The 114,778-nt window shown below is 59.4% G+C and carries 109 protein-coding genes (1 of these 109 cut by a window edge); 62 read left to right on the top strand and 47 right to left on the bottom strand.

What is annotated here, in order from left to right; genetic code table 11:
• Positions 1-1,119, top strand: partial view of an MFS transporter gene (locus tag F6R97_RS09275; RefSeq protein ID WP_050683317.1) — the 3' portion only. It extends 264 nt beyond the left edge of the window; only the last 1,119 of its 1,383 coding nucleotides appear in the window; its start codon lies beyond the left edge, outside the window; it ends in the stop codon at positions 1,117-1,119.
• Positions 1,120-1,183: 64 nt separating this feature from the next.
• Here F6R97_RS09275 and F6R97_RS09270 read toward each other — a convergent pair whose 3' ends face one another.
• From F6R97_RS09270 to flgA, 4 genes are all read right to left on the bottom strand, one after another.
• On the bottom strand, positions 1,184-1,930 hold the full coding sequence (locus F6R97_RS09270; protein WP_315866427.1) for a flagellar brake protein: 747 nt from the start codon (positions 1,928-1,930) through the stop codon (positions 1,184-1,186).
• Between the two features lie 88 nt (positions 1,931-2,018).
• The gene (locus F6R97_RS09265) at positions 2,019-2,486 is read right to left on the bottom strand and encodes a flagella synthesis protein FlgN (protein ID WP_038979443.1); all 468 of its coding nucleotides are present in this window, start codon (positions 2,484-2,486) and stop codon (positions 2,019-2,021) included.
• A 48-nt stretch (positions 2,487-2,534) separates the two neighbouring features.
• The gene (flgM, locus tag F6R97_RS09260) at positions 2,535-2,861 is read right to left on the bottom strand and encodes a flagellar biosynthesis anti-sigma factor FlgM (protein WP_008071796.1); all 327 of its coding nucleotides are present in this window, start codon (positions 2,859-2,861) and stop codon (positions 2,535-2,537) included.
• 178 nt (positions 2,862-3,039) lie between these two features.
• Entirely contained in the window at positions 3,040-3,801 is a 762-nt protein-coding gene (flgA, locus tag F6R97_RS09255; protein ID WP_038979444.1) for a flagellar basal body P-ring formation chaperone FlgA, read from the bottom strand.
• A gap of 81 nt (positions 3,802-3,882) precedes the next feature.
• Between flgA and F6R97_RS09250 the strand changes: the two genes are divergently transcribed.
• From F6R97_RS09250 to flgE, 6 genes are all read left to right on the top strand, one after another.
• Entirely contained in the window at positions 3,883-4,815 is a 933-nt protein-coding gene (locus F6R97_RS09250; RefSeq protein ID WP_038979445.1) for a chemotaxis protein CheV, read from the top strand.
• 47 nt (positions 4,816-4,862) lie between these two features.
• A complete protein-coding gene (gene cheR, locus F6R97_RS09245; protein WP_038979446.1) occupies positions 4,863-5,690 on the top strand; it encodes a protein-glutamate O-methyltransferase CheR in 828 nt (275 codons plus the stop codon).
• Between the two features lie 367 nt (positions 5,691-6,057).
• On the top strand, positions 6,058-6,465 hold the full coding sequence (gene flgB, locus F6R97_RS09240; RefSeq protein ID WP_038979447.1) for a flagellar basal body rod protein FlgB: 408 nt from the start codon (positions 6,058-6,060) through the stop codon (positions 6,463-6,465).
• Positions 6,466-6,468: 3 nt separating this feature from the next.
• A complete protein-coding gene (gene flgC / locus F6R97_RS09235) occupies positions 6,469-6,912 on the top strand; it encodes a flagellar basal body rod protein FlgC (protein WP_007899122.1) in 444 nt (147 codons plus the stop codon).
• 15 nt (positions 6,913-6,927) lie between these two features.
• Entirely contained in the window at positions 6,928-7,623 is a 696-nt protein-coding gene (gene flgD, locus F6R97_RS09230) for a flagellar hook assembly protein FlgD (protein WP_038979448.1), read from the top strand.
• Between the two features lie 31 nt (positions 7,624-7,654).
• Positions 7,655-8,968, top strand: coding sequence for a flagellar hook protein FlgE (gene flgE, locus F6R97_RS09225; protein WP_038979449.1), 1,314 nt, complete (start codon positions 7,655-7,657; stop codon positions 8,966-8,968).
• A 265-nt stretch (positions 8,969-9,233) separates the two neighbouring features.
• On the opposite strand, the gene F6R97_RS09220 is transcribed toward flgE, so the two are convergent.
• Positions 9,234-12,128: a ribonucleoside-diphosphate reductase subunit alpha gene (locus F6R97_RS09220; protein WP_038979450.1), complete on the bottom strand. Its 2,895-nt coding sequence runs from the start codon at positions 12,126-12,128 to the stop codon at positions 9,234-9,236.
• Positions 12,129-12,864: 736 nt separating this feature from the next.
• Here F6R97_RS09220 and F6R97_RS09215 point away from each other — a divergent pair.
• The gene (locus F6R97_RS09215) at positions 12,865-13,587 is read left to right on the top strand and encodes a response regulator (RefSeq protein WP_038979451.1); all 723 of its coding nucleotides are present in this window, start codon (positions 12,865-12,867) and stop codon (positions 13,585-13,587) included.
• Positions 13,584-15,194: an ATP-binding protein gene (locus tag F6R97_RS09210; RefSeq protein WP_048394193.1), complete on the top strand. Its 1,611-nt coding sequence runs from the start codon at positions 13,584-13,586 to the stop codon at positions 15,192-15,194. The genes F6R97_RS09215 and F6R97_RS09210 overlap by 4 nt, the downstream gene beginning before the upstream one ends.
• 140 nt (positions 15,195-15,334) lie before the next feature.
• On the opposite strand, the gene F6R97_RS09205 is transcribed toward F6R97_RS09210, so the two are convergent.
• Together F6R97_RS09205 and F6R97_RS09200 are read right to left on the bottom strand one after the other, a co-directional pair.
• Entirely contained in the window at positions 15,335-16,060 is a 726-nt protein-coding gene (locus F6R97_RS09205) for a 4'-phosphopantetheinyl transferase (RefSeq protein ID WP_315866426.1), read from the bottom strand.
• Positions 16,061-16,257: 197 nt separating this feature from the next.
• A complete protein-coding gene (locus F6R97_RS09200; RefSeq protein ID WP_038979454.1) occupies positions 16,258-17,049 on the bottom strand; it encodes a dienelactone hydrolase family protein in 792 nt (263 codons plus the stop codon).
• Positions 17,050-17,196: 147 nt separating this feature from the next.
• On the opposite strand from F6R97_RS09200, the gene F6R97_RS09195 reads away from it, so the two are divergent.
• The 4 genes from F6R97_RS09195 (at position 17,197) to F6R97_RS09180 (ending at position 21,013) form a co-directional block, all read left to right on the top strand.
• Positions 17,197-17,799 carry a hypothetical protein gene (locus F6R97_RS09195; protein ID WP_315866425.1) on the top strand — a complete coding sequence of 201 codons (603 nt, stop codon included), beginning with the start codon at positions 17,197-17,199 and terminating at the stop codon, positions 17,797-17,799.
• A 222-nt stretch (positions 17,800-18,021) separates the two neighbouring features.
• Positions 18,022-18,699 carry a response regulator gene (locus F6R97_RS09190; protein WP_007899104.1) on the top strand — a complete coding sequence of 226 codons (678 nt, stop codon included), beginning with the start codon at positions 18,022-18,024 and terminating at the stop codon, positions 18,697-18,699.
• A complete protein-coding gene (locus F6R97_RS09185; protein ID WP_315866424.1) occupies positions 18,696-20,042 on the top strand; it encodes an ATP-binding protein in 1,347 nt (448 codons plus the stop codon). The genes F6R97_RS09190 and F6R97_RS09185 overlap by 4 nt, the downstream gene beginning before the upstream one ends.
• Before the next feature lie 611 nt (positions 20,043-20,653).
• Complete coding sequence (locus tag F6R97_RS09180) at positions 20,654-21,013, top strand: DUF6124 family protein (RefSeq protein WP_048394204.1); 360 nt, start codon at positions 20,654-20,656, stop codon at positions 21,011-21,013.
• Positions 21,014-21,136: 123 nt separating this feature from the next.
• Here F6R97_RS09180 and F6R97_RS09175 read toward each other — a convergent pair whose 3' ends face one another.
• A complete protein-coding gene (locus tag F6R97_RS09175; RefSeq protein ID WP_048394206.1) occupies positions 21,137-22,135 on the bottom strand; it encodes an AraC family transcriptional regulator in 999 nt (332 codons plus the stop codon).
• 340 nt (positions 22,136-22,475) lie between these two features.
• Here F6R97_RS09175 and F6R97_RS09170 point away from each other — a divergent pair, with 340 nt between their 5' ends.
• Both F6R97_RS09170 and F6R97_RS09165 read left to right on the top strand, forming a co-directional pair.
• Positions 22,476-23,810 carry a dicarboxylate/amino acid:cation symporter gene (locus tag F6R97_RS09170; RefSeq protein ID WP_038979460.1) on the top strand — a complete coding sequence of 445 codons (1,335 nt, stop codon included), beginning with the start codon at positions 22,476-22,478 and terminating at the stop codon, positions 23,808-23,810.
• A gap of 145 nt (positions 23,811-23,955) precedes the next feature.
• Complete coding sequence (locus F6R97_RS09165; protein WP_315866423.1) at positions 23,956-25,137, top strand: CaiB/BaiF CoA-transferase family protein; 1,182 nt, start codon at positions 23,956-23,958, stop codon at positions 25,135-25,137.
• A gap of 136 nt (positions 25,138-25,273) precedes the next feature.
• Here F6R97_RS09165 and F6R97_RS09160 read toward each other — a convergent pair whose 3' ends face one another.
• Entirely contained in the window at positions 25,274-25,768 is a 495-nt protein-coding gene (locus tag F6R97_RS09160) for a SprT family zinc-dependent metalloprotease (protein ID WP_008011643.1), read from the bottom strand.
• Between the two features lie 158 nt (positions 25,769-25,926).
• Positions 25,927-26,529, bottom strand: coding sequence for a Yip1 family protein (locus tag F6R97_RS09155; protein WP_030131100.1), 603 nt, complete (start codon positions 26,527-26,529; stop codon positions 25,927-25,929).
• A 433-nt stretch (positions 26,530-26,962) separates the two neighbouring features.
• Between F6R97_RS09155 and ttcA the strand changes: the two genes are divergently transcribed.
• From ttcA to F6R97_RS09120, 7 genes are all read left to right on the top strand, one after another.
• On the top strand, positions 26,963-27,787 hold the full coding sequence (ttcA, locus tag F6R97_RS09150) for a tRNA 2-thiocytidine(32) synthetase TtcA (RefSeq protein WP_048394214.1): 825 nt from the start codon (positions 26,963-26,965) through the stop codon (positions 27,785-27,787).
• A 123-nt stretch (positions 27,788-27,910) separates the two neighbouring features.
• Entirely contained in the window at positions 27,911-28,585 is a 675-nt protein-coding gene (locus F6R97_RS09145; RefSeq protein ID WP_007899094.1) for a DNA-3-methyladenine glycosylase I, read from the top strand.
• A 364-nt stretch (positions 28,586-28,949) separates the two neighbouring features.
• Positions 28,950-30,215: a tyrosine-type recombinase/integrase gene (locus tag F6R97_RS09140; protein ID WP_315866422.1), complete on the top strand. Its 1,266-nt coding sequence runs from the start codon at positions 28,950-28,952 to the stop codon at positions 30,213-30,215.
• A 439-nt stretch (positions 30,216-30,654) separates the two neighbouring features.
• On the top strand, positions 30,655-30,834 hold the full coding sequence (locus F6R97_RS09135; RefSeq protein ID WP_315866421.1) for a BRO family protein: 180 nt from the start codon (positions 30,655-30,657) through the stop codon (positions 30,832-30,834).
• Positions 30,835-31,038: 204 nt separating this feature from the next.
• A complete protein-coding gene (locus F6R97_RS09130) occupies positions 31,039-31,704 on the top strand; it encodes an HNH endonuclease signature motif containing protein (RefSeq protein WP_315866420.1) in 666 nt (221 codons plus the stop codon).
• Between the two features lie 693 nt (positions 31,705-32,397).
• Positions 32,398-32,796 carry a hypothetical protein gene (locus F6R97_RS09125; RefSeq protein WP_315866419.1) on the top strand — a complete coding sequence of 133 codons (399 nt, stop codon included), beginning with the start codon at positions 32,398-32,400 and terminating at the stop codon, positions 32,794-32,796.
• A gap of 55 nt (positions 32,797-32,851) precedes the next feature.
• Positions 32,852-33,865: a hypothetical protein gene (locus tag F6R97_RS09120; RefSeq protein ID WP_315866418.1), complete on the top strand. Its 1,014-nt coding sequence runs from the start codon at positions 32,852-32,854 to the stop codon at positions 33,863-33,865.
• A 418-nt stretch (positions 33,866-34,283) separates the two neighbouring features.
• Here the strand turns inward: F6R97_RS09120 and F6R97_RS09115 are convergent, their stop codons facing one another.
• From F6R97_RS09115 to arsC, 4 genes are all read right to left on the bottom strand, one after another.
• Positions 34,284-34,862 carry a hypothetical protein gene (locus F6R97_RS09115; protein WP_315866417.1) on the bottom strand — a complete coding sequence of 193 codons (579 nt, stop codon included), beginning with the start codon at positions 34,860-34,862 and terminating at the stop codon, positions 34,284-34,286.
• A gap of 473 nt (positions 34,863-35,335) precedes the next feature.
• The gene (locus F6R97_RS09110) at positions 35,336-35,740 is read right to left on the bottom strand and encodes a DUF2069 domain-containing protein (RefSeq protein WP_315866416.1); all 405 of its coding nucleotides are present in this window, start codon (positions 35,738-35,740) and stop codon (positions 35,336-35,338) included.
• Between the two features lies 1 nt (position 35,741).
• Entirely contained in the window at positions 35,742-36,338 is a 597-nt protein-coding gene (wrbA, locus tag F6R97_RS09105) for an NAD(P)H:quinone oxidoreductase (protein WP_315866415.1), read from the bottom strand.
• Positions 36,335-36,688, bottom strand: a complete 354-nt coding sequence (gene arsC / locus F6R97_RS09100; protein WP_315866414.1) for an arsenate reductase (glutaredoxin) — start codon at positions 36,686-36,688, stop codon at positions 36,335-36,337. Before arsC ends, wrbA begins: the two co-directional genes overlap by 4 nt.
• Before the next feature lie 114 nt (positions 36,689-36,802).
• On the opposite strand from arsC, the gene F6R97_RS09095 reads away from it, so the two are divergent.
• Positions 36,803-37,270: a TlpA family protein disulfide reductase gene (locus F6R97_RS09095; RefSeq protein ID WP_038979467.1), complete on the top strand. Its 468-nt coding sequence runs from the start codon at positions 36,803-36,805 to the stop codon at positions 37,268-37,270.
• Positions 37,271-37,365: 95 nt separating this feature from the next.
• Here F6R97_RS09095 and F6R97_RS09090 read toward each other — a convergent pair whose 3' ends face one another.
• Together F6R97_RS09090 and F6R97_RS09085 are read right to left on the bottom strand one after the other, a co-directional pair.
• On the bottom strand, positions 37,366-37,770 hold the full coding sequence (locus F6R97_RS09090; protein WP_038979468.1) for an META domain-containing protein: 405 nt from the start codon (positions 37,768-37,770) through the stop codon (positions 37,366-37,368).
• Entirely contained in the window at positions 37,770-38,204 is a 435-nt protein-coding gene (locus tag F6R97_RS09085; protein WP_007899088.1) for a hypothetical protein, read from the bottom strand. The genes F6R97_RS09090 and F6R97_RS09085 overlap by 1 nt, the downstream gene beginning before the upstream one ends.
• Before the next feature lie 134 nt (positions 38,205-38,338).
• On the opposite strand from F6R97_RS09085, the gene F6R97_RS09080 reads away from it, so the two are divergent.
• Complete coding sequence (locus F6R97_RS09080; protein ID WP_038979469.1) at positions 38,339-38,725, top strand: hypothetical protein; 387 nt, start codon at positions 38,339-38,341, stop codon at positions 38,723-38,725.
• A gap of 5 nt (positions 38,726-38,730) precedes the next feature.
• Here the strand turns inward: F6R97_RS09080 and F6R97_RS09075 are convergent, their stop codons facing one another.
• Entirely contained in the window at positions 38,731-39,720 is a 990-nt protein-coding gene (locus tag F6R97_RS09075) for a 2-hydroxyacid dehydrogenase (RefSeq protein WP_048394222.1), read from the bottom strand.
• Positions 39,721-39,799: 79 nt separating this feature from the next.
• Positions 39,800-42,550 carry a response regulator gene (locus tag F6R97_RS09070; protein WP_038979471.1) on the bottom strand — a complete coding sequence of 917 codons (2,751 nt, stop codon included), beginning with the start codon at positions 42,548-42,550 and terminating at the stop codon, positions 39,800-39,802.
• Between the two features lie 359 nt (positions 42,551-42,909).
• On the opposite strand from F6R97_RS09070, the gene cysM reads away from it, so the two are divergent.
• The 5 genes from cysM to F6R97_RS09045 all read left to right on the top strand — a co-directional run bounded on the left by cysM (position 42,910) and on the right by F6R97_RS09045 (position 49,071).
• Positions 42,910-43,812: a cysteine synthase CysM gene (gene cysM, locus F6R97_RS09065; RefSeq protein WP_007899067.1), complete on the top strand. Its 903-nt coding sequence runs from the start codon at positions 42,910-42,912 to the stop codon at positions 43,810-43,812.
• On the top strand, positions 43,812-45,164 hold the full coding sequence (gene rlmD, locus F6R97_RS09060; RefSeq protein WP_038979472.1) for a 23S rRNA (uracil(1939)-C(5))-methyltransferase RlmD: 1,353 nt from the start codon (positions 43,812-43,814) through the stop codon (positions 45,162-45,164). Before cysM ends, rlmD begins: the two co-directional genes overlap by 1 nt.
• Positions 45,165-45,292: 128 nt before the next feature.
• Positions 45,293-47,536: a GTP diphosphokinase gene (gene relA, locus F6R97_RS09055; RefSeq protein WP_038979473.1), complete on the top strand. Its 2,244-nt coding sequence runs from the start codon at positions 45,293-45,295 to the stop codon at positions 47,534-47,536.
• Positions 47,537-47,666: 130 nt separating this feature from the next.
• Complete coding sequence (mazG, locus tag F6R97_RS09050; RefSeq protein WP_048394227.1) at positions 47,667-48,500, top strand: nucleoside triphosphate pyrophosphohydrolase; 834 nt, start codon at positions 47,667-47,669, stop codon at positions 48,498-48,500.
• A 28-nt stretch (positions 48,501-48,528) separates the two neighbouring features.
• On the top strand, positions 48,529-49,071 hold the full coding sequence (locus tag F6R97_RS09045; protein ID WP_007899055.1) for a DUF2058 domain-containing protein: 543 nt from the start codon (positions 48,529-48,531) through the stop codon (positions 49,069-49,071).
• A gap of 67 nt (positions 49,072-49,138) precedes the next feature.
• On the opposite strand, the gene F6R97_RS09040 is transcribed toward F6R97_RS09045, so the two are convergent.
• The 6 genes from F6R97_RS09040 to F6R97_RS09015 form a co-directional block, all read right to left on the bottom strand.
• Positions 49,139-49,327, bottom strand: a complete 189-nt coding sequence (locus F6R97_RS09040; RefSeq protein ID WP_008011665.1) for a hypothetical protein — start codon at positions 49,325-49,327, stop codon at positions 49,139-49,141.
• Between the two features lie 441 nt (positions 49,328-49,768).
• A complete protein-coding gene (fabB, locus tag F6R97_RS09035; RefSeq protein ID WP_038979475.1) occupies positions 49,769-50,989 on the bottom strand; it encodes a beta-ketoacyl-ACP synthase I in 1,221 nt (406 codons plus the stop codon).
• 11 nt (positions 50,990-51,000) lie between these two features.
• A complete protein-coding gene (fabA, locus tag F6R97_RS09030; protein ID WP_007899046.1) occupies positions 51,001-51,516 on the bottom strand; it encodes a 3-hydroxyacyl-[acyl-carrier-protein] dehydratase FabA in 516 nt (171 codons plus the stop codon).
• 247 nt (positions 51,517-51,763) lie between these two features.
• Positions 51,764-53,665, bottom strand: a complete 1,902-nt coding sequence (locus tag F6R97_RS09025; protein WP_038979476.1) for an ATP-binding protein — start codon at positions 53,663-53,665, stop codon at positions 51,764-51,766.
• On the bottom strand, positions 53,662-54,594 hold the full coding sequence (locus F6R97_RS09020) for an ABC transporter substrate-binding protein (RefSeq protein ID WP_038979477.1): 933 nt from the start codon (positions 54,592-54,594) through the stop codon (positions 53,662-53,664). The genes F6R97_RS09025 and F6R97_RS09020 overlap by 4 nt, the downstream gene beginning before the upstream one ends.
• A 1-nt stretch (position 54,595) precedes the next feature.
• Positions 54,596-56,719, bottom strand: a complete 2,124-nt coding sequence (locus F6R97_RS09015; protein ID WP_038979478.1) for a TonB-dependent receptor plug domain-containing protein — start codon at positions 56,717-56,719, stop codon at positions 54,596-54,598.
• Between the two features lie 196 nt (positions 56,720-56,915).
• On the opposite strand from F6R97_RS09015, the gene F6R97_RS09010 reads away from it, so the two are divergent.
• The 10 genes from F6R97_RS09010 to F6R97_RS08965 all read left to right on the top strand — a co-directional run bounded on the left by F6R97_RS09010 (position 56,916) and on the right by F6R97_RS08965 (position 65,587).
• Entirely contained in the window at positions 56,916-57,941 is a 1,026-nt protein-coding gene (locus F6R97_RS09010; protein ID WP_038979479.1) for an NAD(P)H-dependent glycerol-3-phosphate dehydrogenase, read from the top strand.
• Positions 57,942-57,971: 30 nt separating this feature from the next.
• The gene (locus F6R97_RS09005; RefSeq protein ID WP_038979480.1) at positions 57,972-58,319 is read left to right on the top strand and encodes a DUF4389 domain-containing protein; all 348 of its coding nucleotides are present in this window, start codon (positions 57,972-57,974) and stop codon (positions 58,317-58,319) included.
• A complete protein-coding gene (gene sixA, locus F6R97_RS09000) occupies positions 58,316-58,768 on the top strand; it encodes a phosphohistidine phosphatase SixA (RefSeq protein WP_038979481.1) in 453 nt (150 codons plus the stop codon). The genes F6R97_RS09005 and sixA overlap by 4 nt, the downstream gene beginning before the upstream one ends.
• Positions 58,769-58,963: 195 nt before the next feature.
• Positions 58,964-60,631 (top strand): AMP-binding protein, encoded by a 1,668-nt coding sequence (locus F6R97_RS08995; protein WP_038979482.1) that lies wholly within the window; start codon positions 58,964-58,966, stop codon positions 60,629-60,631.
• 32 nt (positions 60,632-60,663) lie between these two features.
• The gene (locus F6R97_RS08990; protein WP_038979483.1) at positions 60,664-61,107 is read left to right on the top strand and encodes a hotdog fold thioesterase; all 444 of its coding nucleotides are present in this window, start codon (positions 60,664-60,666) and stop codon (positions 61,105-61,107) included.
• Between the two features lie 159 nt (positions 61,108-61,266).
• Positions 61,267-62,073, top strand: a complete 807-nt coding sequence (locus tag F6R97_RS08985; RefSeq protein ID WP_048394237.1) for an alpha/beta fold hydrolase — start codon at positions 61,267-61,269, stop codon at positions 62,071-62,073.
• The gene (locus tag F6R97_RS08980) at positions 62,070-62,924 is read left to right on the top strand and encodes an alpha/beta hydrolase (protein ID WP_007899020.1); all 855 of its coding nucleotides are present in this window, start codon (positions 62,070-62,072) and stop codon (positions 62,922-62,924) included. The genes F6R97_RS08985 and F6R97_RS08980 overlap by 4 nt, the downstream gene beginning before the upstream one ends.
• Before the next feature lie 50 nt (positions 62,925-62,974).
• Positions 62,975-63,634 carry a glutathione S-transferase family protein gene (locus tag F6R97_RS08975; protein ID WP_038979485.1) on the top strand — a complete coding sequence of 220 codons (660 nt, stop codon included), beginning with the start codon at positions 62,975-62,977 and terminating at the stop codon, positions 63,632-63,634.
• Positions 63,635-63,642: 8 nt separating this feature from the next.
• Positions 63,643-64,449, top strand: a complete 807-nt coding sequence (locus F6R97_RS08970) for a DUF4892 domain-containing protein (protein ID WP_038979486.1) — start codon at positions 63,643-63,645, stop codon at positions 64,447-64,449.
• Positions 64,450-64,531: 82 nt separating this feature from the next.
• Positions 64,532-65,587 (top strand): AI-2E family transporter, encoded by a 1,056-nt coding sequence (locus F6R97_RS08965; RefSeq protein WP_048394244.1) that lies wholly within the window; start codon positions 64,532-64,534, stop codon positions 65,585-65,587.
• 91 nt (positions 65,588-65,678) lie between these two features.
• On the opposite strand, the gene lapD is transcribed toward F6R97_RS08965, so the two are convergent.
• The 4 genes from lapD to F6R97_RS08945 form a co-directional block, all read right to left on the bottom strand.
• Entirely contained in the window at positions 65,679-67,619 is a 1,941-nt protein-coding gene (gene lapD, locus F6R97_RS08960) for a cyclic di-GMP receptor LapD (RefSeq protein ID WP_038979489.1), read from the bottom strand.
• Between the two features lie 22 nt (positions 67,620-67,641).
• Entirely contained in the window at positions 67,642-68,349 is a 708-nt protein-coding gene (gene lapG, locus F6R97_RS08955; protein ID WP_315866413.1) for a cysteine protease LapG, read from the bottom strand.
• A 269-nt stretch (positions 68,350-68,618) separates the two neighbouring features.
• A complete protein-coding gene (locus F6R97_RS08950; RefSeq protein ID WP_038979492.1) occupies positions 68,619-69,014 on the bottom strand; it encodes a YbaN family protein in 396 nt (131 codons plus the stop codon).
• A gap of 10 nt (positions 69,015-69,024) precedes the next feature.
• Entirely contained in the window at positions 69,025-69,612 is a 588-nt protein-coding gene (locus F6R97_RS08945; RefSeq protein WP_038979493.1) for a YecA family protein, read from the bottom strand.
• Between the two features lie 387 nt (positions 69,613-69,999).
• On the opposite strand from F6R97_RS08945, the gene recQ reads away from it, so the two are divergent.
• From recQ to F6R97_RS08925, 4 genes are all read left to right on the top strand, one after another.
• Complete coding sequence (gene recQ / locus F6R97_RS08940) at positions 70,000-72,129, top strand: DNA helicase RecQ (protein ID WP_038979494.1); 2,130 nt, start codon at positions 70,000-70,002, stop codon at positions 72,127-72,129.
• Between the two features lie 120 nt (positions 72,130-72,249).
• Positions 72,250-72,684, top strand: a complete 435-nt coding sequence (locus tag F6R97_RS08935; RefSeq protein ID WP_038979496.1) for a MarR family transcriptional regulator — start codon at positions 72,250-72,252, stop codon at positions 72,682-72,684.
• Positions 72,685-72,812: 128 nt separating this feature from the next.
• Positions 72,813-74,624, top strand: coding sequence for a FimV/HubP family polar landmark protein (locus tag F6R97_RS08930; RefSeq protein WP_315866412.1), 1,812 nt, complete (start codon positions 72,813-72,815; stop codon positions 74,622-74,624).
• Between the two features lie 129 nt (positions 74,625-74,753).
• Positions 74,754-75,041, top strand: a complete 288-nt coding sequence (locus tag F6R97_RS08925) for a SelT/SelW/SelH family protein (protein ID WP_038979500.1) — start codon at positions 74,754-74,756, stop codon at positions 75,039-75,041.
• Here F6R97_RS08925 and F6R97_RS08920 read toward each other — a convergent pair.
• Both F6R97_RS08920 and F6R97_RS08915 read right to left on the bottom strand, forming a co-directional pair.
• Positions 75,035-75,928 (bottom strand): DMT family transporter, encoded by an 894-nt coding sequence (locus tag F6R97_RS08920; protein ID WP_038979501.1) that lies wholly within the window; start codon positions 75,926-75,928, stop codon positions 75,035-75,037. The genes F6R97_RS08925 and F6R97_RS08920 overlap by 7 nt on opposite strands.
• Positions 75,929-76,006: 78 nt before the next feature.
• Positions 76,007-76,765 (bottom strand): helix-turn-helix transcriptional regulator, encoded by a 759-nt coding sequence (locus F6R97_RS08915; protein ID WP_038979502.1) that lies wholly within the window; start codon positions 76,763-76,765, stop codon positions 76,007-76,009.
• 136 nt (positions 76,766-76,901) lie between these two features.
• Between F6R97_RS08915 and F6R97_RS08910 the strand changes: the two genes are divergently transcribed.
• Complete coding sequence (locus F6R97_RS08910) at positions 76,902-77,717, top strand: UDP-2,3-diacylglucosamine diphosphatase (protein WP_038979503.1); 816 nt, start codon at positions 76,902-76,904, stop codon at positions 77,715-77,717.
• A 91-nt stretch (positions 77,718-77,808) separates the two neighbouring features.
• On the opposite strand, the gene F6R97_RS08905 is transcribed toward F6R97_RS08910, so the two are convergent.
• The gene (locus F6R97_RS08905) at positions 77,809-78,399 is read right to left on the bottom strand and encodes an HD domain-containing protein (protein WP_038979505.1); all 591 of its coding nucleotides are present in this window, start codon (positions 78,397-78,399) and stop codon (positions 77,809-77,811) included.
• 99 nt (positions 78,400-78,498) lie between these two features.
• Positions 78,499-78,810, bottom strand: coding sequence for a DUF962 domain-containing protein (locus tag F6R97_RS08900; protein WP_048394249.1), 312 nt, complete (start codon positions 78,808-78,810; stop codon positions 78,499-78,501).
• Between the two features lie 158 nt (positions 78,811-78,968).
• On the opposite strand from F6R97_RS08900, the gene F6R97_RS08895 reads away from it, so the two are divergent.
• Positions 78,969-80,030, top strand: a complete 1,062-nt coding sequence (locus F6R97_RS08895; protein WP_200889377.1) for an AraC family transcriptional regulator — start codon at positions 78,969-78,971, stop codon at positions 80,028-80,030.
• Here the strand turns inward: F6R97_RS08895 and F6R97_RS08890 are convergent.
• Positions 79,987-81,441, bottom strand: a complete 1,455-nt coding sequence (locus F6R97_RS08890; RefSeq protein WP_038979510.1) for a TrkH family potassium uptake protein — start codon at positions 81,439-81,441, stop codon at positions 79,987-79,989. The two genes, F6R97_RS08895 and F6R97_RS08890, sit on opposite strands and share 44 nt — an antisense overlap.
• Before the next feature lie 122 nt (positions 81,442-81,563).
• On the opposite strand from F6R97_RS08890, the gene F6R97_RS08885 reads away from it, so the two are divergent.
• Complete coding sequence (locus F6R97_RS08885; RefSeq protein ID WP_038979512.1) at positions 81,564-82,130, top strand: NAD(P)H nitroreductase; 567 nt, start codon at positions 81,564-81,566, stop codon at positions 82,128-82,130.
• Between the two features lie 88 nt (positions 82,131-82,218).
• Here the strand turns inward: F6R97_RS08885 and F6R97_RS08880 are convergent, their stop codons facing one another.
• The 6 genes from F6R97_RS08880 to F6R97_RS08855 all read right to left on the bottom strand — a co-directional run bounded on the left by F6R97_RS08880 (position 82,219) and on the right by F6R97_RS08855 (position 86,619).
• Positions 82,219-83,559, bottom strand: coding sequence for a sensor histidine kinase (locus F6R97_RS08880; protein ID WP_038979514.1), 1,341 nt, complete (start codon positions 83,557-83,559; stop codon positions 82,219-82,221).
• A gap of 235 nt (positions 83,560-83,794) precedes the next feature.
• Positions 83,795-84,244, bottom strand: coding sequence for a Spy/CpxP family protein refolding chaperone (locus F6R97_RS08875; protein WP_038979516.1), 450 nt, complete (start codon positions 84,242-84,244; stop codon positions 83,795-83,797).
• Positions 84,245-84,512: 268 nt separating this feature from the next.
• Entirely contained in the window at positions 84,513-85,190 is a 678-nt protein-coding gene (locus tag F6R97_RS08870; RefSeq protein ID WP_048394251.1) for a response regulator transcription factor, read from the bottom strand.
• A 7-nt stretch (positions 85,191-85,197) separates the two neighbouring features.
• Positions 85,198-85,611, bottom strand: coding sequence for a translation initiation factor 2 (locus F6R97_RS08865; protein ID WP_038979520.1), 414 nt, complete (start codon positions 85,609-85,611; stop codon positions 85,198-85,200).
• A 110-nt stretch (positions 85,612-85,721) separates the two neighbouring features.
• A complete protein-coding gene (locus tag F6R97_RS08860) occupies positions 85,722-86,021 on the bottom strand; it encodes a YciI family protein (protein WP_007984134.1) in 300 nt (99 codons plus the stop codon).
• 1 nt (position 86,022) lies between these two features.
• Positions 86,023-86,619 carry a septation protein A gene (locus F6R97_RS08855; protein WP_008010987.1) on the bottom strand — a complete coding sequence of 199 codons (597 nt, stop codon included), beginning with the start codon at positions 86,617-86,619 and terminating at the stop codon, positions 86,023-86,025.
• Positions 86,620-86,706: 87 nt separating this feature from the next.
• On the opposite strand from F6R97_RS08855, the gene F6R97_RS08850 reads away from it, so the two are divergent.
• From F6R97_RS08850 to rluB, 5 genes are all read left to right on the top strand, one after another.
• Positions 86,707-87,570, top strand: coding sequence for a PHP domain-containing protein (locus tag F6R97_RS08850; RefSeq protein ID WP_315866411.1), 864 nt, complete (start codon positions 86,707-86,709; stop codon positions 87,568-87,570).
• A 13-nt stretch (positions 87,571-87,583) separates the two neighbouring features.
• Positions 87,584-88,213, top strand: a complete 630-nt coding sequence (locus tag F6R97_RS08845) for an L-threonylcarbamoyladenylate synthase (RefSeq protein ID WP_038980232.1) — start codon at positions 87,584-87,586, stop codon at positions 88,211-88,213.
• 60 nt (positions 88,214-88,273) lie between these two features.
• Positions 88,274-89,032 carry a segregation and condensation protein A gene (locus F6R97_RS08840; RefSeq protein WP_177319506.1) on the top strand — a complete coding sequence of 253 codons (759 nt, stop codon included), beginning with the start codon at positions 88,274-88,276 and terminating at the stop codon, positions 89,030-89,032.
• An 11-nt stretch (positions 89,033-89,043) separates the two neighbouring features.
• A complete protein-coding gene (gene scpB / locus F6R97_RS08835; RefSeq protein WP_315866410.1) occupies positions 89,044-90,024 on the top strand; it encodes an SMC-Scp complex subunit ScpB in 981 nt (326 codons plus the stop codon).
• A 366-nt stretch (positions 90,025-90,390) separates the two neighbouring features.
• Positions 90,391-91,659, top strand: a complete 1,269-nt coding sequence (gene rluB, locus F6R97_RS08830; RefSeq protein WP_050681384.1) for a 23S rRNA pseudouridine(2605) synthase RluB — start codon at positions 90,391-90,393, stop codon at positions 91,657-91,659.
• Positions 91,660-91,750: 91 nt separating this feature from the next.
• Here rluB and F6R97_RS08825 read toward each other — a convergent pair whose 3' ends face one another.
• A complete protein-coding gene (locus F6R97_RS08825) occupies positions 91,751-92,716 on the bottom strand; it encodes a leucyl aminopeptidase (protein ID WP_315866409.1) in 966 nt (321 codons plus the stop codon).
• A gap of 67 nt (positions 92,717-92,783) precedes the next feature.
• Positions 92,784-92,921 (bottom strand): hypothetical protein, encoded by a 138-nt coding sequence (locus F6R97_RS08820; protein WP_038979531.1) that lies wholly within the window; start codon positions 92,919-92,921, stop codon positions 92,784-92,786.
• A 947-nt stretch (positions 92,922-93,868) separates the two neighbouring features.
• Between F6R97_RS08820 and F6R97_RS08815 the strand changes: the two genes are divergently transcribed.
• Entirely contained in the window at positions 93,869-95,290 is a 1,422-nt protein-coding gene (locus F6R97_RS08815; RefSeq protein WP_038979533.1) for an amino acid permease, read from the top strand.
• Positions 95,291-95,511: 221 nt separating this feature from the next.
• A complete protein-coding gene (gene arfB / locus F6R97_RS08810; protein WP_008010994.1) occupies positions 95,512-95,925 on the top strand; it encodes an alternative ribosome rescue aminoacyl-tRNA hydrolase ArfB in 414 nt (137 codons plus the stop codon).
• Here arfB and F6R97_RS08805 read toward each other — a convergent pair.
• The 6 genes from F6R97_RS08805 to phhA form a co-directional block, all read right to left on the bottom strand.
• Positions 95,922-97,121: an MFS transporter gene (locus F6R97_RS08805; protein WP_038979535.1), complete on the bottom strand. Its 1,200-nt coding sequence runs from the start codon at positions 97,119-97,121 to the stop codon at positions 95,922-95,924. The two genes, arfB and F6R97_RS08805, sit on opposite strands and share 4 nt — an antisense overlap.
• Positions 97,122-97,225: 104 nt before the next feature.
• A complete protein-coding gene (locus F6R97_RS08800; RefSeq protein WP_008010996.1) occupies positions 97,226-97,408 on the bottom strand; it encodes a hypothetical protein in 183 nt (60 codons plus the stop codon).
• A gap of 72 nt (positions 97,409-97,480) precedes the next feature.
• On the bottom strand, positions 97,481-97,612 hold the full coding sequence (locus F6R97_RS08795; protein WP_007902501.1) for a hypothetical protein: 132 nt from the start codon (positions 97,610-97,612) through the stop codon (positions 97,481-97,483).
• Positions 97,613-97,887: 275 nt separating this feature from the next.
• Positions 97,888-99,081 (bottom strand): amino acid aminotransferase, encoded by a 1,194-nt coding sequence (locus tag F6R97_RS08790; RefSeq protein WP_409999790.1) that lies wholly within the window; start codon positions 99,079-99,081, stop codon positions 97,888-97,890.
• Positions 99,081-99,437 carry a 4a-hydroxytetrahydrobiopterin dehydratase gene (locus F6R97_RS08785; protein WP_315866408.1) on the bottom strand — a complete coding sequence of 119 codons (357 nt, stop codon included), beginning with the start codon at positions 99,435-99,437 and terminating at the stop codon, positions 99,081-99,083. The genes F6R97_RS08790 and F6R97_RS08785 overlap by 1 nt, the downstream gene beginning before the upstream one ends.
• 69 nt (positions 99,438-99,506) lie before the next feature.
• Entirely contained in the window at positions 99,507-100,298 is a 792-nt protein-coding gene (gene phhA / locus F6R97_RS08780) for a phenylalanine 4-monooxygenase (RefSeq protein ID WP_315866407.1), read from the bottom strand.
• Between the two features lie 281 nt (positions 100,299-100,579).
• Here phhA and F6R97_RS08775 point away from each other — a divergent pair, with 281 nt between their 5' ends.
• The 9 genes from F6R97_RS08775 (at position 100,580) to F6R97_RS08735 (ending at position 114,540) form a co-directional block, all read left to right on the top strand.
• Positions 100,580-102,145, top strand: a complete 1,566-nt coding sequence (locus F6R97_RS08775; RefSeq protein ID WP_048394262.1) for a sigma-54-dependent transcriptional regulator — start codon at positions 100,580-100,582, stop codon at positions 102,143-102,145.
• Between the two features lie 307 nt (positions 102,146-102,452).
• Complete coding sequence (locus F6R97_RS08770; RefSeq protein WP_007902508.1) at positions 102,453-103,193, top strand: flagellar basal body rod protein FlgF; 741 nt, start codon at positions 102,453-102,455, stop codon at positions 103,191-103,193.
• Between the two features lie 45 nt (positions 103,194-103,238).
• Positions 103,239-104,024 (top strand): flagellar basal-body rod protein FlgG, encoded by a 786-nt coding sequence (flgG, locus tag F6R97_RS08765; RefSeq protein WP_048394264.1) that lies wholly within the window; start codon positions 103,239-103,241, stop codon positions 104,022-104,024.
• 52 nt (positions 104,025-104,076) lie between these two features.
• On the top strand, positions 104,077-104,772 hold the full coding sequence (gene flgH / locus F6R97_RS08760) for a flagellar basal body L-ring protein FlgH (protein ID WP_038979543.1): 696 nt from the start codon (positions 104,077-104,079) through the stop codon (positions 104,770-104,772).
• Between the two features lie 27 nt (positions 104,773-104,799).
• The gene (locus F6R97_RS08755; RefSeq protein ID WP_038979545.1) at positions 104,800-105,888 is read left to right on the top strand and encodes a flagellar basal body P-ring protein FlgI; all 1,089 of its coding nucleotides are present in this window, start codon (positions 104,800-104,802) and stop codon (positions 105,886-105,888) included.
• Between the two features lie 11 nt (positions 105,889-105,899).
• A complete protein-coding gene (gene flgJ / locus F6R97_RS08750) occupies positions 105,900-107,198 on the top strand; it encodes a flagellar assembly peptidoglycan hydrolase FlgJ (RefSeq protein ID WP_048394265.1) in 1,299 nt (432 codons plus the stop codon).
• A gap of 23 nt (positions 107,199-107,221) precedes the next feature.
• Complete coding sequence (flgK, locus tag F6R97_RS08745) at positions 107,222-109,282, top strand: flagellar hook-associated protein FlgK (protein ID WP_038979548.1); 2,061 nt, start codon at positions 107,222-107,224, stop codon at positions 109,280-109,282.
• Positions 109,283-109,295: 13 nt separating this feature from the next.
• A complete protein-coding gene (locus F6R97_RS08740) occupies positions 109,296-110,861 on the top strand; it encodes a flagellar hook-associated protein 3 (RefSeq protein WP_038979549.1) in 1,566 nt (521 codons plus the stop codon).
• 94 nt (positions 110,862-110,955) lie between these two features.
• Positions 110,956-114,540: a glycosyltransferase gene (locus tag F6R97_RS08735; protein ID WP_038979550.1), complete on the top strand. Its 3,585-nt coding sequence runs from the start codon at positions 110,956-110,958 to the stop codon at positions 114,538-114,540.
• Positions 114,541-114,778: the final 238 nt, after the last annotated feature.

The raw sequence follows: 114,778 nt of genomic DNA, 5'->3' as shown, positions 1-114,778 counted from the left end.
GGCTTGGTGGACTGGCTGCCCGCGTGGCTGTTTCTGCGGGTGATCGTCGGCCTGGGCATGATGTGCCAGTACATGGTGATCGAAAGCTGGCTCAATGAGCAGGCTGAAGCCAATAAACGTGGGGTGGTGTTCAGCGGCTACATGATCGCCTCGTACCTGGGGCTGGTGTTGGGTCAACTGATTCTGGTCATGCACCCGGGCCTGGGTCTGGAACTGCTGATGCTGGTCGCACTGTGTTTCGCCCTGTGCCTTGTGCCGGTGGCCCTGACACGGCGGATTCACCCGGCGCCTTTGCACCCGGCACCGATGGAGCCACGGTTCTTCATCAAGCGCGTGCCGCAGTCATTGAGTACGGTGTTGGGGTCGGGTTTGATCGTCGGTTCGTTCTACGGTCTGGCGCCGCTGTATGCCTCGCAGCAAGGATTGTCGACCGAACAGGTCGGTCTGTTCATGGGCAGCTGCATTTTTGCAGGCCTGGTGGTGCAGTGGCCGTTGGGTTGGCTGTCGGACCGCTATGACCGGGCGCTGTTGATCCGCTGCTTCGCGTTCAGCCTGGCGCTGGCTGCATTGCCGCTGGCGATCATGCGGCAGGTGCCGCTGGAGGTGCTGTTCATCGCCGGTTTTTTCTGTTCGTTGGTGCAGTTCTGCCTGTACCCGTTGGCGGTGGCGTTTTCCAACGACCACGTCGAGGGTGATCGCCGGGTATCGCTGACGGCGATGCTGTTGGTGACCTACGGTGTCGGTGCGAGTATCGGACCGTTGGTGGCCGGGGTGTTGATGAAGCTGTTCGGCAGTCAGATGCTCTATGCCTTCTTCAGCTTCTTCGCCTTGGTGCTGGTGTGGCGAATCCGCCCGAAAGCGGTCACCAACCTGCATCAGGTGGACGATGCTCCACTGCATCACGTCGCCATGCCGGACAGTATGTCGAGTTCGCCACTGGTGGCTTGCCTTGACCCGCGAGTCGATGAGCAGGTGGTGCAGGATCAGATGCAGAACCCGGTCAACCCGGAAGCTGATTTGAGTCCGGATGCCGAGCCCGAATCAGCACCTGAAACGGATTCGGAACCCGAAGACCCTGACACGGGTCGCGAGCAAAGTTTTACCGAAGCAAGGCCTTGATCAAGGCATAAAAAAACGGGCAGTCACCGCAAGGGATTGCCCGTTTTTTTATGGGAGTGGCGTATCAGAAGTCGTCTTTATCGAAGCGCCGCGCTTCGCGCTGAAGCTGATAGACGAACCGCTCGACCTGCCGCTGCACCAGGCCGCTCATGTTGTGAAAACGCACGCCGGCAAAGGTGGTGTTGATCTTTTCTTCGAAGTGCAGGTAACGCAGTTCGACCGGTGCCGTCATGCTGCCGAAGGGCAGGGCGGCGGCGAAGCGGTCGTAGACCTGGCCCAGTTGCAGACGGGCGGTGATGTCGCCCTCGAAGCGCAACTTGCAGCCGGTGGCGGAGATGTCCAACAGTTTGCCGCTGATGGGAGCCTTGAGTTTGTCGCCATCCAGGTCAACATTGACCAGTTGCGCCAGCTTCAACGCGGCGCGGAAAGCATTGCGGCGCTGGTGATAAACCACCTCATCGGGCAGCGCGCCACGGTAGCAGCGGCCATCGCCGGATTCATCGATGGTCAGCGGGCCGTTGCTTTCCCAGGCGATGCGCACGCCGTCGTGAAAGCCTTCGACCTTGAACGGTTCGCCGGCCAGCAGAAAGCGTTCGCCATCGCGAGGGATCATTTCGTCCAGAGCGATCATCTTACTGTCACGGTCGACGTCCACCAGATAACTCTGAAAGCGCTGGCTGCGCTCGTGGAACGTGATGATCAGCGGATCATGGCTGTCTTGCAGCTGTCGCAGATTGCCGGAGATTTCCAAGGGCGTGGTGAGCACCTTGGGAGGCTGCGTAGCCTCTTCCGCGCTTAAGGCATTGAACACGGGATATCAATCTCCAGACAAATATGACTACCGGCCATCATTCTGCCAGCATGTTTCGCGTCTTGATAGAGCGTGCTCATGGAAAGGCTCAAGCCTGACTGAGCGGGCGTGGTTTTGCGAGTTTGGAGGTTGAACCACGGGCATCATAGAGCGCTGGCGGCTCGCCGCCGGTGAGGATTTTCAGCTGGTTGGCCGTGGCGGCCTGCTGCACCAGAATCGACTGGCCATTGTTAACGTTGGTGGCCTGGCACTGGGTCAGGAGGTCGGTCAGCACGTCGCTCTGTGCCAGCAATTGGTCGCCAATGCTCGAATGGCTGGCAAGTTGCTCAAGGCCCTGGCGATTGGTCGGCAGGTTGAGGCTGGCGAGGATTTCACTGCGCTTGCGGCCATGCTGCTCGAGCAAAATGATCATTGCCTGTTTCTGCGCCAGAATGTCTTCGAGCAGTGGCATGTCGCGACCGTGCAGTGCGAGGGACTCGGTTTGCAGCAGCTCCAGCAGGTGTTGCGCCGGGGCAAAGTCGTCGATGATCAGTTGCAGTAAATTAGTGTCGTGCATGGCTGGCCTTGGGTTTTAAGCGTCCAAAAGCCTGGCGCCGGCGGTGGCCTAGCGCTGGGCTTCGAAGTTGAGCAGTTTGCTGGCTACACGGTTGCTGTCGACTTTATAGCTGCCATCGGCAATCGCTGCTTTCAACTCGGCCACGCGGGCGTTGTCGACGGCAGGCTGATCGCGCAGCTTGTCAGTGACCTTCTGCAACTGTTGAGCCTCATTGCTGAGGTGTACCGATTCCCCGCTTTTGGTGGTACTGGCCTGTTCGGCCGGGGTATTCAGCGGCGTGGATTGGCCGGCTTCGGCGGTTTCCTTCGCAGCGCTGGTACGTGTACTGCCCGTAAGTGACGAGGAGCTGTTTAAACGACTGAAATCGATGACCATGACAAAAAACCTCTGGGTATTTGGACGCTTGCCATGTTTTCGGCTCTCCCCCGGAAAACTTTAGGCCCATTTATCAATGAGCTTGCATGCGCCAGCGCGTGTCCTGCATGCGGCACAGTTTAGGCAACAGCCGAGTGGCGCGCCATATATTCACGAACACAGAGCCCTGCATGGCCGCTCACATAGAAACTTCCACTTGGCCCGGCGCGGTGACTTGCGCCTTGATGACCCGCTGGGAGTTAAGGTTTTTCACGCGAATCTGTTCGCTCATGCCGCCGTTGGACAGCGCTTCACCCGGCATGCGTACACTGAGCGTACCACTGCGGGCGGTAATCACCACCTGATCGCCCTTGCGAATGACTTCCGCCTGTTCGAGGTGCACCAGGGTAATGACCTGATCGGCGACCATTGGTCGGGTAAGTTTTTGTCCGATCGCCTCATCGACGGAGGTCAGAAAACCCTGATTTATCAGGCTGATATCGCGTTCGCGAAGGGTTACGTCCTGAGGCTCGATAATCCCTGTGCGCTTGAGGGGGCGAGTGGTGGTCACGATGTCGCGAAACAGCCGTACTTGAGCGGGTACGAAGACTGTCCAGGGGGAGGCGCCCTCGCAGCGGACCTTAACCGTGACCCGGCCCAGAGGCCTCGCGGGGCTCTCAAGGGTGGCTGTCAATTCCTTGTCGCACATAGGCATGCGCAGGCGCGGATCGAGCTGGTTGACCTCGATCTCGTAGCGTCCTTGTGTTTGACTCGTGGCCAGATAGTCTTCTACGGTGAATTCAAGAAAGCCCTGAGTGACGCCGATAAGCATGTCAGGCAAGGTAACCGCGTCAGCAAGGGCAGGGCTGCCAGCGTTGAACAGGCAAGCGGCCGACATTGCGCAGAGCAATCTGCGGCAGGTTGATGTCAGGTGTCGGAAAAATGTCGGTTCTGTGTTCATAAGAGTTAAAAAGCAAGCGCCGTGCCGTTTAGTGATGAATGTGCGTCGCAACACACTTAGCGTTGGTGTAGGAGTCTGGGCATGGCTGGTGTAATGGATTCGGTGAACCAGCGCACGCAACTGGTGGGGCAGAATCGCCTTGAGCTGTTGTTGTTCCGTCTTGACGGCCAGCAGCTGTATGGGATCAACGTGTTCAAGGTTCGTGAGGTGCTGCAATGCCCCAAGCTGACCCTGATGCCCAAGTCCAGTCCTGTCGTGTGCGGTGTGGCAAATATCCGGGGGGCGACCATTCCGATCCTTGATCTGGCGATGGCGACCGGTTCCGGAGCGCTGAAAGATCAAAGCAATCCCTTCGTGATCATCACGGAGTACAACACCAAGACCCAGGGTTTCCTGGTTCGGTCGGTGGAACGCATCGTCAACATGAACTGGGAAGAGATTCATCCGCCTCCCAAGGGTACCGGGCGCGATCACTACCTGACGGCTGTGACTCGGGTCGACAATCAGTTAGTCGAAATCATCGACGTCGAGAAGGTGCTGGCGGAAGTGGCACCGACACCGGAAGCGATTTCGGTGGGCGTGGTGGATGTCGAGACTCAGCACAAGGCGTTGTCCTTGCGCGTGCTGACGGTCGATGACTCATCGGTGGCGCGCAAGCAGGTGACCCGTTGCCTGCAAACGGTCGGTGTCGAAGTGGTGGCGTTGAACGACGGCAAGCAAGCGCTGGATTACCTGCGCAAGCTGGTCGACGAGGGCAAGAAGCCGGAAGAAGAGTTCCTGATGATGATTTCCGACATCGAGATGCCGGAAATGGACGGGTACACCTTGACGGCCGAGATCCGCAACGACCCGCGCATGCAAAAGCTTCATATCATCCTGCACACTTCATTGTCGGGTGTATTCAATCAGGCGATGGTCAAGAAGGTCGGCGCCGATGACTTCCTGGCCAAATTCCGTCCTGATGACTTGGCATCCCGGGTGGTCGACCGGATCAAAGCAGCAGATATCAGCTAGGGGCGCTTTGCCCCTGGCGGTCAACACGATTTAAAGAGGCCGCATCATTGTCTACGGGTAATTTGGATTTCGAACAGTTCCGGGTCTTCCTGGAAAAAGCCTGTGGCATTTTGCTCGGTGAAAACAAGCAATACCTGGTCTCGAGCCGTCTCAACAAACTGATGGAACAGCAGGGCATCAAATCGCTGGGTGAGCTGGTTCAGCGCATCCAGACTCAGCCGCGCAGCGGTTTGCGCGAGATGGTGGTGGATGCCATGACTACCAACGAAACCTTGTGGTTTCGTGACACCTATCCGTTTGAAGTCTTGAAGAACAAGGTATTGCCTGAAGCGATCAAGGCAGCCCCCGGCCAGCGCCTGCGGATCTGGTCGGCGGCGTGCTCGTCGGGCCAGGAACCGTATTCGCTGTCGATGTCCATCGATGAGTTCGAGCGGGTCAACATGGGCCAGTTGAAGATGGGTGTGCAGATCGTTGCCACTGACCTGTCCGGCACTATGCTGACCAACTGCAAAACCGGCGAGTACGACAGCCTGGCCATCGGCCGCGGTCTGTCGCCCGAGCGCCTTCAGCGTTACTTCGACCCGAAAGGGCCGGGACGCTGGGCCATCAAGGCGCCGATCAAGAGTCGGGTGGAATTTCGCTCGTTCAACCTGCTGGACAGCTACGCAGCCCTGGGCAAGTTCGACATCGTGTTCTGCCGCAACGTGCTGATCTACTTCTCCGCCGAGGTGAAGAAAGACATCCTGTTGCGCATTCACAGCACGCTGAAGCCGGGCGGTTATCTGTTCCTTGGCGCGTCCGAAGCGCTGAACGGTTTGCCGGATCATTACCAGATGGTCCAATGCAGCCCGGGGATCATTTACAAGGCGAAGTGATTCGTTGACGGCATAAAAAACGGGAGTCCTCAGGGGCTCCCGTTTTTTTATGCCTGTAATTATCTCTCAAAATCACCACAACCCCTGTGGGAGCGGGCTTGCCCGCGATAGCGTCGTATCAGTCGACATCAATGTAATTTGTTACACCGCCATCGCGGGCAAGCCCGGCTCCCACAGGGGTAAGTGTTGTTCTTCCGACTGCGATAAGCGGCAGAAAAGCGGCAGGCGGCGGAAATCGGTTGCCGCTTTTCTGGCATTGCCGCCTTGCCACCGCGCGCAAAGCCCCGGTTTACGGGCTTTTTTGAATTGGCACGGCGCTTGCTATGTCCATCGTACGAAAAATCAGGTCACCCGAAGGTTTCCCGACATGAGCATCAGCTTCGATAAAGCGCTCGGTATCCACGAACAAGCCCTGGGCTTCCGCGCTCAGCGTGCCGAAGTCCTGGCCAACAACATCACCAACGCCGACACCCCGAACTACAAGGCTCGGGATCTGGACTTCTCGAAAGTGCTCGCCGAGCAGAACGAGAAAACCAAAAACGGCAAGTTCGCCTTGAACATGACCAACAGCCGTCACATCGAAGCTGAAGGCCTGGGCAATGGCGGCGAGTCGCTGATGTATCGCACGCCGATGCAACCGTCGATCGACCAGAACACCGTGGACGCCCAGCTTGAACAATCAGCGTACGCGGAAAACGCGGTCAACTTCCAGGCCAGCTTCACCCTGCTCAACAGTAAATTCAAAGGGCTGGTATCAGCCCTGCGCGGAGAGTAATCCATGTCTCTATCCAGTGTTTTCAACATTGCCGGTAGCGGCATGAGTGCCCAGACCACTCGCTTGAACACCGTCGCCAGTAACATCGCCAACGCCGAGACCGTTTCGTCGAGCATCGACCAGACCTACCGTGCCCGCCACCCGGTATTCGCCACCATGTTCCAGGGCGGCCAGAGCGGCGGCAGCGATTCGCTGTTCCAGAACCAGGACGCTGCCGGTCAAGGCGTGCAAGTACTGGGCGTGGTCGAAGACCAGAGCAACCTTGAAGCGCGCTACGAGCCGAACCATCCGGCTGCCGATGGCAAGGGCTACGTCTACTACCCGAACGTCAACGTCGTCGAAGAAATGGCCGACATGATTTCCGCGAGCCGTTCGTTCCAGACCAACGCCGAAATGATGAACACCGCCAAAACCATGATGCAGAAGGTCCTGACCCTCGGTCAGTGATAAGGGGCGATTCACATGAGCGTTATCAGTGATGTACTGGCCAACTCTTCGGTCACGACCACTACCTCTACTGCCACCGGCAGCCTGACCTCGGCCGCTACCGGCGGCAAGGAACTGGGCAAGGATGCGTTCCTGCAACTGCTGGTGACTCAGCTGAAAAACCAGAACCCGCTCGATCCTCAGGACAACAGCGAGTTCGTGGCCCAGCTGGCGCAGTTCAGTAGCCTGGAAGGTATCACCACGCTGAACGACACGGTCAGCGGTCTTGCCAGCAGCTACAGCTCCTCTCAAGCCTTGCAGGCTTCTTCGCTGGTGGGCCGTTCGGTCATCGCGCAGACCGACAAAGCCGTGGTCGACACCTCCAAGAGTCTCAACGGTACCGTCGTGGTGCCAACCTCGGTTCCCGCCGCCACCGTCAAGATCACCAACTCGGAAGGCAAGACCATCCGTACGCTCGAGCTGGGCAGTCAAAGTGCCGGTAACGCCAGTTTCATTTGGGACGGCAAGGACGATGCGGGCGCGGTGGCACCTGCGGGTACTTACACCTTCGGCGCAACGGCCACCATCGACAGCAAGGCGACATCGCTGATTACTTATCTGCCAGCGACCGTTAACAGCGTGACCATCAGCCAGACCGGCGGTGAGTTGATGCTGAACCTGGCAGGCATGGGCAGCGTTGCCCTGTCCAAAGTACAAACCATTGGTATATAGAGCCGACTAACACGGCACAAAGGAGTGGAATATGTCTTTCAGTATCGGCCTTAGCGGTCTCTATGCAGCCAACAAACAACTGGACGTGACCGGCAACAACATCGCCAACGTCGCCACCACCGGTTTCAAATCGTCCCGTGCAGAATTCGAAGACGTGTACTCGGCCACTCGCCTGGGTACCGGCAGCAAGACCATCGGTAACGGCGTGCGTCTGGCCAACGTTTCCCAGCAGTTCAGCCAGGGTGACGTGAACAACACCGGCAACGTGCTGGACATGGGCATCCAGGGCACTGGCTTCTTCATCCTTAGCGACAACGGTTCCCTGAGCTATACCCGAGCCGGTGCGTTCAAGACCGACGCTGAAAACTTTGTAGTCGATAACAACGGTAACCGTTTGCAGGGTTATGGCGTCGATGCCAACGGCAAGATCGTCAACGGTGTGTTGACTGACTTGAAGATCGATACTACGGCCCTCAAGCCGAACCCAACCACCAAAGTCGATCAGACATTGAACCTGAACTCGTCCGAGGTTTTGCCGACTGTGGCCGTGTTCAGCCCGACCGATACCAACAGCTATAACAAGACCATCTCTACCAAGGTCTATGACAGTCAGGGTAACGAGCACACCATGGATCAGTACTACGTGAAAACGGGTACTAACGCCTGGCGTGTCCACACCTACATGGATGGTCGTTCCCCGGCCAACCCCGCTACCACGCCACCCGTGGCGATCACCGCCAACATCACTTTCAACTCCGACGGCAGCATCAATACGCTGACGGCGGGTGCTGGCTGGACCCAGACTGGCAACACCTTGACCATGACTGGTTGGGTCCCGGGTACTGTAACCAACGCCGCGACGATTCCGCCGACTTGGGGGGCGAATGGTTCCACGGCGGCGGCAGGCGGTATCGCGTTCAACATGGCGCTGACTACTTCTTACAACTCGCCAACCGCCCGTACCGCCCAATACCAGGACGGCTACGCCACTGGCCAGATCTCCAGCCTGAGCATCGACGCCACCGGCGTCATGACCGCCAACTTCAGCAACCAGCAAACCAAGGCCATTGGCCAGGTTGCAGTGGCCAGCTTCGCCAACGAGCAAGGCTTGCAGCCAATCGGCGGCACACGCTGGAAAGAAACCTTCGCCTCGGGCGTGTCGGGTGTCGATGCGCCGACCACCGGCACCCTGGGTTCGGTCGTGTCCAACTCCCTGGAAGAGTCCAACGTCAACCTGACCAACGAATTGGTCGAGCTGATCAAGGCTCAGAGCAACTACCAGGCAAACGCCAAGACCATCTCCACCCAGAGCACCATCATGCAGACCATCATTCAGATGACCTGATGCTGGTTAGCGGGTAGCACTTCACAAAGAGCCCCTCGGAAGAGGGGCTTTTTTGTGGGTGGCAGATAAAGATCAAGATCAAAAGATCGCAGCCTCGCCACGCTCGACAGCTCCTACAGGGATCGCATGTCAATGTAGGAGCTGTCGAGCGTAGCGAGGCTGCGATCTTTTGATTTTAAAGCAGGCAAAAGAAAACCCCCGACCAATCCAGAGGACTGATGGGGGGTTATCGAGGTAAGCGCCTTTCAGCGCTCACCCGCTCAGCTTATTGGCAAGCTTCGCAATCCGGCTCGTCGATGGCGCACGCCTTCGGCACTGGAGCAGGGCCGGCAGGCGCTGCCAGGACCGAATCGTCACCGTGGTTGCCGCCGCTGGAAACAGCGTTCAGCTTACCGGTGTTGATGGTCGACTTCTCGGTGCTGGTCGCGGCCAGGGCACGGAGGTAGTAAGTGGTTTTCAGACCACGGTACCAGGCCATGCGGTAGGTCACGTCCAGCTTCTTGCCCGATGCGCCAGCGATGTACAGATTCAGCGATTGAGCCTGGTCGATCCACTTCTGACGACGGCTTGCCGCGTCAACGATCCACTTGGTGTCCACTTCGAACGCAGTTGCGTAGAGCTCTTTGAGTTCTTGCGGGATGCGCTCGATCTGCTGTACCGAACCGTCGTAGTACTTCAGGTCGTTGATCATGACCGAGTCCCACAGGCCGCGAGCCTTGAGGTCGCGAACCAGGTACGGGTTGATCACGGTGAATTCGCCCGACAGGTTCGATTTCACGTAGAGGTTCTGGTAGGTCGGTTCGATCGACTGCGACACGCCAGTGATGTTGGCGATGGTCGCGGTCGGTGCGATGGCCATGATGTTGGAGTTACGAATGCCTTTCTGCACGCGGGCACGAACCGGTGCCCAGTCCAGGGATTCGTTCAGGTCAACGTCGATGTACTTCTGGCCACGCTGCTCGATCAGGATTTGTTGCGAATCCAGCGGCAGGATGCCTTTGGACCACAGCGAACCCTGGAACGTCTCGTAAGCGCCGCGCTCGTCGGCCAGGTCGCAGGACGCCTGGATCGCGTAGTAGCTGACCGCTTCCATCGACTTGTCGGCGAACTCGACGGCAGCGTCGGAACCGTAAGGGATGTGCTGCAGGTACAAAGCGTCCTGGAAGCCCATGATGCCCAGACCGACCGGACGGTGCTTGAAGTTGGAGTTCTTCGCTTGCGGCACCGAGTAGTAGTTGATGTCGATAACGTTATCGAGCATGCGAACGGCGGTGTTCACGGTGCGTTCCAGCTTGGCGGTGTCCAGCTTGCCGTTGGTGATGTGGTTCGGCAGGTTGATCGAACCCAGGTTGCAAACGGCGATCTCGTCCTTGTTGGTGTTCAAGGTGATCTCGGTGCACAGGTTCGAGCTGTGAACCACGCCCACGTGCTGCTGCGGGCTGCGCAGGTTGCACGGGTCTTTGAAGGTCAGCCATGGGTGGCCGGTTTCAAACAGCATGGACAGCATTTTGCGCCACAGGTCTTTGGCCTGAATGGTCTTGAACAGCTTGATCTTGCCTGGGTACTGGGACAGGGCTTCGTAGTACTCGTAACGCTCTTCGAAAGCCTTGCCGGTCAGGTCGTGCAGATCCGGAACTTCGGATGGCGAGAACAGGGTCCATGGGCCGTCATCGAAGACACGCTTCATGAACAGGTCCGGGATCCAGTTGGCGGTGTTCATGTCGTGGGTACGACGACGGTCATCACCGGTGTTCTTGCGCAGCTCGATGAACTCCTCGATGTCCATGTGCCAGGTTTCCAGGTAGGCACACACAGCGCCTTTGCGCTTGCCACCCTGGTTAACGGCGACGGCGGTGTCGTTCACTACTTTCAGGAACGGTACAACGCCCTGGGATTTGCCGTTGGTGCCCTTGATGTACGAACCCAGTGCGCGAACCGGCGTCCAGTCGTTGCCCAGGCCGCCAGCGAATTTCGACAACATGGCGTTGTCGTGGATCGCGTGGTAGATGCCCGACAGGTCATCCGGCACGGTGGTCAGGTAGCAGCTCGACAGCTGTGGACGCAGGGTACCGGCGTTGAACAAGGTTGGGGTCGAGGACATGTAGTCGAAGGACGACAACAGGTTGTAGAACTCGATCGCACGGTCTTCTTTGTTCTTCTCTTCGATTGCCAGGCCCATGGCCACGCGCATGAAGAAAATCTGCGGCAGTTCGAAGCGGATACCGTCCTTGTGGATGAAGTAACGGTCGTACAGGGTTTGCAGGCCCAGGTACGTGAACTGCTGATCGCGTTCGTGGTTGATTGCCTTGCCGAGTTTTTCCAGGTCGAAAGTCGCCAGAACCGGGTTCAGCAATTCGAATTCGATACCTTTGGCGATGTAGGCCGGCAGCGCCTTGGCGTACAGGTCGACCATTTCGTGGTGGGTCGCGCTCTCGGCGACGCCCAGGAAGTTCAGGCCTTCGGCACGCAGGGTGTCCATCAGCAGGCGGGCGGTCACGAACGAGTAGTTCGGCTCACGCTCGACCAGCGTACGGGCGGTCATTACCAGGGCGGTGTTGACGTCGGTCAGGGCCACGCCGTCGTACAGGTTCTTCAGGGTTTCGCGCTGGATCAGGTCGCCGTCGACTTCTGCCAGGCCTTCGCACGCTTCGGTGACGATGGTGTTCAGACGACCCATGTCCAGAGGTGCAAGGCTGCCATCGGCGCGGGTGATGCGGATCGAAGGGTGAGCCTGTACCGCGTCTTCGGCAGGGGTGCGTACAGCGCGTTCCTTGGAACGAGCGTCGCGGTAGATCACGTAGTCGCGGGCGACTTTCTGCTCGCCGGCACGCATCAGGGCCAGTTCGACCTGGTCCTGGATTTCTTCGATGTGGATGGTGCCGCCCGATGGCATGCGACGCTTGAAGGTCGCGGTGACCTGTTCGGTCAGGCGAGCAACGGTGTCGTGAATGCGCGACGAAGCGGCAGCGGTGCCGCCTTCAACTGCAAGAAACGCTTTGGTGATGGCGACGGTGATTTTGTCATCGGTGTAAGGAACGACAGTCCCGTTACGCTTGATCACGCGCAGTTGACCAGGCGCGGTGGCGGACAGATCCGAATTCGAATCGGCGGCCTGCGGCAAGGTGCCCTGCGGGTTCTCGCGAGTTGTGTCGGTTTGCATGGGGGGTTGTCTCCACATTCTCTATGTTTGTTTGGGCACCATCACGGTGCCCACCGTTCTGTCCTGAAGCACTACAACCGACGTGGCGTCGGGCATAACAACTTCGGGACAGTAGGAAAAAGGCTAATGATGCCGCTTCCTTGCCGAAGTCTTTGGCCGCGAGCCTGGGCTCGAAGCCGGATTCCTTTCTGGGGTGCCAGTTTTGACTGCAACACCCGTACCGTTCTGGCTGTTCTGGCCTGAAAAAACGGTGCCATCCGCACGTGCGGTTTGGGCTTGTAAAATCGTGCTTGGTTCAACCATAAACAGGCAATAAAGCGCTTGAGTTTCTGGTCTGAAATGTGGTTGGGCTTTTAAGCTAAAACCCTACATGTAGGGTTTTTTTAGCGCCGAGGTACAAGATAATGCGTTTTTGAGGGTGTTGCAACGTACTACCTGTGGATAAACCTGTGCGTAAATTGTGTGTGAAAGGTGGAACGAGCGTGTAGGCCGCGACCTAGCTGGAGCGGACTGTTTTTCACTGATTTTCAGCGATTGAAAACAGTCATTCGGATTTTTAAGGGCGCGAACCCTATCACAAAAAACCGTCGTGTCCGAACGCATTTACCCGCTTGTGTTCCAGACGTGCGCCGTTTATACAATCGGCCAATGCAGATGCATTCTTATCCTCCCCAATCATTACAAAAAGACGGGCGGATCCTTCCCTATAAAGTGATGTTGGCAAGCAGAGGTCACCGTGGAGCAAGAAGTCTGGCAGGTATTGATTGTCGAGGACGACCAGCGTCTGGCCGAACTGACTCGCGACTACCTGGAAGCCAATGGCCTGCGCGTATCCATCGAGGGCAACGGCGCCCTCGCCGCGGCACGCATCATCAAGGAGAAACCGGACCTGGTAATCCTCGACCTGATGCTCCCCGGTGAAGATGGCCTGAGCATTTGCCGTAAGGTTCGCGACAAGTATGACGGCCCGATCCTGATGCTCACCGCGCGCACCGATGACACCGATCAAATCCTCGGCCTCGACCTCGGCGCGGATGACTACGTCTGCAAACCGGTTCGCCCACGCCTGCTGCTGGCGCGCATCCAGGCCTTGTTGCGGCGCAGTGAAACCGCTGAAACCGCTCCGGAAAAACAACGGCGTCTGCAGTTCGGCCCGTTGGTGGTCGACAACGCGTTGCGCGAGGCCTGGCTGCATGACAAAGGCATCGAGTTGACCAGTGCCGAGTTCGATTTGCTCTGGCTGCTGGTGGCCAACGCCGGGCGTATTCTGTCCCGCGAAGAAATTTTCACCGCGCTGCGCGGTATCGGCTATGACGGCCAGGACCGCTCCATCGACGTGCGCATCTCACGCATCCGCCCGAAGATCGGCGATGACCCGGAGCATCCGCGACTGATCAAAACCATCCGCAGCAAAGGCTATCTGTTCGTTCCCGAAGCCTGCGCAGACTTGTCGCTGTGAACTCGATCTTCCTGCGCATTTATGGCGGCATGTGCGCGGCGCTGATTCTGGTGGCTGTGCTCGGCGTGCTGGCCTTGCACCTGCTCAATCAGGTGCGCAGCGAGCAATACCGCGAGCGCCTGGCCCACGGCACGTTCTCGCTGATGGCCGACAACCTGCAACCGATGAACGAAACCGAGCGCCACCGGGCCTTGCTGGTGTGGGAGCGCTTGCTTGGGATTCCGTTGGCGCTGAAGACATTCCCCCAGACCGACCTCGACCTGACCCAGCGCACTCGCGTGCTGCGCGGCCAGGCCCTGGTGGAACAGACTGGCCCGCACGCGGCGAAGGTTTACCGCTTGGTCAGCGACAAGGAACAACTGGTGCTCACCGGGGAAGTCCAACAAATCAGCGAGCAACTGGCGCGAGCGACCATTTATCTGCTGGCCGATGAACTGGTGCGCTACCCGGTGGCCGAGCAGCCCAAACGTCTGGCGCAGTTAAAGGAAGAGAAGGGTTTCGGCTTCGATCTGCAACTGGTCACGATCGATCAGGCCGACATGGACGAAGACCAGAGCCGCCGCGTATCCGAAGGCGACACGGTGATGGCGTTGGGCAAGGGCGGTGACTCGATCCGGGTGTTTGCCGGCATGGTCGGTACGCCGTGGGTGCTGGAAATCGGCCCGCTGTATCAAATGAATCCGTACCCGCCTGAGTGGCTGGTGCTGATTGCTGCGCTTGGCCTGAGCCTGATCGGTTTGATTGTCTATCTGTTGGTGCGTCAACTGGAGCGCCGTTTGCGTGGGCTGGAAGCGGCCGCCACGCGCATCGCCAAAGGCAGCCTGGAAACCCGCGTACCGGCACGCGGCGCGGACTCGGTGGGGCGCTTGGCCTCGGCGTTCAACGGCATGGCCGAACACTTGCAGCAATTGTTGGCGATTCAGCGAGAACTGGTGCGTGCCGTGTCCCATGAACTGCGCACGCCGGTCGCGCGTTTGCGTTTTGGCCTGGAGATGATCGGCTCGGCCACCACGCCTGAGGCGCTGGAGAAATACCGCGACGGGATGGACCACGACATCGAGGACCTCGATCGGCTGGTCGACGAGATGCTCACCTACGCGCGGCTGGAGCAAGGTTCCCCGGCACTGAATTTTCAGCGGATCGATCTGGATGCGTTGGTCAATCAGGTGATCGAAGAACTGGCGCCACTGCGCGCCGAGGTCACGGTGCAGCGCGGTTTGTGCCTGTCGGCCGCCGATTGCGACGACGCCTGGGTCGAGGCCGAGCCGCGTTACTTGCACCGGGCATTGCAGAACCTGGTGAGCAACGCCATGCGTCACGCCCATTCTAGGGTGACCGTCAGTTATCAGGTGGGGCAGCAGCGCTGTCGGGTGGATGTCGAGGATGACGGGCCGGGCGTGCCGGAAACGGCCTGGGAGAAAATCTTCACCCCGTTCCTGCGCCTTGATGACAGCCGCACCCGCGCCTCGGGCGGGCATGGGTTGGGGTTATCGATTGTGCGGCGGATCATCCATTGGCATGACGGACGAGCATTGATCGGCAAGAGCAAAAGCCTCGGCGGGGCCTGTTTCAGTTTGAGCTGGCCGAGGAATCAGGAGCGGCGTTGAGATTGTGGGTGTCCTTTAGGGCCTCATCGCGGGCAAGCCCGCTCCCACAGTTTCAGTGATGCTCACAGATTTTGTGTACGACGCGGACCCTGTGGGAGCGGGCTTGCCCGCGATGAGGCCCTAAAGGACACTGAAAGCCTTCAGGCCTTGATACTGACCAGACTCAACAACTGCCCATCCATCACTGCAAACTGCGCATCCAGCTCAATGCCGCTACGCCATTCACTGGACAGGTCAGTCAGCAACCGCAACCGCACTTCGCCACCCGCGCTCCACTCCAGCACTTCGGCGTGTTCGAAATAGAAGCGCTTCTGCACGATCGGGTAGAGCGCCTTGAACAGGCTTTCCTTCACCGAAAACGTCAGCGTCACCCACAGTGCCAATTGATCGCGATCTCCGGCAGCCATGCGCTGCATTTCAGGCCCGGTGAGAATTTCCCCGGCCAGGCGTTCGGCGCGATCCGCGTCGAGCAGGTTTTCCAGGTCCATCCCCAAGCCACGCCAGTGCGCCTTGTTCGCGACAATCGCAGCGGCCCGGCCGGTGCTGTGGGTGATCGAGCCGGTGATATGCGCCGGCCATACCGGCGCGCGGTCTTCGCCGATGGCCGGAATGAAACTCAGCCCTTCCAGTTGTTGCAATGCCGCCCGAGCGCAGACCCGCCCGGCGAGAAACTCGGCTTGGCGCTTGGCCACCGAACGCTGGATGCTCGCAGGTGGCTCGATGGCGCTGCGCTGGAAATCATCGCTGGTCAGTTGTCTGGTATCGAAGTGGGTACCCAACAAGACCGTATCGGGCAGCACAAACGGCAGCGGCCAATGGGCGTCGAGTGGGGTGCAGCAGACGGGTAGGGCGGGGACGGGATTCATGACGGGCATTTTGCCGTCTAGCGCGATGGCTGGGTAGTGGCAGCAGGGCTTTTGTGGCGAGGGGGCTTGCCCCCGTTCGGCTGCGAAGCAGTCGTGAATCGGCGAACGCGGTTTATCTGTCGAAACGCGATTGCAGATTTCGGGGCTGCTTCGCAACCCAACGGGGGCAAGCCCCCTCGCCACAGTGGTCTACGTGATCAGCTAAATATCTTCTTGAAAAACGCCTGCATGTCCGCCCAAGACTTTTCATCGGCGGTCTTGCTGTAACCAATGTCCGGCCCGCCGTGGTCGCCATGACTCAGACGATCCGCCTCGGGATTGCTGAACCCATGCTTGGCGCCTTCCAGGGTGACAAACTTGTAGTCGGCTTTGGCCTTGTCCATTTCCGTCTTGAACGCTGCCACGTTTTCCGCCGTGACCATGCTGTCCAGAGCGCCATGCTCCACCAGGACTTTCGCCTTCACACTGCCAGGCGTCGCCGGCGTATTGGTCACCAGCGCACCGTGGAAACTCACCACGCCTGCCAGCGGCACGCCTTGACGCGCCGCATCCAGCACCACCTTGCCGCCGAAGCAATAACCGATGGCCGCCAGTTTGTCCGGATCGGTCTGCGGCTGTTTCTTCAGCAAGTCGAGCCCGGCCTGAAACCGTGCACTGGCCGCTGCACTGTCCTTCAATGCTGCTTGCATGAAGGCCATGGCGTCCTTGGCGTGTTCGGTGCTCTTGCCGTCGCCAAACATGTCGATCGCCAGCGCGCTGTAGCCCAGACCGGCCAGATCACGGGCGCGGCGCTTGGCGTAGTCGTTGAGGCCCCACCACTCATGTACCACCACCACGCCCGGACGCGGGCCTTTGATGGCGTCGTCGTAGGCGTAATAGCCGATCAGCTTGGTGCCGTCGGCACTCTGGTAGGGGATTTCCTGGGTCTGGATGGCGGCCTGGCTGACCCCGCTCAGCGCCAGTAATACAAGGGTGAGGAACATGCGCATGATCAAGTCTCCTGATTAAAAACCGTGAATTGAGCGTAGTCGATTTGATTCAGCTCAGGTTCAGAGTGCGTTCAGGGGCAGTACAGGGAGGGGGCGGTAACCTTGCCCCGTACCCAAAAAGCACATAGCGCATGAGGAAACTCCCCAATGACTACTTTTAAAAAACTGCTTCTGGCTTTCACCGTGATGGGCGCCAGTGTGGCGGCCCACGCCGATACCACCAATTTCGCCGGCCTGACCTTTGGCCAGACCAGCGACAAGGTTAAAAAATCCAGCGCCCTGAACGACAACCTCAACCACCCGAACGCCGACGGCGTGATCGGCAAGGACAATACCTGGGGCGTGCGTCTGGGCCAGCAAGACAGCAAGGGCCGCTACTACGCCACTTACGACAACGTGTCGGGCTCGCACAATGGCATTAAACTGCGTCAGGAAAACCTGCTGGGCAGCTACGATCTGTTCTACCCGGTGGGTGGCAGCACCAAATTGTTCGGCGGTGCCACTGCCGGTTTGACCAAGCTGACCCAGGAATCGCCAGGCTTCAGCCGCGACAGCGACATCGGTTACGCCGTTGGCGGCCAGGTCGGTGTATTGCAGCAAGTTTCGCAAAACACCTCGGTCGAGCTGGGTTACCGTTACCTGCGCAGCAACGCCAGCACCGAGATGAGCGAGCACGGCGGCAGCAAACAGGGGTCGCTGGACTTGACCAGCAGTGCCCAGACCTACCTGTCCGCCAACTACGCTTTCTAAAAGGCGTTTCGCTGCCAGTCGGTTAAGCCGCAGAACCTGTGGGAGCGGGCTTGCCCGCGATGACGGCAGCACATTCACCATTGATGTGTCAGACAGGTCGCTATCGCGGGCAAGCCTGCTCCCACAGGTTCTGCGGCTTAATTGATGACGGGCATTCGCCCTGTTAGCCATTGAGGTGCAGCGTTATGTCTTTGGAGATGTTGATTTGCCCAGGAGAGCGTTATGAAATTGCTGGTCGTCGAAGATGAAGCGCTGTTGCGTCATCACCTGCAAACCCGCCTGACGGATAGCGGCCACGTGGTCGAGTCCGTGGCCAACGCCGAGGAGGCGCTGTATCAGGCCGAGCAGTTCAACCATGACCTGGCGGTGATCGACCTTGGTCTGCCGGGCATGGGCGGGCTCGATCTGATTCGTCAATTGCGCTCCCGGGGCAAGACGTTTCCGATCCTGATCCTCACCGCGCGCGGCAACTGGCAGGACAAGGTCGAAGGCCTCGCCGCCGGTGCCGACGACTACGTGGTCAAGCCGTTCCAGTTCGAAGAGCTGGACGCCCGCCTGAATGCCTTGCTGCGCCGTTCCAGCGGTTTCACCCAGTCGACCATCGTTGCCGGCCCCTTGTTGCTGGACCTCAATCGCAAACAGGCGTCCCTCGATGAACAACCGCTGGCGCTGACCGCCTACGAATACCGGATCCTCGAGTACCTGATGCGGCATCACCAGCAAGTGGTGGCCAAGGACCGCTTGATGGAGCAGCTCTACCCGGATGACGGCGAGCGCGATCCGAATGTGATCGAAGTGCTGGTCGGCCGCTTGCGTCGCAAACTCGAAGGCCCGGCCGGCTTCAAGCCGATCGATACCGTGCGTGGCCTTGGCTACCTGTTTAACGAGCGCTGCACTTGATTCGTTCCCTTCGTGTCCGATTGATGCTCGCCGCCACGGTTCTGGCGGTGTTGTTCATGCTGGCGTTGTTGCCTGCGATGCAGGGCGCGTTCAGCCTGGCGTTGCAGGATTCCATCGAGCAGCGTCTGGCGTCGGACGTCACCACACTGATCTCCGCAGCGCGGGTGGATAACAATCGCCTGCAAATGCCCGCGCAATTGCCCGACGAGCGCTTCAACCTCACCGACAGCCGTTTGCTCGGTTACATCTATGACCGCGAAGGTCATTTGGTCTGGCGCTCGAAAGCCACCCAGGAAGAGAAGATCAACTACAAGCCGCGTTACGATGGGCGCGGCAACGAGTTCGCGAGAATCCGCGAAGCCAATGGTGAAGAGTTCTTCGTCTATGACGTCGAGGTCAAGCTGCTGGGCGGCCAAAGCGCGGCGTTCAGCATCGTCGCCCTGCAACCGGTGCGCGAATATGAAATCACTCTAGAAGGCCTGCGGGAAAACCTTTACCTGGGCTTCGGCGCAGCCTTGCTGGTGTTGCTCGCCTTGCTGTGGATCGGCCTGACCTGGGGCTTGCAGGCGTTGCGTCGGCTGAGCCAGGAGCTGGACCAGATCGAAAGCGGCACCCGTGAAAGCCTCAGCGAACAACACCCGCGTGAATTGCTGCGCCTGACTGGCTCGCTCAACCGCTTGTTGCACAGCGAGCGTGAGCAGCGCAGCCGTTATCGCGATTCCCTCGACGACCTGGCTCACAGCCTGAAAACCCCGCTGACGGTGTTGCAAGGGGTCAGCGAAGACATGGCGCAAAAGCCGCAAGAGCGCGAGCAGGCCTGGGTGCTGCAAACCCAGATCGAACGCATGAGCCAGCAGATCGGCTATCAGCTGCAACGCGCGAGCCTGCGCAAAAGCGGTCTGGTGCGCCACCAGGTGCGCCTGCGCCCGGTGCTGAAAAGCCTCTGCGACACGCTGGACAAGGTCTACCGCGACAAACGTGTGCGAGTCGCTTTCGATCTGCCGGAGCAGTGCTACGTGCCGATCGAGCAAGGCGCCTTGCTGGAAATGATGGGCAACCTGCTGGAAAACGCCTATCGCCTGTGCCTCGGCGAAGTGCGCATCAGCGTGCGCGAAACCCTTAGCGGGATTGAGTTGTGCGTCGAAGATGACGGCCCGGGCGTGCCACCGGACCAGCGTGCGCGGATTCTGCAGCGAGGCGAGCGGCTGGATCGCCAGCATCCGGGGCAGGGGATCGGGTTGGCGGTGGTCAAGGACATCATCGAAAGCTACAACGCCAAGCTGACACTGGGGGATTCGCCGATGGGCGGCGCGGCGTTCCGGATTCATTTTCCGGTGGTTTGACCCCTGTCACCGATCGTTCCCACGCTCCGCGTGGGAATGCAGCCCGGGACGCTCCGCGTCCCTTTCCAGAACTGGAACGCGGAGCGTCCCTTGAGGCATTCCCACGCAGAGCGTGGGAACGATCAAAAAGCCCGCTCCCACAGTGATCGGTGTCGTTCACAAATCTTTTGGTCAAAGTAGATACCTGTGGGAGCGGGCTTGCCCGCGATGAGGCCGGTGCAGCCACCACAAGGCTCGGTGTCAGACTGATAAACAAGCACTGTTTAAACGACACTTCCAGATACTCTCCCAGGCTACACATCCTTGCGCCGTTGCCTACGACTACGCCAGAATCCGCCGGCTTGTGCGCCTTGAGGCCGGGCTCTATCGTTTCCGGGTCGCTGACCAATCAGCGATCGGGTTTAGCAGCTCGGTAAATATCAAGGCACGCAGTGCCACCTCTCGATCAGTCGGCTATTTTTGCCTACGCTGGTCTGCGTTATGGTGGCTGTGCGTGGGGCACTTCGGTGCGCCGGGTTTCTTGATCCCTGGTCTGCTAACCCGCGTACAGTCGCCACCATTTCTCGTTTAGCAGCGACATGTGGCGACTCCATTGATCAAGGAGTTTCACCATGTTCAAACCTACGCCAAATCCTCCGGAAACCGACGACGTTTCCCCCTACGAATCCCTCGATTCCAAAAAACTCAACGAAGCCGCCGACCGCGCCCTCGATTACTACCTCAAACCGCCCATCCCCAAAGACACCCCGCGCAAACCCAGCACCATTTACCACGTCGGCGCCGAGGTCGATAACGAAACCCTGCTGGTCAACGCCTGCGAATCCCTGGCGTCAGCGAGCATGATGCTCAGTGAGTTCGCCGGATTGATGGACATGCCACATCGCAACATGATGTTGGGGATTCAATCGGTGGTCATGCTCGGCGAGCTGGCGGTGAATCGGGTGCTGGATAACTTCGATCCGCGAGGCTAGCCAGAAAAAACAAAATCAAAAGATCGCAGCCTTCGGCAGCTCCTACAGATTCGGTGTTCGCCGCCATCTCTCGGTCGAACACAATCCCAGGTAGGAGCTGCCGCAGGCTGCGATCTTTTGATCTTAAAGCTCTTGAGCCCGATAGGCCCCCGGCGTCAACCCCGTCCACTTCTTGAACGCCCGGTGAAACGCCGAAGGCTCGGAAAACCCCAGCTGCTCGGCAATCTGTTGCAACGACAGATCCGCACGCCCCAGGTGATAAATCGCAATGTCCCGGCGCAACTGGTCCTTCAATTCCTGAAAACTCGTGCCTTCTTCGCGCAAATGCCGACGCAAGGTTTGCGGGCTGATGTGCAGGTGCGCGGCCACCGCTTCCAGATCCGGCCAGCGCGCACTGTCGCGGCTGAGCAAGCGCCGCAACTGGCTGCTCAGGCTGTCGCCTTCGTCGGGGCGCGAGAGCAGGTCGGCAGGGGAGCGCTCGAGAAAGTGCTTGAGGGTGCGTTCGTCCTGCAACAGCGGCATGTTCAGGTAGCGACTGTGAAACAGCAGACTGCTCTGCGCGCAAGAAAACTCAAGCGGGCAAGAAAACAGCAAATCGTATTCGGCCCCGTGTCCGGGCCTCGGGTAGCTGAACGTCGCCTGCTCCAGACGAATGCGCTGGCCAATCAGCCAGCTGCCGAACCGATGCCAGATCACCAGCAGGCTTTCGCTGAGGAAGTGGTCCGGGTCCCACAGCGGCGAATCGTCCAGGCCCAGGCGAACCCTGTCGCCTTCGCGGCTCAGCGTCAGACGCGGCGCGCCGGGGAACAGGCTGTAAAACAACAAACCGCGATTGAGCGCTTTCTCCAGCGTGCGGCAGTGGATCACCGCGTGGCACATCATCGCGAAGCTGCCGGGTTTGCTCGGCGCCTGCCCGAAGCCCAGGTATTCGTCGTCCAGGGCCAGCCACAGTCCCTGGATCAATCGGGCGAACTGCTCGGGCGCGATTCGGGCGCGCGGCTCCTCGAGCAACTCGGGGCTGATCCCCAGTTGCTGCAACAGACTCGAATAGTCGTAGCCACGCCGACGCGCGCCACCGAGGGCGGCGCGGGCGAAATGGCTGGCGATGGTGCGTTCGCGCATAGAGAGCAGGTCCGTCCACTGAGCAATGGATGGTAGCGGTGCCCGTCGAGAATGAACAAGGCGGATATCCGCCAAATTGCAGGACGAGGTTTGGCTGGTGGGCGGAAATCCGCCACATCGTTGTGACTGGTTAGTGACCCAAAAAAACCTGTAACCCTTGATGTCACAAGGCTGGCAGGGTTTTTTTCGAAGGTGGCACGGGGCTTGCGATACAAGCCGCAGAGGTCTGCCATCGCGCAGCTCGACAAAACAAATCCCTCCAGTGCAGGAGGGTTCGCAATTGAGGTGTCAGGGACAACAGACGGATGTTGTTACTGAGGCACTCTTGAGGAACTTTGCAATGACGACTCGTCAGCCACTGTATAAATCCCTGTACTTCCAGGTGATCGTTGCCATCGCTATCGGCATCCTGCTCGGTCACTTCTACCCGCAGACCGGTGTAGCCCTCAAGCCGCTGGGTGACGGGTTCATCAAACTGATCAAAATGGTCATCGCACCGATCATCTTCTGTACCGTTGTCAGCGGCATCGCCGGCATGCAGAACATGAAATCGGTCGGCAAGACCGGCGGCTATGCGCTGCTGTACTTCGAAATCGTCTCCACCATTGCCTTGCTGATCGGTCTGGTCGTGGTCAACGTCGTGCAACCGGGCGCCGGCATGCACATCGACGTGACGACTCTGGACACCAGCAAAATCGCTGGCTTCATCTCGGCCGGTAAAGACCAGAGCATCATTGCTTTTGTCCTCAACGTGATCCCGAACACCATCGTCGGCGCCTTCGCCAACGGCGACATCCTGCAAGTGCTGATGTTCTCGGTGATCTTCGGTTTCGCCCTGCATCGCCTGGGTGCCTACGGCAAACCGGTGCTGGACTTCATCGATCGCTTTGCTCACGTGATGTTCAACATCATCAACATGATCATGAAGCTCGCTCCAGTCGGCGCGTTTGGTGCGATGGCCTTCACCATCGGTGCCTACGGTGTCGGTTCGCTGGTGCAACTCGGTCAGCTGATGATCTGCTTCTACATCACCTGCATCCTGTTCGTGGTCCTGGTACTGGGCGCGATCTGCCGCGCACACGGTTTCAGCGTCATCAAACTGATTCGCTACATCCGTGAAGAACTGCTGATCGTGCTGGGCACTTCCTCTTCGGAATCCGCACTGCCACGCATGCTGATCAAGATGGAACGCCTGGGTGCGCAGAAATCGGTTGTGGGTCTGGTGATCCCGACTGGCTACTCGTTCAACCTCGACGGTACTTCGATCTACCTGACCATGGCGGCTGTGTTCATTGCTCAGGCGACTGATACGCCGATGGACCTGACTCACCAGATTACCTTGCTGCTGGTGCTGCTGTTGTCCTCCAAAGGTGCGGCAGGTGTGACTGGTAGTGGTTTCATCGTGCTGGCAGCCACCCTGTCGGCCGTGGGTACTCTGCCGGTGGCCGGCCTGGCGCTGATCCTTGGTATCGACCGCTTCATGTCCGAAGCCCGTGCGCTGACCAACCTTGTTGGTAACGCCGTGGCCACCATCGTGGTCGCCAAGTGGGTGAAAGAGCTGGATGAAGACAAGCTGCAAGTCGAGCTGGCTTCCGGCGGTCGCGGTATCTCCGACGAGCGTGAAGTAGACGACCTGGGTGTGGCTGAAGGCCCAACCCCGGCCAGCGTCAAGTAAGTACTCTGGCTGCATGAAAAACCCGCTTCGGCGGGTTTTTTCATGCCTGCGATTTGAGCGCAACGGTCACCGCCACTGACACATAAGGTGATTGCTGCAATGTCCTCGGCTGCCTAGGCTTGGGGGATCGCACTGGAGAACACTTATGCTCGGTCCACTGGCATCACTCAAGGTTCTGGATTTCTCGACACTGCTGCCGGGGCCGTTCGCCTCATTGCTGCTGGCAGACATGGGCGCCGAGGTGCTGCGCATCGAATCGCCGACCCGCATGGACCTGCTGCGAGTATTGCCGCCGCATGATCAAGGCGTTTCGGCCAGCCACGCGTACCTCAATCGCAACAAGCGCAGCCTGGCCCTGGACCTCAAGCAGCCCGAGGCACTGGAGGTGATCAAGCAATTGCTGCAGGACCACGACATCGTGCTGGAGCAGTTTCGTCCCGGCGTGATGGACCGGCTCGGTTTGGGGTATGAAGCCTTGAAGGCGATCAATCCGAAGCTGATTTATGTGTCGATCACCGGTTATGGCCAGACCGGCCCCTACAAGGATCGCGCCGGGCACGACATCAACTACCTGGCGCTGGCGGGGCTTTCGAGCTACACCGGTCGCGCTGACAGCGGGCCGGTGCCGTTGGGCATGCAGGTAGCGGATGTCGCCGGTGGCTCGCTGCACGGGGTGATCGGCCTGCTGGCAGCGGTGATCGCACGGCAGCAGACAGGGCAGGGGCAACATCTGGATGTGAGCATGACCGACTGCGCCTTCAGCCTGAATGCCATGGCCGGCGCCGGGTACCTGGCCTGTGGCGTGGAGCCGGGCAGGGAAGAGCAGATGCTCAATGGTGGCAGCTTCTACGATTACTACCGCTCGCGCGATGGGCGCTGGCTGTCGGTGGGCAGTCTGGAGCCGGTGTTCATGCAGCAACTCTGTACGGCGCTGGGCCGGCCGGAACTGGCGGCCCAGGGACTGTCACCCGAACCGGCCCGGCAACAGGCGCTCAAGGAGGCGTTGAAAGTTGAATTCGAAAAATACGACTTTGCCGAGTTATGCGAGCTGTTTGCCGGGGTCGATGCGTGCGTCGAGCCGGTGTTGAGCCTGGGCGAAGCGGTGCGGCATCCGCAGTTGAAGGCACGGGAAATGGTGACTGAGGTGCCGAGGGGCGATGGTTCGACCCAGGCGCAGATGGCTTGCCCGTTGAAGTTTTCGGATGGATTGCCTGAGCCACGGCATATCGGGGCGGGGCTGGGTGAGCATACGGATCAGGTGTTGGGGGAGTTGGGGTTTAGTGTTGAGCGGATCGAGGAATTGCGGCGTGCCAGGGTGGTTCTCTAGCGTCTGTCCCGGCCCCATCGCGGGCAAGCCCGCTCCCACAGTGGTCGGAGTCGTTCACAAATTTTGTAATCAAAGCTGATCCCTGTGGGAGCGGGCTTGCCCGCGATGAGGCCGGCGGAACCACCACAAATCTGACTTATTCGACCCGCATCTCTCCGCTAAACACCAAGGTGCTGCGACAGCGCCGGCACAAATACCGCCGCCCCTGCCTCACCAAACCATGACGCTGCGCCGAAAACGGGAAATCGCTGTCGGCGCACGGGCATTTGTAGATGTAGCGGGTCACGCTGCGGCGTTTGACGTCGTAGGTGTGGCAGCGATTGGGCGGTAGTTCGTAAACGCCGCGCATGATCAGTTGCCACTCTTCGCCGTGAGGCTGGATGCGGTCGCCGAACAGTTGATGGGCGATCAGATGCGCGACTTCATGCGCCACGGTCTGCTTGAGGAAGTCTTCGGTGTTTTCCCGGTACAGCTGCGGATTGAAGCGCAGCAGGTTCTCGTGCAAATGCGCGACACCGGCTTTTTGCCCGCGCAGCTTGAGGCTCACCACGGGGCGTTTGAAAGGTCGTTTGAAAAAGGATTCGGCTTGTTGGAAACAGTCTTCGACGCGGGTATTGAGTTGCTCGGGCATGCTTGATGGATCTCCAGAGACGTCGAGTATGCCGCAACCCTCGGGACTTGCGAATCGCTCAGGCGCCGAATGGTTGTTGCTCCTGCTCATTCTTAGAGAGTAGAAGGCCGCCTTGCGGCGGCCTGTGTTGGCAGATCTTGTTTTTGGTGGGTGTGTTGCTAATTGGTATAGACCGGCCCCACGCCGAGTCCCCAGACAATTACCGTGAACGCCATGATCGCCACCAGCACCACCAGTCCTACGGCGAGCACCGAGCTTGAAAACAGGAATCCCTCGTCCGAAGGAATGTTCATGAACGTTGGCAGACCCACATACAGCAGGTACACCGTGTAGCAGATGGCTGCGGTGCCGACGATCATTCCCAGCCACATATGCGGGTACAGCGCCGCCAGACCGCCGATGAACAGTGGCGTCGCGGTGTACGTTGCGAACGCGACACAGCGCGCCAGGCTCGGGTTGGCGTCATAGGTGCGGGCCATCCAGTGGATGAAAGCCCCCATCACCGCGACACCGCCGAGCATCGCCAGGTACGACATGATGGTCATCCACAGCGCACTTTCCATGGTCAGCATCACCGGCGCCCGGTTACCAATGACCCAGCCGACCTGCGTGGTGCCGATAAACGCCGACACGGCAGGGATCGCCGCCAGAATCAGGGTGTGCGTGAGGTACATGTGGCTGATGCTTTCCTCCTGGTCGCCACGGATTTCTTTCCATTCCTGGTCAGGGTGGGTGAAGAGCCCCACTACGTGATGGATCATGCCAGTCACTCCTCTTGTTATTGCCATCGCCCCCCAGCGGAGCGCTTACGGGCCAAAGTGGCCAGGTAAGTACAGGTCTGAATATGTGTGCGACCTTATGCCGCAGTATAGAAAGGAGTTACTGGTAATAGTGCGAGGGGCTTAGAGCAAATCGCGCTGTAAAGCACCTTGTTAATCGCGCAAATGCATTGGGAAGTTGATCTTCGCCGGTGCTGAATTGGTTGAAGATCATGGATATGTACCGGGATCTCGTAGGAGCTGCCGCAGGCTGCGATCTTTTGATCTTGATCTTCAGTGGTGCTGAAATAGCCAAAATCAAAAGATCGCAGCCTGCGGCAGCTCCTACGGGGATTGCGATTCTCCGGGCTATTCGCCCTTGAACGGTTTTTGCGTAAAATGCCGGCCTTTCGTCACACCTCACGGATTTCGCGTCATGGGCACTCTTACGGTCAACCAGAACAAACTGCAAAAGCGCCTTCGCCGCCAGGCGGGTGAGGCTGTCGCCGATTTCAACATGATTGAAGATGGCGACAAGGTCATGGTCTGCCTGTCCGGTGGCAAGGACAGCTACACCATGCTCGACGTGCTGATGCATTTGCAGAAGGTCGCCCCGATCAAGTTCGACATCGTCGCCGTGAACATGGACCAGAAGCAGCCAGGCTTTCCCGAGCACGTGCTGCCGGCTTACCTTAAAGAACTGGGCGTCGAGTATCACATCGTCGAGAAAGACACCTATTCGGTGGTCAAGGAGCTTATTCCTGAGGGAAAAACCACCTGCTCGCTGTGCTCGCGCCTGCGTCGCGGCACGCTCTACACCTTTGCCGATGAAATCGGCGCGACCAAAATGGCCCTCGGTCACCATCGCGACGACATCGTCGAGACGTTCTTCCTGAACATGTTCTTCAACGGTTCGCTCAAGGCCATGCCGCCGAAGTTGCGCGCCGACGACGGTCGCAACGTGGTGATCCGCCCGCTGGCCTACTGCAACGAAAAAGACATTCAGGCTTACTCGGACTTCAAGCAATTCCCGATCATCCCGTGCAACCTCTGCGGCTCCCAGGAAAACCTGCAACGCCAGGTGGTTAAAGAGATGCTGCAGGAGTGGGAACACAAGACGCCGGGCCGTACCGAAAGCATTTTCCGCAGCTTGCAGAACGTGATTCCGTCGCAACTGGCGGACCGCAATCTGTTTGACTTCACCAATCTGCGCATCGATGAAACCGCCGCTTCACGGTTCGTGAATGTGGTGAACCTCTAAACAAAATGTGGGAGCGGGCTTGCTCGCGAATGCGGTGTGCCATCCGACATCTATGTTGAATGACACACCGCATTCGCGAGCAAGCCCGCTCCCACAGGTTTTTCGTTAACCTCAGGAGAGGGCATGCGCGACTACAAGTGGCTGAACGAATACTGCTTGAACCGCTTCGGTTCGGCGGCTGAACTGGAAGCCCATCTGCCCGTTCCCAAGACCCCGGCGCAATTGCGCAAGATCAGTGACGACCGCTACCTCTCGACCATGGCGTTGCGGGTATTCCGCGCCGGGCTCAAGCACAGCCTTGTGGACGCCAAATGGCCGGCGTTCGAAGAGGTGTTCTTCAAGTTCGACCCGGAAAAAGTCGTGCTGATGAGCGCCGAGCATCTGGAGCGCTTGATGCAGGACGCGCGGATCATCCGCCACCTGGGCAAGCTCAAGAGCGTGCCGCGCAATGCGCAGTTCATTCTGGATGTGGCCCATGAGAAGGGCAGCTTTGGTGCCCTGATCGCCGAATGGCCGGTGACCGATATCGTCGGTTTGTGGACCTACCTGAAAAAACACGGGCATCAGCTGGGCGGGTTATCAGCACCGCGATTCTTGCGGATGGTCGGCAAGGACACCTTCGTGCCGAGCTACGACGTGGTGGCAGCGCTGAGTGCGCAGAAGATTGTCGACAAGGTGCCTACCAGTTTGCGGGACATGGCTACGGTGCAGAATGCGTTCAACCAGTGGCATGAAGAGAGCGGTGGGCGGCCGATGAGCCAGATTTCGATGATGCTGGCTTACACAGTGAATCATTGAGACCGAGTCGATCCCTTCGCGAGCAAGCCCGCTCCCACATTAAACCGAGTTCTGTCAGTTGGAATGCGGTCAAATGTGGGAGCGGGCTTGCTCGCGAAGGCGTCCTGTCAGGCGACGCTGGTCTCGCCTTCACCCGCCAACTTGCGGTTCAACTGAAACCGGTAGGAGCCCCGTAAACACGGAGCCTCAGCCAATGACCAGCCTCAAACAAGCGTCTCGTGTCACAAGTCGTGTAACAATTACTACGCCGTTAGCCACCCCGTATTACTACCGTCGAGCTGGTGTCTACTACCTCAGACTACGGCCCGTAGGCCTCTTGAGCAGTCACACGGTATCCTTAAGGTCCACTGACAGGACCACCGCTATGCAGAATTCGAAGGACCTCAGGGCCGCCCTCGCTGGCTTTCACCTCGACAATCCCCAAGCTGACTGGGAGTCCATCCGTTCGGCAATCCGTGAGTTCGCCCGTGAGGCTCTCCAAGCTGACCACAGCAACGACCCAATGCAGAGCTACGGAATGGTCTATGACGACCTCAAAGGGCATCTGATAGGCCACGCAATGACAACCCCAATGACGCCCGTACAGGCCCGTGGAGTCGAAGCAGCTATAGCAGCTGTGAATGGTGCTCAAAAGAGGCTCTACGGTGATCTGGGGGCGCTCAATGAGATCCTTGAGGATGGTCCAAGTTGTGGCACGTCAACTCCCCCATCTTCGTCTCTATCTGTATTACCGACTGCTGATGCTCTTACCTTCGAGGGCCTCTCAACGATCTACATCAAAGAACACCAGACCAACGTAACGGACGACACCCTGAAGAGCCTCAGCTACAACCTCAAGGCGCTCAATGGGGCGCTGTCAGGTCTGGACCTAAGGAGCCACACACGGGCGGACATGCAGATCCTCAAGTCCACCTTGGGGACCTCAAGGGCTCCTATCACGGTCAATAAACTGCTGGGCACTCTGGTCACGGTTCTTGATTGGTCTGTTAACAATGGTTTTCTTGAGCGCCACTATGCGAAGGGCTTGAAGCACCGAAAAGGTGCCTCCAGTCAGCGTAAGGCATTCAGCAAGACCCAGATCCAGACCATCATGGAGAAGGCCGTAAAGGACACCTCAGAAGCTTCCTTGCTGATTCAGTTGGCTGTCCTAACTGGTGCCCGGTTGAATGAACTGACGACCTTAGTTAAGGGCGACTTCAAGGTTCTCAATGGCGTAACGATGGTGGACATCAACAAGAATCAGGCATTCAAGAGCCTCAAGAATGACCACAGCGTTCGCATGGTGCCGCTCGTTGGGTCCTTAGGGTTTGACCTTGAGGGCCTCCTGAGGCGCGTAGAGAAACTGTCGGGTGATGACGACCAGTTGTTCAAGGGTAGTAGGGCTCACCTTGCCAATACCGCTAATGCCTTGCTGAGAAGCTTCCATGGGGAGGCCGATAAGGACCTCGTGTTCCATTCGTTGCGGCACTCCTTGGCGTCCTCTTTGAAGTCCTCAGGGGCTCGCTTGGAAGTCGCTCAGGCGATCCTCGGGCACTCCTCGGGGTCGATCACATGGGACCTTTACGGACGCTGTGGGACCTTGAGTGTCGTTGAAATGGCTGAGGCGCTCATTAAGAGCCTTCGCGTCTGAATTTAGCAAGAGTTCGGGGGACTCAACTGAATGAGCCCCGAACCTTGAGACCCTTACTTATTCACCAGCAGTGTTAGTCCGTACATTCAGCTTCCACTTAACCGCGCCTTGCGCTGCTGTGTGTTGATGATGATTCTGAGGCGGGAATGGGTCGTTTTGGTTTGAGGTGATTTCACGCTTGCAACCGCTGCAAGTGTAGATCCCAGAAACCGGTACGGTGTCGCCTGTGCTGTAAATCGTTCGCCACCAATCGTTGGTGTCATTGACCAAGGTCAGTTTAGATGCGCTGGTATGCCATGCCATTTGATATTCCTTTCCGTGAATTTCGAGTCCTGATCGAATCATTGATCTGGCAGTGATGTCAATGCGACTTCATGGGCATCGAGCTGGATGTCCTCGTGGGTCTACCTTCCTTAGGTAGCCTGATGGAGCCTATGACGTGCAAGGCCGTAGCTGGATGTTCACTGAGGGTTTGGTCTACCGGATGCTCATGCGTGGTAGTACGGACAAGGCTCAAGCCTTTCAAACATGGATGGCTGATGAGGTTGTCCCGGCCATCCGCAAGACCGGCAAGTACAACGCTGAGCAGTCCACCAACCCAGCGGTACTGCGTACCTGATCGCGCTCCTACGTGAAATCTGATCGACTCGCTGGGTCCTGGCCTTGCTGCGTGAGCGTAGGAGCGTGCTCGTAGAAAACCTCAAGATGCCCTGAAGGTCCCGTGTTTGTTGGTCGGAATGGCTGTGACCATAGCTGTAGGATTTAAAACCCTCACTATTGCCACTACACCCAGTCACCAATCAACCAACACAGGAGACCACCAATGACCACACCAACCAAGATCCGCCTTCAAGGCACCAACGTGATGGCCTGCGTGCTGCCACCAATAGAAATCCTTGAGGCACGCTACAAGTTCGCTGACGACCACGAAGGGATCGTAGCGCGGGACTTCAAGCTCATCCCCGGCAAGACCCGAAGAGGCACCGAAGAGGGCGCCCCGGTGGGCTCGTACACCAATGGATCGTTACGGCAGCAAGTTGAAGTCACATGGATGGACGGCGACACCAAGCACAAGATCCGCGTACAGAAGGCCCGCATTGTCTATCGGATGGCTCATGGTCCGTTCGATGAGTCGTTGGTGATTGACCATATCGACGGCAACCCAAACAACAATCACCCAAGCAACCTGCGACCACTGACCTATCACGAGAACATGGGCAACCGTGTTGCTGGTCTTCAAGCTCGCCGGATGCCCAAGAAGGATGCCCATCTGCCCGTGGGTGTGACCCGAGACAAGCATTGCAGCTCAAGGGAGCAATACATAGGGAAGACCACCATCCGTGGTGTCATTCATCGCGCCGTCTTTGAGAACCCTACAGCCGCCCAACACTGGCTCGCTCAGACCCGAAAGGACCACTTGGGCGATAAGGCTCGCAGAGACTCTCAAGGTTTCATCGTTGGGGCTCCTAATCGTGTGAAGGTTCAGTAATAGCCCTACACCTATAGTTACCCTCACTATTGGAAGAGATCCTCAAAGATCCCTCTAAGACTCCCTCTGAGATCCTTCTTATAGACCAACTTCAAAGATCCCTCTTTAAGATTCCTCTCAAGACCATCTCAAAGCTAAGGTAATTGGTATTCACGATTATGAATTCCTTCTTAGTCTCCACCTCAAAGGAGGTCCTATGTTATTCCACTTCAAGTTAGATGGACTCGAGCCTCAACATCAAGTTGACCTATTAGCTATCGAAGCAACCATGACTCCAAGGTCTGCCTATGCCGCCTTCACCGTAAAGACCACGGGTCTCAGGGCTCACAAAGATGTCGAAGGTGCCTATACATTCCTCAGAACGAGGATGTCTACGTATCACGTGGATGCACTCAAAGAACTCTTGGAGAAACTTAAGATCGACTTAGATAGGTTGGTCCGACTCATGAAGAATGTTCCCACTATTATGTCGAAGCGTCCTGCTCAACAGTAACTCCCGACCGTCGCCACGGTTGTCCTTTCGATGCCATTCAGGCTTGCCATGTCCTGACCAGCATCAGCCACAAAACCCAAACCAAGAACCTTTTGATCGACCTTGGAAGATGCCCATGCGGCTCCCTCCTTGCCGTCTTGTCGTGCGCGTCTATGGCGCCAAGGTCGATCAAAGGGTCACCTCATAGGAGATCCAACACCATGCAAATCAGCATCACAAATGTCCTGAAGAATGAAGTCACCGTGTCCGGCCAGACCCTCAGCCGTGAGTACGTGGAGAACATCATGCTGCCTTTGTTGATGGCTCAATGTGGCCGCAACAACAGCGCCAAGTTCGAGGTCGTTAAGGCCTTCGATGAGGCCGGTCTATCACTCTCAGCGATTCCCGAAGTCGCCCGAGAGTACCGCCAAGACCAGCACGTAAAGGCAACTCAGCGAGCCCGCCAACAAGCTGAGGCCAATGCTCATGCTGAGCGCTGCCGCATTCATACGCCCCGAGAGATCGCCCAAGCGAAGGCTGACAGAGAGGCCCGAGCGGCTGCCATTCGAGAACAAAGCGCCAAGGTCCTCGGTTCCTCGCGACGTAACGCTGGCTGGTAACAGCGCCTCGACATCACACCTCATTCAAATCTATCTATTCAGGAGAACTCTACCCATGAAACTGCATAACCAATACGTTGCACCAACCACCAAAAACGTTAAGCACTTGGCATCGACCTACGAAAACGGTAGCACCATCCAGTTCGCCCCCGGCAACGTCCGCACGGAAGACTTGGCAGCCACCGATGTGTCCGTCTATGTGGAAGCCCTGACCGAGGGCCTCGACGAATTCCTAAATAGCGATGAGTGGCGTGAAGCTGCCATGGAGGCAACCCCTTGTGAGTTCCGTCCGGCTGGCTCTGAGGCCAGTGGTCAACAGATCATCACCATGGCTGACCGCACCGTCACCTTCGACCCTCGTAAGAACTGGGACAATGAGACCACCTCGAAGGGTCCCGTCCTGGCTGGGTCTGTGATCTTTACTGAGCCGACCTCTGAGGCACTGCTGATTAGCAAGCGCTTCACCATCCTCGATCACACCTTGATGGCTGGCTTCACTGAGCAGTCCATGAACCAGACCGCTGAGAAGCTGTTGCGGGACATCGAGTATGAGGCCGCAGGGAGCATCGCTAAGATCCTTTCGACCGCCCCAAGCACCGAGAGCTTCTCTGTGGTTAAGCCAACCGGCAAACCTGTAGAGATCGCTGAGGACCTTATCGACATCTTGACGATCCACGTAAACCAGACCGTAGGCACGACTCTTGAGGACTTCGTGGTCCTGCTGCCTGCAACCCTGCTGGCCGTTCTTGAGCGTGCTGCTCAGCGTGCCGGTTTCGAGGATATTGAGGCTCTTATCGGGACCTCTGTGCAACCTTACAGCGGCACTGACTACGGTCTGTTCATGCTGCCTAAGATGTTCACCTCACTGAGCTACCGCGAAGGCCGTAACGGTGACGTGTGGAAGATCGAAGCGACGCGCAACGGTGCCCACCAAGCATGGGACATCGAGATCATGACCATCGTTGACATCATCGCCAACGGTAAAGTCCGCGTGAAGCTGACTGCTGATGGTCTTCAGACTGAGGCTGTGGCCTTCCCGATGATTACCAACGTCAAGTTGACCGCGTGACCCCATGGCCGAACTCTACGACCTCACGATCCACTTGGGGGCCTTAACGGTCCCCGCTGTGTTGAAGCCTTCGGGGCTGCCTCCAAGCTACTCAATGCAAACAGTAATGGACCAAGTACCGGGAGCGACCCTAACCCCTGACGGTTACTGGGCTCTATGTCTACCGGGAGTGACTCACGCTAAGAGCCTGCCCACGGAGTCCCTCTTTGGGGTCCTCAGCTATTACCTGATGTTGGTCCCATCGACCCCGCTGGCAACCCTTGATGCCCTCTATGAGGACCTTGAGGGCAAGGCGTGGAAGAACTGGGGCCAGATCAATGGGATGAGTAGTGCAGATCGTCCTATACCACCACACGCATTCTCGAAAGGAATCTAAGAGAAACCCCGTAAGACCGCACCGAGAGGGATGCGGCAGGGCTTATTTGATACTATTACGACGACAGAAATGTAAGGCCCATCCCGAAAACACTGGCAGAAAGGTAATAAAAATAATCAGGAAATCGATTCTACGACTCACATCACCATACCGATACTCCTTTGAATCGCCATCAGTAGTGATTTCTAATTTTTTTGTTCTTACTGGTTTATCTGGAGACCAGTCATGTTTATCACAGATTACAGCCAATCCATCAAGCTCCCTTGAATTTAGCTCGTAGTCAACATCATGACCAAACTTATTCCTTATTTTATTAAGTCCCACTAAAAACTCACCAAGCTCTATTGGCATCCCGAAGGCCAGACAAAGTTGAATTTTTACAGAAAAGCTCATTCGTCCATCTTTGAAGTTGAAGAATCGAGACAGTTTTTCTTGAGTTCTACTAACTAAATATTTCTCCATGATGCTTTCAACTATCAAATGACTTCTTAGCACGCATCCTATTTCATCCTCAGTCCTTGCAGCCTTCATCAAGCTGGTCACACCAATAAAAGATCCAGCAATATCAACCCTACTCAAGCTGTCGTCGTTCTTTAACTCACCGTACTCTTGATCACGCACAAGTATTCCTTATAGGTATTGATGGCTTCTTACTTTGATGCCAAGCGACACTACTCTACTGGTAGAGCCATTTTAGTCAGTCTGGCACGGCTTGGAGAGAAGACCAGCGGCCCGCGATGATCACCCCTAAAAGTCACGGAGGGCTGTAAGAATCAATCTTAAGGAGAACCCAATGGACAACCTACAGGCTGCCTATCTGGTCTGTGTGGCTGCCCATCTGGCTCTTTGGCTTTATGGGCACCTCAAGGGACCTTAACGAGAAAATACAGAAAATTTGGGAATGACCACCTCATTGATAGGCACCGAGCAGGTTCCCCCGTGTGCCCTCGCAGGCGCCATAGGGACCCCTCGCGGGCAGGCGATAAGGACCCCTGATTAACCTCCAAGAGCAGGCTCTTTGCTTGTCATTACGGCGTCACAAGTCCTGTCATAAGTTCCTTGACGATGCCCTATAGGTCAGGCGTAATGGGGCCTCAAACCTCCTGCCTTCGGTTCAACTGAAACCGCCACCGCACATACAACATTGCCGAGCAGAACACCGCCAGGCTCGCGCCCATCTCCAATAAACCGAACAGCTGCCGGTTCGGGTCATACGCGGCCAATGCGCCCTTCATGAAATACAGGTTCACCACAAAACACATCCACGAATGCCCACGGGCGCTGCCGACGATCATCCCCGGCGCCATCAACAATAGCGGCACCAGTTCGATCAGCAGAATCACCCACGGTCGCGCGCCATGCAGGTCGGCGAATACCAGGTAGTAGACGCAGAGCAGTCCCACCAGGCCGAAAAAGCACAGCAGGCTGATGACGCGCATCGCCCGTACTCGCGGTTCGAGCCATTCGATGGAAGGCAGAATCTTCGGCTTTTTGGCCATATCAGCTCACCAACTTTTGCGCAGTCTTCGCCAACCGCAAGCCCAAGGCCCGGCACAGCGCAACTTCATGTTCATTCAAACCGCTTTTGCCATCGGCACCTGCGTGATGGCTGGCGCCGTAAGGCGTGCCGCCACCGCGGGTTTCCAGCAGCGCCGATTCGCTGTAAGGCAAGCCGGTGATCAGCATGCCGTGGTGCAGCAACGGCAACATCATCGACAGCAGCGTGGTTTCCTGGCCGCCGTGCAGGCTCGCGGTGGAGGTGAAGACCCCGGCCGGTTTGCCGACCAGGGCGCCGGTCAGCCACAGTTTGCTGGTGCCATCGAGGAAGTACTTCAACGGTGCGGCCATGTTGCCGAACCGGGTCGGGCTGCCGAGTGCCAGGCCGGCGCAGTTCTTCAAATCGTCGAGGCTGGCGTACAGCGCGCCTTCATCGGGAATGTCCGGCGACACCGCTTCGCACTCGGTGGAAATCGCCGGTACGGTGCGCAGGCGCGCTTCCATACCGGACTGCTCGACACCACGGGCAATCTGTCGGGCCATTTCATTGGTCGAGCCGCTGCGGCTGTAATACAGCACCAGAATGTACGGCGCACTCACGGCAACAGCTCCAGCACATTCTCCGGCGGACGGCCGATGATGGCTTTGTCGCCGACTTCGAGTATCGGGCGCTCCATGAGTTTCGGGTGCGCGGCGATGGCAGCGATCAATTGCGCCTCGCTCAGGCTGCTGTCGGCCAGGTTGAGGGTTTTGTACTCGTCCTCGCCGGTGCGCAGCAATTGCCGGGCGCTGATACCGAGCTTGCTCAGCAGGCTCTGGATTTGCGCGGCGTCCAGCGGGGTTTCCAGGTAGCGGACCACGGTCGGGGCCAGGCCACGACCTTGGAGCAGTTCGAGCGCACCGCGGGATTTCGAGCAGCGCGGGTTGTGATAAAGCGTCAGATCGGTCATGTGCGGGTCGCATCTTGCGTAAGGTGGCGGCTATTCTAACTGTGCGGCGCGTAATCCAGAACCTTGGGAGGCGATGGGTCGCAGGTGCATTTCATTTTTGACAAGGATCGAGACATGACAAGGCAACTGGCAGCGGCATTGGCGATCATGGGGGCGTTATTGCTGGGGGGCTGCGGCAACGACTATGGCGTCGACCAGAACGGTCACAAAGTCGCCGCCGAGCGTCTGGACAAACAATGGCTGGTGCTCAATTACTGGGCCGAATGGTGCGGCCCGTGCCGTACCGAGATTCCTGAGTTGAACGTGCTGGCCGAGCAGCTCAAGGGCAAGAAGATCGGTGTGTTCGGGGTCAACTTCGACAATGTGCAGGGCGAAGAGCTGAAAAGCGCCAGCGAGAAACTGGGAATCGCTTTCACCGTGCTGGCCCAGGACCCGGCCGACCTTTTTGAATTGCCGCGCAGTGAAGCGCTGCCGGTGACTTACATCATCGATGACAAAGGCAAGGTGCGGGAGCAGTTGATGGGGGAGCAGACGGCGGCGGGGGTGATGGCGAAGCTTGAGGCGTTGCAGGCTAAAAATTGAGTGGTTGTTGAGAAAAAGATCGCAGCCTTCGGCAGCTCCTACAGGGGTTTGGCAATCCATGTAGGAGCTGCCGAAGGCTGCGATCTTTTAGGGTGTTAACCCTCTTCAAGCCACCAGCGCAATGGTTTGCCTTGCGCCGGCCAGAAGCGCATCTGGTCGATCGGTGAAACATCCCAGCGCTGGACGTTTTCCAACGCCTGCAGGAAGCGTTTTTCCTGCTCCATCAACGCTGGCGCACACATTTTGCGGGTGCTGCCGATCTTGCCGAAGCTCAGCTTGTCGCCTTCCAGGGTATACGGCGCGAACCAGTGGTTGCAGCCGCCATTGCCATAGGCCCGACCATCTTCATCAAGGGTGATGGTCAGATGGCTGTAGTCCATCAGCGGACGCTCGCCGATCCATTCCAGAATGTAGCTGCGATTCTGTTGCAGTTGCACCGGTTCGGCGGCGCAGCCCAACAGGCTGGCGCCAGCGATGACGGTCAGAGCAAGGCGTTTCATCACGCAGGCTCCTGGCACTTCTTGCACAGGTGCTTGTCAGCAACGGTGGCCCAGCCCAACTCGGCAATGCGCGCAGTGGCCGCCGGTTTTTCCGCCTTGTTGCCCAGCTTGGCGTCGACCGCGAACTCAAAGCTCAGCTCTTTGGCGCAGCTGTCGCAGTTGACTTTCCAGGTGTGGATCGCCAATTCGCCGAACACCGGACCACTGGCCACCGCGACCCATTGGCCCGGCGGGTTGATCAGATGGCGAACCGTTTCGACGGTCAGGCGCATGGACAAGTCCTTGCTGCCTTTAAGGGTCACTACCAGCACGTCGTTATTACGAATCGAGCCGCCGTTGCCGGTGACTTGATAACGCCCCGGCACAAGGGCGCGGCATTCGGTGAGGGTGTGTTGCGGGTTCATCAGGCTGTAGCGGAAATCGTGTTCGACCATGGGTCCTCCAAATATGCGCGATATGCTAGCACGGGCATGCACGCAGCATGGCGCGGGCATGTAACCTTCGATCTGGTTCAAATTACCTGCCGAGTCATGGCACACTGCCGCTTTTGCATCTCTAAGGAACAGAAATGGCGTTGATCGAATGTTTTGAGTGCAAGCAACGCATCAGCTCCACGGCGCCTGCTTGCATTCATTGCGGTGCACCTGCGGTGGCAGAAGCCGCCACGTCGACGGCAACGCAGGCGCCTCTTTCTTTCGGACGTTTACCGACCAATGAGAGCGTACCCAGGGTGACCCCGGCCGCTTTCGGGCGCAGACGTAAAGCCGAAGTCGAGGCAGAGATCCCGGCACCGGCACCCGGTGGGCCGCGTCCAGTGGAACTCTGGCTGAAACTGATGATTTTCTTTCTGCCGCCGTTTTTTGTCTGGTTCCTGCTGCGTCGTGGGCATTCGCTGGGACAGCGCTTGCTGGGCTTTGGCTGGCTGGCCCTGATGATTCTTTTGTCCAAGGCCTGAGCCGATCAGCTCTCGACCAGATTCTGTGGCGAACCGGCCGCCCAGGCCGCGATGTTCTGCAGGGTGGTCGCGGCAATCGCGCCCAGGGCTTCGCGGGTGAGGAAGGCCTGGTGCGCCGTGATGATGACATTCGGAAAGGTCAGCAGGCGCGCCAGCACATCGTCCTGCAGCGGCAAGTCGGAGCGATCCTCGAAAAACAGCTGCGCCTCCTCTTCATAAACATCCAGCCCCAGATAGCCCAATTGGCCGTCCTTCAATGCATCGATCAGCGCCGGGGTGTCCACCAGACCGCCGCGCCCGGTGTTGATCAACATCGCACCGGGCTGCATGTGCGCCAGCGATTCGCTGTTGATCAAGTGTTTGCTCTGTTCGTTGAGCGGGCAATGCAGGCTGATGATCTGCGACTCGGCCAGCAGTTGCGGCAAGCTGAGGTAGCGCGCGCCGAGCGCTTCGACCTGCGGGTTCGGGTAAGGATCACAGGCCAGCAACTGGCAGCCGAAGCCGTTCATGATTTTTGCGAAGGTCGCGCCGATCTGCCCGGTGCCGACGACGCCGACGGTCTTGCCCACGAGGTCGAAACCGGTCAGCCCGTGCAGGCTGAAATCCCCCTCGCGAGTTCGGTTGTAGGCACGGTGCAGGCGGCGATTAAGCGCCAGAATCAGCGCCACCGCATGTTCGGCCACCGCGTGAGGCGAGTAAGCCGGAACCCGCACAATCGAAAGTCCCAGGCGCTTCGCTACCGCCAGATCGACATGGTTATAACCGGCCGAGCGCAGGGCAATCAGGCGTGTGCCACCCGCGGCCAGACGCTCGAGTACCGGAGCACTGAGGTCATCATTGATGAAGGCACAAACCACTTCGTGATGCTCCGCCAGCGCCACCGTGTCGAGGCTTAGTCGCGTCGGCTGGAAATGCAGCTCGATGCCGGAGGGCAGGTCGGTACTCAGAAAACTGTCGCGGTCGTAGGTCTGGCTGCTGAAAAGAATCGTGCGCATGCTGTCCCCCTGGAAGTTACCTGCTACACAGAATGCATTTGAGCTTAGCCTTCAAGGCGCGCAGCGTTATTGCGCTGCATCAGGCATTGATACGCGCATGGGCCGCCAGGCGATTGATGGCTCGTTCGAGCTCTTCCAGCGCGCCGGGGGCTTTTGCGTCCTGTTGCTTGAGCAGGGTTTCACTGCGCTGGCAGGCGGCGCGCAGTTGCGGAACGCCGCAATAACGGGTCGCCCCATGCAGGCGATGGACTCGCTCGATCAGCGCATTCTGGTCGTTGGCTTCACGAGCGACGCGGATGGCCTCGCGGTCGGCCTCCAGGGAGGCCAGCAGCATTGCCAGCATGTCCGCCGCCAGATCGGCTTTGCCGGCCGCCAGGCGCAGGCCTTCTTCGTGATCGAGCACCTGCAAATCATTACCGTTGTTGCTTTCGCTGGAACGCTCCGGCCCCAGATTACGCAACGCCAGGCCGGTCCATTTCAACACTACCTGCGCCAGTTGCCGTTCGCTGATGGGTTTGGTCAGGTAGTCATCCATGCCGCTTTGCAGCAACGCGCGTTTTTCGTTGGCCATCGCGTGGGCGGTAAGGGCAACGATCGGCAGTGGCGTGCAATGCCGCTCGCTTTCCCACTGGCGAATGGTTTCGGTGCTCTGTCGGCCGTCCATACCGGGCATCTGCACGTCCATCAGCACCAAGTCGAAGGTCTCGTTTTGCACAGCCTTGACCGCGGCGTAACCGCTTTCCACCGCGAGCACCTTGGCGCCCATGTCTTCGAGCAGGGTTTGTACCAGCAGCAGATTGGCCGGGTTGTCATCGACGCAAAGGACTTTCGGCGCGCGGCTGGAAACCGGCTCGCCGGGGTCGCTGCGCTGCTGGCGCGGGTTGACCATATCGGACAGGGCCCGGCGCAGTTTGCGCGTGCAGGCTGGTTTGGACTGCAGCTGGCTGTGGGGGTTGGGCACCGAGAGGTGGAACAGCGTCAGTTCGGTGGTCGGGCAGAGCACCAACACTCGACAACCCAGGTGTTCGAGATCCCAGATATGTTGGTTGAGGCGCTCCGGCGGCATGTCGTTGCTGGTGATGCCGAGCACTGCCAGACCGATGGCCTGATCGGTCTGATGGGCACCGGTCACGCCATTGGCCAAGCTTTCCAGGGTGTTGAATGGCGTAACTACCAGACCGCAGTCTTCCAGTTGATGCTGCAAGGCCTGACGGGCCAGTTCATGGTTTTCCAGGACTGCCACCCGATGCCCGAGCAAGGGTGGGCCGGGCAAGTCTTCGGCGTCGTCGCGAGCTTTGGGCAGGCTCAGGCTGATCCAGAATTCCGAACCTTCACCCGGTGTGCTGTCGACGCCGATCTCGCCGCCCATCTGTTCGATCAGGCGTTTGGAAATCACCAGCCCCAAGCCGGTGCCGCCAGGTTGTCGGGACAGCGAGTTATCGGCCTGGCTGAAGGCCTGGAACAAGGCGCGCACGTCCTGGTTCGACAGACCGATGCCGGTGTCCTGAATGCTGATGCGCAGTTGCACGCTGTCTTCATGCTCTTCTTCGAGCATGGCCCGGGCGACGATGGTGCCTTCGCGGGTGAACTTGATCGCGTTGCTCACAAGGTTGGTGAGAATCTGCTTGAGTCGCAGCGGATCGCCTACCAGCGACAGTGGCGTATCGCGATAAACCAGGCTCACCAGCTCAAGCTCTTTGGCGTGGGCAGCCGGGGCAAGGATGTTCAAGGTGTCTTGCAGCAGGTCGCGCAGGTTGAACGGAATATGGTCGAGCACCAGTTTGCCGGCCTCGATTTTCGAGAAGTCGAGAATCTCGTTGATAATCCCCAGCAAGCTGTCGGCGGATTTTTCGATGGTGCCCAGGTAATCGAGCTGGCGCGGCGTTAGTTCGCTTTTTTGCAGCAAATGCGTGAAGCCGAGAATGCCGTTGAGCGGTGTGCGGATTTCGTGGCTCATGTTGGCCAGGAATTCGGATTTGATCCGACTCGCTTCGAGGGCTTCCTTGCGCGCCAGGTCGAGCTCGATGTTCTGGATTTCGATGGTTTCCAGGTTCTGACGCACGTCTTCGGTGGCCTGGTCGACGCTGTTTTGCAATTCTTCCTGAGCGTTCTGCAGGGTCCCGGCCATGCGGTTGATGCCGGACGCCAGTTCATCCAGCTCATGGCTGCCGAGGGGTGGCAGGCGGGTTTCCAGATGACCGTCCTTGAGCTGTGCCACGGCTTGTTTGATCTGGCTCAATGGCCGGTTGATCGTCCGGCCCATGCGCAACGCGAGCAGCGCCGCACCGACCAGGCCTCCGCCGATCAGCAGCAGGCTGGCGAACAGGCTACGGTAGCCGCGCAGCAACATGCCGTTGTGGGACAACTCGAGTTCAACCCAGCCCAGCAGGCGGTCGGCTTCATCGGGGATCAGGTCGCCGGCCAGGTTGCGGTGCTTGCCGAACACCGGCAGCAGGTAGCGCGTGGCGTCATTGCCACTGCGGCGCAGCAGCTGTGAACCGTTGCCCAAAGGGGCCTGATTGAGCATGGTCGGGCCGGCATGGGCCAGCAGCGTGCGATCGGGGGCGAGGAAAGTCACCGCGCGCACGTCGGTTTGTTCCAGGAACTGGGTGGCGATGCGTTCCAGCAGTTCGTTGTCTTTGCGACCCATGGCCGGGGCCACCAGCGGTGCCAGCTGTTCGGTAATCATTTCGCCGCGCTGCATGAGCTGGGATTGCAGGTCCGATTGCTGCATCCAGGTAAAATAGCCGCCCAGAACCAGTGCCATCAGGGTGGTCGGTAACAGGGTCAGCAACAGCACGCGGCCTTTAATTCCCAGTTTCTTGAGCACGCATCTCTCCCGCATCCAGCTGTTTATTGACCTGCACATGCGTCCGGCACGCGCCACCTGCGCAGTGTAGCGATTTGCATGCGGGCAATCTTCGTAAAATTGATGTCGTCATTCGTCGGCTAGTTCAGTGCTGACGCCATCACGGCAAGCCCGTTACCCACAGTTGATGTGTGTCTGCCGCAAATTGTGTGATCAATCCAAATCCTGTGGGAGGCGGGCCTGCCCGCGAAGAGGCCCTCATATTCAACACAAACCCACCCTTATTCCCATTAGCCATAAGCCCCTTACTTTGCGTGATATGGCCTGCGCACGTTTGCCGGTATGATAGGCGCCCCCGCAGTCTGGATTGCGAATACGCCATGACCTTGCAGTACCCAACCATCGCCGATTGCGTCGGCAACACTCCGCTGGTCCGTTTGCAGCGCCTGCCTGGCGCCACCAGCAACACCCTTTTGCTCAAGCTCGAAGGGAACAACCCGGCGGGTTCGGTCAAAGACCGTCCGGCGCTGTCGATGATCACCCGCGCCGAACTGCGCGGGCAGATCCACGCCGGCGATACGCTGATCGAAGCGACCTCGGGCAACACCGGGATCGCCTTGGCGATGGCTGCCGCGATCAAGGGTTACAAGATGATCCTGATCATGCCGGACAACTCCAGCGCCGAGCGTAAAGCCGCCATGACGGCCTATGGCGCCGAGCTGATTCTGGTCAGCCAGGAAGAAGGCATGGAAGGCGCTCGCGACCTCGCCCAGCGAATGGAAGCCGAAGGCCGCGGCAAGGTGCTGGATCAGTTCGCCAACGGTGACAACCCCGAGGCGCACTACACCACCACCGGTCCGGAAATCTGGCGTCAGACCGAAGGCACCATCACTCATTTCGTCAGTTCGATGGGCACCACTGGCACCATCATGGGCGTTTCGCGCTACTTGAAAGAGCAGAACGACAACGTGCAGATCATCGGCCTGCAACCGATGGAAGGTTCGGCGATTCCGGGCATCCGTCGTTGGCCGCAGGAATACCTGCCGAAGATCTACCAGGCCGAGCGCGTGGACCGGATCGTCGACATGGCGCAAAGCGAAGCCGAAGACGTGACCCGTCGTCTGGCGCGCGAAGAAGGCATCTTCTGCGGCGTGTCCTCGGGCGGTGCCGTGGCGGCGATGCTGCGTCTGTCCAAAGAAGTTGAAAACGCAGTGATCGTCGCGATCATCTGCGACCGTGGCGACCGTTACTTGTCGACCGGCATTTTCGACGCGCCCAACTGATGGCCAAGCAAGAGAGAGGCCTGCGCTTCCAGCCCACGGGCGGCAGCAAGGCCCCGCAAGTCCCGACCGGCAAAAAGCAGCGCTTGACCATCGAGCGCCTGGCCAATGACGGTCGCGGTATCGCGTTTTTCGAAGGTCGCACCTGGTTCGTCATCGGCGCATTGGCCGGTGAAGAAGTCGAGGCGCGGGTCTTGGGTGCCCACGGCAAAGTGGTCGAGGCGCGCACCGAGCGCGTGTTCCAGGCCAGTGAATTGCGCCGCCCGGCACCGTGCGCTCATGCCGCTCGCTGCGGCGGTTGCAGCGTGCAGCATTTGCCCCACAACGAACAGCTCGCCCTGAAACAGCGCATGCTCGCCGAGCAATTGTCGCGGGTTGCCGGTGTCGAACCTGAAGAGTGGGCAGCGCCGTTGAGCGGTCCGGAATTCGGCTACCGTCGTCGCGCCCGAGTGGCGGTGCGTTGGGACATGAAAGCGAAAAAACTCGAAGTCGGCTTCCGCGCTGCCAGCAGTCAGGACATCGTCGCCATCAACGAATGCCCGGTGCTGGTACAGCCCTTGCAACCGATCATGAGCCGCTTGCCGGAGATGCTGCGGCGCTTGAGCAAACCTCAGGCGCTGGGGCATGTGGAGTTGTTCAGCGGTTCGTCATTGGCGGTATTGCTACGGCACATGGCGCCGTTGTCCGAAGCCGACATGACCATTCTCAAGGAATTCTGCGCGTTCCATGAAGCCCAGTTGTGGCTGCATGGCGACGGCGAGCCGCAACCGGTCGAAGCCGATCAGTCGCTGGGCTATCGTCTTGAACAGTGGGACTTGAACCTGGCGTATCGGCCGGGAGATTTCATCCAGGTCAACGCCGGGGTCAACGAAGCGATGGTCGCCCAGGCCTTGGCGTGGTTGGCGCCGAAATCTGATGAGCGGGTTCTGGACCTGTTTTGTGGGTTGGGCAACTTTGCCTTGCCGCTGGCCAAAACCGTTCGCGAAGTGGTGGCGGTGGAGGGCGTGCAGGCGATGGTCGAGCGTGCCGCCGCGAATGCTGTCAGCAATAATCTGCATAACGCGAAGTTTTTTCAGGCTGATTTATCCCAGCCTTTGGCCGATGCCGAATGGGCCGATGAAGGCTTTTGTGCGGTACTCTTGGACCCACCTCGCGACGGCGCTTTCGAGGTGGTGCGCAAGCTTGCGTCCCTGGGCGCCAAACGATTGGTGTATGTGTCGTGCAACCCTGCAACGCTGGCGCGCGACACAGTCGAATTGATCAAGCAGGGCTACCGGTTAAAACGTGCCGGGATTCTCGATATGTTTCCTCAGACGGCACATGTCGAGGCCATGGCGTTATTTGAAGCGAGCTAGGACGGCTCGTCTGGTCCGACTGACCCGCTCGTGCAAAGCGCATTCGTCTTAGCCCCGCGAGTGCACACGGGCAGCAAAGGTCAGCGATTTGACGCATTGAATCTGCGTCGTAGGGAAGGTAAAGCAAGATGGTACAGGTGAGAGCACACCAGCCGATCAACACTGACGGCAGTATCAACCTCGAGGCTTGGCTCGATCATGCGGTCAGTGTCGATGCGGCACTGGATCGCGAAGCCTTGAAGGAAGCCTGCGAGTTCGCTCGCGAGGCCGAACAACAAGCCAATGCGGCGAAGAATCTGTGGTCCGAAGGGACCTCGAGTTTCCGCACGGGCCTTGAGATCGCCGAGATTCTCGCTGACCTCAAACTCGATCAGGATTCGTTGGTTGCAGCGGTGCTGTACCGCGGCGTGCGCGAAGGCCAGATCCAGTTGCCGGCAGTCAGCCAGCGCTTCGGTCCGGTGGTCGCCAAACTCATCGACGGCGTGTTACGCATGGCGGCGATCAGCGCCAGCCTGAGCCCCCGTCAATCGCTGGTGCTGGGCACTCAGGGCCAGGTCGAGAACCTGCGCAAAATGCTCGTGGCCATGGTCGACGACGTGCGCGTCGCGCTGATCAAACTGGCTGAGCGCACCTGTGCGATCCGCGCGGTGAAAACCGCCGACGACGAGAAGCGCAACCGCGTCGCCCGTGAAGTCTTCGACATTTACGCGCCGCTCGCCCACCGCCTCGGCATCGGTCATATCAAGTGGGAGCTGGAGGACTTGTCCTTCCGTTACCTCGAGCCCGACCAGTACAAGCAGATCGCCAAGTTGCTCCATGAGCGACGGCTGGATCGCGAGCGCTTTATCGCCGACGTGATGACCCAACTCAAAGACGAGTTGCAGGCCACCGGCGTCGATGCCGACATCAGCGGCCGCGCCAAACACATCTATTCGATCTGGCGCAAAATGCAGCGCAAGGGTCTGGAATTCAGCCAGATCTACGACGTGCGCGCCGTTCGCGTGCTGGTGCCGGAGATGCGCGATTGCTACACCGCGCTCGGCATCGTCCACACGCTGTGGCGGCACATCCCGAAAGAGTTCGACGACTACATCGCCAACCCGAAAGAGAACGGCTACCGCTCGTTGCACACCGCGGTTATCGGCCCTGAAGGCAAGGTGCTGGAAGTGCAGATCCGCACCCACGCCATGCACGAAGAAGCCGAGCTGGGGGTTTGCGCGCACTGGAAGTACAAAGGCACCGACGTCAAGTCCGGCTCGAACCACTACGAAGAGAAAATTTCCTGGCTGCGTCAGGTTCTCGAGTGGCACGAAGAGCTGGGTGATATTGGTGGCCTTGCCGAACAGCTGCGGGTCGATATTGAGCCGGACCGGGTCTACATCTTTACCCCGGACGGTCACGCCATCGACTTGCCGAAGGGCGCGACACCGCTGGACTTTGCCTACCGCGTGCACACCGAAATCGGTCACAACTGCCGCGGCGCCAAGATCAACGGGCGCATCGTGCCGCTCAACTACAGCCTGCAAACCGGTGAACAGGTCGAGATTATCACCAGCAAGCACGGCACGCCGAGCCGCGACTGGCTGAACCCGAACCTGGGTTACATCACCACGTCGCGGGCACGGGCGAAGATCGTTCACTGGTTCAAATTGCAGGCGCGCGATCAGAACGTCGCGGCCGGCAAGACCTTGCTCGAGCGAGAACTCAATCGCCTCGGCCTGCCGCAGGTGGACTTCGACAAGTTGGCCGAGAAGGCCAACATGAAGACCGCCGAGGACATGTTCGCCGCATTGGGCGCAGGCGATTTGCGCCTGGCGCAACTGGTGAATCTGGCGCAGCAACTGGTCGAGCCGGAACGCGGCAACGAACAGCTGGAACTGATCCCGCGCAAAGCCACCGGCTACAAACCGGGCAAGCGTGGCGACATTCAGATCCAGGGTGTCGGCAACCTGATGACCCAAATGGCTGGCTGCTGCCAGCCGCTGCCGGGGGATGCGATCGTCGGTTACATCACCCAGGGCCGTGGCGTGAGCATTCACCGTCAGGACTGCGCCTCGGTGCTGCAACTGGCCGGGCGCGAGCCGGAGCGGATCATCCAGGTCAGCTGGGGCCCCGTGCCGGTGCTCACCTATCCGGTGGACATCATCATTCGCGCCTACGACCGTTCCGGCCTGCTGCGTGACGTGTCGCAGGTGCTGCTCAACGAGCGGATCAACGTGCTGGCGGTCAACACCCGTTCGAACAAAGAGGACAACACGGCGTTGATGTCCCTGACCATCGAAATTCCGGGGCTGGATGCGCTGGGACGGTTGCTGGGGCGGATTTCCCAGTTGCCGAACATCATCGAAACCCGCCGTAACCGCACACCGTGAGAGACCTGCACGGAAATTGATGGTGACACCTGTAGGAGCGAGGCTTGCCCGCGAAGGCGGCATTCCTGACACACCGCCTTCGCGGGCAAGCCTCGCTCCTACAAGTGAAGTGTGTAGAGATTAATGAAAGATGTATTCACTTGAAGATCTGTTGCACCTGATGAGCCGTCTGCGCGACCCGCAGTACGGCTGCCCGTGGGATATCAAGCAAACCTACGCGACCATCGTCCCGCACACCCTGGAAGAAGCCTACGAAGTCGCCGACGCCATCGAGCGCGGGGACTTCGATCATTTGCAGGGTGAGTTGGGCGACTTGTTGTTCCAGGTGGTTTATTACAGCCAATTGGCCCGGGAAGAAGGGCGTTTCGAGTTCGATGGTGTGGTCGACAGCATCACGCGCAAGCTGATCCGCCGTCATCCTCACGTGTTCCCCACCGGTGATCTGTATGCGTCGCAGGACATCCCGCGTTTGAATGAAGAGCAGGTCAAGCAACGCTGGGAAGAGATCAAGGCTGAAGAACGCGCCGAGAAGTCTTCGGCGCCGCAGCAGTTGTCCTTGCTCGACGACGTGCCTGCCGCGTTGCCGGCGCTGTCCCGTTCGGCAAAGCTGCAGAAGCGCGCAGGGCAGGTCGGTTTCGACTGGCCGGACGCCTTGCCGGTGCTCGACAAGGTGCGCGAAGAGCTCGATGAAGTGCTCGAAGCCATGGCCGACAATGACTCGGCAGCGATTGCCGATGAAGTCGGCGACCTGCTGTTTTCCGTGGTCAATCTGGCGCGACACCTCAAGGTCGATCCGGAAACGGCACTGCGTAGCGCGAACTCAAAGTTTGAAAGACGCTTCCGATTTATCGAACAGGCATTGCGCGACACCCACCGTCCCATAGAAGATTGCACCCTCGAAGAGTTGGACGCCTTGTGGGGCGAAGCCAAACGTCAGGAAAAGAATTTGCCCAGCTGCGGTTGAGCAGTTGCCTAAGTGAGAAATAAGCACCATGAGCATTTCCCTTCGCGACCAGTTGCTCAAAGCAGGGCTGGTCAATCAAAAGCAGGCCAAACAGGTCGGCAAAGAGAAGCAGAAGCAGCAACGTCTGGCCCACAAAGGCCAGATTGAACTCGATGACTCCCAGCAGCGTGCCGCTCAGGAAGCCATGGCCGAGAAGGTCAAGCGCGACCAGGAGCTGAACCGCCAGCAGCAGGAGAAGGCAGAAGCGAAGGCCCGCGCCGCCCAGGTCAAGCAATTGATTGAAGTCTCGCGCCTGCCCAAGCTGACCACCGAGGATTACTACAACTTCGTCGACGACAAGAAGGTCAAGCGCATCTCCGTCAACACGCTGATGCGCAACAAGCTCAGCAGCGGTTCGCTGGCGATCGTGCATCATGCCGGCGGTTACGAAGTGATCCCTCGTGAAGCGGCCCTGAAGATTCAGGAGCGCGATCCACAACGCATCGTGCAGTTGAATGTGAAGACAGAAGAAGTCAGCGCCGAAGACGATCCGTATGCGGCCTATCAGATCCCTGACGATCTGATGTGGTAAGCCGTTAGAAGCTGCAACAACGACAAACCCCGCTCATGGCGGGGTTTGTCGTTTTCAATGCTATGAATTATGCAGAGCGTGCTTCGCGCTGCTGTTCCAGTGTTTCCAGTTCGGCCTTGTACTTGTGGGCTTCGGTCTCGGAGTGGAACATCCCGACCAGCAGGTCTTGTTGATGTACATCCCAGATGCGGATACCGGCGGCGATGCCTTCATGGGACATATGTGAATCGTCGCGTTCAGTTACTTTTACAGTCATCTGCTAGCTCCAATCTCTGTTATCTGCAGCAAGGCGTGTGCAGGCCTTTGTTATATATTTTGTTAGCTGGCTAAGTAAACGACAGAGTTCGGTAGCGAATTTTTGCGAAATTCGCAAAAAGTCCTGCAGCCCGCGAAATACGCGGCATTCAGTCGCAGGCCATTGAGTTTCATGACAAATGTTTCATGTTCGAGAGTATGAAAATCACGGTTCGAGCCCGATGGATTGAACACTGCTGAACCTGTGGGAGCTGGCTTGTCGGATCGCCGCACCGCTGCGATGACGTCGGCACAGCAAACATGGATGTTGCCTGACACACCGCTATCGCAGGCAAGCCAGCTCCCACAGGTTTTGTGCCATGCCCGAGTAATTATTTCAGAGGCAAAAAAAACGCCCCGAACCAGTCGGGGCGTTTTTGTTTACGGCGAAGCGGCGGGGGTATTACTTACCCTGCCAGCGCTTCAGTACCAGCGTGGCGTTGGTGCCACCGAAGCCGAAGCTGTTGCTCATCACGGTGTTGATGGCGGCGTCTTCGCGAGTCTTGGTCAGGATTGGCATGTCTGCCACTTCCGGGTCCAGTTCGTCGATGTTGGCGGAACCCGCCATGAAGTTGCCTTCCATCATCAGCAGGCAGTAGATCGCTTCGTGAACGCCGGCGGCGCCCAGGGAGTGACCCGACAGGCTCTTGGTGGAGCTGATGGCCGGGGCCTTGTCACCGAACACTTCACGCACACCTTTCATTTCCATGGCATCGCCGACCGGAGTCGAGGTGCCGTGGGTGTTCAGGTAGTCGATCGGGGTGTCGACGGTGGCCATGGCCATCTGCATGCAGCGGATGGCGCCTTCGCCGCTTGGAGCGACCATGTCGTAGCCGTCAGAGGTCGCGCCGTAGCCAACGATTTCCGCGTAGATCTTCGCGCCGCGGGCCAGGGCGTGTTCCAGCTCTTCGACCACGACCATGCCGCCACCGCCGGCGATGACGAAACCGTCACGCTTGGCGTCGTAGGCACGGGAAGCTTTTTCCGGGGTTTCGTTGTACTGGCTGGACAGTGCGCCCATGGCGTCGAACAGGAACGATTGGCTCCAGTGTTCTTCTTCACCGCCACCGGCGAACACGATGTCCTGTTTGCCCAACTGGATCTGCTCCACAGCGTTACCGATGCAGTGAGCACTGGTGGCGCACGCGGAGGAGATCGAGTAGTTCACGCCCTTGATCTTGAACGGCGTGGCCAGGCAAGCCGAAACGGTGCTGCCCATGGTCCGCGTGACGCGGTACGGGCCGACGCGCTTGACGCCTTTCTCGCGCAGGATGTCCAGCGCTTCCATCTGGTTCAAGGTCGACGCGCCACCGGAACCGGCGATCAGGCCGGTACGCACGTTGGAAACCTGCTCTTCGGTCAGGCCGGAGTCTGCGATGGCGTCTTTCATGGCCAGATAGGCGTAAGCCGCCGCGTGGCCGACGAAGCGAAAAATCTTGCGATCGATCAGCTCTTCGAGGGGAAGGTCAATGGAGCCGGAAACCTGGCTACGCAGACCCATTTCAGCATATTCCGGGTTGAACCGGATGCCAGGGCGGCTTGCACGCAGGTTAGCGGAGACGGTCTCTTTGTCATTGCCCAGGCACGAAACGATGCCCAGACCAGTGATAACGACGCGGCGCATGCGGATAACCCTTAGAAGTTGTCAGTGGAGGTGAAAACGCCGACCCGAAGGCCTTCGGCGGTATAGATTTCGCGGCCGTCGACGGTCACCGAACCATCGGCAATGGCCATGTTCAGCTTGCCCTTCAGGACGCGTTTGATATGGATGTTATAGGTGACTTTCTTGGCGGTCGGCAGTACCTGGCCAAAGAATTTCACTTCGCCCGAACCCAAGGCGCGTCCGCGGCCCGGCAGACCTTGCCAGCCGAGGAAGAAACCGACCAGTTGCCACATGGCATCGAGGCCCAGGCAGCCCGGCATTACCGGATCACCTTCGAAGTGGCAGGCGAAGAACCACAGGTCTGGAGTGATATCCAGCTCGGCGACCAATTCACCCTTGCCGTACTTGCCACCCTCTTCGCTGATATGGGTGATGCGATCGACCATCAGCATGTTCGGGGCGGGCAGTTGCGCGTTACCTGGGCCGAACAACTCACCACGACTGCAGCGCAGCAGGTCTTCCCGAGTAAAGGCGTTTTGTTTGGTCATGCGAGCTCCTCAATAGTCCATGCGGCAGGGTGGGGCGAATCTTCCCGGCCGATCGAAGCGTTCATGCCTCGAGTCAGCAGCCTACTCATAGACTATTGCGTTGTGGTGAAAGTCACAGCACCAAGGACATGAATGTACACTTGTGCACTGAAATTATTATTCAAGCCCCTTTTCGGGCCTGTTCGGGTGCCTAAGACTGCCGCACTTTCGTCTTTCACGCCAGTCGCAGATAGCCGAAAGGCCTGTACTACTGCACCCAACGCTGCAGAATTTGCTGCAGATCCGTGCGTTTGAAGGGCTTGGCCAGGTAATCGTTCATTCCCGCCGATAAACAGGCTTCGCGGTCGCCCTGCAAGGCATTGGCCGTCAGCGCGATGATCGGCACGTCAGCACAGCCGGGTAGTTGGCGAATCTGTCGGGTGGCTTCGTAACCGTCGATGACCGGCAGTCGGCAGTCCATCAGAATCGCGTCGAAAGTCCGGCTCTCGGCGCTACGCACCGCTTGTGCACCATCGGTGACGACGCTGACAGTAAAGCCCAGACTGCGCAACATTGCTTCGACAACGGTGCGATTGACCGCGTTGTCCTCCACCAGCAGCACATCGCGACCTTCGCCGTGGTCATTGCCGGTATGTCCTCGTGGCGTCAACGCTGGCAATGGCTGCTTATACAGAGCCAAAGGGATTTCCAGGGTGAACACCGAGCCAACGCCTTCTTCGCTCTGAGCACGCAAGGTGCCGCCCATCCGCTCAGCCAGAGTGCGGGCAATCGGCAGCCCCAGTCCGGTGCCGCCGTAACGTCTTGAAATAGAACTGTCGGCCTGCTGGAACGCGTTGAACATTAACTCCAGGCTTGCGGGCGGGATGCCGATTCCGCTGTCGCGCACGGTGCAGGTGAACCACAGCAGTTCGTGATCCAGGGACTGCCATTGCGGTTCGATCGTGACGCGGCCCCGTTCGGTGAATTTCAGCGCATTGCCGACCAGATTGACCAGAATCTGCCGGATCCGCGTCGGATCGCCCTGAACCTGCAGGATGCGCATGTCCTCGGGTATCCGCAGTTGCAAGTCGAGCCCGCGTTGCACCGCGCTGTGCTGGAACGACTGGGCACAACTGCCGATCAGGTCCGCGAGGTTGAACGGAATATGCTCCAGCTCCAGTTCCGAACGCTCGATGCGCGAGAAATCGAGAATGTCGTTGATCACTTTGAGCAGGTGCTCGGTGGATTCCGAGGCCAGCGCCGCGTACTCGATCTGCTCCTCGGTCATCTCGGTGGTTTCCAGTAGTTGCAGCATGCCGAGCACGCCATTCATCGGCGTGCGCAATTCGTGACTCATCATCGCGAGGAAATCGGATTTGGCGTTGTTGGCCTTTTCCGCTTCCTCGCGGGTCTGGATCAATTGCGCCATGGCCTGATGCTGTTCGCGACTGGCTTGCTCAAGGCCTTGGGCAAGGTTGTTGATGTGCTGCGACAGGGCGCCCAGTTCAGTGTCGTCGACAATCGGCAGGGGCGTTTTGTAGTCGCCCTTCTGGATCGCCTTGACGGCGTTGCCGATGTCGTGGATCGGTTGCGACAGGCTGCCGGCCAGGCGTCGAGCCAGCAAAAACGTAAACAGCAGAGCGAACAAGGCAAGGATCCCGGCCTTGAAGAGGATTTCCTGCTGGCGTTGGTTGAAGGCGTCATTGGACAGGCCGACGATCACCCGGCCCAGATAATCCTCGCCCGGCGCACTGGCGGCGGTACGGCTGTTCTGAAAAAAGTCATTGTTGAGCGCGATGCGTTGCAGGCGCACCGGTGCCTGGAACACTTCGACCTGATGCGAGCGGTTGTGGGCTTCCGACGGTTGCTCGACGTACACCAGAATCCGGTTGGCTCTGTCCTGTACTTCCAGAAAGCGTACGTTGGGCGTCGCCAGGGTGGCCTTGAGCAAACTTTCAAGCACCTCTTTGTTACCCGAAATGACCCCGTACTCGGTGGCCGGCGCCAGTTGATTGGCGATCAGCTGACCGGTGTGATTGAGTTCCTGGCGCAGGTCCTGGATTCGCACGAAGGTGAAAAAACTGATCAGCAGCAACGTCAGCAGCAGGGCCGGGCCGAGGCTGATGATCTGGGTGCGGGTATTGATGTCCCAACCGCGACGGAAGGTCATGGGCGGCGTTCTCCTTCGGCCAGCTGTGTTGCGACAGAGGCTTCATTCATCGGTTCAATACTGAGTGAACGAGCCACTTGCGGGTTGCTCAAGACCTTGAAGTGTTGCGGATACAGTGCGCGCGGCCAGGTGCTCGAGGGGCGGTCGAGCAGCTCGTCGAGAATCTTCAGCCAATCGTTCTGGTCGCTGTAAGTACTGGCCAGACTGCCGGCCCTGACAAAGGCTGCGTTGGGACCGATCAGCGCCAGTTGCCGCGCATAGCTGCTGAGCAGCAGGTTTTTCACGGTTTTCGGGTTGTACAGATCAGGGTCGTCCAGGCCCAGCAGCACATCACTGTTTTTCAGCAGGGCCTGCAAGGGACGGCTGTCATTGGTGTTATCCCAACGCTCGGTGACCACTTCAAGGCCCAGGGGCAGGGCGGCCTGACGCACTTCTTTCAACAAAAATTCGCTGTGGCTGTCGACAAGCACGCCGACCCGCCGGGCCTCAGGCAGGAGCAGTCGGGTCAGGCGCAACTGTCGGTCCAGCGGCGGATCACTCCAGAGCAGGCTGAGGTGCGGGGGCATTTCATTGCCCAAGCGTTGGCGGGCTTGCAGGCGGCTGATGCGCAGCACCAGTGTTGCCGGGCCCTGGGCGTCTTGCAGGCGCCAGTCGAGGCTGGTCAAGTCGAGCAGAACCAGACGGGTGTCGACGGGCAGTTGGCCTGGCGCCGGCAGGCTGGCGACAGGCTGGAAGCGCACGCTGTCGGTGGGGCGCAACTCGCTGAGGGCCTGAACGAAAGACTGCACGCCGGCACCGTCCTCGGCGCCGGTCAGCAGAATGTCAGCGGCCCGTGCCGGCAGATTGCACAGCAGCCCGGTAAACACCAGGCACAACCCGGCCAGCAGGCGGCCAAGGGTTGGCGTCTTCGGTGACGGGCGATGCTGCATCTTAGAACTCCAGCTCCGCGCTGAAGTAGAGCACCCGGCGATCGTCGTAGTTGTTGTCGACGAAGGTGGTGGGTTGATTGTCGAGGCGTTGCTGGAGGACCCCGGCCAGTTCCAGATTGGCCTTGCCTAAACCGATGCGTTTGGCGATGCGGGTGTCGATCCGTTCGAAGCGGTAACCGTTGAGGGCGTCGGCACCATAGTAGAAGAGCGCGCTGTTCCAGCCCTGGCCCCAATTGCGTAGCCAACCGGCGGAGCCGCTGTTGCGCGCAGTCTGTTGTGCATCCAGCGGGTTGCTGGCTTCGGCGTCGACATAGGCATAAGTCAGGCGCAGACGATCGGCGCTGCTGACGCGCCAATCCAGCTGGGTTTCAGTTCCAGTGAAGCGCGAGCTGTTCGAGTTGCTGGCGATGTACTGGTTGTTGCGCAGTGGTTCGCTGATCATGCCGGTGATTTCGTCGTAGAACAGCTTCACGTCGACCGCCAGCCCCCACTCTGCGAAGTAGCCGTTGTAGCCCAATTCCCGGGAGCGCATGCGTTCCTGTTCGAGGTCACCCGGGCCACGGGTCTTGACGAAATAGCGGGCGCTGGACTGGCCGTAGGCACTGGGCTTCAGGTTGGTCACCTGATAACTCCAGTTGACGTTGTTCTCGAACATGTCCGGCGAGCGGATGGCTTCCGAATACACCGCGCGCAAGCCGTGGCGCGGGTTAATCAGGTAATTGACCGCCACCCGTGGGGTCAGCGAGTTACCGGTCAATTGCGTGTCTTCGAACATCGCCCCGCCCTGCAGCAACCAGTGTTCGGTGGCGCGCCACTCGAGTTGGCCGAACGCCCGCCAGGTGGTGTCGTCGAGCGTGCCATTGAAGTAGGTCTCGGAATTGGCCCGGTCGTAACGATAGTTCATGCCACTGACCAGCCGCAGACTGTCGGACAGGCTGAGCGTGTCTTGCAGTTCGAGGTCGTAGCGCGATTCCCGGGCGCTCTGGTCGATGTCGCCGCAGAGGGTTTGCCGGGCGCCATTTCGCCATTGATCCAGCACCTGATTGCCCAATGCCTGTTCGGCCGGTGTGCCTGCCGGTGCACCTAAGCTGGTAAAGCGCACCATGTTGCGCGCCAGGCGTTCGGTGTAATTCGGATTGAGTTGCCAGAGCTCGGTCAGTTCCGGGCTGAATGAGATCTCGGCATCGCAGGCACGCCAGGTTTGCTGGCGATCCCAGTGTTGCGCCGAGCCTTGAATATAAAGGCTGTGATCGGGATTGATGTCCAGATTCCAGCGCAGCGAGCCGGCATAGTCCTTGGCAATGACGTCGGAATTGTTCCCGGCGGCAGTAATCCCTGAAAATACCGGACGGTAGGTATAGGGCCGCTGGTTGGTCCCGTCCTTGGCATTCAGTTGCAAGTCGATGCTCTGGTTTTCATTGAGCGTCTGGCTGACGGCGAGGCTGAAGCGGTTCAAGCGACGACTGTCGCGGTAATCGGCGCCGGTGCGGTCCGAGTCGAAGCCATCGTCTTGCTGGCCGGACAGCGAAAGGCGTAAGTCGCCGCTGTCCCAACCCATGCCCTGGCTGGCGTAGAAATCATTGATACCGCGCTGGCCACGGGTGACTTTCAGTCGCGTGCCGTGGCTGTCGGCCGGTTTGCGGGTGATGATATTGACCACCGCCATCAGCGCGTTGGCGCCGTAGCTGACGGTGTTCGGGCCACGGAAAACCTCGATGCGCTCGATGTCTTCCATGGCCACCGGAATATCACTCCAGTCCACCGTGGCCAGGCCTGCGCGATACACCGAACGGCCGTCGATCAACACTTGCATGCGCCGCGCTTCGCTGGCATTGGTGCCGTGGTAGTTCACCGCCGCCTGATTGCCGCTGATATTACCGACCATCATCCCCGGCACCAGCCGCAGCAACTCGCTGATGTCCCGCGCGCCGCTGGCATTGATCAGTTCGCTGTCGATCACCGTCATGCTCCCCGGCACGGCCGCAGGCGACTGCTTCAAGCGCGTCGCCGTCAGCACTTGCGGCAACGGATCATTGTCGAGGAACAGGTCGTCGGCCAGCAATGGCGAGCTGAAGATCAGCGCCAATACCAGCGGCGAGCGAGGACGGGGAAAGCCAAAAGACACGGTACGGCCTTGATAGCGATTAGTTGGCGCGCATGTTAACCGAGCGCAAAGACTTTTCCAGTCACGTTATGGGCATTTTCCTCGGTTTTCTTGGTCTTCTTCCTACAAGTGTCGGTAATTGATGCTGGGGCTGGCCGCGACCGGGCCGCTCCGTATAATGCCGGCATCGCCACTGGTATGGATTAACGGATTGCATATGACTGATCAGCGCCCAATTGCGGTCCTGGGAGGCGGAAGTTTTGGTACCGCCGTGGCTAATCTGCTGGCCGAGAATGGGCATCAGGTCCGGCTGTGGATGCGCGACCCCGAACAGGCCGAGGCCATTCGGGTCAATCGTGAGAACCCGCGTTACCTCAAAGGCATTAAGATTCTTCCGGCGGTGGAGGCGGTCACGGACCTGCAAGCCACCCTGGAGGCCTGCGACCTGTGCTTCGTCGCGCTGCCATCCAGCGCGCTGCGCTCGGTATTGGTCCCTCACGCCGAACGTTTGAGCGGCAAACTGCTGGTGAGCCTGACCAAAGGCATCGAAGCCCATACGTTCAAGCTGATGAGCGAGATCCTCGAAGAAATTGCCCCGCAAGCGCGCATCGGCGTGCTGTCGGGCCCGAATCTGGCCCGTGAAATCGCCGAGCATGCGCTGACCGCCACCGTGGTCGCCAGCGAAGACGAAGCGCTTTGCCAACAGGTTCAGGAAGCGCTGCATGGCCGGACCTTTCGCGTGTACGCCAGCGCCGACCGCTTTGGCGTGGAGCTGGGCGGGGCGCTGAAAAACGTCTACGCAATCATCGCCGGCATGGCGGTGGCGTTGGGCATGGGTGAAAACACCAAGAGCATGCTGATCACCCGGGCACTGGCGGAAATGACCCGCTTCGCGGTGAATCAGGGCGCCAACCCGATGACTTTCCTCGGTCTGGCGGGTGTCGGCGATTTGATCGTCACCTGTTCGTCGCCGAAAAGCCGCAACTATCAGGTCGGGTTTGCCCTTGGCCAAGGCTTGAGCCTGGAAGACGCGGTGACGCGCCTGGGCGAAGTCGCCGAAGGCGTGAACACCCTTAAGGTGCTCAAGGCCAAGGCGCATGAAGCTGGCGTGTATATGCCATTGGTCGCCGGATTGCATGCGATTCTGTTCGAAGGCCGCACGCTTGAACAGGTGATCGCACTGCTGATGCGTGGCGAGCCGAAAACCGACGTCGACTTTATTTCAACCAGCGGTTTCAACTGAACCCTCTACTCAATAGGAACGGAGTGAGACATGAACGATCAGAAAGTAGAAGCCAAGTACGAATCCATCCTGCTGCGAGTGCTGTGGATGATTGTCTATGTGCTGGTCTGGCAAGTGGCGCAATTGATCCTCGGTGCGGTGGTATTTGTGCAGCTGATCTATCGTTTGATTTATGGCGCACCGAGCGCCAGCTTGATGAATTTCGGCGACAGCCTGAGCCAGTTTCTGGCGCAGATCGGTCGTTTCGGCAGCTTTCACAGCGACCAGAAGCCCTGGCCGTTCGCCGACTGGCCGACGCCGCGTACACCGGAAGGTGAAGCTCCGCACGTTGTGGCGCCAGCACCGCATCCGGCCCGAGATGAGGAGCCAAAACTATGAAACTCTGGGTATTGCGTCATGGCGAAGCCGAACCTCACGGTACTCGTCCGGACTCCGAGCGGGCATTGACCGCCCACGGCCGTGAAGAGGTGTTGCGTGCTGCGGCCCAATTGATCGGCCAGCCGCTCACCGCCATTTATGCCAGTCCTTTCTTGCGAGCGCAGGAGACCGCTTTGCTGGTGCGTGAGGCTCTGGGTTTCGAGCCAGAGATCCGCACCGTCGAATGGCTGACCCCGGATACTGATCCGGACAAGGTGGCGGAGCAGCTTGTATCGGTGAGTGACGTCCTGCTGGTCAGTCACAATCCGCTGGTGGGCAACCTGCTGAGCTATCTGCAGCACGGCGCTGGCTATCCACCGGAAAAAGTCAGCACCGCCGGCCTGGCCGAGCTGGAGAACAATGAACTGCTGATCGGGTCGATGAGGCTCAACGGCATCAAGCACCCTTGACCGTTTTTTGTGGGAGCGTGGCTTGCCCGCGATGCAGACACCATGGTGTATCGGTGAAACCGCGTTGATACCATCGCGGGCAAGCCACGCTCCCACAGGGGCGGCGGCATTCTTGTTTTTTGTGTGAAATAGTCAACCAAGCACTTGCTTGGTTGACTACGCTTGCTCCAGACAAAAAATAAAGGAGCAAGTCGCATGTCTGCTGCTTCCCGTTTGCCATTGGACGCCTTCTACGAGCGTGAAGCCCGTCATCCCCGCCAGCGCTTTCTGGTTCAGCCGACGGGGGGCGGCCAGGTCGAGACGCTGACCTGGGCCGACGTCGGCCATCAGGCGCGCTGTGCCGCCCACTGGTTGCGGGCTCGCGAATTGCCACAAGGCAGCCACATCGCGCTGATCTCGAAAAACTGCGCCCACTGGATCATCGCCGACCTGGCGATCTGGATGGCCGGGCATGTCTCGGTGCCGCTGTATCCCAATCTGACCGCCGATTCCGTGGCCCAGGTGCTCGATCACTCCGAAGCCGCGCTGGTGTTCATTGGCAAGCTGGATGACTGGCCGGGCATGTCCGCCGGGGTCAGATCCGACCTGCCGACCATCAGCCTGCCGCTGTGCCCGGCTGGCACTTTCGATTTCAGCTGGGCCGATCTGCAGCGCAGTTCGCCGATTCAGGACGACCCCAAACCCGCCGCCGATCAATTGGCGACCATCATTTACACCTCCGGCACCACGGGCCAACCGAAAGGCGTGATGCACAGTTTCGGCACCTTGGGCTTTGCCACCACTCGCGGCACGCAGTTATTCGGCCTGAATGAGTCGGATCGCCTGCTTTCCTACCTGCCGCTGTGCCACGTCGCCGAGCGGATGTTCGTCGAGTTGGCGTCGATCTACACCGGGCAAACAGTTTTTTTTGCCGAGAGCCTCGACACCTTTCTCAACGATTTGCAGCGTGCCCGGCCGACGGCGCTGTTCGGTGTGCCGCGGATCTGGACCAAATTCCAGATGGGCGTCTACAGCAAAATCCCGGAAAAGCGCCTCGACTTCCTGCTCGGCTTGCCCTTCATCGGCAAACGGGTAGGGCACAAAGTCCTCGCCGGGCTGGGGCTGGACGCCTTGCGCATCGCCTTGTCCGGCGCTGCGCCCGTGCCACAGACCTTGCTGCTCTGGTACCAAAAACTGGGGCTGGATGTGCTGGAGGTGTACGGCATGACCGAAAGTTGCGGTTATTCCCACATCGGCCTGCCGGGTCAGAACAAACCCGGCTGGATCGGTAAGCCATGTCCGGAAGTCGAAGTGTGCATCGAACCGTCTGGTGAAGTACTGGTGCGCAGCGGCGCGACCATGCTCGGCTATTTCAAGGAACCCGGGAAAACCGCCGAAGCCATCACCGAAGACGGTTTCCTGCGCACCGGTGACAAGGGCGAGGAAGACGCCGAAGGCAACCTGCGCCTGACCGGGCGATTGAAGGAAATCTTCAAAACCAGCAAAGGCAAATACGTTGCCCCGGCACCGATTGAAAATCGCCTGGCGGTGCATACGCGGATCGAACAAGTGTGCGTGGTTGGCGATGGGCTGAGCGCACCACTGGGGTTGTGCGTGTTGTCGGCGGTCGGTCAGCAGGACGCGAAGGGATCGGCCCGGGCGGGTTTGCATTCAAGCCTGGAAAAACTGCTGGAGGAGGTCAACGGCGTTCTCGACAGGCATGAGCGCTTGCGTCGATTGGTGGTGGTCAAGGACAGTTGGGCAGTGGAGAACGGCTTCCTGACACCGACCCTGAAGATCAAGCGCAACATGATCGAAGCGGCTTACGGTGCTCGGTTTGCAGAATGGAGCGAGCGCAGCGAGGCGGTGCTGTGGCAGGATTGAGCCACGAACAACTCCAACAAAGGAACGTAACGATGAGTCTGTGGCGCACCACTCCCAACGTCGAGCAGTTGAACGCAATCCAGAAAAACACCATCGGCGAAGTGCTGGATATTCGCTTCGAAGCCTTCGATGACGAGTCCCTGACCGCGAGCATGGTCATCGACCACCGCACACACCAGCCCTATGGTTTGCTGCACGGCGGCGCCTCGGTGGTGCTGGCCGAAACCGTCGGCTCGATGGCTAGTTTCCTGTGCATCGACGCCAGCAAATTTTATTGCGTGGGCCTGGAAATCAACGCCAACCATTTGCGCGGCCTGCGCAGTGGGCGGGTGACGGCGGTGGCCAAGGCGATTCACATCGGGCGCACGACCCATGTCTGGGATATCCGTTTGAGCAGTGATGAAGGGAAGGCCAGTTGCGTGTCGCGGCTGACCATGGCAGTGGTGCCGGTGGGGGAGAATCCACCGGCGCGATGATTTAGAAGATCAAAAGATCGCAGCCTTCGGCAGCTCCTACCCTGCGATCTTTTGATCTTTGCGACATCTCCTACCACCATTCCTGGCAGTTATGGTCATTGCTGTAGGACACGGTCTTACGGACAATCAACCCCCGTTCTCGCTCATGGATTTGCAGGTATGTCGCAACAGATATTTTTCGCCCACGCCAATGGCTTTCCTTCGGGGACCTACGGCAAGTTGTTCGCGGCGCTGGCGCCCGAGTATCAGGTGACGCATCTGGAGCAGCACGCCCATGACCCGCGCTTTCCAGCCGACGACAACTGGAACAATCTGGTGGATGAGCTGATTCATCACCTAAAGCAGCAACCGGAACCGGTTTGGGGCGTCGGTCACTCCTTCGGCGGCGTGCTGCACCTGCACGCCGCCTTGCGTTGCCCTGAGCTGTATCGCGGCGTGGTGATGCTCGATTCACCGGTGCTGACCCGCGCCGATCAATGGGTGATCCGTGCCGCCAAGCGCTTCGGGTTCATCGATCGCTTGACCCCGGCCGGCCGCACGTTGGGACGACGGGAAGAGTTTGCCGATCTGGACGCAGCCCGATTGTATTTCGCCGGTAAAACCCTGTTTCGTGGCTTCGATCCGGAATGCTTCGAGGCCTATCTTCAACATGGTTTGCACAATGTCGGTGGCAAGCTACGGCTGCGTTTTGACCCGGCCACGGAAATCAGCATCTACCGCGGTGTGCCCCACACCAGCCCCGGCCGCGCACGGCAGTTGAAAGTGCCGCTGGCGGTGGTTCGCGGGCACAAGAGCCGCGTGGTGATGCGCCATCACGCCCGATCCGTCGGGCGTATGCCTTTGGGCGAGTCCTTGACCATTCCCGGCGGCCATATGTTTCCCCTCGAACGTCCACAAGACACGGCCACGCTGCTGAAGAATCTGTTCAGTCGCTGGGACGGTCGCAGCCAACAGGATTGCGCATGAACAGCGTCGTCGAAGAAGTTCGCCTGAGCCTGCCGCATATCGAGTTGGCGGCGCACTTGTTCGGGCCTGAAGATGGCTTGCCAGTGATTGCCTTGCACGGCTGGCTGGACAACGCCAACAGCTTTGCCCGGTTGGCACCGAAGCTCAAGGGTTTGCGCATCATCGCGCTGGACATGGCCGGGCATGGTCACTCGGGGCATCGGCCGAATGGCGCCGGTTACGCGCTGTGGGACTACGCGCACGACGTGCTGCAAGTGGCCGAGCAGTTGGGGTGGAAACGTTTTGCGCTGCTGGGGCATTCCCTGGGGGCGATTGTCTCGCTGGTGCTGGCCGGGTCGTTGCCGGAGCGGGTGACTCATCTGGCCTTGATCGACGGCATCATTCCTCCTACAGACAAAGGCGAAAACGCCGCCGAACGCATGGGCATGGCCCTGCAAGCGCAGCTGGATCTGCGGGAAAAACGCAAACCGGTCTACAACACTCTCGATCGCGCCATCGAAGCACGAATGAAAGGCTTGGTGGCGGTCAGTCGCGAAGCCGCCGAACTGCTGGCCCAGCGCGGCTTGATGCCGGTGCCGGGCGGCTATACCTGGCGCACCGACAACCGCCTGACCCTTCCATCACCGCTACGTCTGACCACTGAACAGGCGATGGCCTTCGTCCAGCGCGTCAGTTGCCCGGCACACCTGGTGGTCGCGGCTGACGGCATGCTCGCCAAACATCCTGAGTTGCTGGAACGTCTACCCTTTAGCCGTGAACAGTTGCCTGGCGGCCATCATTTGCACCTGAATGACGAACCCGGTGCCGACCTTGTCGCAGACTGTTTCAATCGGTTCTTCGCCGTTCCTTGACTTGCGCCCGGCAACTGTCGAGGCTGGGCGGGTTGAAATGGGAGACAACCATGATAGATCTGTACACCGCTGCGACCCCGAATGGCCACAAGGTCTCTATCGTGCTCGAGGAACTCGGCCTGCCCTATACAGTGCATGCCTTGAGTTTCGACAAAAAGGAACAGAAGTCCCCGGACTTCCTCAAGATCAATCCCAATGGGCGGATTCCGGCGATTGTCGACCGTGCCAATGGCGATTTCGCCGTGTTCGAGTCCGGCGCGATTCTGATTTACCTCGCCGAGATGACCGGCAAACTGCTGCCCCAAGACCCCAAGGGGCGCTCGGTGGTGTTGCAGTGGCTGATGTTCCAGATGGGCGGAATCGGGCCGATGCAGGGCCAGGCCAACGTGTTTTTCCGCTATTTCCCGGAAAAACTCCAGGGCGCCATCGACCGTTATCAACACGAAACCCGGCGCTTGTATGAAGTGCTCGACACGCGTCTGCAAGCCGTAGAGTTTCTGGCGGGCGAGTACAGCATTGCCGACATCGCCACTTATCCGTGGGTCCGTGGCCATGAATGGTCCGGTGTCGCGGTGGATGGTTTGTCAGCCCTGCAGCGCTGGATGGCGACCATGGAGGCGCGCCCTGCGATCCAACGCGGTTTACTGGTGCCCGAGCGCATCGATGACGACAGTGTCATCAAGGGTGCCCAAGCCATGCTGATTCGATGAGTCTATCCATGCGTTCACTCACTCTGCTGGCGCTGTGTTGTTTCAGTCCTCTTTTATTTGCCGCTGATATCCCTGGCAGTCAGGACCTGCCGATCGTGCCGCGTATGGCCGATGCGCAGATCGTCGACTATCGCCCGGCTGTCGAGCTCGAGCGGATATATCCGTTGGGTTCGATCCGCAAGATCAGCGGCCAGCTGCGTTTCGACGGTCAGGTCACTGCTCGGGGTCAAACCACCTCGGTGACCTACGAATTGCCACCGGAGCATTCCTCTACCGACGCCTTCACTACCGCTCGCGAAGCCTTGCAGAAACAGGGCGCCGAGTTGCTGTTCTGGTGCCAGGCCCGGGATTGTGGCGAAAGCAGCCTGTGGGCCAATGAAGTCTTCGGCAACGCCAAGCTGTATGGCGCCGATAATCAGCAGGCTTATTTGCTGCTGCGTCTGGCAGCCCCTCAAGACAACACACTGGTGGCGCTTTACAGCATCACTCGCGGCAATCGCAAAGCCTATCTGCACGTCGAGCAGTTCGACGCTGCTGCACCATTGGGCGATCTGGTGCCAACGTCCGCGACCTTGCTGCGACAGCTAAAAAGCACTGGGAAACTCGACTTCCCCAAACTCGGCGGCGACCCTGACGACACCTGGCTGCGTTTGATTTCCCGAGGCCTGAACCTGGACACCACGTTGCGCGTCAATGTTTCGGGGCCCAATGCCGAAGCCTGGCGTCAGGCATTGATCGGCCAGGGCGTGCGGTCGGCACGGATGGAAACCGGCAACGTCGAAGGCTCTGGCCTGCACTTCGAACTGTTGCGATAAGCTTCATTGGGCGAACGTGTTCCGCGTGTTCGCCTACTCTTTGCTGACTGACTTTTTCGGCTGACTTTTTTCAGGATCATACATGCTCAATAACGATCGGCTGTTGGTGCAGATTCTGCTCCTGGTGCTGTTTGGCGCGAGCTTTTGGGTGATGGCGCCGTTCTGGTCGGCGCTGTTCTGGGGCGCGGTGCTGGCGTTTGCCAGTTGGCCGCTGATGCGTTTGTTGACCCGTTGGCTCAATGGTCGTGAATCCCTGGCGGCGCTGTTACTGACGCTGACCTGGATGTTACTGGTGGCAGCACCGCTGGTGTGGCTGGGCTTCAACCTGGCGGATCATGTACGCGATGCCACTGCGTTCATCAAGGATGTGCAAGTCGACGGTCTGCCTGAAGCACCGATCTGGCTGGGGGGTATTCCCTTGGTCGGCGAGCGGTTGGTGGGGATCTGGAACAGCATCGATCAGCAAGGCGCGGCGATGATGCTGGCGATCAAGCCTTATCTGGGGCAGGTCGGTAACTGGTTGCTGGCGCGCAGTGCACAGATCGGCGGTGGCATCCTTGAGCTGACGCTGAGTATTGTCTTTGTGTTCTTTTTCTACCGGGACGGGCCGCGGTTGGCGGTGTTTGTTCATGGGTTGCTGGAACGGCTGATCGGTGACCGCGCCGGCTATTACATCGAATTGGTGGCGGGCACCGTGCAGCGCGTGGTCAACGGCGTGATCGGCACCGCGGCGGCTCAGGCAGTGCTGGCGTTGATCGGCTTCCTGATTGCCAGCGTGCCGGGGGCGCTGGTGCTGGGGGTTGTGACATTTTTGCTGAGCCTGATTCCGATGGGGCCGCCGTTGGTGTGGATTCCGGCCACGGCGTGGTTGGCCTGGAAGGGCGAGTACGGGATGGCGGTGTTCCTCGGGATTTGGGGGGCGTTCATCATCAGCGGGGTCGACAACGTGCTTAAGCCGTACCTGATCAGTCGGGGCGGGAATTTGCCGTTGGTGATTGTGCTGCTCGGGGTGTTTGGCGGGTTGATTGCATTTGGGTTTATCGGTCTGTTCATCGGCCCGACATTGTTGGCCGTGGCTTACAGCCTGCTGACTGATTGGAGCAAGAGTCAGGCTCGGGTCGAGGATCGCCGGCCCTGAAAAGCGGTGGGGAGCGTGATCGCGTATATCCGGGCCAATGCGGTTGGCGTAGGAGCTGCCGCAGGCTGCGATCTTTTGATCTTTTTGATTGTCACATCGGCTCCGGCGGCCCAATCAGTCTTCCCATCACCCCAAACAACCCCAACTCCCGAATCGCTTCCAACTCCCCCTGCGTCTCCACCATCTCGGCAATCAACGGCAAATCAATACTGTTGGTCGCCCGGAAAATCGCTTCGATGAACAGGCGCTTGTCAGTCTGTTCATTGATACCCCGAATGTAGGCTCCGTCGATTTTCAGGTAAGCCAGCCCCAGTTGCGTCAGGTTGCCAATCTGGCTGAAGTTGCCGCCGAAGTGCTGCAAACCGATGCGATAACCGGTGTTGAGCAGGCTATGGCTCAGGCGTTGCAACTCTTCGGGGGGCGGCAGTTGGCGTTCGTCGATTTCCAGGGTCAGCAGCGGCGCCAGCTCCGGCAGTGATTCAAGTATGTCGCAGATCAGTTTCAGCTGGGTCTGATCGCGCAGAGTGCTGCCGGACAGGCTCAGCGCGAGCGGCCAACGGTTGGCGGCGAGGTATTCCAGGGTGGTTTCCAGCATCGCCAGGTCGAACCGTGCCGACCAGCCAAGGCGCTCGATCCACGGCAGGAAATGCCCGGCGGCAATCGCCTCGCCTTGCGGGTCGAGCAGACGGGCGAGGACTTTGTGATGCAACACCTGGCTGGTATCGGCGCATTGCACCACCGGTTGAAAATACAGCTGCATCTTGCCCTCGGTCAGTGCATCGTCGATCCAGCTGCGCCAGTCGTGTTGGGTCTGGTTCGGTGCGGTATCGGAATAGGCCAAGTGTATCCACGGCCGCTCGGGGTGCTGGCGGGCCTGGGTCAGCGCTTGATCCAGGCGCAGCAGCACATCGTTCGCCGGTTCGCCGGGGGAGTAGGCGACGACGCCCAAGTGCGCCACCGGCATGCAGTCGCTGGCACCGGTCAGGCGCAGGTTTTCCAGGGTGGCGCTGATTTCGGAAGCCAGGCGTACGGCGTCCTTATGGTCCAGGCCCGGGGTCAGCAAGCTGAATTCGCCACCCCGATTGCGCGCCGCGAGCCAGGTTCGACGTTCCGGTGGTTGCGTCAGGCGTTTGAGCAGTTCGCCGACGGCGCCAATCAGGGTATCGGTGCGCTGGCCGCCCAGACGTTGGTTTAGGCCGATCAGGTCATTGATCCGCAGCATGAGCAAATGGCCGTCGCAGCTTTGCTCGGAAACCAGTAGTTGGTCGGCCAGTTGCTCATCCAGCAAACGCCGGTTGGCTAAACCCGTAAGACTGTCCTGATAAGAATCGGACCGCAGTTTTTCGCTGCGCGCGGCCTCTTCTTCGAACAGCGCCTTGAGTTTTTCCACCATCTGGTTCATAGCCAGCACCACGCGTTTGAGCTCCGGGGTGCGCGGCAGTTTCGGCAAACTGCGGAACTCGCGCTTGCTGATGGCTTCAGCCTGTTTGACCATCTTGTCGAGCGGGCGCAATTGCCGGCGCAACAGCCAGCCACCAAACACGGCGCTGAGCAGTCCGCAAATCAACAACCAGATCAGACTGCCGAGGGTACTATCCCAGAGTTTGGCCAGGGCGAATTGCGGATTGCTTAGCACTTCGACCCGAGCCGCTTGCTCCCAGCCACGCATGATCAGTGCATCGCCACCCTGTGGGCGCAGGTTCACCAGGCTGATGAACCAGCCGGGAACACCCTCGATTTGCGCCGGTGTGCTGCGTTCCACCAGCACCCGTTCATCCACAATATTGACGACCCGAATGCTGCTGAAATAACCACTGTCGAAAATCGAGCTGACCATCAATTCGATCATCGCCGGGTCATCGATCTGCGCAGTCAATGACAAGCCCAGCGCCGTGGCGGCGTCCTGGGCGTGGGAGCGCAATTGGCCAAGCATCTGTTCGCGAGAGCTTTCCAGGCTGACAAAAAAACTGCCGCCGAAGGCCACCAGCAAAAACAGGCAAATGGCGAGGAACAACTGTTTGCGCAGTGACATAAAACGCTCCTTGCAGTAACGGCTAGCCTTCGCCCACGGCGAACCCTTCAAATTGCATCTTTTTCAACACGTCTTGCCAGCGCGACAGTTTTTTCGAGTCGCTGCTGCGTTTGCCACCATTGGCTCCCGGCAAATACAGGCCTTCGGCGTTAAAGGCGTACACCGGCAACAGGTCTTTGCGTTGGGAAGCGGGACGGATCTCGCCGATCAGGTTGTCCAGCACCAGCGGATCGGCCGTGGGGCTGCTGTAGAAGGTCAACACCATGTGCGCCTGGTTCTGGGTCAGGGCCTTGACGTAGGTGATGCGCAGTTTCTCGCTGGGAATTCCGAGGTGTCGCAGGCTGAAATATTTCGCCAGGGCGTAGTCCTCGCAGTCGGCGGCGCCCTTGATCAAGGATTCGACGGGCGTGGCCCAGTAATCGGTCTGACGCCAGATACGCGTGTCGTCCTGAAAGCTCAGTTGTTGATTGAAGAAGCGATTGACTGCATTCAGTTGTTCGCGCTCGGGCGCGTTGAGTTCGCTTTGCAGCATTTGAGTCCAGGCCTCGATCCTTCCCCGGGCCAGCCCAAGGGGGCCGTAACGTTTTTCGGCCGTTTGCAGAATCTGCGCAAAGTCCCAGTCGGCCCAGACGCTGCCTATCCCTGCCAGCAGAAAACTCGTCAGCAGCAGCCATCCGCCGAACCGAAGTCGGAGCGTTGACCATCCTGGACTACGCGGACTGCGGGACATGTCTGGCTGCTCGGGTGCAGATGTCTGAAGTCTAGGCGGTGTTTTCAGCGAGGAAGGGCAGGTCGTCGGACGAAGGGGGGATTGCAGGACTGCTTTTGTGGCGAGGGGGCTTGCCCCCGTTGGGTTGCGAAGCAGCCCCAGAACCGCCAACCCATCTTATCCTGACACACCGCATTGATTGGTTGGCGACTGCTGCGCAGCCGAACGGGGGCAAGCCCCCTCGCCACAAAAGCTCCCTCACCGCAAAAGCCCCGGGCCACAGATGGGGATCAGGGTTTATGCAGGGTTTTCTGCTTGAGGATATAAACCGTCACCAGCACTGCACTGGTCAGCATGAACCCGCGCGCCCACGGCAGGGGCACCAGGTAGCAGGACAGCAAAATGCTCGCCCACATGATGCCGATCGCATAGACCTTGCCCTTGAGTGGAATGCCGTTGCCACTCAGATAGTCGCGAACCCACGGCCCAAGCCGTGGATGTTCAACCAGCCACTGATAGAAACGCGGAGAGCTGCGGGCGAAACAGGCGGCCGCCAGCAGCAGGAACGGTGTGGTGGGCAGCACCGGCAGGAAAATCCCGATCACCCCCAGCGCTACGCTTAGCCAGCCGATGGCCAGCAGCACGTAGCGCAACATCAGGGGGCGGTTGCCTATGGGGTTGTCCATAGGCAAAACCTTAATGGTGACGTGGCTTGAGAATCGCCGGTTTTTCGTCTGGCGCCTGGCACAGCAGGTACAGCGCGGTCAGGGCTTCCGGGATCTGCACGATCATGTCGTCCATCAGGTTGGCGTCTTTGGCGATGTCTTCGAACTCTGGCTGTTCGTCGAACAGACCGGAACCGACCATGATCGGCAGCAGCATTTCGCTGACTTCATCTTCGGCGGTTTCGAACCAGGCGGCTTCGCGCAGGAATACGCCTTCCATGAAACCGATGCACCAGCCGCGCAGGTCGGAGTCATCCGGCTCTTCGCCCAGGTCGAGGTCGCACGGCAGCTCGAACTCTTCGTCGGACGCCAGTTGGCGAGCGATGTGCGCCTTGAGCAGCAGCAGGGTGGATTCGATCGCTTCACGCTCGGTGTCGTCGGCGTAATGCGGCTCTTCGGCGAAGAGTGCGTCGATCCATTCACGGTCGGGAACGCTCTCGGAACAGATCGACAGCGCAGTCAGGTAGCCGTGGGCGGCCACGTAGTCCAGCGCCTCGTCATGCAGCTCGTCGGCGTCGAGGAAGACTTGCAGGCGGGTTAGTTGCTCAGCGAAGGACATTAAAGGGCTACCTTGGGGAGAATATACGATGCGGGAATTCTAGGCCTTCTTGAGCGCTCAGGCCAGCCGCGCGGCATATTTGCCCCTAGGCGCACTGCCTTCCCCCGTAGGAGCTGCCGAAGGCTGCGATCTTTTGATCTTCAACAATTGCAGCCTCGCCGAAATCAAGATCAAAAGATCGCAGCCTTCGGCAGCTCCTACAGAGGATCGGCGAGCGGCGTCCTTTGTGGGACAGGCGTCGGGTATACTCGCGCGTTTTGTGATGCCCTGCTGGCGTCACGGCTGAAATGTGCAGCGTCATGCAATGCGCACTTACGATTTGTCGGTGCAGCTTTCATGATTCTGAACCAGCCTTGCAGGGATGTTTCGGTGATTTTTGGAGTTTTTATGCTCGAACAGGCTCAACGCGTCCTCAAGGACATCTTCGGCTACGACAGTTTCCGTGGCCGTCAGGGTGCAATCATTGAGCGCGTGGCCAGTGGCGGCGACGCCCTGGTGCTGATGCCTACCGGTGGCGGCAAGTCCTTGTGCTTCCAGGTGCCGGCGTTGTTGCGCGAAGGCCTGGCGGTGGTGGTGTCGCCGCTGATCGCGCTGATGGACGATCAGGTCGCCACCCTCGAAGAGCTGGGCGTCGCCGCGGCGGCGTTGAACTCCACGTTGAGCGCTGAGCAACAGCGTGATCTGGCGGCGCGGATCAAGCGCGGCGAGGTGAAAATGCTCTACCTGGCGCCCGAGCGCCTGGTTCAGCCGCGCATGCTGGCCTTCCTGCAAAGCCTTGAAATCGCCCTGTTCGCCATCGACGAAGCGCACTGTGTGTCCCAATGGGGCCACGACTTCCGTCGGGAATACCTGCAACTGGGCCAGTTGGCGGAACTGTTTCCCAACGTCCCGCGCATTGCCCTGACCGCAACGGCCGACAAGCGCACCCGGGAAGAAATCGTCGATCGTCTGCATTTGCAGGATGCCGAGCGCTTCCTCTCGAGTTTCGACCGCCCCAATATTTTCTATCGCATCGTGCCCAAGGAACAGCCGCGCAAGCAGCTGCTGGCGTTCCTCGCCGAGCGGCGCAGCGATGCCGGTATCGTTTACTGCCTGTCGCGCAAAAAGGTTGATGAAGTAGCGGTGTTCCTCAGCGAGCAAGGTTTCCCGGCGCTGCCATACCATGCCGGTCTGCCCAACGACACGCGGGCCCATCACCAGAAGCGCTTCCTCAACGAGGAAGGCCTGATCATGGTTGCCACCGTGGCGTTCGGCATGGGCATCGACAAACCTAACGTACGTTTTGTCGCGCACCTGGATTTGCCGAAGTCCCTTGAGGCCTACTATCAGGAAACCGGTCGCGGCGGGCGTGACGGCCTGCCGGCGGATGCCTGGATGGCGTACGGCCTGCAAGACGTGGTGATGCTCAAGCAGATGCTGCAAAACTCCGAAGGCGACGAGCGCCACAAGCGTCTGGAGCAGCACAAGCTCGACGCCATGCTCTCGCTCTGCGAAGAAACCCGCTGCCGCCGCCAGACCCTGCTCGCGTACTTCGACGAAGACATGCCCGAGCCCTGCGGCCACTGCGACAACTGCGTCGACGGCGTGCAAACCTGGGACGCCACCGAGCCGGCCCGTCAGGCGCTGTCGGCGATCTACCGCACCGGTCAGCGTTATGGCGTCGGTCATCTGGTTGACGTGTTGCTGGGCAAGGACAACGAAAAGGTTCGCAGCTTCGGCCATCAGCATTTGTCGGTATACGGTGTAGGCAAAGCGATGGGGGAGAGCGAATGGCGCTCCTTGTTCCGACAGCTTGTTGCCCGTGGTCTGGCGGACATCGACCTCGAAGGCTACGGCGGCCTGCGCCTGAGCGACACCTGCCGACCGCTGCTCAAGGGCGAAGTGACCCTGGAGTTGCGCCGCGATCTCAAGCCACAAATCACAGCCAAGACCGCCAGCAAGAGCCCGGCCAGCCAACTGGTTCGCGGCGAAGAACGCGAACAGTGGGAAGCCTTGCGTGCCCTGCGTCGCAAACTCGCCGAAGAGCATGGCGTGCCGCCGTACGTCATCTTCCCCGACTCGACCCTGCTGGAAATGCTCCGCAGCCAGCCGACTTCTCTGGCGGAAATGGCCACGGTCAGCGGTGTCGGCGCGCGCAAGCTGGAGCGTTACGGCGAGGCCTTCCTCGAAGTGCTCGGCGGTCAAGTCGAGGCGCCGAAAGTGGTGGCCGATGTGCGCCACGAGTTGATCACTCTGGCTCGGGCCGGCATGACACCGTTGCAGATCGCCGGTCAGTTGCAATGCTCGGAAAAGAACGTCTACGCGATGCTCGCCGAGGCGATTGGCAAGCAGCAGTTGTCGCTTGAACAAGCGCTGGACCTGCCCGAAGAATTGATGGGTGAAGTCCAGGACGCTTTCCTCGACGGCGAAGGCGAACTGCCGCCCGTGTCAGAAATTGCTGCGCTGTTCGCGGGGAGAGTTCCAGAAGGTGTTTTGTATTGCGTTCGTGCCGCCCTGCAGTCGGAATTCGAAGTCTGAATGACTTGCGGCACAGATGTAACGATTCAGTACAGAGCAAACCTTGCCTATAGCCAAAGGTCATGCTTAGCTGACTAATAATTAGTTTTTCTCTATTTTCAGTCTAACCATGAGTGTTTTATGCCGTTAACCGATCAACACCGCTTTGGCATGCAACTGGCCCAGATGTCTCGTGGCTGGCGTGCCGAACTGGACCGCCGACTGGCTGGCCTGGGTCTGTCCCAGGCGCGCTGGCTGGTGCTGCTGCACTTGGCGCGTTTCGAGAATGCCCCCACCCAACGCGAACTGGCGCAAAGCGTCGGCGTCGAAGGGCCCACCTTGGCTCGGCTGCTCGACAGCCTGGAAAGTCAGGGCCTGGTGCAGCGCCAATCCGTGCTGGAAGACCGTCGGGCGAAAAAAATCGTCCTCTGTGCCCCGGCCCGGCCCTTGATCGAACAAATTGAAACCATTGCCACTCAATTGCGCCACGAACTGTTCGAAGGCGTTGATGAGGCGGATTTGAAGGTCTGCATGCGCGTCCACGGGCACATCCTGGCCAACCTGGAAAAATCTTGAGGCACAACCACGCGCCGGACTTTTGAGATACCCCGTTGGGCAGACTATAAAGAACTACTAGGCAATATCGTGTTCGTACCGGATGTGCGAACACGTACAGGTTGGTTCTGGTTATCTAAGGGATGCTCATGCTCGAGAGTTGGCACGTTGTATTGCGGTGTTGCGGCAGGTTGCTACTGGTCGGTGGTGCTGTCACTTACTCGGCATTGGCCCCTGCGCTCGGTTTGGGTGAGATCACCCAGCATTCGGCGTTGAATCAGCCGTTCAATGCCGACATCGCCCTGGTGGACGCCGGTGGTCTGGAAGAGGGCGAGCTATCGGTCAGCCTGGCGACGGCGGACGAATTCAGCCGCGCCGGCGTCGAGCGGGTGTTCTTCCTTAACGACCTGAAGTTCACACCGATCCTGCGGGGCAACCGCAGCCTGATCCGGGTGACTTCCAGCAAACCGGTCAAGGAACCCTTCCTGAATTTTCTGGTGCAGCTCAATCAGCCCAACGGGCGTTTGCTGCACGAGTACACAGTGCTGATCGATCCGCCGGGTTCGCCGGGAATTGTTCCCGTCAACGACGAGCCCGAGCCGCGCCCTCAGTCTTCCGCGTTCCCGTCTGTCGAACCGGCTGTTGCACCGCCACCTGCTGCGAAGGCGGCGGCGCCCAAGCCTGATGTCGAAAAACCCGCTGCTGCGCCCGCGAATGATGCTGTTGCCGAACAACTGGCCGCCAGCGTGCTACAGAACCAACAGTTGCAAAAGACCATCGATGAACTCAATTCGAAGCTTCAGGCTCAGGACGAGCAGATCGCCGGGCAGAAAAAGCAGGTCATCGAGTTGCAAACCCAATTGGCGGAAGTCAAACAGGCATCGGTAGAGCCGGTCGCTCCCCAGGTGACGGCACCGGTGCCCGTTGTAGTAGAGGAGTCTGAACCGACTCCGTGGCTGCTGATCATCGGGTTGCTGGCACTGGTGGCGTTGGTATTGCTCGCAGTATTCATTCGCCGTCAACGACAGGAGGCTCAGGCTCAGGTCCAGTCCGAGCCGCTACCCGTGCTGCCGTCGCGTCATGAACCGGTGCTTGACCGCACAGCAGAACCGATCAGGCCGACGTCCCAGCCGCAACCGCTAGCCGGATCGGCCGAAGAGACTCCCGCAGGCGACGTGCTGGAAGGGGTGGGTATCTATCTGGCGTATGGCCGTTTGTCCGAGGCGGCCGGTTTGTTGCGAGATGCGTTGGTCAGGGAGCCCCAGCGCACCGATCTGGCCGTGCAACTGTTGGAAGTCCTCGGTAAACAGGGCGACGCACAAGCTTATGACGCGCAGGAAAGCAGCCTGCGAGACGCCGGGTTCGATGCACAGCAACTTCAGGACATCCGCGCCCGCCATCCGAAACTGATCAGCGCCGCACCGGTGGTCGCCACCGTGGCAGTGGCGCCGCCCACGCCTGCAATCCCTGAAGCGGCACCGAGCGATGAGTTCCAGTTGAACCTCGATGACCTGTCGATGGATTCGAATTGGGACCTGATCAGCCCCTTCGAAAACTCGTCATCCAGCGCTAAACCGTCGAATGAGTCAGCGCAGGCAGACGACCCCGGGTTCACCTCGAATCTGCATGTGTTGCCCGATGTTTTCGAGATGCCCGAGGAACCGACACTGGACGAGCCCGAGCTTGAATGGATCGCCGAACCTGACGCTCAATCTCTGGACGAGACCTTTCTCGACGAATTCAGCGATCCCGGCCAACCGCTGGAGATTGAGCCGCTGAATGCCGAATTGATGGATCTTGAGCCGGCCGGGCCGAGCAGCGCGGGCAAACTCGAACAGGCCCAGACCTGCATCGACGACGGCGATCTGGACAGCGCCATCGAGCTGCTCAACGAGTTACTCAAGGAGGGCGACGAACCGCTCAAGGAAACGGCCCGGACGCTGTTGGCCGGTATTCGATAAACCCTTTCCTGTAGGAGCGAGGCTTGCCCGCGAATCAGGCGGCGCGGTTTATCAGAATAACTGCATTATCGTTCTTCGCGGGCAAGCCTCGCTCCTACAGGATCAAGGGCCACAGGAGTTTTACCATTCATGACCGCACGTAAACCGGAAATCGTCATCACCTATTGCACGCAATGCCAATGGCTGTTGCGCGCCGCCTGGCTGGCCCAGGAACTGCTCAGCACCTTCGGCGATGACCTGGGCAAAGTGTCTCTGGTGCCCGGCACCGGCGGGGTTTTTCACATTTTCTGTGATGAGGTGCAGCTCTGGGAGCGCAAGGCCGACGGTGGTTTTCCCGAGGCCAAGGTGCTCAAGCAGCGGGTCCGCGATCAGATCGATCCGGACCGCGACCTGGGCCACAACGACCGCACTCAGTGAGACGGGGCTTGCGCCGCCACTGCGTTCTTGCTTGAGCTGCCGGACAACCGGCTGGAAACCACGATGGCCACGATGATCAGCGCGCCGCCGATCAGCATGCGCAGCGTCGGGTTTTCATCGAACAGCAGCCAGGCCAGGGTGATGCCGTAAACCGGTTCCAGAGCAAACACCACTGACGCGGTCCGGGCTTTGATCACCGCCAGGCTGGCGACGAACAGGCTGTGGGCGACGCCGGTGCAGAACACCCCGAGCAGGCCGATCCACAGCCAGTCGATGGCGCGCACTTCGCTCAACTGCGGCACCGCCACCGGCATCAGGCAGATCGCAACCACCACGTTCTGACACAGGGCAGCCTGCACCGGCGGAATTCGTCCGGAGCTGGCGCGGTTGGTCAGAGACAGCAGGGCGAACAGCAAGCCGGAAGCCACCGCCCACAACAGGCCGGTGGTGGCGCCGCTGGCCAGATCGAAGTCCGGTGTGACCAGCACCAATCCAATGCTGACCAGCACCACCAACAGGATTTCATTGGCGCGGATGCGCTCGCGGAAGATCAGCCCTTCGAGGATCACGGTAAACGCCGGGAAACTGGCAAAACCCAGGGTCGCGATCGCCACCCCCGCCACCTTCACCGCGATGAAGAAACTCACCCAGTGCCCGGTCAGCAGCAAGCCGCTGAGCAGCAGGCGGCGCAGGTCCGCGGCGTCGAGTTTCTGCCAACGGGTATTGCTGGCGAACCGTGCGAAAAACGTCAATGCGAGGACGGCAAACGCGGCACGGCCGAACACGATGATGGCCGGCGAGGCGGCGGCGAGTTTGCCGAATACGCCAGTCAGGCCGAACATCAGTGCGCCGATATGCAGAGCGCCAAGGGCGGTACGGGGAGTCATTGCAATCCTTAACGACAAACGAACAAATGTCCTACATTGAATCGTGCTGAGCCGATTATGTCTGTCGCCAGACTCGCGTCATTTGTCGCCAGCCTCGCGGCGCAATTTACCGGGTGAGGCACCGAACTCGCGCAACACGGCCGCGGCGAACGCACTCTGCGAGCTGTAACCGACTCGACAGGCGATCTCGCCAATGGGCAACGCCGAATCGCGCAACAGGCTCACGGCAATGTGCAGCCGACGACTGCGAATGTAGTCCATCGGCGTTTGCCCGCATTCCGCCACGAACCGTGCGTGCAACCGAGCGCTGGACAAGCCGGCAATGCGCGCCAGATCGGCGACTTGCAGCGGATAGGCCGCGTATTGATCGATGTGCGCATTCAGTGCCGCATAAGGCAGACGCCGACCGCCCACACTGTCGGGTTTGGCATTGTTCAGGCTGGCGAGCAACAGCACCGCGCCTTGCTGGGCGATCAGCGGATCACTGATCTGACTGCCTGCCAGCCAACTCACCAGTTGGCTTTGCCCGGCGTCCAGCGACAGGCGCCCGGCATTGTCGAGCAAGCGGCGGCTGGCTTCGGCGTGATCGCCAAGGGACTGCGAAACCCACTGGTCGCTCGGCACATCCAGCACCAGGCAACGACTGCCACGAGCACTGTCGCAGGCATGATGCGCGCCCGACGGCACCACCACGAAACTCTGCTGCACCACCTGACTACCATGCCCCTCGACCTCGAAGTCCAGCGCGCCCGACAGCCCGAACACCAGTTGCGCGTGGTCGTGGCTGTGGACGATCAGGTCGTGGGTGTACTGGCGTAGCGTGAGGATCGGTCTCATCGCAGGTCTCCTGTGCAGGTCGCCAGTCTACACCGGGTGCGGCCCGACTCGCGCTGTCACAAGACTGACTTGCCACTGTCATGGGCAATTCACCCGACCGGCGCAAGCTTGCCAAAACTTGTCCTGAGGGTTGCCCATGACCAGCGCCGAGCTCGCCAAACCCAGCCGTAAGCAACGTGTGCGGACCTTGTGGATTTCCGATGTGCATTTGGGCACCCGGGACTGCCAGGCCGAACACCTGTCGCAATTTCTCAAGGGCTACCACACCGACAAGATCTACCTGGTCGGCGACATCATCGACGGCTGGAAACTGCGCAGCGGCATGTATTGGCCGCAAGCGCACACCAATGTGATTCGTCGTCTGCTGACCATGAGCAAGCGCGGCACAGAAGTGATCTACGTCACCGGCAACCATGACGAATTCCTGCGCCGTTATTCGAAGCTGATGTTGGGCAATATCCAGTTGGTGGATGAAGCCGTGCATGTGACCGCCGATGGCCGTCATTTGCTGGTGATTCACGGCGATCAGTTCGACGTGATCACCCGTTACCATCGCTGGTTGGCGTTTCTCGGCGATTCGGCCTATGAATTCACCCTGACGCTCAACCGCTGGCTCAACCATTGGCGTGCCCGTTATGGCTATGGCTACTGGTCGCTGTCGGCGTACCTCAAGCACAAGGTCAAGACCGCCGTCAGTTTCATCAGCGATTTTGAAGAAGCCATCGCCCACGAATGCGTCAAACGCGAGTTGCACGGGGTGGTGTGCGGGCACATTCACCATGCCGAGATTCGCAAGGTCGGCGGGGTGGATTACCTCAATTGCGGGGATTGGGTGGAGTCGTGCACGGCGCTGATCGAGCATTGGGATGGGTCGATCGAGTTGTATCGGTTGGCCGATGCCCAGGCGCGAGAGGCTGAGTTGAAGGCGGTGAAGGTCGCGGAGCCGGCATAAAAAACAAAATCAAAAGATCGCAGCCTTCGGCAGCTCCTACAGGGGATCGCGTTTCCTTGTAGGAGCTGCCGAAGGCTGCGATCTTTTGATCTTAGGCCGGCGAATGTTCTTCCATCGCCGCCTTGTAAATCGAATGCTTCGGCTGCGCAAACAGCCGCTCCACCATCGGTTCGAAGAAGCTCAGCGGCAGCGTGTCGTACGCCGGATCAAACGCCGCCGCATCGTACCGGGCACAAAATTCGATGGTCGCCTGATACTGCGGATGAGCGCTGAATTGCTCGCGCAAATGCCGATCCATGCCCAGGTGATGGAAGAAGTAATAGCCCTGGAAAATCCCATGCTTCTCCACCATCCACAGGTTCTCGGCGCTGACGAACGGCTTGAGGATCGCCGCCGCGATGTCCGGGTGATTGTAGGAACCCAGTGTGTCGCCGATGTCATGCAGCAGGGCGCAGACCACGTACTCTTCGTCGCGACCATCACGCCAGGCGCGGCTGGCGGTTTGCAGGGAGTGGGTCAGGCGATCCACCGGGAAACCGCCGAAATCCCCTTCCAGTAACTTCAGGTGCGCCACGATCCGTTTGGGTAATTGCCGGGCATAGGCGCTGAAATCTGCGGCGATGATCGCCCAGTCTTCCTGCGTGCCGTCCTGCATGTGAGTAAAACGGGCATGGGCATTCATCGGCTATCCTCTTGTTCTGATCGAAAGGGATGTGTTGAGTGTAGGACTTGGATCCAGCGCTGCATTGGCTGCACAAGACGCTTTTATGGCCAATGGAGCCTAGAACGGCACGCGACCCCGAATCATGTCGCGGTACATGACGAAATCGCCGAGCAGGCTGTAAAGAGGATGCTGGAAGGTGGCAGGGCGATTCTTCTCGAAGAAGAAATGCCCGACCCAGGCGAAGCTGTAACCGGCCAGCGGCAGGACCAGCAACATCCACCACGCGCCGTTGCCGATGGTCAGCGCCAGAATGAAAATAACCAGGGAGGTACCGACAAAGTGCAATCGTCGACAGGTGCTGTTGCGATGTTCGCTGAGGTAATACGGGTAAAACTCAGCGAAGCTGTTGAAACGTTTGATGTTTTCCACGACGGCGATCTCTGTGGTGACTGTGCACGCGACAAGTTGTTCTGCGGGTAGCTTATTTGAGTCTAGAGTGATCATTGGTATCAGCCAGTGACAATAGGCGCCACTTTAGTATCCTTGGGTATTGGGTCGTGGCATGCGGCCATCACGTAGTAAACGCCATGAGCGAACGAACGACTTCTGCAAGCTGGGCGATGGGGATTGTCAAAGCACTGGAAATGGACGGCCTGGATTGCCGGGTTCTGTTCAAGCAGCTAGGGCTCGACTATGCGGCACTGGATGATCCGGATGCGCGCTTCCCGCAAGATTCCATGACGCGGCTCTGGCAGCGCGCGGTCGAGCTGTCCGGCAACCCGGCGATCGGCCTGAACATGGGCAAGGTGGTGCGACCGGCGTCCTTCCATGTCGCCGGTTATGCCTTGATGTCCAGCCAGACCCTGGCTGAAGGCTTTCAACGTCTGGTGCGTTATCAGCGAATCATCGCCGAAAGTGCCGACTTGAGTTTCCGATTGCTGGATGAGGGTTATGCGCTGATCTTGACGGTGCATGGCGATCATCTGCCGCCGACCCGACAGAGTGCCGAAGCATCATTGGCCTGTGCCCTGGCACTTTGCGGCTGGCTGACCGGCCGCGCGCTCCAGCCGCGCAAAGTCTTGCTGCAAGGCGATGAGCCCGTTGATATCGAACCTTATAAACAAGCTTTCCATGCCCCGTTGATGTTCAACGCGCCGTATGACGCCTTGATCTTCGAGCGCGCTGACATGGAGACGCCGCTGCCCACCGCCAACGAGGCCATGGCGCGGTTACATGACCGGTTTGCCGGCGAGTACCTGGCGCGATTTTCCGAGACCCGCGTGACTCACAAGGCGCGCCAGGTGTTATGCCGTCTGCTGCCCCAGGGCGAACCCAAACGCGATGCGGTGGCCCAGACGCTGCATTTGTCGCAACGCACCTTGCAGCGTCGTTTGCAGGAAGAGGGCACGAGTTTTCAGACGTTGTTGGATGACACCCGACGTGAACTCGCCGAGCAATACCTGGCGCAACCAAACATGACCTTGCTGGAAATTGCCTACCTGTTGGGGTTTGCCGATCCGAGCAACTTCTTCCGCGCCTTCCGACGCTGGTTCGATTCCACCCCCGGCGAATATCGGACGCGGCTGATGGAAGCGCCCATGCCGATTAGTGACGCCAGAACGCCGGGATACACAGAACAAACACCGTAATGATCTCCAGCCGGCCCAGCAGCATGCCGAACGAGAGAATCCATTTCGCGGCATCCGGCAGGCTGGCGAAGTTACCCGCCGGGCCGATCGTTTCGCCAAGCCCCGGGCCGACGCCGGACACCGTGGCGGCCGCGCCGGTAAGCGCGGTCATCCAGTCCACGCCCAGTAGCGACAGCAGCAGTGCAATAACGCAAATGGTGATGGCGAAGAAGAACGAAAAGGTCAGGATCGAGCGCACGATCTCTTCGTCGAGACGGTGGCCGTTGTACTTCTGCTTGATCACTGCGCGCGGGTGAATCAACTGGTTAAGGTTGGCCTTGAGCAGAATGTAGGCAACCTGGAAGCGGAAAATCTTGATCCCGCCAGCGGTCGAGCCTGAGCAGCCGCCGATAAACCCCAGATAAAAGAACAGCATCAGTGAGAAGTTGCCCCAGAGGCTGTAGTCCCCCAGTGCAAAACCGGTGGTGGTCACCACCGACGTCACGTTCAGCGCCACATGCCGCAAGGCTTCCAGCCAATGCAACTGGGTAGTCCACCAATACCAGGTGCCGAGCACCAGCCAGGTCACCAGCAACATGCCGAGCAGGCCTTGAACCTGTTCATCCTTGATCAGCGCCCGACGGTTACCGCGCAATGTGGCGACATACAGGGTGAACGGCAGGGCACCGAGAATCATGATGACGACGGCGACCCAATGCACCGCAGGCTCAGGCCACTTGGCCAAAGATTTGTCGGAGGTGGAGAAGCCGCCGGTGGAGATCGCCGACATCGCGTGATTGATTGCATCGAACGGGCTCATCCCGGCCCACCAGAAGGCCAGGCTGCCGATAATGGTGATGCCGACGTAGGCCGCAACGATCAAACGCGCCACCATGTGCGAACGGGGCATGACTTTTTCGGAACGGTCCGACGATTCGGTCTGAAACAGCCGCATGCCACCGATGCGCAGCAGTGGCAGAATCGCTACCGCCATGCCGATAAAGCCGATGCCGCCGATCCAGTGCAGCAATGAACGCCACATCAGGATCCCGGGAGACATGTTGTCCAGGCCGTTGAGCACCGTCGCGCCGGTGGCGGTGATGCCGGACATGCTTTCGAAGAACGAGTCGGTGTAACTGATGTGCTGGGTCAGCAGGAACGGCAGGGCGGCGAAGATGCACACCACCAGCCAGCTGCTGACGGTCAGCAGGTACATGTCACGCGGGCGCAGATGGATGTGCTCGGGGCGCCCGGGTATCACCAGGGCCAGGCCGGCGACAAAGGTGATCATGCTCGCCCAGAGGAACGACGGCAGATCGCTGGTACGCTCGAAGATCACCAGTGTGGCCATGGGCACGATCATGGCGATGGCCAGCGTGATCAGGAAGATGCCGATGATGAAACCAATGATCCGTAAGGTCGGCAACGCCATGAAGTCCGCTCGGGCTAATAGTAGGAAGGGCGCCATTCTACCTGCGGGGCAGGGCATGTAAACCGACGCCGTCGCGACAGTTGACGCTAGAATAGCCAAACATTTTCTACAGGAGGTGGCCGATGCAGGCTCTCGACGCTTTGCTCAACCGTGTTTCCGTCCCACGACTGCTCGATCCGGCGCCCACTGCCGAGCAACGGGAAGTGCTGTTTGCCGCCGCGATGCGCGCGCCAGACCATGGCCACTTGCAGCCTTGGCGCTTCCTGACAGTCGAAGGCGCGGCACGCGAGCAAATGGGTGAGTTGCTGGCCGAGGCGGCGAAGCTGCAAGACAGTGATGTGTCCGAAGCCGTGCTGGACAAGGCGCGCAACGGTCCGTTACGTGCGCCGCTGGTGGTTGTTGTGATTGCGCGTTTGCAGGAACACGACAAGTATCCCAAGTCCGAGCAACTGTTGGCGGCAGGCTGTGCGGCTCACGGGATTTTACTGGCTGCCTATGCGCAGGGCATTGGCGCGGTGTGGCGCACCGGTGAGCTGGCTTATTCGGCGCATGTGGCTAAAGGCTTGGGGCTGGCGGAAGGGGAAGAGGTGATTGCGTTTCTTTACCTTGGCACGCCGCAGAAAGAACCGCGTGTTGCGGAGAAGGTTGATTTGACCGAGTTCGTTAGCGCCTGGACCGGTAAGGCCTGAAGCGGAGATCAAAAGATCGCAGCCTCGTTTCACTCGACAGCTCCTACAGAGTGAAACGAGGCTGCGATCTTTTGCATCACCACCGAATTTAAGGCTGCACCACCGCCCCCGGCACCAACGGCAATTCCAGGCTGGCAATAAACCCGCCCTCAGGATGATTGGCCAGCACCAGACTGCCGCCATGCCGTTCCGCCGCACGGCGTGCAATGGCCAGGCCCAGGCCATGCCCGGCCGCTGTTTGCCCCGGTGCCCGATAGAACGGTTCAGCCAGCTGATTCAAGTGTTCGGCCTCTACACCGGGGCCGTGGTCGCGCACGCTGACCACAATTCTGTCGCCCTGACGCAACGCCTGCATTTCGATCGGTTGCCCGACCGGGTTAAAGCGCTGGGCATTGCGCAGCAGATTGTCCACGGCGCGCTCGATCATGGTCGGCCAGCCTTTGAGGTTCAGTTGCGGCTCGGCCTCAAGGCGCACGTTCTGCTCGGGCGAGCCCAGCTGTGCATCTTTTTGCAGGGTGTTGAGCAGCGCGTTGAGATCCACTTCTTCAGCACTGGCGTTGTCGGCATCGACGCGCGCCAGTACCAGGATTTCGCTGATCAGCGCTTCCAGTCGATCGCATTCACGGGTCAGGCGTGGCCAGAGTTTTTCCCGCTCCTCAGGATTGGCCCGCTCGGCCAGCGCCAACGCAATGCGCAGTCGGGCCAAGGGTGAGCGCAATTCGTGGGACACATCGCGCAGTAATTGTCGCTGGCTGCCGATCAGGCTTTGCAGGCGCGCGCCCATGCGGTTGAAGTCGTTGGCCAGCACACCGAATTCATCGCGGCGGTTGGCCAGCTGCGCCAGGCTGTTCTGTTGATACGTTGTCTGCCCCAAGTCATGCACGGCGCTTCGTAAACGGCTCAGTGGTCGGGTGATGGAAAAAGTCACCAACAGGCTGAACAGGGTCAGCACCACCAGCGCGATGCCCAGTGCGCTCAACGGCCAGAGCAGGCTTTCACGGTGCCAGGCATCCAGTTCCGGGTGCGGGACGCGATAGATCAGCAGATAGGTGTCGCCTGTCTTGGCGCTGGTGTATTCATCGGTCAAACGCCGCCATGGCAGGCGCCGATCATCATTGTTCTGCCGGGCTTCGAAGGCCGCCGCCCGCCGAGGAAAGGTGCCGCGGACCACCGGGTCACCTGCCTCGTTGAGCACTTGAACGTTGATGTGATACTGACGCTTGCGCTGTTCCAGAATGTCCTGGGCGGCTTCTTCACCCTGGCTTTCGTAGGTTTGCGTCCACTGTTCGGCCAGGGTGTTGAGGCCTGGGTGGCGACTGAGAATCCACGCGTCCTGGTTGAGCATATGCCCGAGCAGAATGGAAAGCCCTGCAACCAGAGCGATGGCCAGCCAGAAGCTGGCCAGGATACGCCAGAACAATGAACGCACAGAAAATCCTCAACTAGCGCAAATCCATGTGGGAGCGAGCCTTTGTGGCGAGGGGCTTGCCCCCGTTGGGTCGCGAAGCGGCCCCGGCATTTCAAAGTTAAACCGCATGTAACGGGTTTACGACTGCTTCGCAGCCGACGGGGGCAAGCCCCCTCGCCACAAAGGCTCGCTCCCACATTAAATCGAGTGGCAAAAGACCCAACGGGGTTTAGCCGTTGGGTCCAGGGTTAGCGCATTATTGCGCTTTTTGCGCTTGCTGCGCTTTCCAGGCCTTGAACTCGGCCCATTCGGCGCGACGCTCAGCTTTTTTCTTCTGGATCTCGTCGAATTGCTTCTGTTGATCCGGCTTCAGCAGTGCGCGAACGTCGGCTTCGGCTTTCTTGTGCTTCGCCGCCATCTCGTCCTTCAGGGCTTGCTGATCGGCTGGCGAGAGCTTTTCCAGGTACTTGTCGACCAGTTGCTGACGCTCATGCATCTGCTCGCCCATGATCTTGCGGATTTGCTCGCGCTGTTCGCGGCTCAGGTCCAGCTGGCTGTAAGGGCCTTTACCGCGCATGCCGTGCATCTGAGCGCCGTGGCGTGAGCCGTCCATATGGTCACCCATCGGACCTGCGCCTTCAGGCATGGCCATGGCAACGGTCGGCAGGGCGGCAGCAAACATCAAAGCGATAAGAGTCTTGCGCATGGTGTATCTCCTTGTCTCATTCCCGGTACGTTCCGGATGTGTGCAGATTACGGAGATCAAGGTCAGCGGCGGTCAGCGGAGCGTAAAGCTTGGGTAAAGACGATTTTCTATCTTGCTGACAATTCTACGATGCGACACGGTCCGGCGTAGGAGCTGCCGAAGGCTGCGATCTTTTGATTTTGCTTTTTACTGGCCAAGATCAAGATCAAAAGATCGCAGCCTGCGGCAGCTCCTACGGAGGTGGTCGCAGGTCGCATCGCGTTCGGATTCAGAGGCTGTAGTAGTAACCGCGACTGCGCAGGGCAACGATGCGTGGGCGGCCGTCGGGGTGCGGGCCTATTTTTTTGCGCAGGTTGCTCACGTGCATGTCCAGGCTACGGTCGTACAGGGTCAGTTTGCGGCCGAGGGCGATTTGCGCCAGTTCCTGTTTATCCAGCGGTTCGCCGGGCTGCTTGAGCAGGGCTTCGAGCAGGCGGCTTTCGGAGACAGTGAGGGTGAACTCCTGTTCATCGATGCTGACCACGCCACGCACCGGGCTGAAGCACAAATCACCCAGTTCAAGCTGGCTGGACACTGCCGTCGGATGACTGCGGCGCAACACCGCGCGCAGACGCGCAGTCAGCTCCCGTGGGTCGCACGGTTTGGCCAGGTAATCATCGGCACCGAGTTCCAGGCCGAGGATGCGGTCCAGCGGTTCGCCACGGGCCGAAAGCATCAGCACTGGCAACTCTGGATGGTCGTTGCGCAGCTGCTTGAGCAGTTCCAGGCCACTGCCGTCCGGCAGCATCACGTCCAGCACCACGGCCGCGGGGGAAGTTTCGGCCAGCGCCCGACGCGCGCTCTGGCCGTCGTGGCAGGCGCGGACCTGAAAGCCTTCCTGGCTCAGCCAACTGCTCAGGAGCTCACACAGTTCCTGGTCATCATCAATTAGTAACAGCTCGCTCATCACTCACTCAATTTAGCCATTGCCGACGTTTTCTGGTTGCACCACTGGCGAAGATACCGCAGAGCAGGGCCATTAGCGCTACTCCGCCACCGATAACGAACCATTGCTGCTGATCTGTCAGCAGGCGTGGCAGCGGGCTGCTGGCCTGAGCCTCCTTGAGTTGCAGCTTGAGGCGCTGATTCTCTTGGCGCAACCGGCTCAGCTGGACGCTTTCGCGTTCGCTATCGGTATTTTGCAGTTGTTTGCTCAGTTCTTCTCGTTGCTGTTCGCTTACCTTCAAGCGCTGCTGCAACTCGGTGATCTGGCTGCCGGCGCTCAAGGACAGCGGCGTCGAACCACCGCCATTGGCGCTTTCTTCGCCATGGGCGGGCGCCATGATCGACAACGTCACCAACATCAGACACAACGGACCTTTGCGCATCGCAACTCCTGATTCCAATACGAGTATTGGGCAGGTTGTCGGCCGGTAAACGAGAATAATGAGCGATTGAACGCGCGATGAACCGACAAGGTTCATCGCGCTGAAGGACTTTACGGCAGGACTTGCTTGAACGGCTTGACCAAAACGTTGGCGTAGACGCCTGCGGCGATGTACGGATCGGCGTCGGCCCAGGCCTGTGCGGCGCTCAGGGAATCGAATTCAGCGACGATCAGGCTGCCGGTGAAACCCGCCGCGCCCGGATCATTGCTGTCGACGGCCGGGTGCGGGCCGGCCAATACGATACGACCTTCGCCTTTAAGCACTTGCAGGCGCTCAAGGTGCGCAGGCCGTGCGGCCAGGCGGGCTTCCAGGGAGTTGGCGACGTCTGTGGCAATGATTGCGTAAAGCATGTCAGTCCTCGGTTTTTGGCGTTGTGGTATCGGCGTCGTGCAGGTGGCGGGACAGGTAAATGCCCTGGGCGACCAGGAACAGCAACGTCATGCCCAGGCTGCCGAAGACTTTGAAGTCGACCCAGTAGCTCTGGAACGTGAACGCGACGAACAGGTTGGCGGCACCGCAAAACAGGAAAAACCCGATCCAGGCGATGTTCAGACGGGTCCAGACCGGCTCTGGCAGGGTCAGCGCGTGGCCCATGATGCGTTTGATCAACAGTTGATCACCGATGAAGTGGCTGCCGATGAACCCGAGGGCGAACAGCCAGTTGACCACCGGGGCTTTCCATTTCAGGAAGGTCTCGCTGTGGAACGCCAGGGTCAGGCTGCCGAAGACCAGGCAGGCGATGAGGGTCAGCCACTGGCTCTTTTCCAGCTTGCGCTGCTTGATGAACAGCGTGCCGTAAACCACCAGGGAGCTGATGATCAGCACTGCGGTGGCGCTGTAAATACCACCGACAGACAGTTGATAACCGCCGATGTCGACGATCCGTGGATCGATTTTGAAGACGATGAAAAACAGCAGAAGCGGGATGAAGTCGATGAATTGTTTCACAGTGGCAGCCAGAAGCAGGATGTGGCGGCATAATAACAAACATATTGACGCGCGATAGCGTCAGCTGATTTGAGGTTACACAGTCCTGTGAATGTTGATTTGCACTGCCATAGCACGGCTTCCGATGGCGCCCTCGCGCCTGCGGTACTGGTTGCGCGTGCGTTCGAGAAAGGCGTGCGAGTCCTGGCCTTGACCGATCACGATACCCTTGAAGGCCTCGACGAGGCCCGTAGCACCGCGACGGCGCTGGGGATGCAACTGGTTAATGGCGTCGAATTGTCCTGCACCTGGGGCGGGGCAACCATTCACGTTTTGGGCTACGGTTTCGACGTCAATGCGCCGCCGTTGGTCGAGGCCATCGCCAAATTGCACGATGGCCGCTGGCTACGGTCCGAAGAAATAAGCCGCAAGTTGGCGTTGAAAGGCATGCCGGGGGCGCTTGATGGCGCCCGGGCCATTCAACAGGAGCTTGGCGACAGCGGTAATGCGCCGGCCCGTCCGCACTTCGCCGACTGGATGGTGCGCGAAGGTTTCGTCAAGGATCGCGCCGAAGCGTTCCGCAAATGGCTGGGCGCCGGCAAACTGGGAGACGTCAAACAACACTGGCCGACCCTGGAAGACACCGTCGAAACCCTGCGCGCCGCAGGTGCCTGGGTCAGCCTGGCGCATCCCTGGCACTACGATTTCACTCGCAGCAAACGTCGCCGCCTGATTGCCGACTATATTCAAGCAGGGGGCCACGCGATAGAAGTGGTCAATGGCCATCAGCCTGCCGAACAGGTGGGCAGTTTGGCGATTCTAGCCCGCGAGTTTGGTCTGCTGGTCAGCGCCGGCAGTGATTTTCATGGCCCTGGAGGCTGGTCCGAGATCGGTGAATACCGCCCGCTCCCGGAGGATCTGCCACCACTGTGGTGTCGATTCAAACATGACCCAATTATTGCCGTCGTCTGAACAGGTAGAAAATGTGAGTCAATTTTTCCAGATTCATCCGGAAAACCCGCAACCGCGCCTGATCAAACAGGCTGTCGAGATCATCCGCAAGGGCGGGGTGGTGATTTATCCCACAGACTCTTCCTACGCCATTGGTTGCCAGATCGGCGACAAGAACGCCGTGGAGCGCGTGCGCCGGCTGCGTCAGCTGGATGAGAAGCACAACTTCGCGCTGATTTGCAGCGACCTGTCGCAGTTGGGGCTGTTTGCCAAGATCGACACCGGCACTTTCCGGGTGCTCAAGGCTCACTTGCCTGGCCCTTACACCTTCATTCTCAACGCCACCCGCGAAGTCCCGCGGCTGTTGCTGCACCCGAAAAAACGCACCATCGGCCTGCGTGTGCCAAGCCATCCGATTGCCCTGGCATTGCTGGAAGAACTCGGCGAGCCACTGATGAGCGTGACCCTGATCATGCCCGGCGACACCGATCCGTTGAGCGATCCTTACGAAATGCGCCAGTTGCTCGAGCATCAGGTCGATCTGATCATCGACGGCGGTTTTGGCGGGATCAAGGCGTCCACCGTGATCAGCCTCGCCGACGGCGAACCGGAAGTCATTCGCGTCGGTTGCGGCGACCCTGCGCCTTTCATGGTCGAGGCCTAGATGTCAGCAGTAGAACCCGTCGACAGCCAGGCCGGCGCTCAGCAAGAACTGCCTTTCGCCATGGTCTATGGCCAGGCGGTCATGGAAATGCCGCTGGACCTGTACATCCCGCCGGATGCGCTCGAGGTCTTTCTTGAGGCCTTCGAAGGCCCGCTCGACTTGCTGCTGTACCTGATCCGCAAACAGAACATCAACATCCTCGACATCCCGGTGGCGGAAATCACCCGTCAGTACATGGGCTATGTCGAGTTGATGCAGTCGGTGCGCCTGGAGCTGGCCGCCGAGTACCTGGTGATGGCCGCGATGCTGGCCGAGATCAAGTCGCGGATGCTGTTGCCCCGTGCCGAAACGATTGAAGACGAAGAGGACGACCCTCGCGCCGAACTGATTCGCCGCTTGCAGGAGTACGAGCGCTTCAAGGCTGCCGCCGAAGGCATCGATGGCCTGAGCCGCGTCGGGCGCGACGTGGTGGTGCCTAAGCTCGATGCCCCGGAAGCCCGGGCACGCAAACTGTTGCCGGATGTGAGCCTGGGAGAGTTGCTGATGTCCATGGCCGAAGTCTTGCGCCGTGGCGACATGTTCGAAAGCCACCAGGTCAGCCGTGAAGCGCTGTCCACCCGCGAGCGTATGAGCGATGTGCTGGAACGGCTCAAGGGCGGCGGTTTTGTGCCGTTTGTCGAGCTGTTCACCGCTGAAGAAGGGCGCCTGGGGGTGGTGGTGACCTTTATGGCGATCCTCGAACTGGTCAAGGAATCCTTGGTCGAGCTGGTGCAGAATGAGCCGTTCGCGGCGATCCATGTCCGGGCCCGAGCCGAATAACGAGTTGAATCATGAACCTGACTGAACCCCGCGAGCTGGCGCCACTGCTTGAAGCCTTTCTGTTGGCCTCGGGAAAACCGCAATCGCTTGAACGCCTGTTCGAACTCTTCGAAGAAGGCGAGCGGCCCGAGCCCCCTGTTTTCAAGAAAGCGCTGACAATTCTGGCCAAGTCCTGCGACGGCCGTGCTTTCGAGTTGAAGGAAGTCGCCTCCGGGTATCGCCTGCAGATCCGCGAAAAGTTCGCGCCGTGGGTCGGACGTTTGTGGGAAGAGCGGCCGCAACGCTATTCCCGCGCCATGCTCGAAACCATGGCCCTGATCGCCTATCGCCAGCCGATCACTCGGGGTGAGATCGAAGATGTGCGCGGCGTGGCCGTCAACAGCCACATCGTGAAAACCCTGCTGGAACGTGAGTGGATCCGCATCGTCGGTTACCGCGATGTGCCCGGCAAACCGGCGATGTTCGCCACCACCAAGGCGTTTCTCGATCACTTCAACCTGAAAAACCTCGACGATTTGCCGCCACTCGCCGAACTGCGTGAGCTGGAGACTGATCCTGTCCTCGATTTCGACGACGCTCCGGTTCCGCAAGGCTTGCAGGAACTGGCCGATGCCAGCGGCGAACCGGAGGAGCCGAAGGAAGAAACCAGTTTCCACACGCTGTTGCTGGAACTGGACACCATGGAAGAGGGGCTCAAGACCGACTTCGACGATTTGCTGCGGGATGGGGCGGTGAGCGAGACCGAAGGGGAGTTGGCAGAGCCCGAGCCTGAAACCGAAGCTGAACCTGAACCTCAGGTCGAAGCTGAAGCCGAACCAGAACCAGAACAGGAAGATGACATTCTTGGCGTTGCCGAAGCTCGCGAAAAGCTCCTGGCCGCCGTCGCTGCTCTTGAACAGCCAAAACCCGAGCCCGAGCTGACCGACGAAGAAGCCGAAGCCAAGGCGCTGGCAGAAGCAATCGAGGCCGAGCGTCGCCAGTTCGAAGATTGACCCAAATCCTGCGGACAACGGGAATCCTGTGGGAGCGGGCTTGCCCGCGAAGAGGGAGTGTCAGTCAACATCATTGCCACCAGACCCACCGCAATCGCGGGCAAGCCCGCTCCCACAGGGTGTTGTGTTGACTGGAAAATTTGATGAGCCTGCAAATTCATCGACGACTGCGGTCGGACTCGGCGCCACCGGTCGGCGGAAAAACAAATAACCTTCTGTCGATCAGCTAGTCTCTGATGCGCGAACGTCTCCATGAGCGTATGATTCGCGACCCTTCGGCGATCCCTTCGCCAAAGTATAGATTTATAACTCTTCAGGACCCTCAATCCAGAGCATCCTGAACAGACCACACCGGGAGGTGCCCAGATGAGTATCAACGACCAGAAAGACGACCAGGAAATCGGCCCAGCAGGCGAAAAGCTGCAGAAAGTCCTCGCCCGTATCGGCGTCGGCTCGCGCCGTGACGTGGAAGCCTGGATCAGCCACGGCCGCATCAAGGTCAATGGCAAAGATGCCACCCTCGGCCAGCGCGTCGACCTGCATGACGCCATCACCATCGATGGCCGGGTGATCAAGCGCGAAGAAGCCGCCGAGTCGGTACGCCGCGTGATCATGTACAACAAACCCGACGGTGAAATCTGCACCCGTAACGACCCTGAAGGTCGTCCGACCGTGTTCGACAAGATGCCGCGCCCGAAAGAAGGTCGCTGGATCAACATCGGTCGTCTGGACATCAACACCACCGGTTTGCTGATGTTCACCACCGACGGTGAATTGGCCAACCGCCTGATGCACCCATCCTACGAAATGGACCGTGAATACGCGGTACGTGTACGTGGCGAAGTCGACGACGAGATGATTGAACGCCTGAAAGCAGGTGTGGTGCTCGAAGACGGCCCGGCCAAGTTCACCGACATCAAACAGGCTCCGGGTGGCGAAGGTTTCAACCACTGGTACCACTGCGTGGTGATGGAAGGTCGTAACCGCGAAGTCCGTCGTCTGTGGGAATCCCAGGGTCTGGTGGTCAGCCGTCTGAAGCGCGTGCGTTTCGGTCCGGTGTTCCTCAATTCCGACCTGCCGATGGGCCGCTGGCGCGAAATGAGCCAGTACGAAGTCGACGTTCTGAGTGCCGAGGTCGGCCTGACGCCGGTGGCGATGCCGCAAATGAACGCCAAGAGCAAAGACAAGCTCGATCGCATGCAGCGTAAATCGTCGCGTCCGATGGGCAAGACCGAGCGCGTGCGTACGTTGCGTCCAGCAGCCGGTGGCCAGACAGCTGTTGCTCCGCGTGATTCCCGCGAGCCACAGATCGAAGGCGAGCGCCCGGCCCGCAAGCCAGCGCCACGTCAGGACGGCGAGCGCGGCCCACGTACGCCGCGTCCGGCCAACGGTCGCACTGAGCGTGGCGAAGGCCGTGGCGCTCCGTCCGGTGGTCGTAGCGATCGCGGCGCGCCTGCCGGTCGTGGTACGCCCGTGGCAGACCGCCCGGCCGATACCAAGCGCCCGGCCAAGCCGGCGCCGAAGAAACGCCCAGGCATCGTACTGGTCGACCGTGACGCGCCATCAGGTAAGCGCCGCGGCGCGCCAGCCGGCTCCGGCCAGCGTCCGGGCTTCGGTCGTCGCAAGCCTGAGTAATCGGTAAGCGCTGCATGAAAAACGCCATCCTTCGGGATGGCGTTTTTTTTGTCTGATTGATCGTTCCCACGCTCCGCGTGGGAATGATCAGCTAGAAGACAAACCGCCCATCAAACAGCGGATCATCATCCAGCGCCAACACGCCACTGGAGAAGATCAGGTCCAAATGATGGCTACCTTTGGCACCTCCGCCCAAGCCAAGGTGCAAGCCGCAATGGCGCTCCTCGAATCCGGCATTGCGCGCATACAAATCTTTCACGCCTTCGTTGGTGCCGATCCCCAACTCCTCGATTCGCCGATTGGACGGATTGGCGTCCAGGTACTTGTTGAAGTCATGTTCCAGCCCCGGCACGTCGGTGGCGATTTTGCTGATGGTGGAGTTCTCGATCCACAACTCCAGCGGTGACGCCAATACGCCGTATTTGCGGGCAAAGGGAATCGTACTGAGGAAAGTCCCCATAAACTTCACCCGGCCATTAATGGCCTCGCTATGAGTGGCGATCTCGCCGGGCGCCAGGTCGAAGTTGCCGATACCGTTGATGTCGGTCCACTTCTTGATACTGCTCAACGGTGTTTCGAACCACGACCCATGGTCATCTTTGAAACTCAGGGTGGTGGCGTGGGACATGCGCTGGATCAAGTGGCTGTTCAACCCGGCAATTCGCTGCGGGGTGACACTGAAGGTGTCGTAGAAGTAATCGCCGTAATCCTTGAACAGCGATGACTTCTTCCAGTTCTGCGCCATCACGCCTTGCAGCGCGCGGACAAACTCCGGGCCGTCGGGACGCGGGTTGGGCAGGGTGGAAGAGTCGTAGAAGAAAATGTACAGATCGCTGTCGGTAATCGCCTGGGTCAGTAATTCGGTGGGTTCGAGGTCCAGACGCATTGCGCTGAAGCTGAACCGTGGGCTGTTACCGGCCTGTTCGGCAATGGCGCCGGTCAGTGCCTCGTAATCAGCGGTATGGCCGAGCAAGACCTTCGCCGGGTTGATACCGGCAACGGCAGGGTGATGTTCGAGGTAGTAAAGGAAATGCGAGATGGCGCGTTGCTTATCCATGTAGTCCTCCCTGACAAACCGAGAATGTGGCAGGCACGACCGGCCGGATGATGCCTGCCGGGATGTCTTACAGAGGCCACATCGCCGTGCCGAACGGAACAACCGCGTCGGCTTGCATCATTTCGACGGCGGCATCATGGGTCGGTGCTTCAAACCAATCGTCCAGTTGCAGTTCAGTGTCCAAGTCTTTGTCCAGTGCTTGCATGGTGAATCTCCTAGATGATTTCTTCGGTAAGAACACTTTTGATAAGAGCAGTGGCGTGCTTTTCACTCGTTGAAGAGCGCGTCAACGTGCCGGTCGATACGGCTCGGCAAGTCGCTGAAAACCTAGTTCACAGGTTTTTAAAATGCAAAAAAATAGTTAAACAATTTTCATTTGAACTATTTATTCCATTTTTCGAAAGCTCATTTTCTTAATAAAAAACAGAAAACTAAGCAAGGCATTTACTTAGGAAGCTTCCTATCGTCAATTTACAGTCAGTGGGCTTCCGGATCTGATTTGGAAAATTTACGTTACACCTTGTCAATAAAACCTTACGCAAAGCGCTCTTAAACCCCGTGGAATGCCGCGAAGGAAAGGTCTGTAAGGAAAACCTTCCGCCAACCGCCGGGTTTGTAGCCTTCAAGGGCTCTGGCACGCTTGTTTCGACAACGTATCAAGGGTGAGATGCGCCCCATGCCTGTCGTGCAGGTGCATAACAAGAAGGAGGCGCAATGAACGCCGTGACTCATCTCCATCTCTCCCCAAAGGGCGATTTTTCCGCTGCCCTTATCGATGACCTGCAAAGGTCTGACTCAATTTTTGCAGTCGCCCGAGACCCTCGAGGCGGACACAGGCAATCCCGGCAACCGACGCGCTGATCCAGCGGTGTCTGGCAGCAGGGGGTTACAGGTGTACAATGCGCCGCGTTTTAACTGTGACCCTCTGCGCAACAGCGCAAACTTCAAGGCTACCCGCCTTGTTCACTCCGCCGCGTCACGAGCGTGTCGGGTTCGATTTCGTCACAGATAAAAACAAACAGGTGACGCATGACTGTCGTAAAAACGCTGAACTCCTGGTGCCTGCGCTGGGGTTTGATCGGCGCTGCTTGAAATCGCAACTAAGCAGCAACGTCTACCGAACATCATCAAACCTTGCGTGAGACCTTTTTCATGAGTGGACAAAACTCGCATTCAGGCGAGCTGAAACGCGGCCTGAAAAATCGCCATATTCAACTGATCGCCCTCGGTGGCGCGATCGGCACCGGGTTGTTCCTCGGCTCGGCCGGCGTGCTCAAATCCGCCGGCCCGTCGATGATCCTCGGCTACGCCATCTGCGGCTTCATCGCTTTCATGATCATGCGCCAACTCGGCGAAATGATCGTCGAAGAGCCGGTCGCCGGTTCCTTCAGTCACTTCGCCCACAAATACTGGGGCGGTTTCGCCGGCTTCCTGTCGGGCTGGAACTGCTGGATTCTATACATCCTGGTGGGCATGTCCGAGCTGACCGCGGTTGGTAAATACATCCACTACTGGGCGCCGGATATCCCGACCTGGGTCTCGGCAGCCGGGTTCTTCGTATTGATCAACCTGATCAACCTGGCCAATGTCAAAGTCTTTGGCGAGGCCGAGTTCTGGTTTGCGATCATCAAGGTTGTGGCGATCGTCGGCATGATTGCCTTGGGCAGCTACCTGCTGGTCAGTGGCGACGGTGGCCCGCAAGCCTCGGTGACCAACCTGTGGGAACACGGCGGCTTCTTCCCGAACGGCGTCAGTGGTCTGGTGATGGCCATGGCGATCATCATGTTCTCCTTCGGTGGCCTGGAAATGCTCGGTTTCACCGCTGCTGAAGCCGACAAGCCGAAAACCGTGATCCCGAAAGCGATCAATCAGGTGATCTACCGGATCCTGATTTTCTACATCGGTGCGCTGGTGGTCCTGCTGTCGCTGACCCCTTGGGACAGCTTGCTGACGACGCTGAACGCGTCCGGCGATGCCTACAGCGGCAGCCCGTTCGTGCAAGTGTTCTCGATGCTCGGCAGCAACACCGCCGCGCACATTCTCAACTTCGTGGTTCTGACCGCGGCGCTGTCGGTGTACAACAGCGGCACCTATTGCAACAGCCGCATGCTGCTGGGCATGGCCGAGCAGGGTGATGCGCCGAAAGCCTTGTCGAAGATCGACAAGCGTGGCGTGCCAGTGCGTTCGATCCTGGCGTCAGCTGCCGTGACCCTGGTCGCGGTGCTGCTGAACTATCTGGTTCCGCAACATGCACTGGAACTGTTGATGTCGTTGGTGGTGGCCACCCTGGTGATCAACTGGGCGATGATCAGCTTCTCGCACTTCAAGTTCCGCCAGCACATGAACAAGACCAAACAGACGCCGTTGTTCAAGGCTCTGTGGTACCCGTACGGCAACTATGTTTGCCTGGCGTTCGTGGTGTTCATCCTTGGCGTGATGCTGCTGATCCCGGGTATCCAGATCTCCGTGTATGCGATTCCGGTGTGGGTCGCGTTCATGTGGGTCTGCTACGGCATCAAGAACAAGCGCAGTGCGCAACATGCGTTGCAGGCTGCGGGTTCCGCTGCCAAGTAAGTGCAAAGCGCAGAAACAACAAACCCGGCCATGTGCCGGGTTTGTCATTTATGGGTTCCCTACAAAATCCTGTGGGAGCGTGGCTTGCCGCGATGAACGATAACGCGGTATGCCTGATGAACCGCGGCGCCTGAATCGCGGGCAAGCCACGCTCCCACAGGGGCCGCATTCCTTCTGTCTATTCGCGGTATCCTTCTTGTTCTGAATACGGATTTTTTTCCATGCTGGTGATTTCCAACAACGTGCATCTGCCGGATGCCGAGATCGAGTTGACGGCCATTCGTGCGCAAGGCGCCGGTGGGCAGAACGTCAATAAGGTTTCCAGTGCCGTGCACCTGCGCTTCGACATTCCGGCCTCGTCCTTGCCCGAGTTCTACAAGGAACGGCTGCTGGCGCTGCGCGACAGTCGCATCACCAGCGAAGGCGTGTTGATCATCAAGGCCCAGCAATACCGCACGCAGGAAGCCAATCGCGCCGATGCGCTGGAGCGGCTGACCGAGCTGATCCTCAGCGCCACCAAAGTGGAAAAGAAACGCCGCCCGACCAAGCCGACCCTTGGTTCGAAGAAGCGTCGGCTCGAATCCAAGACCAAGCGCGGCAGCATCAAGGCTGGACGCGGCAAGGTCGATTTCTAACGCGCTTCTCTTTCTTCGCGATACTTGGGCGCCTGCCGGTACAGATAAACGCTCAGCATCAATCCGCTCAAAGCGGCGAGGGCGGCAAACAGGAAGATCGAGGCGAAGCCAAATCCAGCCGCAATCGCACCCGCCAGCGGTCCGGTGATCCCCAGCGACAAATCGATAAACAGTGAATACGCCCCAACCGCCGCGCCACGGCTGGAAGCGGGCACCAGGTTGACCGCTTCCACGCCCAACGCCGGGAACACCAGCGAAAAGCCGAAACCGCTCAGCGCCGCGCCGGCCAGTGCCCAATGGGCATCGGGTGCCAGCCACAGCAACAACAGTCCCAGGGTTTCCACTGACAGGCAGGCAATCGCCACGCGAAAGCCGCCGAGGCGGTTGATCAGGTTACCGAACAGCAATCGCGCACCGATGAAACTGGCACCGAACAGGCTCAGGCACAACACCGCGTTGGACCACTGCTGAGTGGCGTAATACAGGGTGATGAATGTGGCGATGGTGCCAAAGCCGATGGAGCCCAAAGCCAGACCGCAACCGTGAGGAAACACCCGCCCCAGCACGTGCATGAATGGCAGGCGTTCGCCGACAACGATCGGTGCAGCGATTTTTGGCCAGGCCAGCGCCAGGCCCAGAACGGCCAGCAGCACGATGCTCACGCCCATGCTCCACAATCCCAGTTGACTCACCAGCAGTACCCCCAGCGGCGCGCCGACCGCCAGTGCGCCATAACTGGCGATGCCGTTCCAGGAGATAACCTTGGCAGTGTTTGCCGCGCCGACCCGGCCGATGCCCCAGCCGATCGACCCGGAACCGACCAGGCTTTCCGCGCTGCCGAGCACCAGTCGGCCGATCAACAGGCTGATCAGGCTCAACATCGGCACGCTTTGCGTCCAGGCCGAAATCAACATGAATACACCGCTCAAGCCGCAGCCGGCGAGGCCGTACATCACTGCCAGTTTGCTGCCCTTGTTATCGATGATGCGCCCGGCGTAAGGGCGGCTGAGCAGGGTGGCCAGGTATTGCACGCTGATCACCAGCCCGGCGATCACTGCACCGAAACCGAGGTCGCTATGGACGTAGCCCGGCAATACGGCCAGGGGAATGCCGATATTCAGGTAACCGATGAACGTGAACAGGACGATGGAAACGACTTGCAGCGTGACCGCCATGGGGCGCTGGGTTTCTGACATGGGTAAAAGGTCCACGGGGCAGCTGGATAGATAGGCTGCTTATGATAGCGGCGCGGACGGTCGCGGGGCGTGAAAAAGTAAAACTATTTGCCGGATAGGGATAATCAGGATTTTGCGGGGGCAACCAGTTGCGTCGTGACCAGGGCGGCGAGGGCGTTTTCTTCGCTGCCGAAGCGGGCCAGCAGGGCGGCTTGTTTCTCGGGGGAAAGGCGGTTCCAGATCTCGATCATCTTCTCGGCGGTGCCGATCAGGACGCTGGCCTGGGTTGCGCTGAATTCGTCGGTCATGGGAAAGCTCAAGGTTCAGGCGGTGTGGAAAGCGCATATTAGCGCTTTCCACACGGTCTGGTCGTGCAGGTATCAGTCTTCGCTGTCGGCCTGGCGGCGTTCAGGTGCTTCTTTCGTCTCGGGCTGTTGGGCACCGGCTTGTTGCGTGGTTGTCTGCTCAGTTTCGTGCAGGCTTGGGAAGGGGAGATTAGGGATCTCGTGCATGTCGCGCTCCTCGCTAAGTCTGTTGATAGATCTGGTAGATCCGCGCTTTTAAAAAAGCCTGCGCAGGATACAGCAGGAGAAATGACAAATAGACTTTTATATCCAATTGTTGCGACGGATGGGATTGTCTAGACAGGTCAGCAAGAGAGGGCGACACCATGCAAATGTGGGAGCGGGCTTGCTCGCGAAGACGGAGTGTCAGTCAACATCATCGTTGCCTGACACACCGCTTTCGCGAGCAAGCCCGCTCCCACAGGGGATGTGCAGTGTCTGATTTATTTGCAGACTTCGGCGATTGCTTCGGCAAGCAAGTCCAGACGCGTCGCATCAATCCCTGCCACGTTCGCCCGGCCTGAGCTGACCATGTACACGCTGTGATGCTCACGCAGTTGCTTGACCTGTTCCGGCGACAAACCGGTGTAGGAAAACATCCCGCGTTGCACACCAATGTGCGCAAATCGCTCACGCAAGCCATGGGGTTCAAGCGCTTCGACCAGACCGCTGCGCAACTGGGCGATACGCAAACGCATGGCTTCCACTTCGTCGGCCCAGCGGCTTTTCAGCTCTGGATCGCCGAGGATGGTCGCAACCACGGCGGCGCCATGATCCGGTGGCGTCGACCACAGGTTGCGGGCGATGTTGGCCAGTTGGCTGCGGATGTCCACCAGCTTGTCGGCGTTTTTCGCGCAGACAATCAGTGCGCCAGTACGGTCGCGGTACAGGCCGAAGTTCTTCGAGCAGGAACTGGTGATCAGTACTTCCGGCAACTCGGCGGCGAACAACCGGGTCGACCAGGCATCTTGCTCCAGGCCGTCACCGAAACCCTGATAAGCGAAGTCGATCAGTGGCAGCAAATCGCGACTGCGCACCACGTCCAGCACTCGACGCCAATCGTCATGGGACAGATCGAAACCGGTCGGGTTGTGGCAGCAGGCATGCAACAGCACCACATCGCCCTTGGGGGCTTCATTGAGCACCGCCAGCATCGCTTCCACATCGAGGCGATTGTCGCTGCCCACGTACGGGTAGTGACTGACCTTGACCCCGGCCGCCGCGAAAATGGTTTCGTGGATCGGCCAGGTCGGGTTGCTCAACCACACGCCACGGCCCGGCAGGCATTGGGCGATGAAGTCGGCGCTCAAACGCAGCGCACCAGTACCGCCCGGCGTTTGAGTGGCGCCGGCCCGTTGTTCGGCGATCAGCGCCGAGTCAGCGCCAAGCACCAACTCGTTGATGACCTTGCCGAACGCTACATTGCCGTGGCCGCCGATGTAGGTCTTGGTGGATTGACGCTCCACCAAGTGCTGCTCGGCGAGCTTCACCGCCTCGGGGATTGGCGTCAGGCCCTGGGCGTCTTTATAGACACCCACGCCGAGGTCGAATTTGCGCGGGTTAGGGTCCAGCGCATAGGCCTCCATCAGGCCGAGAATCGGGTCGCCAGGTACTCGACCGATGGCGTCGAAATGCATTATTTACGGCCCTCGGCGTCTTTGGCCACTTCGTCAGTGCGCGCGGCCATGATGAAGTCGTTGCGGTGCAGGCCTTTGATGGAGTGGCTCCACCAGGTCACGGTGACTTTGCCCCACTCGGTCAGCAGGCCTGGGTGGTGACCTTCGGCCTCGGAGATTTCACCGACGGCGTTGGTGAACGCCAGCGCGTGTTTGAAGTTCTTGAACAGGAAAATTTTTTCCAGCTGCATCACGCTGTCGCGGACTTCGATGTTCCAGTCAGGGATTTGCTTGATCAGGATCGGCAATTCTTCGTCGCTGACTTGAGGGGCGCCGGCTTGGCAGGCTTCGCAGTGGGCTTGGTTCAGTGCGTTCATGGTGTGTTCCTGAATTCGATTCTTGTTGGAAATTACTATCTTTGCGCGCAAGTCGCGAGCGGGATCTGCTCAGGCCGCTTTGGGCTTTGGCGGAAATTTCGGTGCGCGCAACCCCAACTGCATACCTTGCTTGACCATACCCATGATGTCTTCGTGGGCCAGATCGAACAGGCGCTTGAGGTTCGGCAGGACAAAGTACAGCGGTTGCAGAATGTCGATGCGGTACGGCGTGCGCATGCATTCCAGCGGGTCGAACGCCTGATGCTCAGGCTCGTTTGACAGGCAATAAACGGTTTCTTTCGGCGAGGACAAAATACCGCCACCGTAGATGCGCAGGCCTTGTGGGGTGTCGACCAGACCGAACTCGATAGTCATCCAGTACAGGCGCGCCAGATACACGCGTTCTTCCTTGGAAGCCTGTAGGCCAAGTTTGCCGTAGGTGTGGGTGAATTCGGCGAACCAGGGGTTGGTCAGCAGCGGACAGTGGCCAAAGATCTCGTGGAAAATGTCCGGTTCTTGCAGGTAATCCAGCTCTTCGCGGGTACGAATAAACGTCGCCACCGGAAACTGCTTGTTCGCCAGCAATTCGAAAAAGGTCTGGAAGGGAATCAGCGCGGGGACTCGGGCAACCTGCCAGCCGGTGGTTTCACCGAGGACCTTGTTGATTTCACCCAGTTGCGGAATGCGGTCGTGGGGCAGACCGAGTTTTTCGATACCGTCCAGGTATTCCTGGCACGCACGGCCCTCGACCACTTTCAGTTGGCGAGTGATCAGCGTGTTCCACACCGCGTGTTCTTCGGCGGGGTAGTCGATAAAACCTTGCGCATCGGGCTCACGAGCCACGTATTGCGTCTGCTTCATGCTGCTCTCCTGCTAGGGGATTCGTTCTTGTTGTGTGTACAGCTATGGACCTAGAAATACCCCAAGGCGTGCGGTGTTGCAGCAGGTGATCCGCGGTGAGAGTAGGAAAAATCTGCGCTTTTCGTAAAGTATTCGTTACGGATCGATCGCTATGGCGCAAGTATTGATATTTGCGGGTTTGAAAAGGCTCGCCGGTGTCACATAATCTTGACGACTAACTTGGTGCCCCCGCAGAAATTTTCTTGCGCCGGGCCTCGATCACCGCTGTTACGGGCCTTTATATGCGTATCAAAGTTCACTGCCAGAACCGCATTGGTATCCTGCGTGACATCCTCAACCTGCTGGTCGAGTACGGGATCAACGTCGCACGCGGCGAAGTGGGCGGTGAACACGGCAATGCGATCTATCTGCACTGCCCGAACCTGATCAACATTCAGTTCCAGGCGTTGCGTCCGAAGTTCGAGGCGATTGGCGGGGTATTCGGCGTCAAGCGCGTAGGGCTGATGCCCAGCGAGCGTCGGCATATGGAGCTCAATGCCTTGCTCGGCGCCCTGGAGTTTCCGGTGCTGTCGATCGACATGGGTGGCTCCATCGTCGCAGCCAACCGTGCGGCGGCGCAGTTGCTCGGGGTGCGGGTGGACGAGGTGCCGGGGATTCCACTGTCGCGGTACGCCGAGGATTTCGATTTGCCGGAGCTGGTGCGTGCCAACAAGTCGCGGATCAACGGCTTGCGGGTCAAGGTCAAGGGCGACGTGTTTCTCGCCGACATCGCGCCGCTGCAGTCGGAGCATGACGAAAGCGAGGCCATGGCCGGTGCGGTGTTGACGTTGCACCGGGCGGATCGGGTGGGCGAGCGCATCTATAACGTGCGCAAACAGGAATTGCGCGGCTTCGACAGCATTTTCCAGAGTTCGAAAGTGATGGCGGCGGTGGTGCGCGAAGCGCGGCGCATGGCGCCGCTGGATGCGCCGCTATTGATAGAGGGCGAAACCGGCACTGGCAAAGAATTGTTGGCGCGGGCCTGTCACCTGGCGAGCCCGCGTGGGCAATCACCGCTGATGGCGCTCAACTGTGCCGGTCTGCCGGAGTCCATGGCCGAAACCGAATTGTTCGGTTACGGCCCCGGTGCCTTCGAAGGAGCGCGGGCCGAAGGCAAGCTTGGGCTGTTGGAATTGACGGCGGGCGGTACGCTGTTTCTCGACGGCGTCGGCGAAATGAGCCCGCGTTTGCAGGTGAAGTTGCTGCGCTTTCTGCAGGACGGTTGCTTCCGTCGTGTCGGCAGTGATGAAGAGGTCTATCTGGATGTGCGGGTAATCTGCGCAACGCAAGTGGACTTGTCCGAGCTGTGCGCTCGCGGTGAGTTTCGTCAGGATTTGTACCATCGCTTGAACGTGCTCTCGCTGCACATCCCACCGCTGCGCGAATGCCTCGACGGATTGGCGCCGCTGGTGGAGCACTTCCTCGATCAGGCCAGTCGACAGATCGGTTGCTCGTTGCCGAAACTGGCGCCGGCGGCGATGGAACGGCTCAGTCACTATCACTGGCCGGGCAACGTGCGGCAGTTGGAAAACGTACTGTTCCAGGCGGTTTCCCTGTGCGACGGCGGCACCGTTAAAGCCGAGCATATTCGTCTGCCGGACTACGGCGTGCGTCAGCCGCTTGGCGATTTCTCCCTTGAGGGCGGCTTGGACGAGATTGTCGGGCGCTTTGAAAAGGCGGTGCTGGAGCGTTTGTATTCCGAGCATCCGAGCAGTCGGCAGCTGGGCAAGCGGCTGGGGGTTTCGCATACGACCATTGCCAATAAATTGCGTGAGTACGAAGTCGGTAAAGAACCCGGCAGCGCATGATCGTTCCCACGCTCTGCGTGGGAATGCCTCAATGGACGCTCTGCGTCCGCTTTTGGGACGCGGAGCGTCCCGGGCTGCATTCCCACGCGGAGCGTGGGAACGATCAGTGTCCAGGCTGATCCTTGCCACCTACCGGCATAACACCGCCGGTTTTTCGTCTCCGACACATTCCCCCAATCCCCTCTGAATCCCTCAAGTCCTTTGTTTGCCGGGCCCTGCGCCGCCAGAAAAAAGTTGGTCTGCAAATTGCTTATGGCTCAGCAGTACAGCGGTGGGCGGCAAACGTCCGGCATGCAGAGGAAAGAGTGTGGACAAGTACCTTTATGTGGCAATGACCGGCGCCAGCCAGAATGCACTGGCGCAGAAGGCTCATGCCAACAACCTGGCGAACATCTCTACCAACGGTTTTCAAAAGGACCTGGAACAGGCCCGTTCGATGCCGGTGTTTGGTGACAGCTTTCCGGCGCGTGCGTTTGCCATGACCGAGCGTCCGGCCACCGACTTCTCCCCGGGTGCGCTGGTGCAAACCGGTCGCGACCTCGATGTCGCGGTGCAGGGCAATGGCTGGATCGCCGTGCAGAACCCCGATGGCGGTGAAAGCTACGTGCGCACCGGCAGCCTGAACGTTGACGCTCTGGGCGTGCTGCGTGCCGGCAACGGTATGCCGGTGGTAGGCAATGGCGGACCGATTGCCGTGCCGCCCGAGCAGCAAATCGAAGTCGGCGAAGACGGCACTATCAGCATCCGTGCGATGGGCGAAGGCCCGCGGGTGATGGCCGAAGTCGACCGGATCAAACTGGTCAACCCGGACTTCAAGAACATGACCAAAGGCCTGGACGGTTCGATCCACACCAAGGACGGCAAGCCGGCGCAGGCCGATGCCAACGTCAAACTGGTGTCCGGGTTCCTTGAGTCGAGCAACGTCAATGCCGTGGAAGAAATGACCTCGGTGCTGGCGCTGGCCAAGCAGTTCGAGCTGCACATCAAGATGATGAACACCGCCAAAGACGATGACCAGGCCATGGCTCGGGTCTTGCAGATCAGCTAATTATCAGAACGTCGCGCCGTAAAACAGGCGCACGAGGAGAATCGAATGCTTCCGGCTCTATGGGTTGCCAAAACAGGTCTGTCCGCCCAGGACACCAACCTCACCACCATTTCCAACAACCTGGCGAACGTATCGACCACGGGTTTCAAACGTGACCGCGCCGAGTTCCAGGACTTGCTGTATCAGATCAAACGCCAGCCAGGCGCCCAGTCGACCCAGGACAGCGAATTGCCGTCGGGTCTGCAGGTGGGTACTGGTGTGCGCATCGTCGGCACCCAGAAAAACTTCACCGCCGGTAGCTTGCAAACCACCGAGCAGCCGTTGGACATGGCCATCGACGGTCGCGGTTTCTTCCAGATTCTGCAGCCGGACGGCACCACGTCCTACACCCGTGACGGTACGTTCCACCTGGATTCCAACGGTCAGATCGTCAACGCCAGCGGCTTCGCCCTGGAACCGGCCATTGTCATTCCGAACGATGCCCAGACCTTCACCGTCGGCCGTGACGGCACCGTGTCCGTCACTGTTGCCGGCAACCCGGCCTCCCAGGTGATCGGCAACCTGCAAACCGCCGACTTCATCAACCCGGCCGGTCTGCAAGCGGTGGGTAACAACCTGTTCCTGGAAACCGCTGCCAGTGGCGCGCCGCAAGTCGGCACCCCGGGCCTCGCCGGTTTCGGCACCACGCTGCAGAACACCCTGGAAACGTCCAACGTCAGCACCGTTGAAGAGATGGTCAACATGATCACCACTCAGCGCGCCTACGAGATGAACTCCAAGGTGATCTCCACCGCCGACCAGATGCTCTCGTTCGTAACGCAGAATCTGTAATCAAGTCTATGAGGCGGCCATGAGGTCGCCTGCAACACCGTGAGGTAGGGTCATGAATCGCTTTGTATCTGTTCTGGCACTGAGTGGGGTCGTCGTGCTCGCGGGCTGCGTCGCGCCACCGCCCAAGCCCAATGACCCTTACTACGCCCCGGTGTTGCCGCGCACGCCGCTGCCGGCTGCGGCCAATAACGGCTCGATCTACCAGGCCGGTTTCGAACAGAACCTGTACAGCGACCGCAAGGCGTTCCGGGTCGGTGACATCATCACCATCACCCTGAACGAGCGCACCCAGGCAAGCAAGAACGCCAACTCGCAGATCGACAAGAACAGCAAGACCGACATCGGCCTGAGCTCGTTTTTCGGGGGCGGCCTGAGCACCAAGGATCCAGTGGGCAGCGGTAGCCTGAGTCTGGACGTCGGTTACGAAGGTGACCGCGCCACCAAGGGCGACAGCAAGTCCGGCCAGAGCAACAGCCTGACCGGTTCGATCACCGTGACCGTTGCTGATGTGTTGCCCAACGGCATCATCGCCGTGCGCGGCGAGAAGTGGCTGACCCTCAACACCGGTGATGAGCTGGTGCGGATTGCCGGCCTCGTTCGCGCCGATGACATCGCCACCGACAACACCGTGCCGTCGACCCGCGTCGCCGATGCGCGCATCACCTATTCGGGCACCGGTGCGTTTGCCGATGCGAGTCAGCCAGGCTGGTTCGACCGTTTCTTCCTCAGCCCGCTGTTCCCTTTCTAGGTGGCTACGTTGAATCTGAAAAGCCTTATGGTGGGCGCCCTGTTGCTGACGGCAGCCTTCGATGCTCAAGCCGAGCGGCTGAAGGACATCGCCAGTATTTCCGGCGTGCGTTCCAACCAATTGATCGGCTACGGCCTGGTGGTCGGGCTTAACGGCACCGGTGACCAGACGACCCAGACCCCGTTCACCCTGCAGACTTTCAACAACATGCTTTCGCAGTTTGGCATCAAGGTGCCGGCAGGTTCGGGCAACGTGCAGTTGAAGAACGTCGCGGCGGTATCGATCAGTGCCGACTTGCCAGCGTTCGCCAAGCCGGGTCAGCAGGTGGACATCACCGTAGCATCCATCGGTAACTCCAAGAGCCTGCGCGGCGGCACCTTGTTGCTGACGCCGCTCAAAGGTATCGACGGCAACGTCTACGCTATCGCTCAGGGCAACCTGGTGGTCGGCGGTTTTGATGCTGAGGGTCGTGACGGTTCGAAGATCACCGTCAACGTTCCGTCGGCCGGTCGCATCCCTGGCGGTGCATCGGTCGAGCGTGCGGTGCCAAGCGGTTTCAATCAGGGCAACAGCCTGACCCTGAACCTCAACCGTTCGGACTTCACCACCGCCAAGCGCATCGTCGACAAGATCAACAACATGCTTGGCCCTGGCGTCGCCCAGGCCATCGACGGTGGTTCGATCCGTGTGACAGCGCCACTCGATCCGAGCCAGCGGGTCGACTATTTGTCGATCCTCGAAAACCTCGAAGTCGACCCGGGTCAGGCGGTGGCGAAAGTCATCATCAACTCGCGCACCGGCACCATCGTGATCGGCCAGAACGTCAAGGTTTCCCCGGCCGCCGTGACCCACGGCAGCCTGACCGTGACCATCACCGAAGACCCGATCGTCAGCCAGCCCGGCCCTTTGTCCAATGGGCAGACGGCGGTGGTGCCGCGCTCGCGGGTCAACGCTCAGCAAGAAGCCAAGCCGATGTTCAAGTTCGGTCCGGGCACCACTCTCGACGAAATCGTCCGTGCGGTGAACCAGGTCGGCGCGGCACCGGGTGACTTGATGGCGATCCTCGAAGCGCTGAAACAGGCCGGCGCGTTGCAAGCCGACCTGATCGTGATCTGAGGACGGCGACCATGGATATGCGCAAAAGCGGTCTGGTCAGCAGCAGCGACTCGGGTTCCTACTCGGACCTGAATCGCCTGAACCAGCTCAAGGTCGGCGACAAGAACAGCGATGCGAACATGCGCAAAGTAGCGCAGGAATTCGAATCGCTGTTCCTCGGTGAAATGCTCAAGTCGATGCGCTCGGCCACCGAAGCGCTGGGTCAGGACAATCCGCTCAACACGCCAGCAGCCAAGCAATACCAGGAAATGTACGACCAGCAGTTGGCCGTTTCCATGTCCCGCGAAGGCGGCGGTATTGGCCTGGCGGACGTGCTGATGCGCCAGATGTCGAAGAACAAACCGATGGCGCCGGGTGAGGCAGCGGCAGCGTCTGCCGCCAAGCAAGCTGCCGCGAAAGCCGCCGTGGAAACACCGATTGCCGCCGGTACGGTCGCCACCAACGGGCCGCTGTCGCGTCTCAATGGTGAGCGCCCGTTGTGGGCTTCGCGCTCGGTGAAGACGCCGGCAAGCGCGGGCGAGGGCGCTCATCGCAATGACATGGCGCTGATCAATCAGCGGCGTCTGGCACTGCCACCGAAACTGGCCGATCGTTTACTCGCCGGGTTGGTGCCGTCGGCATCGACCGCTGCAACAACCGCCACAACACCGCAGAACAACATCCAGGTGCCGCAAAGCACCAAGACCGGTTCCGGCCCTCTGTACAACGGCGATTGGCTGGCTGCGCAAACGGATACGAAAGCCAGCGGGCGCCTGCAGATTTATGGTCGTGCCATGGCGCAAATCCCCCTGGCGCCAGCGAAGAAGGCTTTCAGTTCCGCCGACGAATTCGTCAACACCATGCTGCCGATGGCCAAAGAAGCTGCCGACCGTATCGGTGTCGATCCGCGTTACCTGGTGGCCCAGGCTGCCCTGGAAACCGGTTGGGGCAAATCGGTCATGCGCGCCCAGGATGGCAGCAGCAGCCACAACCTGTTCGGCATCAAGGCCAGCAGTAACTGGAAGGGCGATTCGGCGCGGGCGATCACCAGCGAATTCAGAAATGGCGAGATGGTCAAGGAGACGGCCGAGTTCCGTTCCTACGGCTCTTACAAAGACAGCTTCCATGACCTTGTGACGCTGCTGCAAAGCAATAATCGCTATCAAGATGTGCTGAAGTCGGCCGATAACCCAGAACAGTTTGTACGCGAGTTGCAAAAAGCCGGGTATGCAACCGACCCGGATTACGCAAGCAAGATCTCGCAGATAGCCAAGCAGATGACGAGTTACCAAAACTACGCTGCGGCGGGCGCTTCCACCACGCCTCTATAGGCACAAGGCATAAGGTCTGAACCATGAGTTTGCTCAATATCGGGATGTCGGGTCTGGCCGCTGGCCAATCCTCGCTGATGACTACCGGCAATAACATTGCCAACGCCGACACCGCCGGTTACTCACGCCAGCAAACCGTGCAAGGCACCAAGGCCTCGAATCAGTTCGGCAAAGTCTTTATCGGCACCGGTACGACCCTCGCCGATGTACGTCGGGTCTACAACAGCTACATTGATGCGCAGCTGCAGACCACCACGTCGCTCAATAGTGACTCGGCGGCCTACGCCGGGCAGATCAGCCCGCTCGATAAGTTGCTCTCGGACAGCGGCACCGGCCTCAATGGCGCCCTGACCAAGTTCTTCGCCTCTGTACAGAACGTCAACGCCAAGCCGGGCGACGATGCTTCCCGCCAACTGCTGTTGAGCGATACGCAGGCCCTGAGCAACCGGTTCAACTCGATCTCCAGCCAGTTGACGCAGCAGAACGCCAACGTCAACGGCAACCTGGCGGACATGGCCGATCAGGTCAACAAGCTGGCCACCACTGTGGCCCAGCTGAACCAGAAGATCTCCGAAGTTTCCAACGCCGGCGGCCAGCCCAACGACCTGCTCGACGCGCGCAATGAGACCGTACGCCAGTTGTCCACCCTCACCGGTGCGCAAGTGATGGAACGTGACAATAGCCTCGACATTTACCTGGGCAGTGGTCAGCCGCTGGTCATGGGCAGCACCGCCAGCAAGCTGGAAGTGGTGCCGAGTAAAACCGACCCGTCGCGTTCGGCCATTCAGCTCAATCGCGGTTCGAGCACTATCGATATCACCTCGGTGATGACGGGTGGCGAAATGGGCGGCTTGCTACGCTATCGCAGCACCGTGCTGGACCCTGCCATGAACGAGCTGGGTCGTGTGGCGCTGGTCGTCGCCGATCAGATGAACACCATTCAGGCCCAGGGCATCGACAAGAACGGTGACTTCGGTTCGAACCTGTTCAACAGCATCAACAGTGCCGCGCAAATGGCTCAGCGCAGCGTTGCCACGGTCGGCAACAGCGCAGGCTCGGGCAACTTCGATGTGACCATCGAGGACAGCGGCAAGCTGACCATCAACGATTACAAGGTTACGTTCACCAGCGCGACTGCCTACACCGTTCAGCGTCTGCCGGAAGGCACCGCCATGGGCGCGTTCAGCACGCTGACCACGCCGCCGCCAGTGATCGATGGTTTCTCCATGAAGCTCACCGGTGGCACCGCAGCCGCCGGCGATACCTTCAAGATCACCCCGACCCGCAACGCGGCGACCAACATCAAGACCGAAATGACCGACTCCAAGCGTCTGGCCATCGCGGCACCATTGGGCGCGGCCATTGCGCCGGGTGGCAGCGGCACGTTGACCATTCCGGCCAGCGGTCAACCGACCCTGACCACGCAGTTCGATATCTATGACACGGCGACCACCACGGCGATCCAGAATGGTCTGAAGACGTCGACTCCGGTCAAAATCGTGTTTGGCACGGCGGGTGGCACGACCCAGACTTACCAAATGCTCGATGCCCAAGGTAACGCGCTCAGCAGCGGCACCATCGTGCCGGGCCAGAACAATACGCTGAGCCTGACCATTCCTCTGGTCGACGCCGGCGGCGCCGCGATCAATGATCCGGGACCGCCAGTCGTGCAGCGTACTGTATCGTTCGACATGACCATCGCGGGCTCGCCGGGTACCTCGACGGCGATCAACGTGACGCTCAGTCAGCCAGGTACTCTGGACAACCGCAACGGCACCATACTGGCTGGCTTGCAGACCAGGCAGACCGTGGATACCGGTTCGGCCAGTAAAGGCATTTCCCTGACCGACGCCTACGGCAAACTGGTTGAGGGCGTAGGCGCCAAGGCCGCCCAGGGTAAGCTCGACAGCGCTGCCACCGAAGCGATTCTGGCCAACGCCAAGAGCGCCCGCGATTCGCTGTCGGGTGTCGACCTCGATGAGGAAACCGGCAACCTGGTCAAGTATCAGCAGTACTACACCGCTTCTTCGCAGATCATCAAGGCTGCGCAGGAAATCTTCAACACACTGATCAGCAGTCTTTAAGGAGTCGTAGCCCATGCGCATTTCTACCGCCCAGTTTTACGAGTCCTCTGCCGCCAACTATCAGAAGAATTTCGCCAACGTGGTCAAGAGCAGCGAAGAGGCCAGCAGCCTCGTTCGCGTGAATACCGCTGCCGATGATCCGGTCGGTGCCTCGCGCTTGCTGCAATTGGGTCAACAGGCTTCGATGCTCGATCAATACGAAGCCAACTCCACCACCATCAAGGCGACGCTGGGCGCCACCGAAGCGGTGATGACCAGCATCACTAACGTGCTGCAGCGCGCCAAGGAACTGGCCATCGGCGCCGGCAACGCCGGTTACACCGATGCCGACCGCCGGGCCAACGCATCGGAGCTGGGGCAGATCGAAGAACAGTTGCAAAGCCTGATGAACAGCAAGGACGAGAACGGCAAATACATCTTCGCCGGCTCCAAGGGCGACACCGTGCCGTTTACCCGCAACGACGATGGCACCTACAGCTACAACGGTGACCAGGTGACGCTTGACCTGGCAATCGGCGACAACATGTCGATGGCCACCAACAGCACCGGTTGGGAGGTGTTCCAGCAAGCGATCAATACCAGCCGCAGCGAGGTCACCCGGACTGCGCCGGTCGTGGATGATGGCCGCGTCGTCCTGTCCAATGGTCAGGTGTCGTCGAGCCTGACCTACAACAGCAAATTCCGTTCGGGTGAGCCGTACACCGTCGACTTCGTCAGCGGCACCCAGTTGCAAATCACCGATTCGGGCGGTAACGACGTGACCGCCGAAGCCAGTCAGGGCGGTGCGTTCAATCCGGCCACCGCCGCTGGCCAGACTGTGTCGTTCCGCGGTGTCGATCTGACCCTGAACATCAATCTGGCGGCCGGTGACACCGCCGCTGCCGTGCTGCCGGGCCACAGCTTTACCCTGGCGGCCAAGCCTGACACCTTTACGGCGACTCGCAGCCCGGGCAACCCGACAGCGACTCAGGTGACTGGCAGCAGCATCACCAACCCGGTGGCTTACCACGCCAGTTTTCCGACCGGTTCGGCGGTGATGAAATTCACCAGCGCCACCGCGTTCGACTTGTATGCGGCACCGTTGACGGCCAACAGCAAGATAGTGTCTTCCGGCACTGTAGCGGCCGGCGTTGCGACCGCCTCGGGCGTGAGTTTCAACCTGGCCGGTACACCGGCGGCAGGCGATCAGTTCAGCGTGGCGGTCAATACCCACGAAACCCAGAACATTCTGGATACTGTGAGCCAGCTGAAAACCGCGCTGAATACACCCATCAATGGCAACCCGATCCTGCAACAGAAGTTCCAGGCGGCGCTGGACTCGGGCATCGGCAACCTGGCGAGCGGCAGCGATCAGTTGTCCAGTGCGCTGAGTTCAGTGGGCGGTCGCGGCTCAGCCCTGGATACCCAGGTCGATACCAACCAGAGCCTGGTCCTGGCCAACACCCAGACCCAGTCGGCGATCCGCGATTCCGATCCGGCCGAAGTGATGACCCGCCTGACCTTGCAACAAACCATGTTGCAAGCGTCGCAACTGGCCTTCAGCAAGATTGCTCAACTGGGCTTGTTCAACAAAGTCTGAGTCTGTGTCTGTCGAGCTGCTCAACCGTCTTTTCCTAAGCGGTTACGAAGCCTCTGCCTGAAAGGGCAGAGGCTCGCCGCTCGAGAGTTTCGTCGTGAATCAACATCCTCTAGTCAGTATCGTCATCCCCGCCTTCAACCCGCGCTTCTTCAGCCAGGCGCTGGAAAGTTCGCTCGCTCAAACCTATGAGAACGTCGAAATCGTCATTTGTGACGATTCGTCGTCCGACGAGATTCGCGACATCGTCGAGTCGTTTGCCGACCCTGTACACCCCGTTCGTTACCTGCGTAACCCCAAGCGCCTTGGCCTGCAAAAGAACCTGTTGCGCTGCGTCGAAGAAGCTCGAGGCGAGTTCATCAAAGTGCTGTGCGACGACGACCGTCTGTTCACGCCCAGCATCGAGATGCAAGCCCGGGTACTGATCGACCATCCCGAGGTCACCCTCGTTTGTGGCCTGCGGATGATGAGCGATGCCAACAACTTCATCCTGCCGCCGCGGATCGATAACTGCCGATTTTCGCCCCTTGATTCGCTGCTAAAAGGCGATGACATGTTGGCGATTTTCGAGGGCACGCCGAAGAATTTCATCGGCAACTTCAGCTCGACTTTGATGCGCCGTGCCGATGTGCTGGAGCTATTGCCTGCGCTGATTCAGGAGGGTAGCGGCTTTGTCGCGATGCTCGATTTCGCCTTGTTCGTGTGCCTGTTGCGTCGCGGAAACCTGGCGGCGGTGAATACCGTGCTGAGTACCGAGCGTCAATACCCGGAGCGCTTGAGCAAAACCCTGGAAATGACTCGGGCCGCCGTACAGGAATGGGAATGGCTGGCACAAATGCTGACAGCACGCGGCGGCGAGTCAGCACCTGCATCGGGTTGGGTGCGCTGTGTCGAACTGGGCAAGGCCTCTGAAGAACCGCGCCAGTGGGAAGAGTTGTGCGTGGTGCGCGTGCTGGGCAACCGCAACACCGTGGTCAATGGCCGAGTGGGCGGCAATAGCGACAGCTATGCCGAGTTCTACCGCGAGTGGTTGTCGGTTCGCAAATTCAACCCGGCGGAAGCGCGGCACATGCCGGAACGTATCAGCCGCTGGGCCGTGCGTCCGAACCTGGTGCCGATCATCATCGACACCGAATCTGACAGCGCCGGCCTAAAAGCCACGCTAGCCAGCATCGGCACTCAACTGTACGCACCGCAAGCGGTGGTCGTGCTGTCCAACGCCGATTGCGATGCCGACGATAAAGTGCTGCAGTTGCCGCTGGAGTCGAACTGGTCGCAACAGCTCAATGCCGTGGTGCCGCAACTGGAAGGCGCACATTGGTTCTATCTGCTGCGGGCGGGTGACACGCTGCGCGAGTCGGCGCTGCTGGTGCTGGCCGAGCGCATCGCCGGCACGCCGGGCATGCTGTGCGCCTATAGCGATGAAGGCGCGCTGGTCGAGGGTGAGTCCCTCGACCCGGTGTTCAAGCCTGACTTCAACCTCGACCTCATGCGTTCCTACCCCTACGTCGGGCGAACACTGGCGTTCGAGCGGCAGCGTTTTTTGGCGGTGGGCGGTTTCGATCCGGCTCACGGCGAACTGGCGCCGCACGATTTGCTCTGGCGTCTGGTGGAGGAGGCCGGGTTGCACACCATCGAGCACATTGCCGAGATTCAGGTGGAGTCGACTCAGACCTTTCCCGACTGGATGTCGTTGCCCGAGGTGATCGAGGGCAGTGAGGCGTTGGTCAGTGCGCACCTGACACGCATCGGTCTGGAACACCGGATTCGCCATGAAGAGTTGTCGCTGCTTAATCGTATCGATTACCTGTACAGCCACCGACCTTTGGTCTCGATCATCATTGCGGCGGGCACGTCGCTGGCCGCGTTGCAGCGCTGCACCGAAAGTTTGATCGAAAAGACCACTTATACCGAATACGAAATCCTGATTGTCGATGAAGATCGCGGCGATTCGGCGATGGCCGACTGGCTGAGTGCAATGGCTCAGTTGGGCGCGGCGATGCTGCGGGTGCTACGTTATGACGGGCGTTCCGGTGAGGCGGCCGTTGTCAACTTCGCCGCCAGTCACGCCCGTGGCGAGTATTTGTTGACGCTCAGCCCGCGCAGCGTTATTTGCGCGGGCGACTGGCTCGCCGAACTGCTCAATCACGCTCAGCGCCCGGAAGTCGGCGTGGTGGGCGCGCGGCTGCTGGGTTCCAATGGTGCGATTGTCTCCGCCGGTCTGATTCTGGGGCTGGCCGGGCCTGCCACTTCGCCGTCTCTCGGCGAGCATGCCAGTACCCGGGGTTACATGCAGCGTCTGCAAGTAGCGCAGAACTGGAGCGCTGTCAGCAGTGATTGCCTGATGGTACGTAAAGAGGTATTCGACAGCCTGGGTCAATTGGATGAGGCTCAGTTCAACCTGGGCCTTGGTGGTGTTGATCTGTGCCTCGAGGCGGATAAAAACGGCTACCTGATTGTCTGGACGCCTTTTGCGACCGTGATGATGGGTGAAGACGCGTCGCCTGCAGCGTCGCAGGCCCATGTACAAGCTCATATGCAGGCGCAGGTGCTTGAACACGAAACCTTCTACAAAAAGTGGCTGCCGAAAATCTCCCGTGATGCGGCCTACAACCCGGCGTTGTCGCTCGGCGTGGCGAGCTTCAGTCTGGAGCCTTCGCTGCGTAATAACTGGAATCCGTTCCGCCATCGCGACCTGCCGCTGATTCTCGGGTTGCCGGTCAACGAGTCAGCGATCGGGCATTACCGTGTGACTGCGCCTCTGGCAGAGCTTGAGGCGGCGGGACGAGTCATTGCGCGCGTGGCCTATGAGTCGCCGTCGAACGTGGAAATCGAGCGTCTGTCGCCCGACACCATTATCTTGCAAGGGCGTTATAACGGGGGCTCGGCGGCAGACATTCTGCGCATGAAGAAATACTCCAGTGCCCTGCGGATTTTCGAGCTGGACGACTACGTTGTCAGCACGCCAAAAAAGAACAGCCATGCCCGCAACAAGCCGGTCAACACCGAGCAGATGTTGCGTGATGGCATAGCCCTGTGCGATCGCGTGGTGGTGACGACGCAGGCACTGGCTGATGTGTTGTCGAGCATGCACAGCGAAATTCGCGTGGTGCCCAACATGCTGCCGCCCGCCCCATGGGCGACCTTGACCAGTCAGCGCCGCACCTCGAAAAAACCACGGGTTGGCTGGGGCGGTGGTACCAGTCACACCGGCGATCTGGAGATCATTGCGGAGGTGGTCCGTGAACTGGCCAATGAGGTGGAGTGGGTATTTTTCGGTATGTGCCCGGACGCCTTGCGCCCGTACATCCACGAATTTTACGGCACCATCGATTTGCAGAGTTACCCGTACAAACTGGCGAGCCTGAACCTCGACCTGGCATTGGCGCCGTTGGAATTCCACATCTTCAACGACTGCAAAAGCAACTTGCGGTTACTGGAATATGGCGCGTGCGGTTATCCGGTGATTTGCACTGATACCCGCGCTTACGAGGGTTTTTTGCCGTGCACCAAAGTTCTGAGCAACAGCACTGAGGAATGGCTGCAGGCGATTCGCATGCACTTGGCTGACCCGGATGCCAGCTATCGCATGGGGGATGAATTGCGGGAAGCGGTGCATCGGGATTTCATGTTGCGCGGGGATAATCTTCAGCATTGGCTTTGGGGCTGGTTGCCGGACTGATTTTGGTCTGTGTGCATATCCGTTTCTGCGGTAATGGCTTCTATTGGTTTCGCTTTTACAGCGAGTCACTTTCGAAAAGTGCGAAAGTAACCAAAGCGCTTCTGCCCCCGTCGTTCGGTGCCTCGCCCAGGCTCGGCATGCCCTCGCTCCGGTCCTGCTCCGTGGGCCCGCCGCCATCGGCCATCCATGGCCGAGGGCGGCTACCGCGGCATCCTTGCCGCGGTGCCCCCTACGCAAC

The organism is Pseudomonas sp. JV414, from assembly GCF_032424305.1.
GTDB classification, from domain to species: Bacteria; Pseudomonadota; Gammaproteobacteria; order Pseudomonadales; family Pseudomonadaceae; genus Aquipseudomonas; species Aquipseudomonas lini.
This window is presented reverse-complemented; position numbering and strand designations above follow the sequence as displayed.

Bases quoted from the DNA above. Each gene is read 5' to 3' on its own strand.
- F6R97_RS09265 (WP_038979443.1), bottom strand. From the start codon at position 2,486: ATGCACGACACTAATTTACTGCAACTGATCATCGACGACTTTGCCCCG.
- flgM (WP_008071796.1), bottom strand. From the start codon at position 2,861: ATGGTCATCGATTTCAGTCGTTTAAACAGCTCCTCGTCACTTACGGGC.
- flgA (WP_038979444.1), bottom strand. From the start codon at position 3,801: ATGAACACAGAACCGACATTTTTCCGACACCTGACATCAACCTGCCGC.
- F6R97_RS09250 (WP_038979445.1), top strand. From the start codon at position 3,883: ATGGCTGGTGTAATGGATTCGGTGAACCAGCGCACGCAACTGGTGGGG.
- flgB (WP_038979447.1), top strand. From the start codon at position 6,058: ATGAGCATCAGCTTCGATAAAGCGCTCGGTATCCACGAACAAGCCCTG.
- flgC (WP_007899122.1), top strand. From the start codon at position 6,469: ATGTCTCTATCCAGTGTTTTCAACATTGCCGGTAGCGGCATGAGTGCC.
- flgD (WP_038979448.1), top strand. From the start codon at position 6,928: ATGAGCGTTATCAGTGATGTACTGGCCAACTCTTCGGTCACGACCACT.
- flgE (WP_038979449.1), top strand. From the start codon at position 7,655: ATGTCTTTCAGTATCGGCCTTAGCGGTCTCTATGCAGCCAACAAACAA.
- F6R97_RS09220 (WP_038979450.1), bottom strand. From the start codon at position 12,128: ATGCAAACCGACACAACTCGCGAGAACCCGCAGGGCACCTTGCCGCAG.
- F6R97_RS09205 (WP_315866426.1), bottom strand. From the start codon at position 16,060: ATGAATCCCGTCCCCGCCCTACCCGTCTGCTGCACCCCACTCGACGCC.
- F6R97_RS09200 (WP_038979454.1), bottom strand. From the start codon at position 17,049: ATGCGCATGTTCCTCACCCTTGTATTACTGGCGCTGAGCGGGGTCAGC.
- F6R97_RS09195 (WP_315866425.1), top strand. From the start codon at position 17,197: ATGACTACTTTTAAAAAACTGCTTCTGGCTTTCACCGTGATGGGCGCC.
- F6R97_RS09190 (WP_007899104.1), top strand. From the start codon at position 18,022: ATGAAATTGCTGGTCGTCGAAGATGAAGCGCTGTTGCGTCATCACCTG.
- F6R97_RS09180 (WP_048394204.1), top strand. From the start codon at position 20,654: ATGTTCAAACCTACGCCAAATCCTCCGGAAACCGACGACGTTTCCCCC.
- F6R97_RS09175 (WP_048394206.1), bottom strand. From the start codon at position 22,135: ATGCGCGAACGCACCATCGCCAGCCATTTCGCCCGCGCCGCCCTCGGT.
- F6R97_RS09170 (WP_038979460.1), top strand. From the start codon at position 22,476: ATGACGACTCGTCAGCCACTGTATAAATCCCTGTACTTCCAGGTGATC.
- F6R97_RS09165 (WP_315866423.1), top strand. From the start codon at position 23,956: ATGCTCGGTCCACTGGCATCACTCAAGGTTCTGGATTTCTCGACACTG.
- F6R97_RS09160 (WP_008011643.1), bottom strand. From the start codon at position 25,768: ATGCCCGAGCAACTCAATACCCGCGTCGAAGACTGTTTCCAACAAGCC.
- F6R97_RS09155 (WP_030131100.1), bottom strand. From the start codon at position 26,529: ATGATCCATCACGTAGTGGGGCTCTTCACCCACCCTGACCAGGAATGG.
- ttcA (WP_048394214.1), top strand. From the start codon at position 26,963: ATGGGCACTCTTACGGTCAACCAGAACAAACTGCAAAAGCGCCTTCGC.
- F6R97_RS09145 (WP_007899094.1), top strand. From the start codon at position 27,911: ATGCGCGACTACAAGTGGCTGAACGAATACTGCTTGAACCGCTTCGGT.
- F6R97_RS09140 (WP_315866422.1), top strand. From the start codon at position 28,950: ATGCAGAATTCGAAGGACCTCAGGGCCGCCCTCGCTGGCTTTCACCTC.
- F6R97_RS09130 (WP_315866420.1), top strand. From the start codon at position 31,039: ATGACCACACCAACCAAGATCCGCCTTCAAGGCACCAACGTGATGGCC.
- F6R97_RS09125 (WP_315866419.1), top strand. From the start codon at position 32,398: ATGCAAATCAGCATCACAAATGTCCTGAAGAATGAAGTCACCGTGTCC.
- F6R97_RS09120 (WP_315866418.1), top strand. From the start codon at position 32,852: ATGAAACTGCATAACCAATACGTTGCACCAACCACCAAAAACGTTAAG.
- F6R97_RS09110 (WP_315866416.1), bottom strand. From the start codon at position 35,740: ATGGCCAAAAAGCCGAAGATTCTGCCTTCCATCGAATGGCTCGAACCG.
- arsC (WP_315866414.1), bottom strand. From the start codon at position 36,688: ATGACCGATCTGACGCTTTATCACAACCCGCGCTGCTCGAAATCCCGC.
- F6R97_RS09095 (WP_038979467.1), top strand. From the start codon at position 36,803: ATGACAAGGCAACTGGCAGCGGCATTGGCGATCATGGGGGCGTTATTG.
- F6R97_RS09090 (WP_038979468.1), bottom strand. From the start codon at position 37,770: ATGAAACGCCTTGCTCTGACCGTCATCGCTGGCGCCAGCCTGTTGGGC.
- F6R97_RS09085 (WP_007899088.1), bottom strand. From the start codon at position 38,204: ATGGTCGAACACGATTTCCGCTACAGCCTGATGAACCCGCAACACACC.
- F6R97_RS09080 (WP_038979469.1), top strand. From the start codon at position 38,339: ATGGCGTTGATCGAATGTTTTGAGTGCAAGCAACGCATCAGCTCCACG.
- F6R97_RS09075 (WP_048394222.1), bottom strand. From the start codon at position 39,720: ATGCGCACGATTCTTTTCAGCAGCCAGACCTACGACCGCGACAGTTTT.
- cysM (WP_007899067.1), top strand. From the start codon at position 42,910: ATGACCTTGCAGTACCCAACCATCGCCGATTGCGTCGGCAACACTCCG.
- rlmD (WP_038979472.1), top strand. From the start codon at position 43,812: ATGGCCAAGCAAGAGAGAGGCCTGCGCTTCCAGCCCACGGGCGGCAGC.
- relA (WP_038979473.1), top strand. From the start codon at position 45,293: ATGGTACAGGTGAGAGCACACCAGCCGATCAACACTGACGGCAGTATC.
- mazG (WP_048394227.1), top strand. From the start codon at position 47,667: ATGTATTCACTTGAAGATCTGTTGCACCTGATGAGCCGTCTGCGCGAC.
- F6R97_RS09045 (WP_007899055.1), top strand. From the start codon at position 48,529: ATGAGCATTTCCCTTCGCGACCAGTTGCTCAAAGCAGGGCTGGTCAAT.
- F6R97_RS09040 (WP_008011665.1), bottom strand. From the start codon at position 49,327: ATGACTGTAAAAGTAACTGAACGCGACGATTCACATATGTCCCATGAA.
- fabB (WP_038979475.1), bottom strand. From the start codon at position 50,989: ATGCGCCGCGTCGTTATCACTGGTCTGGGCATCGTTTCGTGCCTGGGC.
- fabA (WP_007899046.1), bottom strand. From the start codon at position 51,516: ATGACCAAACAAAACGCCTTTACTCGGGAAGACCTGCTGCGCTGCAGT.
- F6R97_RS09025 (WP_038979476.1), bottom strand. From the start codon at position 53,665: ATGACCTTCCGTCGCGGTTGGGACATCAATACCCGCACCCAGATCATC.
- F6R97_RS09020 (WP_038979477.1), bottom strand. From the start codon at position 54,594: ATGCAGCATCGCCCGTCACCGAAGACGCCAACCCTTGGCCGCCTGCTG.
- F6R97_RS09010 (WP_038979479.1), top strand. From the start codon at position 56,916: ATGACTGATCAGCGCCCAATTGCGGTCCTGGGAGGCGGAAGTTTTGGT.
- F6R97_RS09005 (WP_038979480.1), top strand. From the start codon at position 57,972: ATGAACGATCAGAAAGTAGAAGCCAAGTACGAATCCATCCTGCTGCGA.
- sixA (WP_038979481.1), top strand. From the start codon at position 58,316: ATGAAACTCTGGGTATTGCGTCATGGCGAAGCCGAACCTCACGGTACT.
- F6R97_RS08995 (WP_038979482.1), top strand. From the start codon at position 58,964: ATGTCTGCTGCTTCCCGTTTGCCATTGGACGCCTTCTACGAGCGTGAA.
- F6R97_RS08990 (WP_038979483.1), top strand. From the start codon at position 60,664: ATGAGTCTGTGGCGCACCACTCCCAACGTCGAGCAGTTGAACGCAATC.
- F6R97_RS08985 (WP_048394237.1), top strand. From the start codon at position 61,267: ATGTCGCAACAGATATTTTTCGCCCACGCCAATGGCTTTCCTTCGGGG.
- F6R97_RS08980 (WP_007899020.1), top strand. From the start codon at position 62,070: ATGAACAGCGTCGTCGAAGAAGTTCGCCTGAGCCTGCCGCATATCGAG.
- F6R97_RS08975 (WP_038979485.1), top strand. From the start codon at position 62,975: ATGATAGATCTGTACACCGCTGCGACCCCGAATGGCCACAAGGTCTCT.
- F6R97_RS08970 (WP_038979486.1), top strand. From the start codon at position 63,643: ATGCGTTCACTCACTCTGCTGGCGCTGTGTTGTTTCAGTCCTCTTTTA.
- F6R97_RS08965 (WP_048394244.1), top strand. From the start codon at position 64,532: ATGCTCAATAACGATCGGCTGTTGGTGCAGATTCTGCTCCTGGTGCTG.
- lapD (WP_038979489.1), bottom strand. From the start codon at position 67,619: ATGTCACTGCGCAAACAGTTGTTCCTCGCCATTTGCCTGTTTTTGCTG.
- lapG (WP_315866413.1), bottom strand. From the start codon at position 68,349: ATGTCCCGCAGTCCGCGTAGTCCAGGATGGTCAACGCTCCGACTTCGG.
- F6R97_RS08950 (WP_038979492.1), bottom strand. From the start codon at position 69,014: ATGGACAACCCCATAGGCAACCGCCCCCTGATGTTGCGCTACGTGCTG.
- F6R97_RS08945 (WP_038979493.1), bottom strand. From the start codon at position 69,612: ATGTCCTTCGCTGAGCAACTAACCCGCCTGCAAGTCTTCCTCGACGCC.
- recQ (WP_038979494.1), top strand. From the start codon at position 70,000: ATGCTCGAACAGGCTCAACGCGTCCTCAAGGACATCTTCGGCTACGAC.
- F6R97_RS08935 (WP_038979496.1), top strand. From the start codon at position 72,250: ATGCCGTTAACCGATCAACACCGCTTTGGCATGCAACTGGCCCAGATG.
- F6R97_RS08930 (WP_315866412.1), top strand. From the start codon at position 72,813: ATGCTCGAGAGTTGGCACGTTGTATTGCGGTGTTGCGGCAGGTTGCTA.
- F6R97_RS08925 (WP_038979500.1), top strand. From the start codon at position 74,754: ATGACCGCACGTAAACCGGAAATCGTCATCACCTATTGCACGCAATGC.
- F6R97_RS08920 (WP_038979501.1), bottom strand. From the start codon at position 75,928: ATGACTCCCCGTACCGCCCTTGGCGCTCTGCATATCGGCGCACTGATG.
- F6R97_RS08915 (WP_038979502.1), bottom strand. From the start codon at position 76,765: ATGAGACCGATCCTCACGCTACGCCAGTACACCCACGACCTGATCGTC.
- F6R97_RS08910 (WP_038979503.1), top strand. From the start codon at position 76,902: ATGACCAGCGCCGAGCTCGCCAAACCCAGCCGTAAGCAACGTGTGCGG.
- F6R97_RS08905 (WP_038979505.1), bottom strand. From the start codon at position 78,399: ATGAATGCCCATGCCCGTTTTACTCACATGCAGGACGGCACGCAGGAA.
- F6R97_RS08895 (WP_200889377.1), top strand. From the start codon at position 78,969: ATGAGCGAACGAACGACTTCTGCAAGCTGGGCGATGGGGATTGTCAAA.
- F6R97_RS08890 (WP_038979510.1), bottom strand. From the start codon at position 81,441: ATGGCGTTGCCGACCTTACGGATCATTGGTTTCATCATCGGCATCTTC.
- F6R97_RS08885 (WP_038979512.1), top strand. From the start codon at position 81,564: ATGCAGGCTCTCGACGCTTTGCTCAACCGTGTTTCCGTCCCACGACTG.
- F6R97_RS08875 (WP_038979516.1), bottom strand. From the start codon at position 84,244: ATGCGCAAGACTCTTATCGCTTTGATGTTTGCTGCCGCCCTGCCGACC.
- F6R97_RS08870 (WP_048394251.1), bottom strand. From the start codon at position 85,190: ATGAGCGAGCTGTTACTAATTGATGATGACCAGGAACTGTGTGAGCTC.
- F6R97_RS08865 (WP_038979520.1), bottom strand. From the start codon at position 85,611: ATGCGCAAAGGTCCGTTGTGTCTGATGTTGGTGACGTTGTCGATCATG.
- F6R97_RS08860 (WP_007984134.1), bottom strand. From the start codon at position 86,021: ATGCTTTACGCAATCATTGCCACAGACGTCGCCAACTCCCTGGAAGCC.
- F6R97_RS08840 (WP_177319506.1), top strand. From the start codon at position 88,274: ATGGTCTATGGCCAGGCGGTCATGGAAATGCCGCTGGACCTGTACATC.
- scpB (WP_315866410.1), top strand. From the start codon at position 89,044: ATGAACCTGACTGAACCCCGCGAGCTGGCGCCACTGCTTGAAGCCTTT.
- rluB (WP_050681384.1), top strand. From the start codon at position 90,391: ATGAGTATCAACGACCAGAAAGACGACCAGGAAATCGGCCCAGCAGGC.
- F6R97_RS08825 (WP_315866409.1), bottom strand. From the start codon at position 92,716: ATGGATAAGCAACGCGCCATCTCGCATTTCCTTTACTACCTCGAACAT.
- F6R97_RS08820 (WP_038979531.1), bottom strand. From the start codon at position 92,921: ATGCAAGCACTGGACAAAGACTTGGACACTGAACTGCAACTGGACGAT.
- F6R97_RS08815 (WP_038979533.1), top strand. From the start codon at position 93,869: ATGAGTGGACAAAACTCGCATTCAGGCGAGCTGAAACGCGGCCTGAAA.
- arfB (WP_008010994.1), top strand. From the start codon at position 95,512: ATGCTGGTGATTTCCAACAACGTGCATCTGCCGGATGCCGAGATCGAG.
- F6R97_RS08805 (WP_038979535.1), bottom strand. From the start codon at position 97,121: ATGTCAGAAACCCAGCGCCCCATGGCGGTCACGCTGCAAGTCGTTTCC.
- F6R97_RS08800 (WP_008010996.1), bottom strand. From the start codon at position 97,408: ATGACCGACGAATTCAGCGCAACCCAGGCCAGCGTCCTGATCGGCACC.
- F6R97_RS08795 (WP_007902501.1), bottom strand. From the start codon at position 97,612: ATGCACGAGATCCCTAATCTCCCCTTCCCAAGCCTGCACGAAACTGAG.
- F6R97_RS08790 (WP_409999790.1), bottom strand. From the start codon at position 99,081: ATGCATTTCGACGCCATCGGTCGAGTACCTGGCGACCCGATTCTCGGC.
- F6R97_RS08785 (WP_315866408.1), bottom strand. From the start codon at position 99,437: ATGAACGCACTGAACCAAGCCCACTGCGAAGCCTGCCAAGCCGGCGCC.
- phhA (WP_315866407.1), bottom strand. From the start codon at position 100,298: ATGAAGCAGACGCAATACGTGGCTCGTGAGCCCGATGCGCAAGGTTTT.
- F6R97_RS08775 (WP_048394262.1), top strand. From the start codon at position 100,580: ATGCGTATCAAAGTTCACTGCCAGAACCGCATTGGTATCCTGCGTGAC.
- flgG (WP_048394264.1), top strand. From the start codon at position 103,239: ATGCTTCCGGCTCTATGGGTTGCCAAAACAGGTCTGTCCGCCCAGGAC.
- flgH (WP_038979543.1), top strand. From the start codon at position 104,077: ATGAATCGCTTTGTATCTGTTCTGGCACTGAGTGGGGTCGTCGTGCTC.
- F6R97_RS08755 (WP_038979545.1), top strand. From the start codon at position 104,800: ATGGTGGGCGCCCTGTTGCTGACGGCAGCCTTCGATGCTCAAGCCGAG.
- flgJ (WP_048394265.1), top strand. From the start codon at position 105,900: ATGGATATGCGCAAAAGCGGTCTGGTCAGCAGCAGCGACTCGGGTTCC.
- flgK (WP_038979548.1), top strand. From the start codon at position 107,222: ATGAGTTTGCTCAATATCGGGATGTCGGGTCTGGCCGCTGGCCAATCC.
- F6R97_RS08740 (WP_038979549.1), top strand. From the start codon at position 109,296: ATGCGCATTTCTACCGCCCAGTTTTACGAGTCCTCTGCCGCCAACTAT.